General features: G+C 28.7%; 112 protein-coding genes (1 of these 112 running past the window's edge). 31 read left to right on the top strand and 81 right to left on the bottom strand.

The features are described from left to right. Positions 1-183, top strand: the 3' end of a protein-coding gene (locus NON08_RS00560; protein ID WP_256689595.1) for a molybdopterin-dependent oxidoreductase. 1,767 nt of this gene lie to the left of the window's left edge; 183 of the gene's 1,950 nt are visible here — the last part of the coding sequence; its start codon lies off the left edge, out of view; its stop codon occupies positions 181-183. A 47-nt stretch (positions 184-230) separates the two neighbouring features. Further along, the gene (locus tag NON08_RS00555) at positions 231-938 is read left to right on the top strand and encodes a glycerophosphodiester phosphodiesterase (RefSeq protein ID WP_256689594.1); all 708 of its coding nucleotides are present in this window, start codon (positions 231-233) and stop codon (positions 936-938) included. A 41-nt stretch (positions 939-979) separates the two neighbouring features. Here NON08_RS00555 and NON08_RS00550 read toward each other — a convergent pair whose 3' ends face one another. The 8 genes from NON08_RS00550 to NON08_RS00515 all read right to left on the bottom strand — a co-directional run bounded on the left by NON08_RS00550 (position 980) and on the right by NON08_RS00515 (position 9,670). Beyond that, positions 980-2,611, bottom strand: coding sequence for a BCCT family transporter (locus NON08_RS00550; protein WP_256689593.1), 1,632 nt, complete (start codon positions 2,609-2,611; stop codon positions 980-982). A 144-nt stretch (positions 2,612-2,755) separates the two neighbouring features. After that, positions 2,756-3,706 carry a ketol-acid reductoisomerase gene (ilvC, locus tag NON08_RS00545; protein WP_256689592.1) on the bottom strand — a complete coding sequence of 317 codons (951 nt, stop codon included), beginning with the start codon at positions 3,704-3,706 and terminating at the stop codon, positions 2,756-2,758. A 33-nt stretch (positions 3,707-3,739) separates the two neighbouring features. After that, positions 3,740-4,222 carry an acetolactate synthase small subunit gene (ilvN, locus tag NON08_RS00540; protein WP_256689591.1) on the bottom strand — a complete coding sequence of 161 codons (483 nt, stop codon included), beginning with the start codon at positions 4,220-4,222 and terminating at the stop codon, positions 3,740-3,742. A gap of 3 nt (positions 4,223-4,225) precedes the next feature. Beyond that, positions 4,226-5,890: a biosynthetic-type acetolactate synthase large subunit gene (ilvB, locus tag NON08_RS00535; protein ID WP_256689590.1), complete on the bottom strand. Its 1,665-nt coding sequence runs from the start codon at positions 5,888-5,890 to the stop codon at positions 4,226-4,228. Positions 5,891-5,899: 9 nt separating this feature from the next. Continuing rightward, a complete protein-coding gene (gene ilvD, locus NON08_RS00530; RefSeq protein ID WP_256689589.1) occupies positions 5,900-7,555 on the bottom strand; it encodes a dihydroxy-acid dehydratase in 1,656 nt (551 codons plus the stop codon). 269 nt (positions 7,556-7,824) lie between these two features. Then, a complete protein-coding gene (locus NON08_RS00525; protein WP_256689588.1) occupies positions 7,825-8,148 on the bottom strand; it encodes a PadR family transcriptional regulator in 324 nt (107 codons plus the stop codon). After that, entirely contained in the window at positions 8,148-9,209 is a 1,062-nt protein-coding gene (locus NON08_RS00520) for a chromate transporter (protein WP_256689587.1), read from the bottom strand. The genes NON08_RS00525 and NON08_RS00520 overlap by 1 nt, the downstream gene beginning before the upstream one ends. Positions 9,210-9,283: 74 nt before the next feature. Continuing rightward, positions 9,284-9,670 carry a hypothetical protein gene (locus NON08_RS00515; protein ID WP_256689586.1) on the bottom strand — a complete coding sequence of 129 codons (387 nt, stop codon included), beginning with the start codon at positions 9,668-9,670 and terminating at the stop codon, positions 9,284-9,286. A 199-nt stretch (positions 9,671-9,869) separates the two neighbouring features. On the opposite strand from NON08_RS00515, the gene NON08_RS00510 reads away from it, so the two are divergent. After that, complete coding sequence (locus tag NON08_RS00510; protein WP_256689585.1) at positions 9,870-10,310, top strand: GNAT family N-acetyltransferase; 441 nt, start codon at positions 9,870-9,872, stop codon at positions 10,308-10,310. A gap of 75 nt (positions 10,311-10,385) precedes the next feature. Here NON08_RS00510 and NON08_RS00505 read toward each other — a convergent pair whose 3' ends face one another. The 10 genes from NON08_RS00505 to NON08_RS00460 form a co-directional block, all read right to left on the bottom strand. Further along, positions 10,386-11,771 (bottom strand): hypothetical protein, encoded by a 1,386-nt coding sequence (locus tag NON08_RS00505; protein ID WP_256689584.1) that lies wholly within the window; start codon positions 11,769-11,771, stop codon positions 10,386-10,388. Between the two features lie 69 nt (positions 11,772-11,840). Continuing rightward, positions 11,841-12,434 (bottom strand): CDP-alcohol phosphatidyltransferase family protein, encoded by a 594-nt coding sequence (locus tag NON08_RS00500; RefSeq protein ID WP_256689583.1) that lies wholly within the window; start codon positions 12,432-12,434, stop codon positions 11,841-11,843. After that, positions 12,428-13,417: an ABC transporter ATP-binding protein gene (locus tag NON08_RS00495; RefSeq protein WP_256689582.1), complete on the bottom strand. Its 990-nt coding sequence runs from the start codon at positions 13,415-13,417 to the stop codon at positions 12,428-12,430. Before NON08_RS00495 ends, NON08_RS00500 begins: the two co-directional genes overlap by 7 nt. Further along, positions 13,418-14,164 carry an ABC transporter permease gene (locus NON08_RS00490; protein WP_256689581.1) on the bottom strand — a complete coding sequence of 249 codons (747 nt, stop codon included), beginning with the start codon at positions 14,162-14,164 and terminating at the stop codon, positions 13,418-13,420. It lies immediately after the preceding gene. Between the two features lies 1 nt (position 14,165). After that, positions 14,166-15,047: an ABC transporter permease gene (locus NON08_RS00485; RefSeq protein ID WP_256689580.1), complete on the bottom strand. Its 882-nt coding sequence runs from the start codon at positions 15,045-15,047 to the stop codon at positions 14,166-14,168. After that, positions 15,034-16,197, bottom strand: a complete 1,164-nt coding sequence (locus NON08_RS00480; protein WP_256689579.1) for an ABC transporter substrate-binding protein — start codon at positions 16,195-16,197, stop codon at positions 15,034-15,036. The genes NON08_RS00485 and NON08_RS00480 overlap by 14 nt, the downstream gene beginning before the upstream one ends. Positions 16,198-16,210: 13 nt before the next feature. Then, on the bottom strand, positions 16,211-16,876 hold the full coding sequence (locus tag NON08_RS00475) for a TVP38/TMEM64 family protein (RefSeq protein WP_256689578.1): 666 nt from the start codon (positions 16,874-16,876) through the stop codon (positions 16,211-16,213). Continuing rightward, entirely contained in the window at positions 16,877-18,931 is a 2,055-nt protein-coding gene (locus tag NON08_RS00470) for a heterodisulfide reductase-related iron-sulfur binding cluster (RefSeq protein WP_256689577.1), read from the bottom strand. A gap of 115 nt (positions 18,932-19,046) precedes the next feature. Further along, entirely contained in the window at positions 19,047-19,349 is a 303-nt protein-coding gene (locus NON08_RS00465; RefSeq protein WP_256689576.1) for a hypothetical protein, read from the bottom strand. Between the two features lie 115 nt (positions 19,350-19,464). Continuing rightward, on the bottom strand, positions 19,465-19,980 hold the full coding sequence (locus NON08_RS00460) for a YbhB/YbcL family Raf kinase inhibitor-like protein (RefSeq protein WP_256689575.1): 516 nt from the start codon (positions 19,978-19,980) through the stop codon (positions 19,465-19,467). A 120-nt stretch (positions 19,981-20,100) separates the two neighbouring features. Here NON08_RS00460 and NON08_RS00455 point away from each other — a divergent pair, with 120 nt between their 5' ends. Continuing rightward, entirely contained in the window at positions 20,101-20,463 is a 363-nt protein-coding gene (locus tag NON08_RS00455) for a YkvA family protein (RefSeq protein WP_256689574.1), read from the top strand. Here NON08_RS00455 and NON08_RS00450 read toward each other — a convergent pair. Both NON08_RS00450 and NON08_RS00445 read right to left on the bottom strand, forming a co-directional pair. After that, positions 20,460-21,134 carry a FadR/GntR family transcriptional regulator gene (locus NON08_RS00450; protein WP_256689573.1) on the bottom strand — a complete coding sequence of 225 codons (675 nt, stop codon included), beginning with the start codon at positions 21,132-21,134 and terminating at the stop codon, positions 20,460-20,462. The two genes, NON08_RS00455 and NON08_RS00450, sit on opposite strands and share 4 nt — an antisense overlap. Before the next feature lie 127 nt (positions 21,135-21,261). Next, entirely contained in the window at positions 21,262-21,504 is a 243-nt protein-coding gene (locus tag NON08_RS00445; RefSeq protein ID WP_256689572.1) for a hypothetical protein, read from the bottom strand. 151 nt (positions 21,505-21,655) lie between these two features. Here NON08_RS00445 and mgtA point away from each other — a divergent pair, with 151 nt between their 5' ends. Further along, positions 21,656-24,277, top strand: a complete 2,622-nt coding sequence (gene mgtA, locus NON08_RS00440) for a magnesium-translocating P-type ATPase (RefSeq protein ID WP_256689571.1) — start codon at positions 21,656-21,658, stop codon at positions 24,275-24,277. 82 nt (positions 24,278-24,359) lie between these two features. Further along, entirely contained in the window at positions 24,360-24,539 is a 180-nt protein-coding gene (locus NON08_RS00435) for a hypothetical protein (RefSeq protein ID WP_023050731.1), read from the top strand. 43 nt (positions 24,540-24,582) lie between these two features. Here NON08_RS00435 and NON08_RS00430 read toward each other — a convergent pair whose 3' ends face one another. From NON08_RS00430 to NON08_RS15000, 6 genes are read right to left on the bottom strand one after another with little or no spacing between them, the layout of a single operon-like run. Further along, positions 24,583-25,140, bottom strand: coding sequence for a YbhB/YbcL family Raf kinase inhibitor-like protein (locus tag NON08_RS00430; protein ID WP_256689570.1), 558 nt, complete (start codon positions 25,138-25,140; stop codon positions 24,583-24,585). Between the two features lie 58 nt (positions 25,141-25,198). Next, the gene (locus NON08_RS00425; protein WP_256689569.1) at positions 25,199-26,245 is read right to left on the bottom strand and encodes an aldose epimerase family protein; all 1,047 of its coding nucleotides are present in this window, start codon (positions 26,243-26,245) and stop codon (positions 25,199-25,201) included. A gap of 13 nt (positions 26,246-26,258) precedes the next feature. Continuing rightward, entirely contained in the window at positions 26,259-27,089 is an 831-nt protein-coding gene (locus NON08_RS00420) for a carbohydrate ABC transporter permease (RefSeq protein WP_256689568.1), read from the bottom strand. 14 nt (positions 27,090-27,103) lie between these two features. Further along, positions 27,104-27,985 carry a carbohydrate ABC transporter permease gene (locus tag NON08_RS00415; protein ID WP_256689567.1) on the bottom strand — a complete coding sequence of 294 codons (882 nt, stop codon included), beginning with the start codon at positions 27,983-27,985 and terminating at the stop codon, positions 27,104-27,106. 15 nt (positions 27,986-28,000) lie between these two features. Next, complete coding sequence (locus NON08_RS00410) at positions 28,001-29,242, bottom strand: ABC transporter substrate-binding protein (RefSeq protein ID WP_256689566.1); 1,242 nt, start codon at positions 29,240-29,242, stop codon at positions 28,001-28,003. Between the two features lie 13 nt (positions 29,243-29,255). Continuing rightward, a complete protein-coding gene (locus NON08_RS15000; RefSeq protein ID WP_256689565.1) occupies positions 29,256-31,055 on the bottom strand; it encodes a glycoside hydrolase family 2 protein in 1,800 nt (599 codons plus the stop codon). Positions 31,056-31,235: 180 nt separating this feature from the next. On the opposite strand from NON08_RS15000, the gene NON08_RS00400 reads away from it, so the two are divergent. Beyond that, on the top strand, positions 31,236-32,126 hold the full coding sequence (locus NON08_RS00400) for an ArsR/SmtB family transcription factor (protein ID WP_256689564.1): 891 nt from the start codon (positions 31,236-31,238) through the stop codon (positions 32,124-32,126). A 106-nt stretch (positions 32,127-32,232) separates the two neighbouring features. Here the strand turns inward: NON08_RS00400 and NON08_RS00395 are convergent, their stop codons facing one another. From NON08_RS00395 to NON08_RS00385, 3 genes are read right to left on the bottom strand one after another with little or no spacing between them, the layout of a single operon-like run. After that, positions 32,233-33,615 carry a glycoside hydrolase family 1 protein gene (locus NON08_RS00395; protein ID WP_256689563.1) on the bottom strand — a complete coding sequence of 461 codons (1,383 nt, stop codon included), beginning with the start codon at positions 33,613-33,615 and terminating at the stop codon, positions 32,233-32,235. Between the two features lie 14 nt (positions 33,616-33,629). After that, positions 33,630-34,970: a PTS cellobiose transporter subunit IIC gene (celB, locus tag NON08_RS00390; RefSeq protein ID WP_256689562.1), complete on the bottom strand. Its 1,341-nt coding sequence runs from the start codon at positions 34,968-34,970 to the stop codon at positions 33,630-33,632. Positions 34,971-35,013: 43 nt separating this feature from the next. Continuing rightward, entirely contained in the window at positions 35,014-35,328 is a 315-nt protein-coding gene (locus NON08_RS00385; protein WP_256689561.1) for a PTS sugar transporter subunit IIB, read from the bottom strand. Positions 35,329-35,556: 228 nt separating this feature from the next. Between NON08_RS00385 and NON08_RS00380 the strand changes: the two genes are divergently transcribed. From NON08_RS00380 to NON08_RS00360, 5 genes are all read left to right on the top strand, one after another. Beyond that, the gene (locus NON08_RS00380; protein WP_256689560.1) at positions 35,557-36,573 is read left to right on the top strand and encodes a LacI family DNA-binding transcriptional regulator; all 1,017 of its coding nucleotides are present in this window, start codon (positions 35,557-35,559) and stop codon (positions 36,571-36,573) included. Positions 36,574-36,630: 57 nt separating this feature from the next. Next, complete coding sequence (locus NON08_RS00375; RefSeq protein WP_256689559.1) at positions 36,631-37,509, top strand: ROK family protein; 879 nt, start codon at positions 36,631-36,633, stop codon at positions 37,507-37,509. A 489-nt stretch (positions 37,510-37,998) separates the two neighbouring features. Beyond that, positions 37,999-39,141 (top strand): thioredoxin-disulfide reductase, encoded by a 1,143-nt coding sequence (gene trxB / locus NON08_RS00370; RefSeq protein ID WP_256689558.1) that lies wholly within the window; start codon positions 37,999-38,001, stop codon positions 39,139-39,141. A gap of 28 nt (positions 39,142-39,169) precedes the next feature. Then, a complete protein-coding gene (locus tag NON08_RS00365; protein ID WP_256689557.1) occupies positions 39,170-40,957 on the top strand; it encodes an aryl-sulfate sulfotransferase in 1,788 nt (595 codons plus the stop codon). Positions 40,958-41,017: 60 nt separating this feature from the next. After that, on the top strand, positions 41,018-42,448 hold the full coding sequence (locus tag NON08_RS00360; RefSeq protein ID WP_256689556.1) for an SLC13 family permease: 1,431 nt from the start codon (positions 41,018-41,020) through the stop codon (positions 42,446-42,448). 178 nt (positions 42,449-42,626) lie between these two features. On the opposite strand, the gene NON08_RS00355 is transcribed toward NON08_RS00360, so the two are convergent. Then, a complete protein-coding gene (locus tag NON08_RS00355; RefSeq protein WP_256689555.1) occupies positions 42,627-43,565 on the bottom strand; it encodes a TRM11 family SAM-dependent methyltransferase in 939 nt (312 codons plus the stop codon). A 368-nt stretch (positions 43,566-43,933) separates the two neighbouring features. Here NON08_RS00355 and NON08_RS00350 point away from each other — a divergent pair, with 368 nt between their 5' ends. Beyond that, positions 43,934-44,161 carry a hypothetical protein gene (locus NON08_RS00350; RefSeq protein ID WP_256689554.1) on the top strand — a complete coding sequence of 76 codons (228 nt, stop codon included), beginning with the start codon at positions 43,934-43,936 and terminating at the stop codon, positions 44,159-44,161. 193 nt (positions 44,162-44,354) lie between these two features. Here NON08_RS00350 and NON08_RS00345 read toward each other — a convergent pair whose 3' ends face one another. The 6 genes from NON08_RS00345 to NON08_RS00320 form a co-directional block, all read right to left on the bottom strand. Continuing rightward, entirely contained in the window at positions 44,355-44,726 is a 372-nt protein-coding gene (locus NON08_RS00345) for a hypothetical protein (protein ID WP_256689553.1), read from the bottom strand. Positions 44,727-44,953: 227 nt separating this feature from the next. Continuing rightward, a complete protein-coding gene (locus NON08_RS00340) occupies positions 44,954-45,388 on the bottom strand; it encodes a PhzF family phenazine biosynthesis protein (RefSeq protein ID WP_256691198.1) in 435 nt (144 codons plus the stop codon). A gap of 40 nt (positions 45,389-45,428) precedes the next feature. Then, positions 45,429-45,572 carry a PhzF family phenazine biosynthesis protein gene (locus NON08_RS00335; RefSeq protein WP_256689552.1) on the bottom strand — a complete coding sequence of 48 codons (144 nt, stop codon included), beginning with the start codon at positions 45,570-45,572 and terminating at the stop codon, positions 45,429-45,431. Further along, a complete protein-coding gene (locus NON08_RS00330) occupies positions 45,569-46,438 on the bottom strand; it encodes a DMT family transporter (RefSeq protein WP_256689551.1) in 870 nt (289 codons plus the stop codon). Before NON08_RS00330 ends, NON08_RS00335 begins: the two co-directional genes overlap by 4 nt. Positions 46,439-46,480: 42 nt before the next feature. Beyond that, positions 46,481-47,008, bottom strand: coding sequence for a GNAT family N-acetyltransferase (locus NON08_RS00325; protein WP_256689550.1), 528 nt, complete (start codon positions 47,006-47,008; stop codon positions 46,481-46,483). Between the two features lie 153 nt (positions 47,009-47,161). After that, the gene (locus tag NON08_RS00320; RefSeq protein WP_256689549.1) at positions 47,162-48,385 is read right to left on the bottom strand and encodes a helix-turn-helix domain-containing protein; all 1,224 of its coding nucleotides are present in this window, start codon (positions 48,383-48,385) and stop codon (positions 47,162-47,164) included. A 214-nt stretch (positions 48,386-48,599) separates the two neighbouring features. Here NON08_RS00320 and NON08_RS00315 point away from each other — a divergent pair, with 214 nt between their 5' ends. After that, positions 48,600-49,544 carry an NAD(P)H-dependent flavin oxidoreductase gene (locus NON08_RS00315; RefSeq protein WP_256689548.1) on the top strand — a complete coding sequence of 315 codons (945 nt, stop codon included), beginning with the start codon at positions 48,600-48,602 and terminating at the stop codon, positions 49,542-49,544. 196 nt (positions 49,545-49,740) lie between these two features. On the opposite strand, the gene NON08_RS00310 is transcribed toward NON08_RS00315, so the two are convergent. Continuing rightward, positions 49,741-50,259 (bottom strand): cysteine hydrolase family protein, encoded by a 519-nt coding sequence (locus NON08_RS00310; RefSeq protein ID WP_256689547.1) that lies wholly within the window; start codon positions 50,257-50,259, stop codon positions 49,741-49,743. 127 nt (positions 50,260-50,386) lie between these two features. Here NON08_RS00310 and NON08_RS00305 point away from each other — a divergent pair, with 127 nt between their 5' ends. The 4 genes from NON08_RS00305 (at position 50,387) to NON08_RS00290 (ending at position 53,873) form a co-directional block, all read left to right on the top strand. After that, positions 50,387-50,560 carry a hypothetical protein gene (locus NON08_RS00305; RefSeq protein ID WP_256689546.1) on the top strand — a complete coding sequence of 58 codons (174 nt, stop codon included), beginning with the start codon at positions 50,387-50,389 and terminating at the stop codon, positions 50,558-50,560. A 445-nt stretch (positions 50,561-51,005) separates the two neighbouring features. Then, entirely contained in the window at positions 51,006-51,197 is a 192-nt protein-coding gene (locus NON08_RS00300) for a hypothetical protein (RefSeq protein WP_256689545.1), read from the top strand. A gap of 122 nt (positions 51,198-51,319) precedes the next feature. Next, a complete protein-coding gene (locus NON08_RS00295; protein WP_256689544.1) occupies positions 51,320-52,825 on the top strand; it encodes an RNA-binding domain-containing protein in 1,506 nt (501 codons plus the stop codon). A gap of 460 nt (positions 52,826-53,285) precedes the next feature. After that, entirely contained in the window at positions 53,286-53,873 is a 588-nt protein-coding gene (locus tag NON08_RS00290; RefSeq protein WP_256689543.1) for a recombinase family protein, read from the top strand. Between the two features lie 81 nt (positions 53,874-53,954). Here the strand turns inward: NON08_RS00290 and NON08_RS00285 are convergent, their stop codons facing one another. After that, positions 53,955-54,200, bottom strand: coding sequence for a transporter suffix domain-containing protein (locus NON08_RS00285; RefSeq protein WP_256689542.1), 246 nt, complete (start codon positions 54,198-54,200; stop codon positions 53,955-53,957). A 3-nt stretch (positions 54,201-54,203) separates the two neighbouring features. Then, the gene (locus NON08_RS00280; RefSeq protein ID WP_256689541.1) at positions 54,204-54,722 is read right to left on the bottom strand and encodes a cysteine hydrolase family protein; all 519 of its coding nucleotides are present in this window, start codon (positions 54,720-54,722) and stop codon (positions 54,204-54,206) included. Positions 54,723-54,862: 140 nt separating this feature from the next. On the opposite strand from NON08_RS00280, the gene NON08_RS00275 reads away from it, so the two are divergent. Continuing rightward, positions 54,863-55,204, top strand: coding sequence for a winged helix-turn-helix transcriptional regulator (locus tag NON08_RS00275; protein WP_023052337.1), 342 nt, complete (start codon positions 54,863-54,865; stop codon positions 55,202-55,204). Positions 55,205-55,206: 2 nt separating this feature from the next. On the opposite strand, the gene NON08_RS00270 is transcribed toward NON08_RS00275, so the two are convergent. Next, positions 55,207-55,644 carry a CGGC domain-containing protein gene (locus NON08_RS00270; RefSeq protein ID WP_256689540.1) on the bottom strand — a complete coding sequence of 146 codons (438 nt, stop codon included), beginning with the start codon at positions 55,642-55,644 and terminating at the stop codon, positions 55,207-55,209. Between the two features lie 184 nt (positions 55,645-55,828). Between NON08_RS00270 and NON08_RS00265 the strand changes: the two genes are divergently transcribed. The 3 genes from NON08_RS00265 (at position 55,829) to NON08_RS00255 (ending at position 57,788) form a co-directional block, all read left to right on the top strand. Then, on the top strand, positions 55,829-56,413 hold the full coding sequence (locus NON08_RS00265; RefSeq protein ID WP_256689539.1) for an NAD(P)H-dependent oxidoreductase: 585 nt from the start codon (positions 55,829-55,831) through the stop codon (positions 56,411-56,413). Between the two features lie 39 nt (positions 56,414-56,452). Continuing rightward, entirely contained in the window at positions 56,453-57,022 is a 570-nt protein-coding gene (locus NON08_RS00260; RefSeq protein ID WP_256689538.1) for a nitroreductase family protein, read from the top strand. A gap of 145 nt (positions 57,023-57,167) precedes the next feature. Beyond that, complete coding sequence (locus tag NON08_RS00255) at positions 57,168-57,788, top strand: DUF1349 domain-containing protein (protein WP_256689537.1); 621 nt, start codon at positions 57,168-57,170, stop codon at positions 57,786-57,788. Between the two features lie 65 nt (positions 57,789-57,853). Here the strand turns inward: NON08_RS00255 and NON08_RS00250 are convergent, their stop codons facing one another. The 3 genes from NON08_RS00250 to NON08_RS00240 all read right to left on the bottom strand — a co-directional run bounded on the left by NON08_RS00250 (position 57,854) and on the right by NON08_RS00240 (position 61,784). Continuing rightward, positions 57,854-58,036, bottom strand: a complete 183-nt coding sequence (locus NON08_RS00250) for a hypothetical protein (protein ID WP_256689536.1) — start codon at positions 58,034-58,036, stop codon at positions 57,854-57,856. Positions 58,037-58,143: 107 nt separating this feature from the next. Further along, a complete protein-coding gene (locus tag NON08_RS00245) occupies positions 58,144-59,289 on the bottom strand; it encodes a 4Fe-4S binding protein (RefSeq protein ID WP_256689535.1) in 1,146 nt (381 codons plus the stop codon). Positions 59,290-59,357: 68 nt separating this feature from the next. After that, complete coding sequence (locus NON08_RS00240) at positions 59,358-61,784, bottom strand: CoA-disulfide reductase (protein ID WP_256689534.1); 2,427 nt, start codon at positions 61,782-61,784, stop codon at positions 59,358-59,360. 137 nt (positions 61,785-61,921) lie between these two features. On the opposite strand from NON08_RS00240, the gene NON08_RS00235 reads away from it, so the two are divergent. After that, entirely contained in the window at positions 61,922-62,269 is a 348-nt protein-coding gene (locus NON08_RS00235; protein WP_256689533.1) for a winged helix-turn-helix transcriptional regulator, read from the top strand. 106 nt (positions 62,270-62,375) lie between these two features. On the opposite strand, the gene NON08_RS00230 is transcribed toward NON08_RS00235, so the two are convergent. The 32 genes from NON08_RS00230 to NON08_RS00075 form a co-directional block, all read right to left on the bottom strand. After that, positions 62,376-62,621 carry a hypothetical protein gene (locus tag NON08_RS00230; protein WP_256689532.1) on the bottom strand — a complete coding sequence of 82 codons (246 nt, stop codon included), beginning with the start codon at positions 62,619-62,621 and terminating at the stop codon, positions 62,376-62,378. A gap of 61 nt (positions 62,622-62,682) precedes the next feature. After that, entirely contained in the window at positions 62,683-62,880 is a 198-nt protein-coding gene (locus tag NON08_RS00225; protein WP_256689531.1) for a cold-shock protein, read from the bottom strand. 196 nt (positions 62,881-63,076) lie between these two features. Further along, positions 63,077-63,829 (bottom strand): Fic family protein, encoded by a 753-nt coding sequence (locus NON08_RS00220; RefSeq protein WP_256689530.1) that lies wholly within the window; start codon positions 63,827-63,829, stop codon positions 63,077-63,079. A 339-nt stretch (positions 63,830-64,168) separates the two neighbouring features. Next, on the bottom strand, positions 64,169-64,447 hold the full coding sequence (locus NON08_RS00215; protein WP_256689529.1) for a DUF2769 domain-containing protein: 279 nt from the start codon (positions 64,445-64,447) through the stop codon (positions 64,169-64,171). Positions 64,448-64,567: 120 nt separating this feature from the next. After that, the gene (locus tag NON08_RS00210; RefSeq protein ID WP_256689528.1) at positions 64,568-65,155 is read right to left on the bottom strand and encodes a nitroreductase family protein; all 588 of its coding nucleotides are present in this window, start codon (positions 65,153-65,155) and stop codon (positions 64,568-64,570) included. Between the two features lie 189 nt (positions 65,156-65,344). Further along, positions 65,345-65,524 (bottom strand): HTH domain-containing protein, encoded by a 180-nt coding sequence (locus tag NON08_RS00205; RefSeq protein ID WP_413774006.1) that lies wholly within the window; start codon positions 65,522-65,524, stop codon positions 65,345-65,347. Positions 65,525-65,642: 118 nt separating this feature from the next. Then, positions 65,643-66,209: a hypothetical protein gene (locus NON08_RS00200; protein WP_256689527.1), complete on the bottom strand. Its 567-nt coding sequence runs from the start codon at positions 66,207-66,209 to the stop codon at positions 65,643-65,645. Positions 66,210-66,215: 6 nt separating this feature from the next. Further along, on the bottom strand, positions 66,216-66,362 hold the full coding sequence (locus NON08_RS00195; protein ID WP_256689526.1) for a hypothetical protein: 147 nt from the start codon (positions 66,360-66,362) through the stop codon (positions 66,216-66,218). A gap of 40 nt (positions 66,363-66,402) precedes the next feature. Continuing rightward, entirely contained in the window at positions 66,403-66,561 is a 159-nt protein-coding gene (locus NON08_RS00190) for a hypothetical protein (RefSeq protein WP_256689525.1), read from the bottom strand. 10 nt (positions 66,562-66,571) lie between these two features. After that, a complete protein-coding gene (gene ndk / locus NON08_RS00185; RefSeq protein WP_256689524.1) occupies positions 66,572-66,979 on the bottom strand; it encodes a nucleoside-diphosphate kinase in 408 nt (135 codons plus the stop codon). A 47-nt stretch (positions 66,980-67,026) separates the two neighbouring features. After that, positions 67,027-67,761 carry an EAL domain-containing protein gene (locus NON08_RS00180; RefSeq protein WP_256689523.1) on the bottom strand — a complete coding sequence of 245 codons (735 nt, stop codon included), beginning with the start codon at positions 67,759-67,761 and terminating at the stop codon, positions 67,027-67,029. A 26-nt stretch (positions 67,762-67,787) separates the two neighbouring features. Then, positions 67,788-68,393 carry a recombinase family protein gene (locus tag NON08_RS00175; RefSeq protein ID WP_256691197.1) on the bottom strand — a complete coding sequence of 202 codons (606 nt, stop codon included), beginning with the start codon at positions 68,391-68,393 and terminating at the stop codon, positions 67,788-67,790. Positions 68,394-68,477: 84 nt separating this feature from the next. After that, positions 68,478-68,756 (bottom strand): ArsR family transcriptional regulator, encoded by a 279-nt coding sequence (locus NON08_RS00170; protein ID WP_256689522.1) that lies wholly within the window; start codon positions 68,754-68,756, stop codon positions 68,478-68,480. Between the two features lie 126 nt (positions 68,757-68,882). Then, the gene (locus NON08_RS00165; protein WP_256689521.1) at positions 68,883-70,298 is read right to left on the bottom strand and encodes an HTH domain-containing protein; all 1,416 of its coding nucleotides are present in this window, start codon (positions 70,296-70,298) and stop codon (positions 68,883-68,885) included. A gap of 61 nt (positions 70,299-70,359) precedes the next feature. Continuing rightward, positions 70,360-70,695 carry a transposase gene (locus NON08_RS00160; RefSeq protein ID WP_256689520.1) on the bottom strand — a complete coding sequence of 112 codons (336 nt, stop codon included), beginning with the start codon at positions 70,693-70,695 and terminating at the stop codon, positions 70,360-70,362. A 17-nt stretch (positions 70,696-70,712) separates the two neighbouring features. Then, positions 70,713-71,315, bottom strand: coding sequence for a recombinase family protein (locus NON08_RS00155; protein ID WP_256689519.1), 603 nt, complete (start codon positions 71,313-71,315; stop codon positions 70,713-70,715). A 217-nt stretch (positions 71,316-71,532) separates the two neighbouring features. After that, on the bottom strand, positions 71,533-75,120 hold the full coding sequence (locus NON08_RS00150) for a hypothetical protein (RefSeq protein ID WP_256689518.1): 3,588 nt from the start codon (positions 75,118-75,120) through the stop codon (positions 71,533-71,535). Positions 75,121-75,122: 2 nt separating this feature from the next. Continuing rightward, positions 75,123-79,133: a DUF11 domain-containing protein gene (locus tag NON08_RS14995; protein ID WP_256691196.1), complete on the bottom strand. Its 4,011-nt coding sequence runs from the start codon at positions 79,131-79,133 to the stop codon at positions 75,123-75,125. Continuing rightward, on the bottom strand, positions 79,118-79,519 hold the full coding sequence (locus NON08_RS00140; protein WP_256691195.1) for a DUF11 domain-containing protein: 402 nt from the start codon (positions 79,517-79,519) through the stop codon (positions 79,118-79,120). The genes NON08_RS14995 and NON08_RS00140 overlap by 16 nt, the downstream gene beginning before the upstream one ends. Then, positions 79,504-90,732 (bottom strand): DUF11 domain-containing protein, encoded by an 11,229-nt coding sequence (locus NON08_RS00135; RefSeq protein ID WP_256689517.1) that lies wholly within the window; start codon positions 90,730-90,732, stop codon positions 79,504-79,506. The genes NON08_RS00140 and NON08_RS00135 overlap by 16 nt, the downstream gene beginning before the upstream one ends. Positions 90,733-90,859: 127 nt before the next feature. Then, a complete protein-coding gene (locus NON08_RS00130; RefSeq protein ID WP_256689516.1) occupies positions 90,860-91,375 on the bottom strand; it encodes a toxin-antitoxin system YwqK family antitoxin in 516 nt (171 codons plus the stop codon). Then, positions 91,372-94,614, bottom strand: a complete 3,243-nt coding sequence (locus tag NON08_RS00125; protein WP_256689515.1) for a hypothetical protein — start codon at positions 94,612-94,614, stop codon at positions 91,372-91,374. The genes NON08_RS00130 and NON08_RS00125 overlap by 4 nt, the downstream gene beginning before the upstream one ends. Further along, positions 94,598-94,921 carry a LysM peptidoglycan-binding domain-containing protein gene (locus NON08_RS00120; RefSeq protein WP_256689514.1) on the bottom strand — a complete coding sequence of 108 codons (324 nt, stop codon included), beginning with the start codon at positions 94,919-94,921 and terminating at the stop codon, positions 94,598-94,600. Before NON08_RS00120 ends, NON08_RS00125 begins: the two co-directional genes overlap by 17 nt. Positions 94,922-94,931: 10 nt before the next feature. Further along, positions 94,932-95,519: a hypothetical protein gene (locus NON08_RS00115; protein ID WP_256689513.1), complete on the bottom strand. Its 588-nt coding sequence runs from the start codon at positions 95,517-95,519 to the stop codon at positions 94,932-94,934. Between the two features lie 5 nt (positions 95,520-95,524). Next, positions 95,525-96,067, bottom strand: coding sequence for a hypothetical protein (locus tag NON08_RS00110; protein WP_256689512.1), 543 nt, complete (start codon positions 96,065-96,067; stop codon positions 95,525-95,527). Beyond that, on the bottom strand, positions 96,064-98,682 hold the full coding sequence (locus NON08_RS00105) for a hypothetical protein (RefSeq protein ID WP_256689511.1): 2,619 nt from the start codon (positions 98,680-98,682) through the stop codon (positions 96,064-96,066). Before NON08_RS00105 ends, NON08_RS00110 begins: the two co-directional genes overlap by 4 nt. Before the next feature lie 41 nt (positions 98,683-98,723). Then, positions 98,724-99,443 carry a hypothetical protein gene (locus NON08_RS00100; RefSeq protein WP_256689510.1) on the bottom strand — a complete coding sequence of 240 codons (720 nt, stop codon included), beginning with the start codon at positions 99,441-99,443 and terminating at the stop codon, positions 98,724-98,726. Positions 99,444-99,522: 79 nt separating this feature from the next. Continuing rightward, entirely contained in the window at positions 99,523-100,044 is a 522-nt protein-coding gene (locus NON08_RS00095; protein ID WP_256689509.1) for a hypothetical protein, read from the bottom strand. 190 nt (positions 100,045-100,234) lie between these two features. Next, positions 100,235-100,771 (bottom strand): hypothetical protein, encoded by a 537-nt coding sequence (locus NON08_RS00090; RefSeq protein ID WP_256689508.1) that lies wholly within the window; start codon positions 100,769-100,771, stop codon positions 100,235-100,237. A 78-nt stretch (positions 100,772-100,849) separates the two neighbouring features. Continuing rightward, on the bottom strand, positions 100,850-101,566 hold the full coding sequence (locus NON08_RS00085) for a hypothetical protein (protein WP_256689507.1): 717 nt from the start codon (positions 101,564-101,566) through the stop codon (positions 100,850-100,852). 365 nt (positions 101,567-101,931) lie between these two features. Beyond that, on the bottom strand, positions 101,932-102,087 hold the full coding sequence (locus NON08_RS00080) for a hypothetical protein (protein WP_256689506.1): 156 nt from the start codon (positions 102,085-102,087) through the stop codon (positions 101,932-101,934). 4 nt (positions 102,088-102,091) lie between these two features. Next, positions 102,092-102,403 carry a hypothetical protein gene (locus NON08_RS00075; RefSeq protein ID WP_256689505.1) on the bottom strand — a complete coding sequence of 104 codons (312 nt, stop codon included), beginning with the start codon at positions 102,401-102,403 and terminating at the stop codon, positions 102,092-102,094. Positions 102,404-102,618: 215 nt separating this feature from the next. Here NON08_RS00075 and NON08_RS00070 point away from each other — a divergent pair, with 215 nt between their 5' ends. The 5 genes from NON08_RS00070 to NON08_RS00050 all read left to right on the top strand — a co-directional run bounded on the left by NON08_RS00070 (position 102,619) and on the right by NON08_RS00050 (position 106,322). Next, positions 102,619-102,813: a helix-turn-helix domain-containing protein gene (locus NON08_RS00070; protein ID WP_256689504.1), complete on the top strand. Its 195-nt coding sequence runs from the start codon at positions 102,619-102,621 to the stop codon at positions 102,811-102,813. A 2-nt stretch (positions 102,814-102,815) separates the two neighbouring features. Continuing rightward, positions 102,816-103,130, top strand: a complete 315-nt coding sequence (locus NON08_RS00065) for a hypothetical protein (RefSeq protein WP_256689503.1) — start codon at positions 102,816-102,818, stop codon at positions 103,128-103,130. After that, entirely contained in the window at positions 103,127-104,056 is a 930-nt protein-coding gene (locus NON08_RS00060; RefSeq protein ID WP_256689502.1) for a hypothetical protein, read from the top strand. The genes NON08_RS00065 and NON08_RS00060 overlap by 4 nt, the downstream gene beginning before the upstream one ends. A 179-nt stretch (positions 104,057-104,235) precedes the next feature. Further along, complete coding sequence (locus tag NON08_RS00055; RefSeq protein WP_256689501.1) at positions 104,236-105,630, top strand: AAA family ATPase; 1,395 nt, start codon at positions 104,236-104,238, stop codon at positions 105,628-105,630. Further along, positions 105,630-106,322: a hypothetical protein gene (locus NON08_RS00050; protein WP_256689500.1), complete on the top strand. Its 693-nt coding sequence runs from the start codon at positions 105,630-105,632 to the stop codon at positions 106,320-106,322. The genes NON08_RS00055 and NON08_RS00050 overlap by 1 nt, the downstream gene beginning before the upstream one ends. Before the next feature lie 112 nt (positions 106,323-106,434). Here NON08_RS00050 and NON08_RS00045 read toward each other — a convergent pair whose 3' ends face one another. Further along, positions 106,435-107,817, bottom strand: coding sequence for a hypothetical protein (locus NON08_RS00045; RefSeq protein WP_256689499.1), 1,383 nt, complete (start codon positions 107,815-107,817; stop codon positions 106,435-106,437). Positions 107,818-108,061: 244 nt separating this feature from the next. On the opposite strand from NON08_RS00045, the gene NON08_RS00040 reads away from it, so the two are divergent. After that, on the top strand, positions 108,062-108,898 hold the full coding sequence (locus NON08_RS00040; protein WP_256689498.1) for a mechanosensitive ion channel family protein: 837 nt from the start codon (positions 108,062-108,064) through the stop codon (positions 108,896-108,898). 134 nt (positions 108,899-109,032) lie between these two features. Then, on the top strand, positions 109,033-109,629 hold the full coding sequence (locus NON08_RS00035; RefSeq protein ID WP_256689497.1) for a sigma-70 family RNA polymerase sigma factor: 597 nt from the start codon (positions 109,033-109,035) through the stop codon (positions 109,627-109,629). A 52-nt stretch (positions 109,630-109,681) separates the two neighbouring features. Here the strand turns inward: NON08_RS00035 and NON08_RS00030 are convergent, their stop codons facing one another. Further along, a complete protein-coding gene (locus tag NON08_RS00030) occupies positions 109,682-110,377 on the bottom strand; it encodes a hypothetical protein (RefSeq protein WP_256689496.1) in 696 nt (231 codons plus the stop codon). Positions 110,378-110,661: 284 nt separating this feature from the next. Beyond that, positions 110,662-111,804 carry a cyclically-permuted mutarotase family protein gene (locus NON08_RS00025; RefSeq protein WP_256689495.1) on the bottom strand — a complete coding sequence of 381 codons (1,143 nt, stop codon included), beginning with the start codon at positions 111,802-111,804 and terminating at the stop codon, positions 110,662-110,664. Between the two features lie 146 nt (positions 111,805-111,950). Between NON08_RS00025 and NON08_RS00020 the strand changes: the two genes are divergently transcribed. Next, positions 111,951-112,757 carry a hypothetical protein gene (locus NON08_RS00020; RefSeq protein WP_256689494.1) on the top strand — a complete coding sequence of 269 codons (807 nt, stop codon included), beginning with the start codon at positions 111,951-111,953 and terminating at the stop codon, positions 112,755-112,757. A 30-nt stretch (positions 112,758-112,787) separates the two neighbouring features. Here the strand turns inward: NON08_RS00020 and NON08_RS00015 are convergent, their stop codons facing one another. The 3 genes from NON08_RS00015 to NON08_RS00005 all read right to left on the bottom strand — a co-directional run. Beyond that, positions 112,788-113,420, bottom strand: a complete 633-nt coding sequence (locus NON08_RS00015) for a hypothetical protein (RefSeq protein ID WP_256689493.1) — start codon at positions 113,418-113,420, stop codon at positions 112,788-112,790. A gap of 57 nt (positions 113,421-113,477) precedes the next feature. Next, positions 113,478-113,924 (bottom strand): helix-turn-helix domain-containing protein, encoded by a 447-nt coding sequence (locus NON08_RS00010; RefSeq protein ID WP_256689492.1) that lies wholly within the window; start codon positions 113,922-113,924, stop codon positions 113,478-113,480. A 21-nt stretch (positions 113,925-113,945) separates the two neighbouring features. Beyond that, positions 113,946-115,343: hypothetical protein (locus NON08_RS00005; RefSeq protein WP_256689491.1), on the bottom strand; the 1,398-nt coding region annotated here is incomplete at its 5' end.

Genomic DNA, 115,343 nt, shown 5'->3' with positions numbered 1-115,343 from the left:
GGCAGTATAGAGTCTGAAGTTAAAATAGATAAAAATTTAAAAAAAGATGAAGCATACATATTTATGCAGTGGAGTAAAAAACAAGGAAATCCAAACTTTTTAACAAATAGTTTTTCCTCTGACATAGGAGGTCAAGTTGCGTACTATGACACATTTATATCTATTAAAAAAAGTGATTTATAAATTTTGTAAAGAAATTTAATTTTATAGAAAAGGTTCAAGGAGGAAAGATGGAAATTTTAGCACATAGAGGAGCTTCAGGTACAGCTCCAGAAAATACAATTGCAGCATTTAAAAAAGCTTTAGTTGACGGATGTGATGGTTTCGAGTTTGATGTTCAACAAACTAAAGATGGTGAAATTGTTGTATTTCATGATTGGACTTTAGAAAGAACAAGTAACGGTAATGGATATTTAAGAGATCATACTTTAGAAGAGTTAAAAAAGTTAGATGTTGGAAGTTGGTTTAATGACAATTTTAAAGGAGAAAAAATCCCAACTTTAGAAGAGACTTTAAATATCATTCCAGATGATAAACTTATAAATATTGAATTAAAAGAGGAACACTCTATTGAAAGAGGAACTGAAAAAAAAGTTTTGGATATTATAAAGAAATATCCCACAAAAAATATAATTGTTTCATCTTTTAGTCATAACCTTTTAAAAAATTTAAAAGAGTTAGATAACTCTATTAAAGTTGGAATTCTTTTAGAATGTGCTCTTGTAAATCTAGATTTGTATATTGAAAATTTAGGTTTTAAAATAGATGCATATCATCCTGGAAAAAGTTTTTTAAATAAAAAAGACGTAGACTATTTAAATTCCAAGGGCATTGATATTAATGTTTGGACAGTTAACACTACAAAAGATTTTAATCTGTTAAAAGATATGGGTGTAACTAGAGTTATAACAAACTTTCCAAAAGAGATTAGAAAGTAATAGATATAAAAAAACAGCAGAAATTATCTGCTGTTTTTAATTCATTTCTTTAAACCCTTAATTGCATCTGAAAGATCACTAATCTCCTCTAAAGACATTTTTCTAAGTTCATTTCTTAAAGCTATTTGTTTTTTAATATACATATCTCTTTTTAAAGAGTAAAACATTGTAAATATCATTATTGGAAATAGTATTAGTAGTGGAAAAGCAATTATAATAGAAGCCGTCTTAAGCATGTTTAGTCCACCTGCAAATATTAGAGCTATGGCTAAAAGTGATTGCGTAACTCCCCATATTAACTTTTTGTAACTTGGAGGATTCAAGTCCCCATCAGAACTCATCATCCCTAAAACATATGTAGCAGAATCTGCTGAAGTTATAAAAAATGATCCTAACAACAATATGGCTATTCCACTCATTAAAGCTCCAAATTTATATTGACCAAAAACTAAAAATAATGCTGTCTCTGTATTTTCTACAGCTACTGTTGCAAACTCTTTTCCTAAAGTTACTCCTAAAGTTCCAAAAGCTGAGAACCAAATAAAAGAAACAACAGATGGAATTATAACTACTCCAATTACAAACTCTCTTATAGTTCTTCCTTTTGATATTCTAGCTATGAAAGTTCCAACAAAAGGTGTCCATGCAACCCAATTAGACCAATAAAATATTGTCCATGCTGACATCCATTTATTATCACCAAAACTATTTGTTTTTAAACTAATTTTTAAAAAATTATTTAAGTAGTTTCCTAAGTTTTCAGAAAAAACATTGAATATAGATATTGTAGGACCTAGGATAATAACCATCAACAGTAGTACAACAGAGATTAAAACATTTATATTAGACAATATTTTTATTCCTTTATCTAGTGAACCTAAAGCTGATGCTATAAAAATGATAGTTACAACAGTTATTATAACTATTTGACTGAGTATACTATTTGGTATATTAAAAAGATAGTTTAATCCACTATTTATCTGCAATGCTCCTAATCCTAAAGTTGTTGCAACTCCAGTAATTGTAGCTAAAATTGCGATTATATCTATTATATTTTTAACTTTTTTTTCATAAAATCTCCCTTTTAAAATAGGTGAAAAAAGAGAACTTACAAGTCCTTTTTCTCCTTTTCTAAATTGGAAGTATGCCATGGCTAAAGCTAAAAAACTATATATTGCCCATGGATGAATACCCCAGTGAAAAAATGATGTTTTAAATGCAAAATCTATGGCTTCTTTAGTTCCACCCTCCATTCCACCAACTGGATATACATAGTGAGTCATCGGTTCAGCTACTCCAAAGAATACCAATCCAACTCCCATTCCTGCAGAAAATAGCATTGAAAACCAAGAAAGATTTGAGTATTCAGGCTTAGAATTATCTTTTCCAAGTTTAATATTTCCATAGCTACTACAGCATAGAAATAAACAAACTAGTGCTATTAAAAGTACAATGATTAAATATAGAAATCCAAAGTTTGTAATTATAGAATCAAGAAGCTCTGTAGTTACTTTTTCAAAAGTAATTTTATCCCAACCAATTATTGATAAAATGACAAAAATAATTAAAAATGTTGTATAGAATATGGTATTTTCTTTAGTTATAGCTTTTTCTAAAATTTTTGTTTTTTCATCAATTTGTTTAGTACAGCCGCCATTATTATAATTTTCCATGTAAAACCTCCTTTGAATAAATATTATATATAGTCTACTCTTTAAAAATGGTTTTCCTTCTTTTTTTAATCATATGATTATAGGTCTTTATTTTGTAAATAATAAAAAATCACAGAATTAGTCCTGTGATTATTTTTATATTTTTTATCTATTTTTAAACATCATCTCTCTTAGCTCGTTTCCAACAATTTCAATTTTTTCCTCTCTACATCTATTTCTCATAGTTTTTAAAATTGGATATCCTGCTTGACCTTCTAAAATAAAATCTTTAGCAAATTTTCCATTTTGAATATCTTCTAAAACTTCTTTCATATTCTCTCTACTCTCTTTTGTTATAATCTTTTTTCCAGTTGTATAGTCTCCATACTCAGCAGTATTTGAGATTGACTCCCTCATAGCTGCAAATCCCTTGGAATAGATTAAATCGACAATTAATTTCATCTCATGAACACATTCAAAATACGCTAACTTTTCATCATACCCTGCTTTTAAAAGCGTTTCGTAACCCGCTTTCATAAGTTCTACTAATCCTCCACATAAAACAGCTTGCTCTCCAAATAGATCTGTTTCTGTTTCATCTTTAAAAGTAGTTTCTAGAACTCCTAAATTTAAACAAACGCCCTTAGCCCAATCTTTAGCTAATTGAAGTGTTTCATTTGATGGATCTTGGTATACTGAGATAAGAGCTGGAACTCCCTCTTTTTCTAAAAATTTCTCTCTTACTTTATGGCCTGGTGATTTTGGAGCTACCATAAAGACATTTAAATCTTTTCTTGGTGCTACTTGAGAGTAATGAATATTAAATCCATGAGCAAAACCTAAAAAGGCACCATCTTTTAAATTTTTCTTTAAATATTCATTGTAAAGAGCTGGTTGATTTTCATCTGGAACTAAAAGCATTGCTACATCCGCAACTTTAGCACCATCTTTTAAATTTAAAACTTCAAATCCATCCTTTTCTGCTTTATCCCAACTTTTACTATCCTCTCTTAACGCCACACTTACATTGTAACCACAATCTTTTAAATTTAAAGCATGTGCATGCCCTTGAGACCCATATCCAAATACAACAACCTTTTTTCCTTGTAAACTCATAACAACTCCTCCTCTAATCTCTATTTTTATTTTTTAAACTTCTAAGCCTCTAGTCATTGCTGAAACCCCTGTTCTTGCAATCTCCAAAATATTAAAATTTCTAACTAATTTTAAAAAACCATCTATTTTTCCAATATCTCCTGTTATCTCAATTATTAAACTCTCAAGACCCACATCTACAACAGAACCTCTATATATATCTAAAATTTGAAGAAGCTCTTGCCTGCTTTTAGAATCTACTTTAACTTTTACTAAAACAAGTTCTCTTAAAACACTTTCTTTGGAAAATGACTTTATAAACTCCACATCAAATAGTTTTTCAGCTTGTACTATAACTTGATTTAAAGTGTAATCATCCCAAAATCCAGTTATAGTCATTCTTACTGTATCTTCTGGATGTCCCTCTCCAGCTGTTATATTTTCTATATTTATACCTCTTTTTTGAAATAACCCAGATATTTTATTTAAAACTCCTGGTTTATTTTTCATAACTAAAAGTATTCTCTTAGCTTCCACTTTCTATACACCTCCAATAGTATGTTCATAAGATTTTCCAGCTGGTATTATAGGATATACATTATGTTCAAATGACATCTGAATATCTAACAGATATGGTTTATCATTTTCTAAAATCTCCTTTAATCTATTTAAATTTTGTAAGTTATCTATTTTTTCACCCTCTACAAAGTGAGCATTTCCTAATTTTACAAAATCTGGATTTATATCTAAAATTACACTTGAATATCTTTTATTATTAAAAAGTTCCTGCCACTGTTTAACCATTCCCAAAGCTCCATTATTAAAAATCAATATTTTCACAGGTAGATTGTATTGAGCTAGTAGAATCAGTTCTTGTTGATTCATTTGAAACCCACCATCTCCCACAATAACTATAACTTTCTTATTAGGATTTGCCACTTGTGCTCCTATAGCAGCTGGAAGCCCATAACCCATAGTTCCAGCTCCTCCTGAAGTACAAAATTGAAATGGTTTTTTTATATCTAAATGTTGAGCTGTAAACATTTGGTGCTGCCCAACATCAGTTACAACTATATAGTCATCGTCTAGAATTTCATTTAAAACATTTAGAGCTGCAATTTGATTTAAACTTTTTTCTTCAGTGCTTTTAGTTCTTTTAAATGAATCTCTCCAAAATTCAAAGCTATTTTTTAAATCCAGTGATAAAATATTTTTTAAAACATCTTTTGCATTACCTACAATAGGTAGATCTACAACGATATTTTTATTTACTTCAGCTCTGTCTATCTCTATATGAATTTTTTTTGAATTAGGAGAAAATCTATTTTTATCTCCTACAATTCTGTCGTCAAATCGCATTCCAACACATATTAGAAGATCTGCTTCATCAACTGCTCTATTGGCTTCTAAAAGACCATGCATACCAATCATACCTAAATAACCCTTATCTTTTTTATTAAAAATTCCAAGTCCCATAAGTGTGGAAACTACTGGAAGCTTTAATCTCTTAGAAAGAAGCTTTATCTCTTCAACACAATCTCCATTTAATACTCCCCCTCCAACTACAAGTACAGGTTTTTCAGAACTATTCAAATACTTCTCAACCTCTAAAATATCCTTTTCTTCATATAGAGGTTTGAATTTTTTTATCTCTTTTATCTCTTTTTTTAAAAGTTCTTGAAAAACTATATAATCTAATTTTTGTTCTTGAATATTTTTAGGAATATCTACCAATACTGGTCCAGGTCTTCCATGACTTGCTAAACTATAGGCCTCCTTTAGTATCTCAGGCAATTCATTAATATCTCTAACTAAATAGTTATTTTTAGTTATTGGAGATGTTATACCAATAATATCACTTTCTTGAAATGAATCCTTTCCTAAAAAAGAGGTACTAACTTGACCTGTTATAACTAACATAGGAACTGAATCCATATGAGCTGTCATTATGCCTGTAACTAGATTTGTCGCCCCTGGGCCAGATGTAGCCAAACAAACTCCAGGAACCATCTTAGTTCTTGCATAACCATCTGCACTATGAACAGCACCTTGCTCATGTCTTGCCATATAATGTCTTATATCTTTAAAGTCGTATAGTGCATCATATATAGGAATTACTGCTCCCCCTGGATAACCAAAGATATCCTTAACTCCTAAATATTTAAGTGTTTCTAAAACTATTTTAGCTCCTGTTATCTCCTTCATACTCTCCTCCTATCTCATAACTGCTCCCTCTGATGAATCTGAAACTAGCTTCATATATTTTTTTAACATTCTATTTTTTACTTCTTTTTCTAAAAGAGTAGTTGTCTCTTTTCTTTTTTCTAACTCTTCACTTGAAACTAACAGTTCTATTTTTTTATTTGGAATATCTATCTCTATATAATCTCCATCTTGTACATAAGCTATCACACCTTTATCTAAAGCCTCTGGAGATACATGCCCTATGGCAGCTCCTCTAGATCCCCCTGAAAATCTTCCATCAGTTACTAAAGCGCAGTACATATCTAGTCCCATCCCTACTAAAGCTCCTGTTGGTGATAGCATCTCTCGCATTCCTGGCCCTCCTTTTGGTCCTTCATATGAGATCACAACTACATCACCTTTTTCAATATTACCACCTAATATAGCTTCAGTGGCTTTTTCTTCACAGTTAAATACTTTTGCCTTTCCTTTATGAACTAGCATACTTGGATGGACTGCTCCTGATTTTACAATTGCTCCCTTTGCAGCCAAGTTTCCTTTTAAAACAGATAATCCTCCTGTATTAAAATAAGGATTGTTAAAATCTCGAATTATCTCTTTATTGAAAACTTCCCCTTTTTCTGCTATATCTAAAATATCTTTTAAAGCCACAGTGGGATTTGATTTTAAAAGTTTATTCTCTTTTAAAACTTTTAAAACAGCACTTACTCCTCCTGCTTCATAAAAATCCTCTATAAAGTATGAACTTGCTGGAGATAGTTTTACTATCTGTTTTGTTTTATTTGAAACTTCATCAAAAGTATCTAAAGTCAATTTTTCTCCACACTCATAAGCTATTGCAGGAAGATGAAGAGCTGTGTTAGTAGATCCTCCCAAAGCCATGTCTACAACAACTGAGTTATATAAACTAGAACTATTTATTATGTCTCTTGCTTTCACTCCTTTTTTCAAAAGTTCCATAATCTGGATCCCAGACTCTTTTGCCAATCTTTTTCTTTCAGAATAAACACTAGGTACTGTTCCATTTCCTGGAAGAGCTATTCCTAAAGCTTCTGTTAAACAGTTCATCGTATTAGCAGTATACATCCCTGAACATGAACCGCAAGTTTTACAAACTTCATATTCAGCTTTTTTTAACTCCTCTAGTGTCATCTCTTTATTTTGGACTTTTCCAACATATTCAAATAGATCTGATATTCCAATTTTTTTTCCTTGAAATTTTCCAGCTAGCATAGGTCCGCCACTTATAAAAATAGATGGTAGATTCAGTCTCACAGCTGCCATTAACATTCCTGGGACAACTTTATCACAACTTGGCATGAAAACTAATGCATCAAATGGCATTGCATATGCTGTTGCCTCTATTGAATCTGCTATTATCTCTCTTGTTGGAAGTGAGTTGTTCATACCTTCATGTCCCATAGCTATGCCATCACATATAGCTATAGTGTTAAACTCCATAGGAACTCCTCCATTCATATAGATTCCAGCTTTAACCTCTTCTACTAACTCTTTTAGCTGTATATGTCCTGGAACTATCTCATTGTAAGAATTAACTATTCCTATTTTAGGTAGGTCTATCTCCCTCTGCGTCAATCCCATAGAATAAAATAAAGCTCTATGTGGTGCTCTACCTAACCCCTTTGTTACAACATCACTTCTCATACCTAACCTCCCTCATTGTAAAAACTATAAAAAAAAGAGCTTAAATCCATAGACTTAAGCTCTTAAAACATCTTAGCATTGCTCAAGCCATTATTTTTTAAACAAAATAAGGCTTGAATATTTTCTGAGATACAACTCATCAAATCCAAACCCAAAAGCATATTATTATAATTATAGTTAATAAGTTTTTGAATCTGTTCATGAGTGCTCCCTCCTTTTTCTAATTTTTATAGATTCTATATTAATTTTTTTTAAATGTCAACTTTTTTTTATTTTTTTATTTTTTTAGTTAATTCTAAAACTTGCTTTTCAGCTTCTTCTAAAATCTCTTTTCCTGTTTCAGTTATACTATAATATATTCTTATTTTACCGTCATCCTCTTTTATTTTCTCTGTTTTTAAAACCTTTTCTTCTTCCATTTTGTGTAGCATCGGATAGATCATTCCTGGACTAACTTTATATCCATGTTTTTCCAAATGCTCCATAAGCCAAGATCCAAAAAATGGTTTTTTACTAGCATGTCTTAAAATATGAATATTTATAAATCCTAAAAATATTTTTCTTAAATACTTCTCTTGTACCTTCTTTTCCACTATATCCTCCATATTAGATAGCCATATATCAATGATATGATAATCAAACAATAACTATCCATTTTAAATTTAATTAAAAGCAAATTAATTATAACTAAAGGGACTCCTTTTAAATCTTTCATTAAGTCCTTCCCCATAAGTAGTATCACAGATACCATAACTCCCAAACTAGATGCATTGACAAAGTTTAAAAACTTTGAAGCTATGAGATTATTTCTTACTTTACTCACTATACTTCCTAAGAAATATATAAAGATAAAGGATGGCAAAAATATCCCTATTGTTGCCCATATAGATCCTACTACTCCACCGATTTCATATCCTATAAATGTTGCTGTTGTCAATATAGGTCCTGGAGTAAATTGCCCAAAAGCTATTGCATCTAAAAGTTGTGTTTCTGTTAATATTCCACTTTGAACAAAAAGATCAGAAATATAAGCAATAAGCATATATCCCCCTCCAAATAAAGTGGCTCCTATTTTAAAAAACTTTTCAAAGATTATAGCCCATAGTGGCAAAATAACTACATTTAAACGATTTTTATTTAGATACAATGTATAAACTGTAGCTAAAATTCCCATAGAGAAAATAATAAAAATCTCTTTTTCTAAGAAAAAATTTAAAAAACATGAAAGTAGTAAAACTATTACTTGATCATTATTTTTTTTTATTTTATTATACATATTTATTAAAGAAAATATAATTATTGGAAATACTCCAAATTTTACATAATCAAAAATAGGCTTTATATATATAATATCTTTTGAATAACTATATATAACTGCTAGTAATAGAGTTATAAAAGCTGCAGGAAATATGAATGACAAACCTGCAACTATCATACCCCAAAATCCTTTATAACGCAACCCTGTAAGCATAACTATTTGCGTTGAATTTGGTCCAGGTATTAAATTTACACTTCCTATAAAATCTAAAAAATCCTCTTTAGAAATTATTTTTCTTTTTTCTACAACCTCCCTTTCTACCATAGATATGTGAGCTACTGGTCCTCCAAAAGCTGTGCATCCTAGTTTAAAAAATATTTTAAATAAATCTAACATTTAATTAACTCCTTTTCTTTATCTAATTTTGATATCATATTTAGATAATACATTGAAGTTAATTTTTTGTCAAATTAAAATCCAAAAGATCTACTTTTTGTTGTTGTTTTTTCAACAGAGTTTGAGTGAGTTACAGTGTTAGAATTTCTTGTTGTAGTTGTCATTATTCCATTACTACCATAAGGTTGAGTATATGTTTCTGTTTTACTTGTTCCTACAGTATTAGATGTAGACATTCCTGTTTTATGAGTTTCTGTTATAGTTTTATTTTTAGAATTAAAATCTGTAAATGGACTGCTGTTATTAGAGCTATTATAAAGAGCTGTAGCAAGTATTGTATTTGCTACTAAGTTCATATCTAAACTGTTTCCCCTAGTTTGCTGTTGCCCTTCATACATTGTGGAAGCACACCCTGTAAAAGATAAAGCAATTAATAAAATTATTCCTTTTATTTTTTTCATCTATTTATCTCCTTATTTCTATAATTTTTTATAATATCTATAACTTATATTACTATATAAATTATAGATATTGTTTTTTTATACATAAATACCTTATTTTTTTACATGATTTTTTTATTTTTTATTGAATTTTTTTATATTTTTATTGTATACTTATTTAACGTTATATTTTTTATAGTTTTTTCTAAAGGAGGTTTATATGATTTTATGTAAAAAATTTAATGAATTGACACTTGAGGAGCTTTACGATATTTTAAAATTAAGATCTGAAATTTTTGTTGTAGAACAAAAGTGTGTCTATAACGATATTGATGACAAAGATAAAACCTCTTTTCATGTGATGATAAAAGAAAACGATAAAATTAAAGCATATCTTAGAGTTCTTCAGCCTGGAGTATCCTACGACAATGCTTCTTTAGGCAGAGTTTTAGTTGCTAAAGACGCTAGAGGAAAGGGTTATGCAAGAGCTATTGTAACAGAGGGGATAAACTGCGTTTTAAAAAATTTAAACACAAATAAAATTACTATTGGTGCTCAAGAATATCTTAAAGATTTTTATAAAGAGCTTGGATTTAAACCAGTTTCTGCAGTTTATTCTGAAGATGGAATTCCTCATTTAGATATGACATTTGAAAAATAAAAATAAAAAAAAGAAATAGTGACTCTTTTCTCACAAAAAAAGACTTGCTATTTCTTCTATTATTTTTTATACATTTTATTTCTTATTCAATCCTACATTTAATGCATGATTTTCTAAAATTTCATAGATTTTAATATTGTTATATGAATCTATTAAAATTGACTCATATGATATTTTGCTGTCTGCTATTATTATGTCATAATCTTTTTTTAATTTAGCCACATTTTTTTGATAGAACAATATCGGTTCTACATCAAAATTTACCGCTGGAATATACCTTTTTAAGGATATATTAAAAGCACTTTTCCGATTTATTGCAGCATCATGAAGAAGTAATAAAACATTTTTTATTTCTGAAATATTCTCCTCGATAATAATTGTTTTTAAAACAAATGCTATCACATATTTATCTGCTAAGTATATTTTATATGAATTTTCTGCTAAAAATATATCTAATTTTTCTAAAATTTTCATATAGGATCTATCTCTTTTTATATTAGATATCTTTAAAATATTATTTTCTAATTTAAAAAACGAAAGATAAACCTTATTAAAAAGTAGTTTATAAAGATCTTTATTATTAATTTTCAACTTGAAATAGTCTTTTAAATCACTTATAAATTTAGAACTTATATTTATTAAAGTTCCATCTAAACGCCCTTGATCTAAAGAGAATGAATATAAAAAGTAAACCAATTGTTTTTTATACTCTTCGCTTAATTCTTTTCCACACTTTTCAACAGAATTTTTTATTTTTATAAACTTATCCATCTCTTTAATAGATTCTACTTTAAAATCAAACCCTCCAAATATATCTACACAAACTTCTAAAACATGTATAAATGCCAATACAAAATAATTAACAGACATCTCTGAATTACTTAAAATAGGATACAATTTTTCTACTCTTTCTTTTGTATCAAACTTTTTTATACTATTTAATAAATTTCTTCTGCTTGGAACTAAAATATCCTCCTCTATAAAGAATATCATTAATTTTTTGCAAAAAGCTGTTTTATCTAAACTACTGAGATGAGTTAAAACTAATCCCTTTCCATGGATATACTCATAAGTTGATCCATTTTTTGCAAATGTCTCTTTTACTGTTTTAAAAGCTCTTAAAATTGTACTTCTAGATATATCTAGATTCTCTTTTTCTTTTTCTAAATTTAAAAATCCCGTTGCTATAAATTTAATAAATAGATAATCTACTTTTTCTACTGATGTTAAAGTGTTAAAATTGTTAAATAGTGTTTTCATCTGTTGATTTGAAAGATTTAAAGAACATAAGCTGTCGTTCCTCTTTATTATTGGTAAGTTGATCGATTCTAAAAACTCATTAAGTTGTAAGATTGCTTTCATTATTGAGCTTTTCTCTACTTCTAAATACAACTGCATATCATCTACAGACATTTCACTCTGAGATAAAATTTTTAAAATATTTGCAGCTGTTGTATGCATTATACCACCCCCTACTATTATATAATAGCATATAGAGGGCATTCTGAAAAGTTTTTTTCTATGTATAGATTATAGGTCTTTTGATAATATTTTTTTAGCTTCTATAAATCTTTGCCCAGCGGTAAATAAAACTACTCCAGAAAATATATTTATAACAACTTCTGCTCTCTCTCTTAAAAGTATCATTAAACTAAGCATTACAAATCCCTCAGTTCTTTCGGCTAATCCCGCTTGATAATAAAATGTTTTCTCTCCTTTATTTTCAGCTAATGGTCCTGTTGTTAGAAATATTGTCATTGATATTATTATACTAACAGCTAATACAAGAGATATAAAACTAAACTGGGAATATTTATAAGCAACACCTATTATAACAGATCCTTCAACTATTCTATCAAATGTTATATCCATTACTGTTCCAAAAGGTGATGAGGATTTTGTCTTTCTAGCTATAGTCCCATCCACTGCATCTAAATACCCTGAAATCCATAGCATTAAAATTCCAGCTATATTTAAGTCTAATGCTGTTAAAATTCCACTTAAAACTCCAACTAGCATAGCTATTATTGTAACTCTATTAGCATCTAATCCAAGTTTTATAGCTATATCTGCTCCTAAACCAATTAAAGGTTGAATATATTTTCTACAATGTGTATCTAGCATCTACTTTGCTCTCCTATTAAAATTTTCTCATTGTCATTATAACTTAAAGAGATCTCATCTCCTTTTTCATATAAAACTTCATTTTCCTCTACTAAGGTTATTTTTTCGTCTCCTAAAGATACAACTACCCAGTGACCACCCATTTTATAAGTTATCTCTTCTACTTTTCCTTTTAAATTAGAATCCTTAACTATTTTAATACTTTTTCCTCTAAGTGCTACAAACTTACAATGTTTTATTTTACATTTAAATATACTTTCAAACTTCTCTTTTAAAAATATATTTTCCACACCTAGTAATTTAGCTGTATAAACATTTTTTGGCTCATTATATAGATCTTTAGGTGTTCCATAATCTAAAAGCTCTCCCTTAAACATAACTCCTATTCTAGTAGAGAGATAAAAAGCTTCCTCTCTATCATGAGTTACAAATATAATTGTAACTTTTAATCTTTCGTGAAGTTTTTTTACCATCTTTTGCATTTTATCTCTCAAATTGAAATCTAGTGCAGAAAAAGGTTCATCCATTAGTAAAAGTTTTGGCCTTGTAACTATTGCTCTTGCTATTGAAACTCTTTGCTTCTCTCCTCCACTTAGTTCATTTGGAAACCTTTTCTCTTTTCCCACTAAATCCATTTCTAGTAAAACTTCTCTAACTCTTTTTTCAATTTCATCTTTAGATATTTTTTTTATCTTCAATCCAAAAGCTATATTTTCCCAAACATTTAAATGAGGAAGAAGAAGATCCTTTTGAAAAACCATTGCAATCTTCCCATCCTTTATCATCCTACTCGGACTTTTTCCATCTATTAATATCTCTCCTTGAAACTCTTTGTCTAGTCCTGATACTATATTTAAAAGAGTGGTTTTTCCAGATCCTGATTGTCCTAGTACTCCTATAAATTCTCCCTCTTTTATAGAGATATTTATATTTTTTAAAGAAAATGCAGAAAAGGATTTAGAGACTTCTTTTATCTCTATCATCTAATATTCTCTCCTTTTATAAATTTTTTTTACTAACTGATTTATTAAAAAAACTAAAAAATATGTAAATACAACATATATTACACTATAAACTGTTCCATTAGTAACTCCTCCATCAACTAAATACGGCATCATTAGAATTGGAAGGGTCATAATTTGTCCTCCTCCTATTATAAAAGTCACTAAATATTGAGCCAACGAAACAATTATAACTAAAGACATTCCAACTAAAAATGATGGATATATCATTGGTAAAGTAATTTTAAAAAATCTCTCTATGAAATTAGCACCTAAAATTTTACCTAAATTTATATAGTCTCTATTTAAGGTCACATATCCTGATCTCATACTTTGAATATAGTACGGAATTGTTGTAACACTGTGTACTATAGCCACTCCTAGAGTTGTTTCTATTAATCCTAATTTTATAAATGCAAACTGTATTCCCATTGTACTTACCATTGTAGGAATTATCAACGGTAAAATTATTAAAAGTTCTATAAAAATTTTCCCTTTAAAATTTTCTCTAGCCATAAAGGCAGCTACAGGTGTTCCTATTATAAAGTTTATAAACATAGTCATTAAAACTACTAAAAATGTTGTTAATAAACTGCTGTAAGTTGCTTTAGATTTCAAAACGTATCCCCACATTTTAAAATTCATGCTATTAAAAAATATCCCAATAAATGGTAGTAAAAATATTAAAGAGATAAAAAAATATGTTATCCATAAAAATATCCTTTTCATTTTACCACTCTCTTTCTTCAAATTTTGTAAAAAACTTTAAAACTAAACACATTACTCCACCAAAGAGCAAACTTATAGATGAGATTAAAATATTCATAACCATTATCTTTCCCCTCATATCTAAACTTCCCTTTGTATATGTATCAAATACTAATACAGACAAAACTCTCGGATGAGTAACACCTAAAATATAAGGCGTTTCAAAAGATGCAAAAAGATATGTTAAAACTATGAAAAAGCTTATACTTAGAGTTGGAAAAACTAGAGGGAAAACTATTTTTTTAAAAAAAGTTATATCACTTAAATTATATATTTTCCCTAAAGAATCCCACTTCTTATCAATTCTAAAAACTATAGGAAGAGTCATCATAGTCATAAAAGGTAATGCCTTCCAAACATATGTTAATATTATGCCAACTCCATATCTATCATTTGTTAATATTACAAAATCATCTATAGAGGATATGATCCCTATTTTAAATAAAATCTTATTTAATATACCTCTTCTCATAAGAAGTAAGAGTACTCCGTATGCACTCACTAAATATGGAACAAATACTGGAGCTTCAATTACTCTTTGAAAAAACTTTGTATGAAAATAGCCCCTTCTTTTACTTATAAAAACCAAAAATAGAACTCCTATTGTCAATATAAAAGCAAAAATAGAAGCTATACTATTTATTTTTATTGTATAGATTAAGCTCTCATAAAACTCTTTAGAATAAATAACTTCTCTATAATATTCTAAAGTAAAATATGATTTAGTTAAAATTCTATTATATCCAAAAGAGGTCATAAAAACGTAGTATAAACCATAAAGAAAGAAAAATGTTATATATAAAAAGAACGGTATTATATATATAAATTTTTTAATTTTTTCCAACGTTCTCTATCCATCCCTCTTCAATAACTTTCAATTTATCTGGAGTTAATTCCATAACTCTTTTTTCTTGAAGTTCTTCTGGTGATGGAATTTTCCCACTTTTATTTAAATCAAAGAATTTTTTAACAGTCTCTGGAGTCAATTTTCTCATATCTAAAATATTAAAATCACCCCAATTTTTTGGTTCTTGTTTTAATAACTGCATCTCTGGTGAAATTAACTCATTTATAACTATTAAAGCTCCACTTTTATTTTGAGCATTTTTAGGTATTGCTAAATAGTGATTATTAAATAACGTTCCTTTATTCAATAAAAAACTTTGAGATGTATCTGGATACTCTTTTGATTCTATTTTAGAATTAACTTTATTTATTGTGTATCCCATTGTTACGTTAACTTCTCCTGTTGAGTATAAAAGATCTAACTTCCCTTCTGATTCAGGATAAGTTTCTCCTTTTCTCCATAAATATGGCTCTATCTCATTTAAATAATTCCAAACTAAATTAAGATTTTGTTTAAACTCCTCAGGAGTCATCTTTTGAATATTATCATAACCTAACATATCAATAACTATATTTCTTACAAAAGCGCTTCCTGTAAAATTATTTGCATTTGGATATGTAAATTTTCCAGGATTCTTTTTAACATACTCTGTTAGAGTTTCCCATCCAGTAAAAGGTATTTTTCCATTTTTTGTATTGTATATAAAATTAAATTGAGCTTCCCCAAATGGGACTTCCAATCCATTTATAGTTTCTCCAAAATCTTTAACAGTTGTACTCTCTTTTAATAAATCTTTATTTTCAACTTTTGCTAAGATATTTTCTTCTAAAACTTTAGCATCCTTTAATGCTTTAAAATTTTCACCATTAACCCATAAAATATCTATAACACCATTTTTCTTTCCCGCTTGTTTTTCTATTATCAATTTATTAACAACATCTTTTATATCTACAATAGGAACCCTTTTTAGATTTATTCCATCTTTCTCTAAAACTTTAGGAGTCACTACATCATCCATAAACTTATTGATCTCTTTTGATCCTCCCCACATATAGATATTGACATCTTTATTTTCCTCTTTTTTACAACCTGCTAGTGCACTAAGAACTAACAGTGAAAGTGTAAATAGTTTTATTTTTTTTCCCATATTAATAATCCTCCTAGTATTTCGAATTTTTTCTTGCTATTAATTTTGCTATTATAGTTAAAGCCAAAAATATAAGAGATGCTATTATTGACATTTTAACAGCTTTTTCCATATCTCCTGAAGCCACTGCTCCAGCTAATAATACAAATACTGATGTTCCTGGCAATATAAATATTGTTGATAATAAAGAGTATTTAATAAAACTTATTGAAGTTAATCCATAAACGTAGTTTTGGATTCCAAAGGGAAATATTGGCAATAGTCTTGTAATGGCAAGAATAAACCACCCCTCTTTCTTAACTCCTTCATCTATCTTTTTAAAAACTTCTGTTTTTCCAAATCTCTCTTCAACAAATTTTCTAGCAACATATCTTGCTATTAAAAATGACAAAGATAAACCTAAACCTGCTCCAATAGCTGTGTACAAAATTCCCATTACAGGTCCAAAGATAATTCCCCCTGCTAAAGTTAGAGGTAAAACAGATATACACGTTGTTGTTACAATAGCATATAAAACCATGTATATAACTGGTCCCCATACCCCTAGTTCCTTAATCAGTACCTCTAATTTTTCTCTACTTCTTAAATACTCCAAAGCTCCTGATTTCATAACTATAAATACAAGGATTATTAAAACACATACTATAGCTATTTTTAATAGTTTTCTTTTTTGCTTCATCTAACTCTCCTCTTTATTAAGTTCTAGCTTTGATTTATATCTTGTTAACCATTGTTTCATAGGTCCTTTATTTCTTTTTTTAGCTTTTGCTTTTTCATATTTATCACCAAATATCAAATCAACTATATGTAGAGCATCTGCTCCACCATTTTCCATAGATTCTCTACAAGCTGCACAATATGTTACCATATAACCTGTTGTTGTTTCTGATGCTCTTTTATCCATAACTTTTTTAGCTACTTCTAGAGCAGCAGGTGCTACCATTCCCCCAAAACCACAACACCTTGTTTTTTCTTTAGAGTTCTCTAACTCCTCTATCTCATACCCTAACTGATCCATAATCCATCTAATTCCATCATGAATTCTTTTTTCTTTTCTAGTTGGACACGAATCATGGATATTAAACTTAACATCTGAATCTTTTCCTATACCAATTTGATCATCTGGTAATCCAATCTCTGGAAGTAGTTCCCAAAGAGATATCACATTATATTTTGTGTTCTTTTTAAATATGCCATAACAAGATTGGCATGCAACTATAATGGTCTTAGCTTCTACTTTATCTAATTCCCTTTGAACAGACTTAAATCTTCTTTCAAATAAATCATCTTGTCCTATAGCCTTAGATGGTTTTCCACAACATTTTAATAAAGATCCAACCTCTCCTCCTAGTCTATTTTTTAAATGTTCCATTATATTTTTTACAGCAGTTGAACTATAAGAGGGCAAAGAACACCCTGGAAAAAATATATATTTTGTTTCCTTTCTGTTAGAGGCTTTTTTTAAAGTATTAAATAATTTTGAAAACCCTAAATACTGATGTATTTCAACAGCTTTATGTCCCTTCATTGGAGATTTTCCACCATTATCTTTAACATATTTACTTCTTATTTCACTAAAACACGATTTTAAATCTAAACTTTTAGGACATTTTAAAGTACATTGATCACACATATTACAAGAATAAGCTATTTTAGGATCTATTTTGTTGTATCCTTTTTTATCATACTCTGTGAACAAAGTTTTAGGACAATCTGTATAATCATTTAGCATAGTACACTCTTTCATACATAATTTACATTCACATTGTAAACATCTATTTGCTTCTTTTATAGCCTCCTCTTTAGTAAAACCTCTATTTTCAAAAGCTGTATTTTTAGAAATTACTCTCTCATTTTTTTCAGGATCATCCCATCCCTTAGGTAGATACTCTGTTGGAAGATATAATTTTGTCTTATATCCCCCTTCCGCTTCTAAAGTTCTCTCTTTTTTTAGATCTTCTCCCTTTAAAAACCTATCTATTGATTTAGCTGCTCTTCGCCCTTGAGCCATAGCCTCTACAACAATACGTGAGCTAGCACAATTTCCTGCCACAAAGATCATTTTATCTCCATTTAATTGCATTGTTAACTCATCAAAATCAGATATATTTTCTGATTTTTCCCCTATTGCAACTAAAATTGCATCAAAGTTTTCTTTTAATTTTTCAAAAGATATATCTTTCCCAATTTCAGTTGACAGTTTAATATTAATTTTTAATTTTTCTAACAAAGAGTATTCTCTATCTATAACGTACCTTGGAAGTTTGGACTCAGAAATTCTAGTTCTCATACTCCCGCCAAAATGAGAGGATTTTTCATACAAAGTAACCTCATACCCCTCTTTTGCTAGATCTATTGCTCCTTGAGCTCCAGCAGGACCTGCACCTATAACAGCTACTTTTTTGCCATTTTTCTCTTTTAATGATACATCCCAGTTTTCCTCTTTATCAAAATTATCTGCAGCGTATCTTTTTAAAGAGGCAATTGCTATTGGTAATCCCTCTTTTCCTCTTCTACAATTTTGTTCACAAGGATGAGCACATATTCTTCCTAATGTTCCTGGAAGAAAAAGTGTTTCTCTTATAACTTTTATTGCTTCTTCTCCTTTTCCCTCTCCAATTAATCTAACATAATTTTTGGCATCTGTATTCATTGGACAACTACTTTTACAGGCTGCTTCTGAATCTCCCATACAATTTTCAACAATATTTTTTATCTTTAATAACATCTCCATTAAAATTATTTCTCCATTTTATATTAATATGATATATTATATCATTATTATAATTAATTTATAATTTTTTATTTTTAAAATAAAAAAGGTCTAATCATACGATTAGACCCTCTTTTTATATATCTATCTCTCCTACATTTAACTTTTCCACAAACTTATATGTAGAATCTATCTTTTTTAATATAAATATCTGTTCTTTAAAAATCTGACCACCAAAGTCGCTATAGGTCTGATATTTTACTCTTTGAGCAAATATATTATCCTCTAGTTGAATCACTTGTCCCGCTTCTAAGACTTTTTTAGCCGGAGTATTGAAGTAGTCTCCTAATGCGAAGGCAACTCCAGTTCTATATGATGTTTTCGGTGCTGAATAACTCAATGTAGAAAGTGCTAGTAAAAATAAAAACGCTTTTTTCATAGTGTTTACCTCCCTAGGATATTATTATTCATGATATCAATTATACTATTAGGTAGCACTTTTTCAAAATATAATTTTTATATAGTAATCATTTCGGTCTTTTTTAACACATTTTTTAAGATTTATACATACCTTCTATTTCAGCTTCTCCTAAAATATGTCCTTTTATCTTTTTATATGCTTCATTTAAATAAAATCCATTTTTCAAATCTAATTTTTTATCTATAGCATATATTTTCACCTCATATAAGTGATCTTTATCTGGTGGAGTAGGTCCTCCATAAAATGTAGCTTTCTCTTTTGGTAATCCTTTTAGTTTAGATGCCCAACTATTTATTCCTTGAATTATATTTTTATCTGTTCTACTTGCTCCCTCTTTTAACTCTTTATAATTTTTAGGAACTACCGCTATCCAATGAATCCATGAAAATCCAGCTACTGGAATAGCATCATAATCTTGCATAACAACTAAAAAACTCTCTGTTCCCACAGGTACATTTTCCCACTTTAACTCTATAGATTTAGAAGGCATATCATCTATCCAAGATTCACCATGCTTTCCAAAATCATCTTTTATATATCCATCTACAATACTATCACTTGTTAAACTAAATTTTTCACTACTCTTCATTGCGTCCTCCTCAATTATTTTTATCTTTTTATTCAAAGAAAAGAAAAAATATCCTCTTGAATTAATTTGAAAAACACACTATACTATAGAATAATATTATTTTCATATTGGAGAGATGTCATGAATAAATTAATTATAAAATTCTTTAAAAAATTCCAAGGAAGAAAAATTAGTTCTGAAGACCTAAAATCAGCTTTAAAAAAAGCCATGAATCTTGGAGCAAGTGCCCAAGACTTTCTTCTTATTGTAAATCTTGTAAAAGATACTAAAAACAAAAAATATAAATTAGATAAAAAATATCTAGTTATTCTAAGTGCTGCTATTATATATGTAGTTGTTCCTATTGATGCCGTTTCTGATCTCATCCCTGGAGTTGGATGGATTGATGATGCTACTTTAATCGGATATGTTGCTCGGGGGTATGCTGAAGTTTTAAGAGATTATAAAGATTTTTGTGAAAAAAAAGCTTTATCTGATGCTTAAAAAATATTTTTTTTCATCAACAAAAAATGTTCTTTTATCATCTGGCTTCCTTGCTCTAAATTTTTCTCAACCAAAGCTTGATATATTACCCTGTGTTGTTTTAGGAGTATATCTTTATCCTTTGAGGTACTTAAAATACTTTTTCTTATATTCTTAATAAAACTTTCTAAAGTTGATCTAGAAGAGTTATATAAACTTATAAAAAATATATTGTGACTAGCTTCTACTATAGCTCTATGAAACTCTGCATCTAAAATAGAGCTTTCCTCTTCTGAGGCTACATTTTTTAACTTTTCAATTATTCTTCCTATATCTTCTAACTCTTCTCTTGTTATATTTTTTAAAGCTAGTTCAAAAGCTTTAACCTCTACTCCTTCTCTAAAATCTATTAATTCAATAACTTTTTTTCCTGTTAAAAGAAAGAACAGATTAAAGTTTTCAAAAAAAGAATCTGTAAAATCATCTTTTAAATAGTAACCACTTCCTTGAATGCACGTTGTTATTCCCATAGCTGTCAAAACTTTTAAAGTCTCTCTTACTGTAGCTCTACTGAGATTTAATTTTTCTGCTAAATCTCTTTCTGTTTCTATTTTTCCTCCAGGTTTTAAAGTGTTTTTTTCAATTTTATCCTTTATGTATTCTAATATTATATTATAATTTTTATTTTTCATTTTGCCTCCATTAATACCCTTATTTCTCTAAGATACCTATTAATTTCTATATTGTATCATGTAAACAATTACTATTCTAATGAAATTATAAAAAGGAGCTTATTAATAGCTCCCCTCAATACTTTTATTACTTTTTATCTTGTTCCTCTTTCTCTTTTTCTTTATGCTTTTCTTCAATTTCAAACAATAACATCTTTACATCTAAAAGCTCAGCTGCTATTAATCTATCAAAGTTATCTTTATAAATTTTTTCTAACTTTTTAAATCTATCCCAAAAATCATCTACTTCCTCTTTTTTAGGAGGTTCCTCCTTTTTCAAGCTCTCCTTTGCTTCATCTTTTAATTCATCTAGTTTTTTCTTGTTCTCCATAGTGAAACACTCTCCTTTTTCCCAATTATACCTATATATACAAATTTTTTCTTTAAAACCTTTTTAATTTTTTAAAGGATACAAAACTCCTTAACGTAGAATACTTGTAACAAGTCTATTTTATTTAAATTTTGTTACAGGAGAGTATAATATGTATGAAAACTTTGATAATAGTGAATCTAATATAAAGGGAACTCTTAAGCTTTTTTCAGAAGCAGATATAAAAACTATATATCTGACCTTAGAGTCCTCTTTAGATGGAATAAAAAATGATGAAGCTAATAGGCGTTTAGAGACCTTTGGTTTTAATGAAATTACAAAAGAAAAAGTTAAACCCTGGTATATCCAGCTTTTATTAGCTTTTTTAAACCCTTTTAACTTTATACTTGGACTTTTAGCTTTTGTATCCCTTTTCACAGATGTCATTTTTGCCAACGAAACAGAGCGTTCTTGGATCTCTATAATTCTTATTTTAACTATGATTTTAATAAGTAGCTTTATAAAATTTATCCAAGAATATCGTTCTAGTAAAACTGCTGAAAAATTAAAAAATCTTATTGTTACAAAAGTAACTGTTATAAGAGATGGAATCTCTACTGAGATTGATATAAAATCACTTGTTCCAGGAGATATTGTAAAATTAACAGCTGGAGATATTGTCCCTGGAGATATTAGAATTATATCTAGTAAAGACCTTTTTATAAGTCAATCTGTACTTACTGGTGAATCTAATCCTGTGGAGAAATACCCTAGTTTACTTGTAAAAACTGCTTTTATTTCAGAACTATCTAACATTGTTTTAATGGGAACTAATGTTTTAAGTGGAACTGCTCTAGGAGTTGTTCTTGGAACAGGAAAACATACTTTTTTAAATACAATTAGTGAAAGCTTAAAAACTCCTCCTAGTGAAACTAGTTTTGAAAAAGGAATTGATGATGTTTCTAAACTTCTTATTAAATTTATGCTCTTTATGGTTCCTATTGTTTTTCTTATAAATGGGTATTTAAAGGGTGCTTGGTTTGAATCTATGCTTTTTAGTTTATCAGTTGCTATTGGATTAACTCCTGAAATGCTACCTATGATTGTAACTGGAAACTTAACTAAAGGTGCTATTGAACTTTCTAAGAAAAAAACTATTGTTAAGAAATTAGATTCAATACATAATTTTGGAGCTATGAATATCCTATGTACTGACAAAACAGGTACGTTAACTCAAGATAAAGTTACTGTTGTTAAATATCTTAATTATAATGGTGTAGATGATGATAATGTATTATATCTCGCTTATTTAAATAGTTTTTTTCAAACAGGGCTTAAAAACCTTATGGATAGGGCTATTTTAGAGTTTGAAGAGGAACACTACACAATAAAAAATGAATATAAAAAAATAGATGAGCTTCCATTTGATTTTGAACGTAGAAGAATGTCTGTAATTGTAGAGGATCTTTCTGGAGAAAGAACTATGATTACAAAAGGAGCTATTGAGGAGATGCTCTATATTTCAAATTTTGTAGAGATTAATGGTGAAACTTTAGAGATAAAAGATGAGATTGAAGAGAAAATAAAATCTTTAGTTAATCAATTAAACGAAGATGGTATGAGAGTTATTGGAATTGGTAAAAAAATACTTCCTCGAGATAGAGAGCTAAACTTTAGTAATAAAGATGAAAATTCTCTAACTTTTGTTGGTATGCTTGGATTTTTAGATCCTGCTAAAGAGGGTGTTGGTGAAACGTTAAAGTCATTAAATGAATATGGAGTAGAAATTAAAATTTTAACTGGAGATAACGAATTAGTTACCCAAAAAATTTGCAAAGATATTGGACTAGATGTTAAAGGTGCTGTTGATGGAGGATACATTGAATCTATTGACGATTTAGAACTTAAAAAAATCTTAAAGAACACAACTATTTTTTCTAAATTATCCCCTTTAGATAAAGCTCGTGTTGTTAGACTTTTAAAAGAGATGGGGAATACTGTAGGTTATATGGGAGATGGTATAAATGATGCTCCTGCTCTTCGCCAATGTGATGTTGGAATCTCTGTTGAAAACGGAATGGATATAGCTAAAGAATCTGCTCAAATAATTCTTTTAGAAAAAGAGTTATCTGTTCTTTTAGAAGGAGTTATTATTGGAAGAAAAATTTTTACCAATATGATAAAATACCTTAAAATGACTGCTTCTTCTAACTTTGGAAATGTTTTTAGTGTTGTTTTAGCCAGTGCTTTTTTACCATTTTTACCAATGCTCCCAATACAGATACTTTTTCAAAATCTTCTATATGATATATCTCAAATCTCTATTCCTTGGGATAATGTAGATAAAGAGGATGTTTTAAAGCCTAAAAATTGGAGTGCTGAAAGTGTAGGAAAGTTTATGATGTATATAGGTCCTTTAAGTTCAATATTTGACATTGCAACTTTTCTAGTTATGTTTTATATTTTCAAGGCTAACTCTCTTGAAACTCAAGGGTTTTTCCACACTGGATGGTTTATAGAAAGTATTCTATCTCAAACTTTAATAATACATCTAATAAGAACTAAAAAAATCCCTTTTATTGAATCAAATGCTAATATTAAAGTTATCTTTTTAACTTCTACTATAATGATTTTTTCTGTATTTGTTCCATATTCTAAAATTAACGGAACTTTAGGATTTATACCTATGCCTATTTCATACTTCTTTTGGGTTATTTTAATACTTATTGGTTATTTTTTTACTATAATTTTTGCAAAAAAACATTTTATAAAAAAATTCAATTCTTGGTTATGAAAACAGAAGACAATTTAATGAAAACGTGCTATAATTAAGGAATGAAAGAGATTTCAAATTTATTATGAGGAGGGATTTTAATATGAAAAAATTAGTATTAGGAAGCATTTTCTTTAGCTTATTCTTAGTTGGATGTTCAAGCACTCAACCTCAAGAAGAAGTTGTAGTTCAAGAGGCAGTTGTTGAGGAGGTTGTAGTAGCTACTCCTGAGCCAGTTGAAGCTCCAACAAAACCTTTACCAAAGCCATTATTAGACAAGTAAAAAATATAAGCTGAGTTCGTAGAACTCAGCTTTTTTAGTTATGTTACTCTTTTATATATTTAGCTTTTAAAACTGTTTTTTCTAAAACATGACCATCTATAGCGTCATATAACTCATTTAAATAGAATCCTTTTTTTAGATCCATCTCTTTATCTAAAGCATATAGTGTTATTGTATAAGTATGTGTTTTATTAGGTGGAACAGGTCCTCCATATCTTGCCACTTCATCTTTTGGTAAACTACCACCAATTAAAGACCACCAGCTATTTTCACCTTGAACTAATTTTGGATCTGTAGCACTGGCATTTTCAGGTAAAGCATTAGCATCTCCTGGAATTAAAGTTAACCAGTGTAACCAGATAACTCCAACTGCTTCTACAGCATCAAAATCCTCAATAACTAGAGCAAATTGCTTTGTTCCTGCAGGTGCATTTTTCCATTCAAAAGGCATTGAAAGAGTTGGCATTCCACGATACTGATCTTTTCCATAAGTTCCGTATTTTTTTTCAATAACTCCATCTTTTATTCCACTACTTGTCAACTCTAAAGCAAAAGACGTCATCCCAAGAAGCAGAAACATACTCAGTAAAAATTTTTTCATAAAGTTACCTCCTATTTAAATTAAGTTATCAACTTATACGGCAGATTTATTCTCTTTCCTAGTTAATTTTAAAGCTATATTTAGTTTTTTGAATATAAGGATTACTTGAATTATATATTTCCATTTTTTCTTCTATTAAATTTTTAATATCTGGATAATCTTGAGTTTCTAAACAAAATCCATAATATTTATGAGGTTTTATATCGCTAGCTAGAACGTCTGTATTTTCAAGGTAATTTCCAGTATATAATACTACAACAGGCTGATCTGTCTCAATCTCTAAAATTCTACCACTTTCTATATCCTCACATCTACATTTTTTTATATGCTTTTTATCTAAAATAAAGCCATGATCAATTCCATTTCCTACAATTTTAATTTGATTTTCTTGAGAGTTAAATATTTCTTTAAACTTTCTTCCCTTTGTCAAATCAAATACACTATCCATAACAGGTAAGATTTCTACGGGTATTATTTCCTCATCTACACTTATATATTCATTTGCAAAAATAAATATCTTTTGATCCAAAATATCTCTTTTTGCATCTCCACTCAAATTAAAATATGTATGATTTGTTAAATTTATATAGGTCTCTCTATCAGGAACACCTATATAATCTATCTCTAATGTAGATTCTCTCAAAGTATAACTAACAGTAAACTCTACATTTGCTGGGAAATTATTTTCCATGTGAGGGCTTCTATAACACATTACAATTTTTAAGAAATCATTTCCTATCTCTTCAGATACAACATCCCATACCTTATTATTTAAAGCATTAAATCCTCCATGAAGATTATTCTTATTATTATTTAACTCCAATTGATAATTCTCTTCATTTATCTTCAAAATCCCATTTTTTATTCTTCCTGCAACTCTTCCTGTTATACACCCAAAATATGTTACATCCTTTGTATAGCTTTCTAAATTATCATAGGATAAAACTATATTTTCTTTTTTTCCATTTCTATCTGGAAAATTTATAGATTTTATAATTCCACCATAATTTAATATTTCTATCTCAATCTTTGAATTTATCAACTTATAAGAATAAACAGTCTTTTTATCCTTAGTTTCTGAAAACTTTACTTTCTCTATTTTCACTTTCCCTCTCCTTTTATTTCATTCCAGAATTTACCATTCCTTTAACAAAATGTTTTTGTCCAATAAAGAATATTATTAAACTCGGTATTGTTGCTATCGTTGATATAGCCATTAGTTTTCCAAATTTTATAACCAATCCTTGTTGAACTATTGCCAATCCAGAAGTTATTGTTCTAAGTTGAGGTGAGCTTATAGAAACTAAAGGCCATAAGAAGTCATTATATATTCCAGTAAAAGAAAATATTCCTAAAGTCCATAAAATTGGCTTTATATTAGGTAAAATAACTTTAAAAAATACTTGAAATTTATTTGCTCCCTCTATATAAGCTGCTTCTTCTAATTCTTTTGGAAAATCTTTCAAAAATTGATATATTAAAAATACTCCAAAAGCATTTGCTGTATAAGGAAGTATCAAAGCTTTATAAGAATCTAAAAATCCTAAGTAGTTAAATTCTAGATATAATGGTAAGAATGCTATTATTCCTGGGATCATAAGAGTTCCAAAAATAATCGATGTTATCCATTTTTTCCCAGGTATATCTAATCTTGCCAACCCATAAGCTGCTAAAGAATCTAAGATAACTATAAGAACTGTTCCAAAAGTACTTACAAAAAGAGAGTTTAAAACCCATCTTCCCACAGATACTCCCAATCCTGATATTTTAAAAGAGTATATATAATTTTCCAATGTAAATTTTTTAGGTAAAATTGTCAATCCAGAAACCAATGCCTCAGTATCAGTTTTAAAAGATGTCATAACCATCCAAAACATAGGGAAAACAAATAAAATACTAATTATTATAGCTAATATTATTAATAATGATCTATATATAGATTTATTCAACTTTCATCCTCCTTCTATTTATTGAATCTTTTAGACACCATAACAACAAAAAGAATTATCATAGCTAACATTATTGACATAGCTGATGATTTTCCAAAATTTCTATTATTAAAAGCTTCATCTACTATATACATAAGTAAAGTTTTTGTAGAATTTCCAGGTCCACCCTTAGTCATCATATATGGCTGTCCATAAACGTTAAAAGAAGCTATTGTTGATGTTAAAATAGTGAAAACCATAGCAGGTTTTATACTCGGTAGTGTTATATGAAAAAATTGCTTTAATTTATTTGCTCCATCTATAGAACTAGCTTCATATACATCATCTGGAACTTGGTTCAATCCATTTATAAAAATAACCATATTAAATCCTATTGTCCACCACAATGTAGCTAGTACTATTGATATCCAAGCCCATGGTACTTCAGTTAACCATGGGATAAAATTTAAATTAAAAGTTTTATTTAATATTTGATTAAAAAATCCACTATTTGTATCTAAAAGCCAAACCCATATAACAGATATTACCGATACTGATAAAACATACGGAGCAAAATATATCGTTCTAAAAAAGTTTTGTTCCTTCTGATTTAAATTTTTTAATAATAAAGCTAGTAACAAACTAAATATAACTAATGCTGGTACACTTAACAAAACAAATTTAAACGTATTTGATAAACCATTGAAAAAATATTCATTTAAATAGTTTTGCTTATCAAAAATATCTATATAGTTTTTTAATCCAACAAATTTATGATTTTTTGATAAAAGATTCCAGTCATGAAAACTAACCCATATTCCATATATCATAGGACCCATTCCAAAGATAATAAAAGCTATCATATAAGGTATTATAAATAAACTTGAAGTTAATTGATCTAATTTCTTTCTATTCATTTTTTTACTCCTTTTTTAATTTGTAAACTGAATAGCTTTTTTTGTTGCATCCTCTAAAGCTTTTTTACTATCTTTTTGATTTAAAAGAGACATATTAACCTCTTCCCAAAGAGAACTTGAAATACTTCCCCAATTTTCAACCTCTGGAGAGTACTGTACATAATCTAACTCACTTAGAATAACACTTTGTTGAGGCATACCTTTTAATGTATCTTGCATTTTTTTAGCCACTGGAGCTTGTCCTGAATTAGCCCAAGGTAAAGAATTATCCTCTAAGTACTTTAAGAAATCTGCGATTATAGACATTTTATCTTCACTTTTAACATACGAAGGAACTGTAAAGTTATGTGAATTAGCATAAACGGCCTGTTTTTCATCACCTAACATAGGAACCTCTGCTACTCCATAATTTAGCCCTGCATCTTTCCACTGCTGCTCCATCCAAGGTCCATTAAAATGCATTGCATTTTTCCCTTGTAAAAATAGAGTTACTTCTCCATCTTGTTGAACATTTGTAGGAGAAACTTTATAAGTATAAATTAAATCCTTTAGAAACTCTAATGACTTTAGTATTTCTGGTGTGTCAAAATTTGGCTTCCCATCTTTTAAAAATTCTCCTCCATTTTGATAAACAATTGTCGGAAAAATAAACTGTTGTGGCCATAGTGTTGGTACAACAAATCCATACTCTTTATTTTCAACATTTGTTAAAACTTGAGCATATTGTAAAAACTCCTGCTTTGTTTTAGGATATTTTTCTGGATCTAAACCTGCTTTTGTAAACATATCTTTATTGTAGTAAAAAAGAAGGGGATGCGTATCAAAAGGAACTCCATATTGCTTCTCTTTCTTATTTGCATTATCCCATGCATTTTCGTTATAACTCTCTTTCACTATATTATTTTCTTTTAAAAATCCATCTAACTCTTTTAAAAGACCCTTGTTAACATACCCAAGCATCATATCCCCATGAACTACCATCATATCTGGTCCGTTTTTTTCTGTAGCTAAATTTAAATCTAACGTTTTATAATATTCCGATTGAGGAACTATTTGAAAATTTATAACATCTTTTCCTTTTGATTGATTATACTCTTTCACTATTTTTTCCATTTGAACACCATCAGGACCACTAAAAGGCACCCACAATTTCACTTGCTCATTTTCCTTAGGTGTAGAACCGTTATCTTTTCCACATGCTGATAATATAGTCATTGCTCCTAAACAAAGAATTGATGCTTTATATAATTTTTTCATAACTTCCTCCTATTTAGTCTTCAATATAGTTTGTTAAATCAATTTTTTCATTTATACTTTTAATAACTTCTAAACTGCATTTTGGTTGCCTATCATAAGTTAGCAGCCCATTTATTTCTTGTTCAACATCACAAAGTTGTGTATAACAAAATCCTACAACAATTTCAGATTTTTCTACAGCACTTAAAACTCTTTCGTAATCTTCTATAAACTCCTCTTCACTTGTTGCAACAGAATATCCCCATCCCGATGACTTTGTTGTGTCATAGGCTATTCCTCCAAACTCTGTTAATAAAATTGGTTCTCCTTCATGTTTAAACCCTTTAGCATATATTCTTTTTCCAGCTGGTTCTGACATTAAAATGTTCTTTTTTGTTTTTATATCTTCAATAAATTTATTATACTTTTTACTTTCAGACTTATTTCCATGATTATAGTTATGTACAGCACAGATATCACTTTTTGTTAATTCCCATCCATCATTAGAAATAACTAAACGTGTACTATCTAAAGAGTGAAGCATATAATAAAGAGATAATGAGTGATCTTGTTCTTTTTTGTCAAAACCAATCCTAGGAACTCCCCAGCTTTCATTTAAAGGAACCCAAGCCACTACAGATGGATGATTATAATCTCTTTTTAAAACTTCTAACCATTCATTCGTTATATTTTTAACAGAATCATAGTTGTACTCTATACAACTTGGCATCTCTCCCCAAACTAAAAATCCTAAAACATCTGCCCAATACAAGAATCTTTGACTTTCTACTTTTTGATGTTTTCTACAGCCATTAAATCCCATCTCTTTTGATAGTAATATATCTTTTTTTAAATCTTCATCTGTTGGAGCTGTCATAAGAGATTTTGGCCAATATCCTTGGTCTAAAACTAACTTTTGATAATATGGTCTGTTATTTAAATAAACTTTTCCATTATCAATATGTACTTTTCTCATTCCAAAATATCCTTCTACCTCATCTAATTTAATTTTATTCTGAGACAAAATTATTTTATAATTAAAAAGATTAGGTGTTTCAGGAGTCCAACACCATCCACTATGATGATATGGACCTCTAAATATATCTTGATTAAATATATCTATCTCTCTTTTTATAAATATCTTATTCAAATTAAAAATATCTTTTGATATTACTTCACCCTTAAATGTTATCTCTAGTTCCACATCTAAATTTTCATTTTTAAAATCTGTAGTCTCTATTAAAAACTCTACACTCCCTTTATCTAAATTTGGAGTAGTCTGAACTAGTTCGATTCTTTTTGAATTTACAGCTTCTAGCCATACTGTCTGCCAAATTCCTGTACTTCTTGTATACCAAATACCTTCACTTTGCTCTTTCCAAAATTGCTTTCCTCTAGGTATTGTTTGATCTATTGATGGATCAAACACGTATACCACAATCTCCTCTTCATTCCAATTTAAATAATCTGTTATATTCAGAGAAAAACCTACATGACCTCCTTGATGTTCTCCAACAAATTCACCATTTATATAGATTTTTGCAATATAATCCACTGCTTCAAAATTTATTATAATCTCTTTATCTTTCCAACTTGAATCTATTTTAAATTTTCTTTTATACCACACTACATCATGAAACTTAGAATCATTTATGCCACTTAATTCACTTTGAAAAACAAAGGGTACATTTATTTTTTTTGTAAACTCCTTATGTTTATGCCACTTCTCTTTTAAACCTATCTTAAGATCATCAAATTCAAAATCCCAAATACCATTTAAATTTTCCCAATTTTTTCTAACTAAATTAGGCCTTGGATATTCTTTACAAAACACTTTATCCTCCTTTGTATAACTAAAAAGTTATTTTAATTTTGTTTATTTTTTAAACTTTAAGATTATAATACATACTTTTTTCTAAAAAATCAAACTTTTTTTTATTTTTTCAATAAAAAAAAGTTTGATTAATAAACTAAAAAGTTATATAATTAAAAAAAGATTATTAAAGGAGGGAAAATGGTAAAAGAAAATTATATAAAACTGTTTCAAGCGTTAGCTTCAAAAACTAGATTAGAGATCTTAGAAATACTTTTCAAAAAAAGTTCTAATATAACAGAAATTTCAAACATTTTAAATCTTTCTCAAGTTATCGTTACAAGGCATATAATGCAATTAGAGGAGGCTGGACTAGTTGCTGCTAATAGTTTCCCTGGAAAAAGAGGAAATCAAAAAATTTGTGCTATAACAAAAAATTCATTAAATATAGATTTTAAAGATATCTTTGAACAAATATCTTCAGAAAAACTTTCAATTCCAGTAGGAAGTTTTAATAAATATTCTGTAGAACCCTGTTGTGGTGTTGCAAATAAAGATAAAATCATAGGTCTTCCTGACAACCCCAAATATTTTAGTTCTCCTGAGCGATACGAAGCTGGCATCGTTTGGTTTAGAGAAGGATGGGTTGAATATAATATACCTAGTTATCTTTTTTCAAAAAAAAATATTAAAGAGCTAAAAATTAGTCTAGAACTTTGTTCTGAATTCCCATTTTATAAAAATGATTTTATTTCAGATATATATTTTCATTTAAACAACAATTTAATTGGTATCTATGAATCTCCTGGAGATTTCGGCGATCGAAAAGGTACCCTTACTCCCGAATGGTGGAATATGGGAACAGAGTACGGCTTATTAGTTACAATTTCTATCAATCATTTAGGAACCTATATAAACAAAAATAAAGTTTCTAACACAAATTTAGAAACTTTAAAAGAAAATTTTAAAGATGATTTAAATTTCAGAATCTCCTCCCCAAAGGATTCAAAAAATCCTGGCGGAATAAATATTTTCGGGAAAACATTTGGAGATTATGAACAAGATATTATAGTTGAAGTTATTTACGAATAACTTTTAAATACAAAAGATCTCCAAGTTTCTAATTTCATTTATCTTGGAGATCTTTATAAAAAGGACCTTTCAAAAGGTTATTTACTTTTTACTTGGTCTATCTTTTTTATTCAAAATAATTATTTTTTGCTAATTCTGCAAACCATTGCCCGTGCTTCTTTTTTATTCTTTCCCCTGTTTTTAAATCTAATCTATAAAAACCATATCTTCTTTTAAAAGAGTTTAACCACGACCAACAATCTATAAATGTCCACTGATGAACTCCAAAACAATTACTCCCTTCTTCAATAGCTCTATGAAGTTGCACAAAGTGTTCTTTCATTAAATCAGTTCTAAAAGTATCATCAATTAGACCATCCTCTTTTACCTCTCCCTCTGAATTTAAATCCATAGCTATTCCAATTTCCGCTAAATACCATGGAATATTTCCATAGTTTTCTTGAACATTTTTAGCTATATCATAAAGAGCCACAGGATAGATCTCATTATTGTCTCTATATGGATTAAATCTTCCTTCTGGATTTATATAGTAATCAAAATAATATTCAGGATTATTAAACTTTTCATCTTTCACCTCTTTAGCTTTAACTCTTCTTGGAACATAGTAGTTCACTCCTAGAAAATCAACTTTAGCGATTTTTATCTTTTTTAATTCATCAATTGTTACTTCAGGAGTTAAATTATGCTCTCTTAAAATTTCACAAAGATCTTGTGGAAATTCTCCTTTTAACATCGGATCTAAAAAACTTCTATTAAAAAATAAGTCAGCCATATATGAGGCTTTCAAATCCTCTTCGTTATTACTCCTTGCATAAGATGGAGTTAAATTTAAAATTACTCCAATCTTACCAGAAATCTCCATTTTTTTATATAGATTAACAACTTTAGCATGAGCTAATATAATATTATAAGCTACTTGAGTTGCTAACTTTGGATCTTTTTTATTAGGATAGTGAAAATCGTAAAGATATCCTCCTTCAACTGGTACTATAGGTTCATTAAAAGTTGTCCAATATTTAACTCTATCTCCAAATAGTTCAAAGGCTTTTTGAGCAAAGAGCACAAATAGATCCACAACTTTTTTACTTTCAAAACCACCAAATTTCTCTTGTAACTCACTTGGCATATCAAAGTGATATAAATTAATTATTGGCTCTACTCCATTTTTTAAAAGTTCATCAATATATTCATTATAGAATCTAACAGCATCTTCACAAACTTCTCCAGTTTCTAAATTTTTTATAAGCCTAGCCCATTGAATTGACGTTCGAAAAGAGTTAAAGTTTATATCCTTCATTAAGGTAACGTCTTCTTTAAATTTATTATATGTATCACAAACTATATCTGGCCCAATCTCACCACAAAATCTCTTAGGATCTTTTTCAAACCAATAATTCCATATTGATTGATTAATTTGATTAGTACTTCCTTCACTTTGAACTCCTGAAGTAGCAGCTCCCCAGAAAAATCCCTCTGGAAATTTATACATATTTTTTCCTCCCACTATAAATTATCAAATTCAGCTTTTAAATCCATCTCTAAGTCGTCACTAAAACTATTTTCATTTAAACAGTATTGTTTATCTAAAACTTTTATAAACGGAAACCAAATTGCTGTTACTATACATAAGTTTACAAGTTGTAAAATTCCTCCTAAAATAGAATTTGTTGCTAAAATTCCACTAAAGAATATAGGTACTGTCCATGGAACTGCAACTCCAGTTGGAGGTGGAACTATTCCAAATCTCATTACAAAATAACTAAAAGCTACAACTACAATTGGAGATATCACCCAAGGTATTAGAATTATCGGGTTCATAACTATAGGTAGCCCAAAGATTAGTGGTTCATTTACATTAAATATACCTGCTGGTCCTGACAACTTCCCAACCTCTTTTAACTGCTTGCTCTTTGTAAACATTAAAAGACAAAGTACCACTCCTAAAGTCATTCCAGTTCCACCAATTCCAACGGTAAATGTTTCGATGAATTGCTTTGTTATTATATGAGGTAATTCCATCCCTTTTTGAAATGCTTCTAAATTTTCAAGAGAAAGTGTATTCCAAATTGGATCTAATACACTATTTACTATAATTTGTCCATGTAATCCAAAGAACCATAAAACCTGAATAAAAAGTATCGCTATTAAAGTTGTTACCACTCCACTTCCTAAAGCAACTAATGGTTTTTGAACAACTGTATAAATAAAGTCATGGATATTTCCAAAAGATGTCAGTGTAAACCCAACTCTTATTAATACAAAAACTGTAAGCGTTATAAATACCGGTATTAATGCTGAGAATGATTTACTAACTGCCGGTGGAACACCCTCAGGCATTTTTATAATCCAGCCTTTTTGAATAACTTTTCGATATATTTCAGTTGCAAATATTCCTGTAAACATTCCAACAAACATACCTTTTGCACCTAATCTTTCTAAAGGTATTACACCAGCTATTGCTCCACTTCCATGTTCTAAAGTAAATGGAGTTAAAATTAAAAATGCCGATAAAGCCAGTGCAGCTCCAAACAAAGCATCCACTCCGTAAGATTTAGATAAATTATATCCCAAACCAATAACTACAAACAACGTTGCTATAAATAGCGTTCCTTGCATAGCTGGATTTATAGCTTCTCTAAAGGTATTCAAAGAATCTATACTAAAAACCTTATCTAAAAATGGCAAATTAGCCAAAACTACAAACATCGAACCAAATATCGTTAAAGGAAAAGATAGCATAAATGCATCTCTAATTACATTTAAATATCTATTAGCACCTAATTTACTCGCTAAAGGCATCATCACTTTTTCAAAAGTCCCCATTATACTTTTAAACAAACTCACAAATCATCCTCCCATTAAAAGTTATTTTCTAAATTTATCTTTATTATTTTTTAAAAGCTTTCATAGCCCTTATAGCATCTTTTAAAACTCCTAAGCCATCCATCATCCCATATTTTTGTGTATCTATTGTCATAACAGGAAATTTCCCTTGAGACATCTCTTTCATCTTCCCTTCTAAATGTCTAACTTGAGGACCTAAAAGCAAAATATTTAAATTTTCAAAATGATCTTGAGCTTGAGATTCTGGAACTGCAGATATCTCTACATCTAATCCATTTTCCATTGCCACTTTTTTCATTTTTTTTACCATTAAACTTGTTGACATTCCAGCACTACATGCTAATAAAATTTTTACCATTATTTACACCTCTTCATTTTTTTATTTTTTACAAATCTGCCATAATTAAAATTTTTTCATTTTTAATTACGGAAACGTTTACGTAATTGGATATTACTATATTTAATTTGAAAAGTCAATACAAAATATTTATTTATAGTTTTTTTAGTTCTGATATGATGCGCTATTAAGTTTTAACTTGACAATAATAACGTTTCATATTATAACTTTAAGTACAGGAGGAAGATTATGAAGCCAAGTATAAAAGAGATTGCAAAAAGATTAAATATAGCTCCTTCTACAGTTTCTCGTGCTTTAAATGATAAACACGATATCAGCCAAAGTTTAAAAGAGAAAGTTAACGCTGTGGCTAAAGAGATTGGATATAAAAAAAATAGCATCGCTGCTAGATTAGTCAATAAAAAAAGTAATACTATTGGAATTTTTTTTCTTTCTAGAGAACACATTAGCAATGAGGAAAATACAGGTTTTAAGTATGTGGAAGTTATTTTAGATAAAATTAAAGCTAAAAATTATGATCTCATAATTTTCTCTGTAGATAGTGACTTGAAAGACAAAAAAAAATATATTGATATTTGCTCTGAAAGACAAGTTGAAGGAGCTATTTTCATTGGCCTAGAAGATACTGATGAAAATACTGAGTTATTAAGAAACATTGAAGTTCCCACTGTTATTTTAGAAAAAAGAGTTTCTGGTAAAAATATATCTTATATCGGTTCAGATAACGAGTATGGAGTAAATACTATTTTAGACCATCTTTTCCAATTAGGACATAAAGATATTGCTTTTATTAAAGGTCCAGATTTTATAGAATGTTCAAAAGATAGATTCAATGCCTTTTATAAAAGAATGAATTCTTTAAAGTTGTATAAACAAGAGTTTGTTAAGACAGGAAATTTTAGATCAAAAAGTGGTTATCGAGCAACTCAAGAACTTTTAAATGAAAAAAATATTCCAACGGCTATAATTGCATCTAGTGATTTAATGGCAATTGGTGCTATGAAAGCTATTGAAGAAAAAGGACTTAAGATTCCCCAAGATATTTCTTTAGTTGGTTACGATGGATTTGAAATCGGAGCGTATTTATCTCCTGGTTTAACAACAATATATCAAGATTTTCAAACTATGGGAGCTAAAGCTGTAGATATATTATTTTCTATGATAGAAAATAATGAAGAATCAGTTAATCTTGTTTTTAAGCCAAAACTAATAAAAAGGCAATCTACAAAAAAAATATTCTCTTAAAGAGAATTTTTTTTATACATTTACCGAAAACGTTTACGAAATTATAAAGGGGGTATTATGAAAAATATTATTGCTTTTGATCTAGGTGGTTCTAGTGTCAAATATGGTATACTTAACTCTTTAGGAGAAATCTTATCCAAAGGAAGTTTCCCTACTCCGAATGATTCATTTGAAACACTTTTAAATAGAATGAATATAATTTTATATTCTATGAAAAATTTTAATCCAAAAGGAGTTTCAATTAGTTCACCCGGTGCTGTAAACTCTTTAACTGGAGTTATTGGTGGGATCAGTGCAATTCCATATATACACAACTTTCAAATCAAAAAAATTTTTGAAGAAACTTTCAATCTTCCTGTAGAGATTGAAAATGATGGTAATTGCTCTGCTTTAGCTGAATTCTGGTTAGGAAATGGAAAAGATTTTAAAAATATCATCTCTCTTGTTTTGGGATCCGGAGTTGGTGGTGCTGTTATACAAAACGAAAAACTTATTCGTGGAAAAACTTTCCAAAGTGGAGAATTTGGATATATGCTTTTAGAAGGAAATAAAACTTGGAGCTCACTTTGTTCAACAATTTCCTTAGTTGAAAAAGCTAGATATTTAACAAATATTGAGGATTTAGATGGAGTTAAACTTTTTAATCTCAAATTAACTGATTATCCTGAAATTGAAAATCTTCTTCAAAATTATTATTTAAATTTATCAAGAGGCATATATAATTTACAATGTGCCTTTGATAGCGAAACTTTTATTATCAGCGGAGGGATCAGCTCAAATCCTATTTTTTTTGAAAATTTAAATAGTCATTTGAAAACTTTTTATGAATCTCTAGAAGATAAAGTAGAAATGCCATTTATCCAAAAAGCTCTTTTTGAGAATGATTCTAATTTAATTGGAGCTGTATATAATTTTATAAAAAAGCATTCAAAATAAATATTTTTATTATAATAACTCTCACTTAAAATTAAGTGAGAATTTTTTTTGAAAAATTAAAGATTAAAAACTAAACATAAAATACAAGTATATTAATATATTTGTATTTTTAGAAAGTTCTCCAAATTGGATTTTTTAAAACCATTTCAAATAAACGATTCTTATTTGAGCTTTAAAAAGTCATTTATTAATCTTATTTAAAAATTGACAAAAATATATTTTTAAATTAAACTCCTGAATATAAATAATTCTTTTCAAGTTAAAATCATATTAAAAGTATCAAAAGAAAACATTTTAGCACATTTCAAATGAATAAACCTCAAATAAATATAAGCTATGATCTACCTTTAACGGTGTTTAGTTATGAAGTATAAACTTTTTTTTAGTTTATAAAAATATATTTATTAATAATAGTACAAATAATTTTTTTACTATATATTTATATTTTCATTAAAAAAATACTAGTATATTTTAAGGTTGGAGGATAGCATGGATAAAATTTACGATTTAATAATTGTTGGTGCAGGACCAGCTGGACTAGCTGCTGGAGTATATGGAGCTAGAGCCAAAATGAAAACTTTAATTTTAGAAAAAGGAACTATTGGAGGAATGGCTTCAAAGACTACAGAGATAGTTAATTATCCTGGAATCCCTAAAACTTCAGGGGAAAAACTAGGAGAAGTTATGTCTAAGCACGCAGAAAATTTAGGAGCTACAATTGTAAGAGATAGCATAAGAACTGTTGAGTTAGATGGAGAAATAAAAATTTTAAAAAGCAGAAGAAAAGAGTATCTAGCTAGAAGTGTAATTTTTGCAACTGGAACTAGACCAAGAGTTTTAGGAATTCCTGGAGAAATTGATTTTAAAGGTAGAGGTGTGGCGTACTGCGCTACTTGTGATGCTGAATTTTTTTCAAATCAAGAAGTTGTTGTTGTAGGAAGTGGTGATCAAGCTATTGAAGAAGGGATGTTTATATCTAAATATGCTTCAAAAGTAAAAATCATAGTTCTTCATGATGAAGGAATATTAGATTGCAACAGATTAAGTGCAGAGGAAGCTTTTAAAAATCCTAAAATAGAGTTTATCTGGAATTCCACTCTTGATGAAATCATAGGAGATGAATCTGTAGAAAAAGTAAAAGTTAAAAATTTAAAAACAGGAGATATGACAGATATTCCTTGCAAAGGTGTGTTTTTCTTTGTTGGAATGATTCCTAACACTGAATTTTTAGAAGAAACAGAATTAAAACTTGATAAAAGAGGTCATATTGAATGTGACAGTTTATTAAATTCATCAATCTCTGGAGTTTTTGTAGCTGGAGATGTGAGAGAGAAATATTTAAAGCAGGTTATAACTGCTGCTGCAGATGGAGCTGTAGCTGCTGTAGCTGCTGAAAAATATTTGGAGGAGATGAATATTTATATAAACAGAATTAAAGATAAAAATGTAGCCATTGGATTTTGGAACTCTTTAGATAGCGATGGATTGAAATACCTTTCTGAAAAAGAAAAAGAGTTAAGAGAAAATAATATAGATGATTTTATATATGTTGATATTAGAAAAAATAAACACTTAGCTAAATTTTTTAACAAAGAAAATATAGATAGTCCAGAGTTAGTAATAAACAAATAAAATAAACATAAAATAGGGAGGTTACAAAATGGGTCATCCAACGATTTATCCAACAGGAGCAACGATTTATAATCCAGAAAAAGCATGGAGTGGTTACACAGTATTTAATTTAATTGGTTTAGGAGCAATGTTAATTGATATGAACGGACGTGAAATTCGTCTATGGGAAGGGTTACAAGGTTTTCCAAATAAAATTTTCCCTAACGGACATATACTAGGAAGTAGAGGAGAAAGAAGTCCTAAGTTTGGAATGCAAGATCAAACAGATTTAGTTGAATTAGATTGGGATGGAAATATTGTTTGGAAATTTGATGAGTTAGAATATATAGAGGACGAAGGAGAAACTCCTAGATGGATGGCAAGGCAACACCATGATTACCAAAGAGAAGGAAATCCAGTAGGTTATTATGTACCAGGAATGGAACCTAAATTAGGTGGAGGAAAAACTTTAATTCTAGGTCATATAAATGTTAGAAATCCTAAAATTTCAGATAAACTTTTACATGATGATATTATTTATGAAGTTGATGAGAATAATAAAATAACTTGGAAATGGATTTGTAGCGAACACTTTGATGAGTATGGTTTTTCTGAAGAAGCTAAAAATGTTTTATTTAGAGATCCAAATCTAAGAGCTACACATCCTGAAAAAGTTGGAGACTGGATGCATATAAACTCAATGTCAGTTTTAGGTCCAAATAAATTTTACGATGCAGGAGATGAGAGATTCCATCCTGATAATATAATTTGGGATGCTCGAGAAACAAATATAATTGCTATTATAAGCAAAGAAACTGGAAAAGTAGTTTGGAAATTAGGACCTGATTATAATACTCCTGAGTTGAGACATTTAGGATGTATCATAGGACAACACCATGCTCATATGATTCCAAAAGGACTACCTGGAGAAGGAAATATTCTTGTATTTGATAATGGTGGATGGGCAGGATATGGAGCACCAAATCCTGTATCTAGATTTGGAGAAAAAAATGCAAGAAGAGATTTTTCTAGAGTTTTAGAAATAGATCCAGTTACGTTAGAAATTGTATGGCAATATACACCAAAAGAAGCTGGATTTGTAATGCCACTAGATGCTTCAAGATTCTATAGTCCATTTATAAGTGGAGCTCAAAGATTACCAAATGGGAATACACTTATAACAGAGGGATCTAACGGAAGACTAATCGAAGTAACACCTGATTTTGAAATTGTATGGGAATATATAAATCCAAGATGGGATAAAGAGATTATGAATATGAATATGATCTATAGATCATACAGAGTTCCTTACGAATGGATTCCTCAACTGGAAAAACCAGTTGAAACACCTATAGAAAAATTAGATGTTTCTAACTTTAGAGTTCCTGGAGCTGCTCCAAGTGGTGGAGCTTTCAAAATTAAAGTAGAGGGTGTTACACCATATGTTAAAGCTGATGCTATTAGTGCTTGTGTTGCGGCTGGAGATGAAGTAGAGAAAAAACCAAAACTATTTGATATCAATGAAAAGTTATTCCCTGGAACAACATCTACAAAATTAAAGGAAAAGGTTACACAAGGAAAAGATATCCTTATATTTGTAGGAGCTGAAAGATGTAAAAACTGTAGAGACTTACAACCTATACTAGAAGAGTTATTGCCTGAATTTGAAGGAAAATTTGAGCAATATCACTTAGATGCTGACAAAGAAAAACCATACTTAGAAGAGAATAAGATTAAATCAATTCCAACTTTAATATTATACAGAAACGGAGAGTTAAAAGGAAGATTAATAGGATCACATTCAATTGATGAGGTAGAGGAATTCTTAGAACAGTAATTTTAATTTTAAGAAGGTTACCTTAAATTATTAAGGTAGCCTTTTTTATAGGAGGTTTCTATGGAAAATATTGCACAACTAAACACCGAAGTAACTGAAAGAAGCTTTGATAAAAAGAAATTGATAAAATGGATTATTTCTATAATGATGATGTTTACTCCAATGTTTATGCAAATTAATGAAAGCTATACAACTAATATAAGAACCTTTTTCATGATTACAATTTTAATTATTATGATTTGGGCTTTTGAGCTAATGCCTTTAGCTGCACCAGCTTTAGTTTTACCAATAGTTTATATTAGCTTTGGTTTAGCTACTCCTGCCCAAGCATTTTCCCCTTGGACAACAGAGATGCCTTGGTTATTTATAGGAGGAATGGTTATATCTAGTGTTTTTGAAAGAACTGGCTTAATGAAAAGAATGGCTATAACAGCCATAAAAACCGCTGGTGGAACTTACAAAGGAATACTATTTGGATTTCTAATTGTTGGATTAATATTATGTATAATTATACCTAGTACTGCTGCTAGAACAACTTTATTTTTACCTTTAGCTTATGGAATAATAACAGCTTTAAATTTAAAGAAAAATTCAAAAGAAGCTATTGCTATAATGGCTGGAAGTTCATTTATGGCTTTAACTCCTTGGACAATTGTAGATGGAATAAATTTAATCTCATATTCAATCGCAAGAAATCTTAATGTCCATCTAAGTTGGGTAGAATATATGAAAGAAATGGGAATAATGACATTCCTTTTATCAACTGTTTATATAGTAGCAATTCTATTTTTTTACAAAGGAAATGCTAGTATTTTTAAAAAGGAAAATCACTTTAAAACAAAAGAATATTTCGATAAAGAACATTCAAAACTTGGAAAAATGAGTGTAAGTGAAAAAAAAGTAATATTTGTGTTAGCAATTATGGTTGCAATTTTATGTACTAGTAGCATTCACAAAATATCTGCTGGATGGGTATTTGCCATTGGGGCTTTCTGTTTTTATCTTCCTGGAATCAATGTAGCTGAAGACAAGGATTTAAAAAGTGTAAATATGCCTATGATAATTCTAATGACTGGAGCTATGACTATTGGAGCTGTCTCTATGGCCACTGGAACTGGAGCTTTTATAGGTAAAATATTGACAACATATTTAACAGGAAGTAGTTTCGCAATAGTTTCTATAAGTTGGTTAATAGGTGTTATAGTTAACTTTTTATTGACTCCACTTGCTGCTGCTAGTGCATTAACACAACCTTTAGTAGAGGCTGCTATTCAAAATGGAATTTCACCTACTGTTATCTTAAACTCTTATGCTGTTGGTTTAGAACAGATTATCTTTCCTTATGAATACGTTTTACCTTTAATGATGTTTAGCTATGGTGTTATGAGTTTAAAAGAGTTTGTTAAAATCTATCTATTAAAAATGATACTGAGTATAATTTTCCTATTAGTTATTTGTGTCCCTTACTGGGGAATATTAGGATTGCTTTAAACAAAATTTAGAAATAAAAAAGAAGAGTCTTTAGAACTCTTCTTTTTCATTTTGGATTTCAAAAATTTGATAACGATTTGAGAGGTAAGTTATTTCTCTCTAAGAGGTTTTTTTTAAGAAGTCAGGGCAAACTTCTTATATATTCATTCTTTTTTTTATCTAATTTCCTTTTTTTATATCATCTTTTTTTTGCAACTACTATATACCTTTTAAATCTTCCCTTTGTAACAACACATCTGTCAACTATTTCAAACCCCTCTTTCTCTATCATTGCATCATGATCCTCAAAAGAGATCATCACCATTTTATTTGAGATTCTTCTAGCTGTTTCAATTATTTTTCTTTGATCCTCTTGAGAAGTATGACTAAAAATTCCATAAGGAATGTCAACTATTGAACTGTCATACTCTTTTTTTATATTATGCATATCATCATTTACAACTACTGGTTTGAAACCATAAAACTCTAAATTAATATTAGCATTTTTTGCAATACTTTTATTTATTTCATAACCATCTATTATATAACCAGCATCTAACCCTTCTACTAAAGTAGTTCCTACTCCACAACATGGATCTATAATAGTTTTTTCTTTTAAACCATTATTAGCTATATTTACAACTGCCTTTGCCACTTTAACACTTAATGAGTTAGAATAAGAACATGGTTTATTATCGTGACTATGCCATTTATAATTATTTTTATTATCAATTCCAAAAAGCCACTTTCCTTCCACTTTAGTAATTCCAAAACTAAACTGAGGATTTTTAAAATTGTGAACACCTTGAATATTCATAGAAATCTCTTTTATTAAACCCAATCTTTCTTCGTATGGAATGTTATTTTTATTTAATCTTACATACTCTAACTTAAAGTTATCATACAGATTTTTATCTTTACTTATCTCTGATAATAGCTCTTCAAAACTATCTTTTTCATAAAGAACATCTAAACGAGTTTTTATAAAAGGACTGTTAGATGGGTTAAACTCCACATTGGAAAATAGCATTTTTTCCTGAGGCTCCTTTCCAAAAACAGCTCTCATCTCTAGTAAACATAGCTCCTCTTCAAATGTTGGATAATTAACTATGTACATATACTTCAATATTTTTTTCATATTTCACATTCCTTTTAATTTAATTTGCACTACACTCAGTGCTTAAATATATATTTTTGAAAGACCCTTTCATCAATTACTTCAACCTTTAAAACTACATTTTTTCATTTCTTTTAAAAAAGCTTCTAACTCTTTTTTCTCTTCAAGAGTTAACTCTTCTTTATTGAGAAGCTCCTGAAATCTTTTCTCATCCATATAACTTCTCCTTTCTAAAATATCTTTAATATATAAACTATATCAACATATACAATTTTCGTCAATAACACAAGGTAGAAATAATAATTTAATTTCGACATATTTTGGACACAAACATTTGATATCATTAGTGTATAGAAATAAAACAAGCAAATAAATAGGAGTGATGTTAAATGAAAAAAATATTATTATTAGGAACTTTTGTAATCTCAGCGATGTCTTTCGCTAACTCTTTTCCAGAAAAAGAAGTAAAATATACTTACTCTAAAGATTCAAGTATAGGTAAAAATAGAGAGTTTGATGAGTTTGAAAATAATTCAAAGGCAATAAAAATAAACAGTGACAAAACTGAAAAAGAGGTAACATATAGCACAAGTATCGGAAAAAATAGAGAGTTTTAATAAAAACTATAAAATAAGTTACTGGGGGAATAATGGGGTCAAATTATAAATCTTTATTAAAATCTTCAAGTTAAAGTAATATCAAATTGCTTAACTTGGAGTTTTTTTTATGTAAGTGTTTTTTCAACTATTGTAAATAATATAAAAAAAAGACGAGAATTTTCCTCGCCTTCCTTCATACTAAATATTTAAATTAATTTGTTTTCATCATATTTTGTTGCATTTTAGTCATATGATTTGCTTTTATTTGATAAATTTCATTATTTAACTTTTCCACTTTTTTCATATCAGGATTAGATGTATTCATGATTTTATTGATTTCTAATTGCTTTTCTTGCATTTTTATCATATCATTTTGCATCTCTTTTCTTAATTCTGGTGTCATATTCATTCCCATCATTCCCATACCTGCAGAACCATTCATCATTTTACAATTAGCTACTCCACCACCATTCATCATCATTCCTTTATTCATAGTCCCATGCATAAATCCTTGTGAATTGTTTGAGTTAGCAAAAGATACTGCCGATATTACAAAAGCTCCAACTAATAATATTTTTTTCATTTAAAACCACTCCTTTTTATTTTTCTTTATACAACAAGGATATCAAATATTTGTTACAGAATTGTGTCAATTTTTAATTAAAAAAAAATTTTGTAAATATTAAAACTTTTTTAAATAACCTGTTGTCTAAATATTATAAAAAGTGTTAAGAAAATAGTAAAATAATTTAATCCCCCCAAAAAGAGCCTCTTCCCCCCAGAGGCTTTTTCCCTTTTTTGTATCTTTATTTAAATTTCAACCTCGATCTCTTCTAAGTTTAAAGTGCTTCCTCCTACTTTAACTCCTATTATTTTATTATTTTTAAATAGATAACAAGATAGAGCACCATTAGAGGTTCCAGTTGCTGACTCTTCATCTATACCGTAAAGCGGAGCTAAATTTCTACAATGTATTATCTCATCATCTAATGACTCTAAGGTAAATATATGATACCCAACTACATTATATTCTTTGCTTAGTTTTGCAATACTATTAAAATTTGGTTTTATAGATTCTAACACCTCTTTATTTTTAAGAGGAATTATGATATCTCTAAGCCCAGTTGAAACTATTTGTATTGGGAGATTTTCTACAAATGAATCTATATCTATATTTAATGTTTTAGCTATTTTTTCCTTATCTACAACTTCAAAATATGTTGGTAAATTTTGATCCATCATAATTGATAGATCCTCCCTAACCTCAACCTTTAGTATTCCCGCCTTAGTTTCTTGAGTGTATTTTCCAACACCTATATTTTTTCATTTGTTCTTCTAATAGATTATCTGCATCGAGAACAACTGCTGCAGGGTTACCTCCATTTAATGATTTTGCAAAGGAATTTAGCGTGTATGCTTTTATTTTCATGAATAACTCTCCTTATATATACTTTTAACCTCATTAATAAGAGTAAACATAAGAATCAATGCTCCACCTAGTAATTGAGTTTGAGTTATAGATTCTCCCATCCATAAAATTGATATTAAAATTGCAAAAAGTGGATCTAAATAGCTAAGTACAGATACTTCTTGCCCACTTAGTTCTGAGAGTGATGAAAAATATAAAACGTAGACTATTCCAGTATGTAGTATTCCCACAGCAAGGAGATTGATTAATCCAAAACTATTGAGTTCCTGGATATGAAATCCCTCTGTTCCAAAAACATATGGAGACAAAACTACAACAGCTGCTGCAAGTTGAAATACAGTTCTAGTTATTCCATCAACATCTTTTATAGATTTATTCAGTAAAATCACTGTTGCATAGAGTGCTGCTGCTCCTAAACCTAATAGAATTCCAGTCATGTCCCTTGTTCCACCACTGCTAACTCCAATTATCAAAACAAGTCCAGCTGTTGATCCAATGAAACAGATCGCTTGTTTAAAAGTAAGTTTTTCTCGAAATAGGAAAGTACTACCTATAACTACAATAACAGGAGCAAAATAATAGCAAAGAGTTGCTAAAGCAATACTGGTATAGTTATAAGCTTCAAAGAGTAATATCCAGTTGAATCCCATTGCTGCTCCAGAAAAAAATAGTTTCCAAAGATTGCTCTTAATGCTTTTAATTTTTGAAGAATTTCTATTAAAAATAATAAAGACAGTCAAAATAATTAGAGCTATCACTGCTCTATATAAAGCTATTTCACTAGAAGCAAGACTTATATTTTTAATGAACGGCCCTAAGGTACCAAAAGTTATCATTGTTATAATTATTTTTAGTTTAGCACTCACTTTTTGTCCTCCGCTTTTTAATTTTTTCAATACCTAACTACACTACTTTAATTCATCTCTAAATAACCCCATATTAAGAGTATCATAATATTTTCCATATCTAAAAATCTCTTTTCTATTGATTCCCTCCTCTTTAAAACCAACAGTCTCATAACATCTTTTTGCATTTTTATTAAATTCAAAATAATGTAATTTTATTTTATGGACATTCATTTCATCAAATATAAATTTACAAAGAACTCTAAGAGCATCTGATCCAAACCCTTTATTTTGATATTCTTTTCCAATCCATATTCCAATTGTAGCAACACTATTTTTTCGATCTAAATCATTTATTCCACATCCACCTACGTACTCCTTAGTTTCAAGAGATTCAATTGCAAAATTAAAAAGTTCCCCTTTAGAAATTGAATTTTTATCCATAAAACTTTTTTGAGCCTCATAAGACTGTGGAAAAATAGTTGCAACAGATAATGTATCTCTTAGTCCCTCCTCTTCAATTAACTCTAAAACTCTTTCAACCTCATTTGATCTATAAGCTCTTAGTCTTATTTTTTTTCCTTTAAACATAAATAACCTCCCCATTTATTTTTTTGTTTTCTATTTACAATAGATATTATCACTTTTTATAAAATTGTCAACAATTTTTGTTGCTTTTTTAAAAATTTAAATATATAAAAAAGTCCATTTTAATAAATTCCTATCAAAATGGATCTGTATAAATTAATTTAATTTTTCTAAAATTTGTAACTTTTTTGTTTCTGATTTTACCTTTTTAATAAAGTTAATCGCTATTTTATAGTCTTGCTTTTCTTCGAATAATATGAAGAAATTTTTAATTATACTATCTAATTCCCCTTCTTTTAGATTATTAAAGTTTAGCATCCTCAATAAAATATCGTACTTATTTTCAATTGGTGTAAGTTTATTATCTGAGATATTTAAAGCTTTTACATAATAAGCGTTAGCTTCTTTTTCTAAGTTTAACTCAGCATAGCATTTTCCAATTAGAACATATATTTTAAAAAGATGATCAGGAGATGTTTGATAATTTTTCAAAAAAATCTCTATCTCTTCTATAACTTTTTCTATCTCTATCTCTTTTTTTAGGGATAACCACATTTCTAAATAATTACCATAAATAACTAACCTATTTTCTTGATTTGAATTTTCAAAAATTTCTTTATATATTTTTAAAGCTAATTTATGCTTATTCAATTTTAAATAATAAATAACTGCTAGCATATTTTTAACTTTAAAGCTTAAATCTTCAGTTTTACAGAGTTTTAAAAGTTTTTTTAATATTTCAATTGAACTTTCTATCTCATCAATTTTATATAAAGAATATCCATAGTTATATAAAATTTTTAAATTGTCTTCTGTAGGATTTTTTATTAAAGAAAATATATAATTTTTTATTAAATCTACTGTTTCTTTAAACTGATTTAGATAATAATAGATTCTACTTAAATATAAAAGAATCTCTATATTTTCAAGTGGTTTATATAGATATAAAGCTATCTCAAAATACTTTTTTGATAACTCAATCTCTTTTAAGTCAAAATAAAACTTACCTAACAAAAAACTTAACTCTTTTCTTTTTAAGTCTTCTAATTCTAAAAAACAAATCTCTATTTCTATATCATTTTTCATATTTTGATTTTCTAATATTTTATATAATTTTTTTAAAGCTTGTTCTTCCTTTGTTTCAAGTAAATAGGCAGTTGTTATTTTTTCTTCAATTTTTCTTTTTTTTAAAATTTCATTAAAATTTTTAGAAATAATTTCAGCGGTATTTTTTGTTAAACTTCTTTTTCCAATTTCTATCATTCCGATAAATTGTCTTTTTATCTCTACACTACTCAATTCACTTTGAGTAATATCATATTTTTTTCTTAAATAACTAATTTTTTCTTCTGGAGTTAGAAACATTATAAATCCTTTCAATTATAATTTTTACTTTAAAATACAATATATCTATAAAAAAAGCAAGTAAAATAAATATCTAAATATTTCTTAGCGTTATTATAATTTTTTATAGACAAAGTGAACAAATAAAAAAATAAGTTGCTTAAATACTCAGAATGTTTTACAATCAAGAAATAGATATCTACAGATATCTAACAAATATCATCTAACATTTTAAGTTTTGGAGGAAATTATGAAGATCGGAAATCTAGAATTAAAGCTTCCTATTATCCAAGGAGGAATGGCAATAAAGGCTTCTATGAGTAATCTAGCTGCTGCAGTAGCAAATGAAGGTGGAGTTGGCTGTATCGCTGGAAGTGCCCTTACAATGGAGGAATTAAAAGAAGAGATAAAAAAAGCTAAAAAACTTATTGTCAATGAAGGTGGAGCCTTAGCTGTTAATATAATGTTTGCAGTTACTGACTTTGCAGAGGCAGTTAAAACATCTATTGAAGCTGGAGTAGATATTATAATTACTGGAGCAGGTTTTTCAAGAGATATCTATGAAATGGTTAAAGGAACAGATGTAAAAGTTTTCCCAATAGTTTCTTCACCTAAACTGGCTAAATTAGCTCAAAAACTTGGAGCTGATGCAATAATTGTTGAAGGTGGAAATGCTGGAGGTCACCTTGGAACAGAGCTTGATTCTTGGGATATTATAAGAGCAGTTAAAGACGCTGTAACAATACCTGTTTTCGGAGCTGGAGGAGTTATCACACCTAAAGATGCTGAAAGAATGCTGAGCTTAGGAGCTGACGGTATTCAAATGGGAAGCAGATTCATCGCTTCTGAAGAGTGTGAAGTAAATGAAAAATTTAAACAGATGTATGTTGATGCAAAAGAAGGAGATGTTGTTACAATAATGAGTTCTGCTGGACTTCCTGCTAATGCTATTATCTCTCCTTTCATAAAAAGATTAAAAAATGATTCAGATGATATAAAACCTACAGCGTGTGACTCTTGTCTAAAACACTGTACTCACACTTTTTGTGTAAACGAAAGACTAAGAAGAGGACATGACGGAGATTTAAATGAAGGAATATTTTTTGCTGGAAAAGATGTGTGGAAAATAGATTCTATAAAATCTGTAAAAGAAATAATGGATGATTTCAGACCCCTTTTTCTAAAAAAATCTTAATAAATAAAAAAAATTAAAACTTTTTTAAATAATCTGTTGTCTAAATGTTATAAAAAGTGTTAAGAAAATAGTAAAATAATTTAATCCCCCCCAAAAGAGCCTCTTCCCCCCAGAGGCTCTTTACCTTTTTTGTATAAAATTATAATATGTCCTAAAATTAACAAAGTTAAAATTCTTAAATTTTTTTAAGGAAAAATTAGATATCCTTATATGAAATTAAAGAAATATCCCAAGTTAAAGTAGCAGCTAAACCAATTAAATGAATTGGCTCTGATACAGATGTGCATGCATCCATTAAAATAGATGTTTTATAATTTTTAGTTTTTTTGTTTGAAATAGATGTATGAGTAACACAATTTTGTGTCATCATTCCACAAACTAAAAGCTCATCCACATCTAACTTTTCTAGAACTTCATTTAAATTAGTTTTTACAAAGCCATCAGCATATGTTTTTATAACTATAGGAGCGTTAGGTGCAGCCTCTAATATTTCAGGAACTATTTGAACTCCCTCTGAATCTTTAATGAAAAATGGTGCTAAGCCTAAATTAGGATCAGCAATATGCTGAATATGAACTATTGGATAATTTTTATCTTTACATATTTTTATAGCTTCTAGAATATTGTTTAAAGTAACTTCTGTATTCCAAAGGGGAAATTTACCTTGTGGAAAATAATCATTTTGTAAATCAATAATTAATAAAGCTTTTTTCATAAAAATAACCTCCTATAAATAAAGTAATACTTCATTATAATTTACTTTTTAAAAAGTGAATAGTACTTACTTTTTTGTGGGTACTTTAAATTTTTTTTGCATGTAGTAGAATAATAAATAAACTAAATTGAATGAACTATTGGAATATAAACTTGTATCTAAAGAAAAATCCCTAGGTTATCCACTAAACGTTCAATACTATATAACTAACGATAAAGGAATGAAAGTTATTGAAGCTCTAAAAATATACCAAAAATTAGGTGAAATATATTTAGATGAATTAAAGAGTATTTCTAAATAAGCCTAATACTTATTATATATTTCTTTATCTCTTAAATTTGTTGATTTAGCTGATATATAAGTCCCTTCTACAACATTTTTAAAACCGTACTTTCTAACAATGATATCTTTAATATATTCAATGTGAGGACATCTATCATAATGATAAATTCAATATTATTAAAATCAATATTTTCCATAAAAACCTCCTAAACTTTTATATATAAAAGTTACGATAAATAATAATTTCTTCTTTTGTTTATATATTTTTAACTACTCATAAAAAGGAATTTTCTTAATTAAATTAAAGAGAATTCGGAGTTCTTTGACCAATAAAATTAATAGTTTTGTTCAGTCAAAAATATTGAAACTTTATTGACTATGAGTGAAATAAAAAAAGAGATACCTAACTCTACTTACTAAAAAATGGGAATGTCCTAACAAAATAGCAGTAAAGGGAGGGAATATTGATAGCAAAGGAGTTAGGAAAGTATAAAGGGCTAAAACCAATACCTTTTCCAGAGAACTGGAAAGATATTTACAACAGTTGGAAAACTAGAGAAATCACAGAAACTAGGGCTATGGAGATACTAAATCTTAAAAAGACAACTTTTTATAAGTTACTTAGAGAGTGGGAAGATATGAAAAAAGAGTTTTAAAATAAAATTAGCTCTTTGTTTTCCTGACGGGACTCCTTATTGGTATATTTTTATTCTTAAGATTTGTATTATTTTATAGTATAATATATTGAAAGTATTTTAAATCAATAAAGGAGATAAATTTGGAAAATAAAATAAAAGATATACTAATCGAACTTAAAGAGTCAGATAAATTTGAATGTAAACTTGCTAAAAATAGCTTTCCAAAGGAAGCTTTAAATACATATAGTGCTTTTGCTAACACAGATGGTGGAATACTTTTTTTAGGTATCGAAGAAAAAGATGGTGACTTTATTCCTGTCGGTGTAAATGATCCTGATAAAATAAAAAAGGATATGTTTGATACACTAAATAATCCAACAAGAGTTAGTAAAAATTTAATTACAAATAGTCATGTTTATACTGAAAATATCGATGGAAAAATAATTATAATGATTGAAGTACCACGAGCACATTATACAGAAAAGCCAATATATTTAAATGGGAACTTATATCAATCATATAAGAGAAACCATGAAGGTGATTACAAATGCTCTGAAAATGAAGTGAAAATTATGGTTAGAGATTCTAGTGATGATTCATTAGATAATACTTTAGTTAATGGATTTTCAATAGAAGATTTAGATTTACTAACAATCACTTCTTATAAAAATAGATTTACAAACCTTAAGCCCAATCACCCTTTTGTTGGAATGTCTAATGAGGATCTATTAAAAAAACTAGGGGCTTTAAGAGTTAATAGAACAACTTCAAAATTAGAACCAACATTAGGCGGCCTTTTAGTTTTTGGAAAGATGGAATCAATTAAAGAGGCTTTACCACACTTTCATTTAGAATATATTGATAAAAGTAATTTATCTGATGAAAGATGGAGTGAAAGAGTTGTATATGATGGAACTTGGGGTGAGGGGAATTTATATAATTTTTTCTTTTTAGTTATAAATAAACTATATGCATCATTAGGTAATCCTTTTGAAACTGAGAAAGATGGCTTTACTAGAAGGGAGCTAGGAGATGTTCATATAGCTTTAAGAGAGGCTTTTGTTAATTCTATAATACATGCAGACTTTAAAATAGAAGAAGCCGTTAAAATAATTAAATATTCTAATTACTATGAGTTTCAAAATCCAGGAGAATTAAGAATAAGCAAAAGTGACTTCTTCAAAGGAGAACATTCAAAACCTCGAAATAATATTATTCAAGAGATTTTTAGATTTATAAATCTTTGTGAAAGAGCTGGAAGTGGTGTTCCTAAAATTTTAAGTGCTGTAAAAAAAGAGGCATATAAATATCCTGAAATTGAGGAGAAAGACTCTAGGTTTATTTTTAGATTTTGGAAAACTAATATTTTAGAGAAAGATTCGAATTTGTCTTTAAAAGAGAAATCTATTCTTTCTTATATTCTTCAGAATGAAAAAATTACTAATAAAGAGGCCAGAGAATTTTTAGATATTTCCAAACATGAGGCTACAGACACTTTTAATCTACTTTTAGATAAAAAGTATATTGAAAAATTTGGTAACGGAAAAGGAACTCATTATAAATTAAAATTTTCTAAAGATGATGAAAAAATAAAAAAATTAGAACATATTAGTGAAATATTAGAAACTTTAAAAAGTAACATTTAATTTACGTCGGCATATTTCCGGCGTATTTTTTTATTGAAATCTCTTTATAATTAAGGGTTTTATTAATTATAAATATTTTTTCCGGCGTATTTCCGGCGTATTTCCGGCGTATTTTTTTATTTATTGTGGATATAGAAAATCTGACTGCAAACAGCAAGAGTCTTTTATTATACCATTAACAAATACATATTTTTGGTGGTTTTTTATGATTATATCCATGTGTTTATTTAAGAATTTAGGATTTTTAAACAAAATCTCCTATAACTTCATATTTCTCACTTTTCTTTATTTTTAATTTTTTCTATATCCTAAAAGGTACAACCTAAACGAACGCCTTAAAATTAAAATTACAAAGCCTTAAAAATAATTTTCGAACGTATTTTATGAACATATGATTGTTATTTACTTTAAACGAACGATATTGTATAATATATGGAGAATTTTAATTATCGGAGGAAGTATGAAAGTTGGATATGTGAGAGTCTCCACTGTGGACCAAAATGAAAGTCGTCAATTAGTGAGGATGGAAGAGGCCAAGGTGGAAAAACTGTATATTGAAAAAGTATCAGGTAAGGATATCGAGGGGAGACCTGAGCTTAAAAACATGCTAGAGTTTGTTAGAGAAGGGGATACTGTATATGTCCATGATTTCTCTAGATTAGCTAGATCTACTAAGGACCTTTTACATATAACTGACCTTTTAGCCAAAAAAAAGGTACATTTAGTGTCATTTAAAGAGAACATCGATACATCTACACCTACTGGAAAGCTAATGTTAACTATGATAGCTGCTATAAATGAGTTTGAAAGGACTAATCTTTTAGAGCGTCAAAGGGAGGGAATATTGATCGCAAAGGAGTTAGGAAAGTATAAAGGGCGTAAACCTATACCTTTTCCAGAGAACTGGAAAGAGATTTACAATAGTTGGAAAACTAGAGAAATCACAGGTACTAGAGCTATGGAGATGCTAAATCTTAAAAAGACAACTTTTTATAAGTTGCTTAGAGAGTGGGAAGAGATACAAGCTAATCTAATTAAAAGGTCTTAGTCCCGTAAAATACAGAACTAAGACCGCTTGAGATACTTTTTTATTGTCTACTTGATAGGGTGCAGTTCAAATTTCTAATACTTAGCGTTTTAAGAATTTATTTTTATAATATTTAAAAGAAAAATATTGCCGATATTTTAAAGCTACTTCTTTTCCTGCAACCCATACAAAAATCCAAAAGGCTATTTCACCAATTGTAGCACAAAGAACACCTACAATAATTTTTTCATGCACCTTCATTGGTAAAAAAGGAGAAAAAAATGCAATTCCCCATAAAACATTAGATAAAATAAATAAAATTAAAACTCTTAAGTTTTTTTCAGTCATAAATTAGATATCCTTATATGAAATTAAAGAAATATCCCAAGTTAAAGTAGCAGCTAAACCAATTAAATGAATTGGCTCTGATACAGATGTACATGCATCCATTAAAATAGATGTTTTATAATTTTTAGTTTTTTTGTTTGAAATAGATGTATGAGTAACACAATTTTGTGTCATCATTCCACAAACTAAAAGCTCATCCACATCTAACTTTTCTAGAACTTCATTTAAATTAGTTTTTACAAAGCCATCAGCATATGTTTTTATAACTATAGGAGCGTTAGGTGCAGCTTCTAATATTTCAGGAACTATTTGAACTCCCTCTGAATCTTTAATGAAAAATGGTGCTAAGCCTAAATTAGGATCAGCAATATGTTGAATATGAACTATTGGATAATTTTTATCTTTACATATTTTTATAGCTTCTAGAATATTGTTTAAAGTTACTTCTGTATTCCAAAGGGGAAATTTACCTTGCGAAAAATAATCATTTTGTAAATCAATAATTAATAAAGCTTTTTTCATAAAAATAACCTCCTATAAATAAAGTAATACTTCATTATAATTTACTTTTTAAAAAGTGAATAGTACTTACTTTTTTGTGGGTACTTTTAATTTTTTTTTGCATGTAGTAGAATAATAAATAAACTAAAAGGAGAATATTCATGAAACTAAGAAAAGAATACACATGCCCTTTAGAATTTATTCATGATATTCTAAGAGGCAAATGGAAAACCGTTATTATGTGGCAGATTTATTATCGAAAAAATCCTTCACTTTCACAATTACAAAAAGACATTAAAGGAATTAGCCAAAAAATACTTTTAGAACAATTGAATGAATTATTGGAATATAAACTTGTATCTAAAGAAAAATCCCTAGGTTATCCACTAAACGTTCAATACTATATAACTAACGATAAAGGAATGAAAGTTATTGAAGCTCTAAAAATATACCAAAAATTAGGTGAAATATATTTAGATGAATTAAAGAGTATTTCTAAATAAGCCTAATACTTATTATATATTTCTTTATCTCTTAAATTTGTTGATTTAGCTGATATATAAGTCCCTTCTACAACATTTTTAAAACCGTACTTTCTAACAATAATATCTTTAATATATTCAATGTGAGGACATCTATCATAATGATGTTGATCATTTGTCATACAAGAAGCTAAGTGAATTACAGTTTTATCTTTAGGAATTTTATAAAACTCTATCATTTTTCTATTAAAATGTCCTATTAAACTAGAAACACCTTTTCCGCAGCAGCCACCACACTCCATTGAAAGGTACATTATATTTTTATCTTTTGGATAATCTAGAAATGTGCCTTTCTTATCATAAAATGATTGAACGCAGTAAAATCCACTGCATCTTCTTTTTGCAATTGAACATTGAATAATAATGATAAATTCAATATTATTAAAATCAATATTTTCCATAAAAACCTCCTAAACTTTTATATATAAAAGTTACGATAAATAATAATAATTTCTTCTTTTGTTTATATATTTTTAACTACTCATAAAAAGGAATTTTATAAAAAAATATAATAAATATATAAAAGATTAATACTAAAAATTATTGTAATAAACTTATTCATAAATAGATAAAAGGAGACCAACTATGAAAACTTTAGTAATATTAAGCCATTTAAATTATTCTAACTCTCGAGTAAATAAAAGTTTAGCAGAGGAGTTAAAAAAATATAATGAAATAACACTACACAACTTAAATGAAATTTACCCTGATGAAAATATAGATAAACACAAGGAACAAGATCTTTTATTAAAACATGATCGAATTGTATTTCAATTTCCATTCTATTGGTATAGCACACCCCATATTTTAAAAAAATGGCAAGATATTGTTTTAGAATATGGTTGGGCATTTGGACCAAATGGAACAGCATTAAATGGAAAAGAATTTTTATGTGCAATTACAATAGGAGGACCTGAAGAATCTTATCAAAGTGGAGGATATAATAATTATTCAATAAGCGAACTTTTAAAACCAATACAACAAATGTCTAATTTAACTGGTATGAAATTTTTAGCACCATTTAAAGTACACTCAGCCGTAGTTTTAACAGATGAGGAACTAAGATCTAAGACAAAGGAATATCCAAAATATATTTTAAATCCAGAGCTTAATCCTGAAGTAGCTTTAGAAAGAATAAAAAAAGAGCTTGAAGAGAAAGGTGGATTATAAATTTAAAAGTATAATAAAAATATTTTTTAGGAGGAAAATATGAACGAAACGTTAAACACTATTTTAAAGAGAAGAAGTACAAGACAATATACCACTGAAGAAGTAAAACAAGAGGATTTAGATCTTATACTTGAAGCTGCTGTAAACTCACCAAGTGCTATGAATTCTCAACCTTGGCATTTTACAGTAGTTAATGACCAAGCCATTCTTCAAGAGATAAGTGATGCTGCAAAAGAAGTTGGAAAAAATCATCCTGACAAACAAATGCAAGCAATGGCAAACAATCCACATTTACATCTTTTTTATAAAGCTCCAGTTGCCATTTTAATATCTTGTAAAGATGATGCTCCAGAAGGTTTATTAAGTTGTGCTGCAGCAACTGAAAATATTTTATTGGCTGCTGAATCTTTAGGATTAGGAAGTTGTTGGATTCAATTTGTTGAACTTTTATTTGCAACAAAAAATCCTATAGCAGATTCTATCTTAAAAAAACTTGCAATTCCTGAAGGATATAGTTTCAATCATGCAGTTGTTCTTGGTCACAAACTTTCTGACACTACACCACCTAAAAAATTGAAAAGTGAAACAATAACTTATATAAAAAAATGATACATGATATTAAAGTAGCTAAAGCCTTATCTTTTAAGGCTTTGGCTAGTTTATATTTTTTGCTAGTTATTATATATAATCAAACCTAGACAAATAAATTATTATATGCTATACTTTTCTAAATTATGCAAACGTTTGCACAAAATTGATTAAAAGGAGAAAATTTATGAAAAATAGTATTAAATTCACTGATTTAAAATTAGAATGGATTAATGAACCTAAAAATTCAAAAATTGAAAGTGGTAAAGTCTCTATAATAACAGATCCACAAACAGATTTTTGGCAACGAACTTATTATGGATTTCAAAATAATAATGCTCCAGCCTTACTATCAAAAATTGCAGATAAATATTTTTCATTTGTAGTGAAAACAGAGTTTAATTCAAAACAACGGTATGATCAATGTGGAGTTATTATTTACCAAAACTCTGATAACTGGTTTAAGGCTTCAATTGAGTATGAAAATGAAGAGTTTCAAAGACTTGGAAGTGTTGTTACAAATAATGGTTATTCTGATTGGGCAACAACAGATATTCCTGCTATACATAAGTTCATGTATTATCGTCTTAGTCGTCGTGAAAATGATTTTTGCATAGAATCATCTTATGATGGTATTAATTATAAACAAATGAGAATTTTTCATCTTTTCTCTGCTAACGAAATAATTAACATAGGAATTTATGCTTGTAGTCCTGAAAATTCAAGTTTTTGTGCAGAATTTACAGCACTTGAATTTATGGATTGTAAATGGGAGGAGCATAAATAATAACTGGATTGGAGCAAGAGTTATTGCTCCTAATCCTAATAAAATTCCACTTATTAAAGTATAGTTTACTCCAACTCCCACTCTCCAAAATTTGCCCATTTATCATCTCTTTTTTCTTGAACCATAATTTTTTTATTTTTATTTAACTGATTTATTAAAATTTTAATGTTGTCAAAAGTCTCATCATAACTTTCTATTTCTTTAGATAATACAACTTCTTCATTTTCTAATAGAATTATTCGATACATCACTCTCTCTCCTCATTAATTATTTTATTTTACCTCATTTATTTATTCTCTCCATTCCATGGCTATCCTTGCTGTATATCCAATTTTTTTATTTATTCTTTTACAAATTATTTTATCAATCTTTTTACAACTTCTCCAATCTTATCATGATCAAACTCTATCCCCTTACCTTTTAAAATATCTTCACTTTTTTTCACTGTTGTTGATAGTGGCAGATCTAACTCATCTACTCCTAATTCACTATAAAATCTATTTTTATCAATTTTAAATTCTGTTATAATTTGTTCCATGCTCATCCACCCTCTTATTTTATCTGGATCTCCTACCAAAATTTCATTCATTGTATTTGGCATAGTTTGCATATATCCCATTCCTTTACTTACTAGAATTATTGCAGCAAAAGTCATTATTCCAGCACTACCAACCTTTAATGGAGATAGTATATGATTTCCTATCTTTAAAGATAATGAATTTTTATTTGTTGGACATACACTTACACACTTCATACAAGCTAAACATTCTGAAGATTTTACTATTTCATTCTTTTCTATTTTTATACTAACTGGACAAACTTTATCGCACTTTTTACACTTTATACATGTCGATGTATCTCTTTTTATTTTAAAAGCACTTAGTTTTTCTATAGTTCCATAGAAAGCTCCTAAGGGACACATATATTTACAGAAAATATTGTCATAAAATAACGAAGACATCAAAATTACAATTAGTAATATAAACCCCCATAGATATCCACTTAGAACTTCAGATATTCCAGCAGGAAGATGACTAAATGCTGCAAATGGGTCATAAGGAGATACAATTAACTCCCCAGTTTTCCAAGTTAAATATAAAATTATTGCTAAAATAAAATATTTTAAATATTTTAAATACCCATCTAGCTTCTCATTTATATAGAATCTTTTTTTAAAAATCTTTTTTCCAATAGCTGAAAATATATCTTGTAGTGTTCCAAAAGCACAAAGCCACCCACAAAATAATCTACCGAAAAAAATTGTTAAAGCTATACTTCCTCCTAAAAAAACAAGATTTGAATAGTATGTTTTAGATATAAAACTTTTCCCTGAAATTAAATTACCTAAACTTTCTAAAGCTCCAAAAGGACATAATGCGTGAACTGTGGCAACTCCATTAAAACCACCACCAACTTTTTGATGTAAAATAGCCACTGTGCAGATAATAATAAACAGAATTAATTTTACACTCCACTTAAACTTAGATACATTTCTTATCATTTTAACTCTCCTTTTTTCTTTTTTTCTATAATACACCTCCTTTGTGTTATGAATGTGGCTTTTCTCCTTTAAATAAATAAATTTTTATTAGCTTTATCTGCTTCTCCTAAATATTGTCCAACACCACCAAAGGAGATTTGATCAATAAGCTCCTCTTTTTTTACGCCCATAACATCCATAGACATAGTGCAGGCAACAAGGTTGGCTCCATTTTTAAGAGATTCAGCCATGAGAGTTTCTAAAGACATGATATTCTTTTTTTTCATAACCCATCTAATCATTTTAGGGCCTGTTCCAAACATATTCATTTTAGAAATTGGTAACTCTTTACTATTTTTAGGTAGCATAAAGCTAAACATTTTTTCTATAAGACTCTTATTAGTATCTATGTTTTTTCTTTTTAAAATAGATAATCCCCAAAATGTGAAAAACATAGTAACTTTTTTCCCCATAGTTAAAGCGCCATTAGCTATTATAAATGCAGCAATAGCTTTATCTAAATCTCCACTAAAAACAACTATTGTTAATCCATCATTTGTTTCAATAACTCTATTTTCTTTTGAAGAATTATTTTTTTTATTTTTTAAAATATCAACAAATATATTATCACCCTCTTTTTTCAAAGATAGAATTTCATTGTTTGTAGATTTAGCCCAAGCTTGGATATCATTATAAAAACCAGGATCAGATGCTTTTGCTTTAAAAACTTCTCCATCTCCAATTTTATCCATATTTTCTTTAACTTTTACCAAAGGACCTGGACATGATAATCCACACAAATCTGTATAATCATTTGAATTTATTTTTTCTTTATTTTGAGGAAGCTCTTTAATTGTAGGGGATTGCTCTTTATCATCTAAAACTTTCAAATGATTTTTATATCCTCCAGCAATATTTTTAACGTTGTACCCATTTTGACTTAAAAATCTTTCAGCTAAATATCCTCTTAATCCAACAGCACAATATGTCCAAATCTCTTTATCTTTTGGAATCTCTTTCATTCTTTTCCTAAGTTCACTTAAAGGAATATTTACACTATTCTCAAAAGATCCACTCACTAATTCAATAGTTTCTCTAACATCTAAAATAAAATGTTTAGAGCTATCATAATCTCTTAACTCTTCAAGAAAAATCTGATTTAATCTACCATCTAAAATGTTATTCCCAATAAAACCAACCATGTTTGCAGGAGATTTTGCTGATAAAAAAGGTGGAGCATATGCTAATTCAAGTTCTTTTAAGTCATCAACAGTTCCTTTAAAATGAAGTGTTGTAGCTATGACATCAATAAATTTATCTACACCTTCTTTTCCAAAACATTGAGCTCCTAAGATTCTTTTATTCTCTTTATTAAAAAGTACTTTTATTGAAAGAGGCGAAGCTCCTGGATAATAGTTAGCGTGATTATTAGGATGAAGATATATTTTATCAAAAGGTATATCACTATTTTTTAAAGATTTTTCATTCATTCCAGTAGAAGCAGCAGTAAGGTTAAAAATTTTTAAAATAGCAGTACCTAAGCTCCCTTTATATTTTTCTTTTTCTCCAAAAATATTATTAGCTACAATACGCCCTTGTCTATTAGCAGGACCAGCTAATGGAATAAAAGATTGAGCATCAGTAATTAAATTATTAACTAAGATAGCGTCCCCAAGAGCATAGATATTTTCAATATTAGTTTTTAAATATTCGTCAACAATAATATGTCCTTTTTCTCCAAGAGAAATCCCAGAGTTTTCTAAAAATTTTGTATCAGGAGAAACTCCAATAGATAGAATAACAAGTTCAGTTTCTATAACTTTTCCAGACTCTAAATAAATTTTTATAGTATTATTATTATCTTGGAATTTAACAACTTTTTCTTTTAAAAGAAGATTGATTCCATTACTAATTAGTTCGTATTCTAAATGGTTTGATATCTCATAATCAAAAGGTGATAAAATATTATCTCCAGCTTCAATAAGAGTAGTTCCAATACCTAAATGCTTTAAATTTTCAGCAGTTTCAACTCCAACATATCCACCACCTATAACAACTGAATTTTTAATATTCTTATCTTTTAAAGAATTTTTAATCATATCCATATCTTTGATATTTCTTAAAGTAAATATTTTACTATTAGAAATTCCTTCAATAGACGGTTGAGTTGGTTTTGCTCCTGGAGCAAGCACAAGATAGTCAAAAGTTTCTGTATATACTTCTCCATTTATTTTTTTTACAGAAACATTTTTATTTATAGAATCCACTGCAATAACTTCACTGTTATTACGTACATCAATATTAAAACGATTTTTAATTTTTTCTGGAGTTTGAAGAATCAAACTATCTCTGTTTTGGATAACATCTCCAATATAATAAGGTAATCCACAGTTGGCAAAAGATATATATTCCCCTTTCTCAAACATAATTATTTCAGAGGTTTCATCTAAACGTCTAAGTCTAGTGGCAGTAGAAGCTCCACCTGCCACTCCACCAACAATTAATATTTTTTTCATAATTATTACTCCTTTTATTTTTTCTTGGATTATATTTCTTTTCATCTAAAATGTAAAGTACAGTCTTTTTTGTCCATATTTACTTTTTTATCAGAAACAGATAAAATATCTTTATAAAAATATTTTGGAGGAAACTTATGAAGGATAAAAAATATAATTGTTACTTTGAAATGACTTTAGATATTATGGGTGGAAAATGGAAACCAATAATACTCTATTATATAAATTTAAATGAAGTAGCAAGACATAGTGAGCTTAAAAGGTTTATTCCAAGTATCAACGAAAGAATGTTGACAAGACAATTAAGAGAGTTAGAAGAGGATTGTTTAATAAAAAGGAAAGTATATCCAGTTGTACCTCCAAAGGTTGAATACACTTTAACAGAACATGGACAAAAATTAATTCCAATATTAAAAGAACTTATAAATTGGGGCAAGGATTATGCAGAAGCTATAAATTTTACAAATTTTAATATAGATATTTGAATTAAATTTTTAAGGAGATAGAAAAAATTTTAAATAGATAATTAAAAAAAGCACATTACTGTATAATACTTAATGTGCTTTTTATTTTATATTTAATTTTTATTTTTTAAACAACTTTAAAATCATTTAAATACCTTAGTACAGAACTCATACCAATATCATTTTTACATAATGATAGATATAACATCTCCCATAATGTAATAGCATTTTTTATATTTTTCTTATAATCAAATGTTTTTAAGTCTAAACTATTAATATTTCTTTTAGTAAAAACCCCATAAACATATCTTTCAAAATAAGAATAAATCTCTTCTTCTGTTTTTAATTGTTTTAATATTTTAATCTCTTCCATATTAATCACCTCAAAATTTAATATACAAAAAAGAGTTCCTACTGGAACTCTTGATATATTATTATCTTGATTTAATATTTTCAGCTTGTAATCCTCTGTCACCTTTAACAACATCGAATTCTACTTCTTCGTTTTCTTTTAATGTTTTAAATCCATCTTTTTTAATTTGAGAGAAGTGTGCGAATACATCTTTCCCATCCTCACCAGTGATAAATCCAAATCCTTTTTCTTCGTTAAACCATTTTACTGTACCTTTCATTTAAGTACCTCCGTTATTTTTTGTTAGTAACTATTGCCTCAACATAATAACATTTAAAGAAGTACTCGCCTAAAATAGTGCTTCAAAATCTCTTATTAACTGTGTTATATCTTTACTACTTCTTAAGTATACCATATATTGTTAAAAAAATCTACCTTTTTTTTACAACCATGTATTTTAGTTAATAAAAAAAATATTAGATGTTGTTACTGCAAAGAGAAATATAACGATCTAACATATCATTTGTCTCTTTTATAACTAAAGAAATAAAATCAAAATTATCTCCTATTGTATGAGCTTTATCTAAAGCCGAATAATATTCTAATCTATTTGAATTTTTTATAACTATTGGAGGATAACCATTTTTCATTAGTTCTAAATTCAAAAGTAACCTAGAGGTTCTTCCATTTCCATCTATAAATGGGTGTATTCCTGCAAATATAATATGAACCATTGCTGCTCTTTCTACTGGATGTAAATATTGAGCTTCAGTATTATACCATTTTATAAATTCATTCATTTTTTCTTTTAGTAAAAATGGTGCTGGTGGAATATGTTCTGCTCCAGAAATCATAACTTGTTGATCTCTATAATTTCCAGCATATTTATCATTAATTCCTTTTAAAACTAAATGATGTATATTTTTTATTTGCCATTCACTAAAAGCCTCTTCATTTTTTATAATATCTTCCAAATATAGTATAGCTTCTTTATGGTTTACAACTTCTAAATGTTCTCTTAAACTTTTACCCCCTATTGTTATTCCCTCTAAAACCACTTTTGTTTCAAGTAAAGTTAAAGTATTCCCTTCAATAGCATTTGAATTGTATGTCCATTCTAACAAAATGCTTTCTCTCAAACTTTTAACCGTTTCTTTAGATAGTGGTCTTAATTCATCTAATTTTAACTTCTTTTTATTTATCTCTTCAAAAATGTTTTTTTCAATCATTTATATCACCCATCTTACTTTTTTAAAGTACTTCTCTTTCTTTAAGAACCTTTTTCCATTTTAATTTATAATACAATGAACATATAGAAAAAAGCAAGAAGAAATGGCAAAAGAATCTTTAAAAGCTTTAAATATTTATTTACTTAATTTTTAATTTGAATTTACATCGTTTTTTTGTCTTTCGGCACTAAATTTGCAACTTTATCAATAAAATCAATGTTTTAATAGATATTTTAAAAATATTAAATATGTGGATGAAAATAAAGCTTTTCTTGAAGACAAGAGTAAGGATTTTTAAAAAAGAAAAGAGCCATCTAAAGATAGCTCTCAATAATTCTTTTATAATCCTCTAGTGCAGTAATAAGGTTTAGTTAGATTATTCTCTTTAAAAACTTCACATTTCCCACATATGCACTCTTTTTCTTCTGAAATGCACTTGCTTTTCCCAAAGGCACAAAATAACCCCTCAAAATGTTCCACTGTTTCAAAATCTTTATGATGAGCAACCATTTCTATCATATTTTTAGGCATTTCTTTTAATTTGCAGCCCATAGTATATGACTTACAATCTTTACAAATACATTTTTTTACATTATCAATACTTTTTTTAACTTCCATAATCGACTCCTCCTAAAATATTTTATGTTTATTTACAAGTCTTTATAAGAGATTTCCATTATTATACTAAGTTTCCTTTATGTAACTTTCATATTTTTTTAATGGATCTCTTAATAAATTTTATTTTTTACCAATTATTAATTCATCTAAAGGTAATTTAGGGACATAGTGTTTATAGTTATGTTCCCCTAAATCTTCCCTAAAATATTTCATATTATCATTTTCAGAATCTGTTAAAATGATTTCATCTGTTGGAACGCCTATTGGCATAACAAAAAGAGGAATGTATTCATTTGATAGATTTAATAAAGATAAAATATCATCTTTTTTCACAGGTTCCATAAAGTTAACTCCATAACCTAAGGACGTAGCAATTAATTTCATATTTTGAAGAGATATTCCACAATCAGCATAAATAAAATTTAAGGGTAATTTAGGTGGATTATCTGTAAGAATTATTATATATCCTCCTGGAGCTTCTTCTTCTGAAGGTTTCCATGTTATTTGACTTGCCCAAACGACATCTTTAAAAAGTTTTGAACAAATCTCATTATCATTTACTAAAAAATATCTTAAAAATTGTTTATTTGCACCAGCAGATGAAAAGTGAGCACCTTCTACAATTTTTACTAAATCTTCCATGGGAATAGTTACATTTTTAAAACTTCTGTGAGAACGAGCATTTTTTATCAAATCTAAAATCTCCATTTTTTCCTCCTTTTTATAGCTTTTTTCACTATTTACCGGCAACATATCTTTATTCCTTCTAACTTTTAATTATTCTTTGTCAAATTTGCAACTTTTTTAATAAAATCAATGCCTTTCACTAAAAACCCTAAATTTAGATTTCTTCAAAAATGTTTTTTTCAATCATTTATATCACCCATCTTACTTTTTTTAAAGTTCAACCTCTGCTTTTAGAAATTCAATTTCAGCATTTTTTCCCTTCTCATATTCTGCAATAAAATGTATTTTAAACTCATTAGAGTATGTTATTAACTTGTCACTTATCCTAAGGACATATTTATTTTTAGATAACTTTTCAATTTGGCTTTTTGTAAATCTTATTTTACTCATAAAAATCACCTCTTAAACATTATTATACAAAAAAAGACCCTACAAGATAGACTCGCTTTTTTTACGTGTCCATTCTATAAGGTCCATTTTAAAATAGTTCTCTTTTTTTATTATTATACTATGCAAACATATCTAATCTCATACTGACAGTGCTAACTTTTTTATGTTTTCCTTTTTTTAATGCTTCATTATATTTAAATCCATTTTTCAAATAAATCTCGTTAATATCAGGATTATTTTCTATATCTGCGTCTACAATTAAGAATCTACTTGCTACTCCTAAATTTATAGAATCATTAACAATTCCTATTATAATTTGAATTAAAAAATTAATTATATTAGAATATTTTGCAGAATATTTTGAATCAGAAGCTAATTTTCCAATTTTTACACATGGAAATGAATTAAATACTACATCATCAACTCCATGAGAAATTTTTTCATCTGATGATAAATTTATAGCACATGATGAAAGAGTAAAATAAGCTACAATATCACCATTTTTTTTATTTATTATTAAATGTACTTTAGATATATTCTTCTCTTGGATATTCAAAGCTTCTTGTTTTAAAAAACTATTGTATTCCTCTAAATTACAATTAAAATCTTCAACTCTATATCCTTTCGAAAGTTTAACTAATTGAAAATTTTGAAAATCATTTATTATATCTTTTTTATTACTCATGTATAATTAACCTCTTAAACTAGCTACAAGTTTAGAAGCTTTTTCATTTCTTATTAATGCTTCTTTTGTAGGTTTAGAAAGGGCTTCTTTATGTATTTGTTTTGCTATTGCTCCCTTTACAATAAGTACCGAAGAATTATTCGCATTTTTCATTTTATATCACTCCTTATTGTTTTATTAATCTTATATTATATTATACCATATAATACGCTTTATACAATCTATTTCTTTTATTAGATTCTAAACATTCAAAATTTTGAGTTTCTAAAATTTTAGTTTCAAATAATTCACTTATTATTTTTGTTGAATAAAAAAGAGCTACTTTTGTAATTAAAAGTAGCTCTTTAAACATTTTAATCTCTTCAATCTATATTTTTAAAGAAATTCTTAATCTCTCTTGAACTTGTTTCAATACTATCTGAAGTATGAACAATATTCTTTAAAGTATCCATAGAAAAATCCCCTCTAATAGTTCCAGGAACTGCATCCACTGGAGACGTACTTCCAGCCATATGTCTCACTATACTAATACAATCCTTTCCTTCTAACACCATAAGCACAACTGGCCCAGAAGTTATAAACTCTATAAGGCCATTATAAAAATCTTTCCCCTTGTGTACCTCATAATGTTTCTCTGCTTTTTCTAAAGTTATGTTCTCCATTTTTAAAGCCTTGATCTCTAATCCTTTTCTCTCTACCCTTTGGATGATCTCTCCAATTAGTTTTCTTTCCACAGCATCAGGCTTTATTATCAGAAGCGTTCTCTCCATGATTCCCCCTTAGTATAGTTATTTTCTACTATACATATACTAATTTATTAAACACTTTCCTTTTTTTGCTTTAATTTTTTTATAAATTTCTCTTCTGTTATAGGTCTATGAATAAAGTATCCCTGAACTAAATCTACCCCTGCCTCTTTAACAAAATTTAGCTCATCCTCTGTCTCTACTCCCTCAGCAGTTATCTCATTTCCTATAGCTTTTAAAAGGTCTACAACTTTTTTATAAATTCTTTTTCCCTTATCATTTCCCATATATTTTATAAGCTCTCTATCTAGCTTAACCCCATCTATATGTGTTTTCAAAAGATTCTCTAAATTAGAACTTGCAATGGGAAAATCATCCATCACTACCTTAATTCCCATTTTTTTCAATCTTATAATTTTGTGAATAAAATCTGTATAGCTAAAACTCCCCCTTTCAGTTATCTCTATTTGAAGATTTTTAACCCCCTCTTTCAATCTCTCTATTCTTTCTAAAAACTCCTCTTTTACAATAGTCTTAGAAGATATATTTATACACAAACTGATATTTTTTTCAGTTAAATATCTCTCTATTTTTTCCAAAACTATAAAATCTAAAATATGGACAATATCAAGATTTTCTAATTTTTTTATAATCTCCTCTGTGGATAAATCGTTAAAATTTTCACCATCAAATTTAGAAAAAACCTCATAACTTACTATTTTTTCCTCTTTTAAAGAAAATATTGCTTGGAAACTTATCTTTAACTCTTTTTCTAAATTATATTTTAAAATATCTTCATCTTTCAAAATTAACACTCCTAAAAATTAATTTATTATTGTTCCACATACTTCTTTATATAGTTATAATAGCTCTGCTTAGAGATACAAAACATCTCCTGTATCTCCTTAGGAGACTTTTTTTTATTCACCACATCTTTGTATTTTTCTAAAAATGCCTCTTTTGTTAACTTGATTTTCCTTCCAAAAACTACCCCTTTTTTCTTTGCCTTCTCTTTCCCCTCACTTGTTCTAAGAAGAATTTTTTTACGTTCCTGTTCAGCTACCTCTAAAATTAAAGCTAAAAGAGTGCTTGCCATTATCTCCATAAATCCTTCATTCTTTTTTAACTCCCTAATTATAAAATCCTTTAGATATGGAGTATCTAAAACTATCAAATCAATATCTTTAGCAATTAACTCTTTTATAAGTTCAATTGTTTGATTTCTATTTCTCCCCAATCTGTCAATCTCTTTAATAACTAAAGTATCCCCTGGATTTAAAAGCTCCCTTAATTCATTTAAACCCTTTCTCTTTAGTTCAACCCCTGTATAGGTATCGGAATATATATTTTCATATTTTACTCCATAATCTAACAAAGACTCCACCTGTCTTGTTAAACTTTGATTTTTTGTACTCACTCTACAATACCCATATACCACCAATAATACCCTCCTTAAATTTTTAAATCGTACAACTTAAATAGTTTAGTATAAAAAGTATTGACTTACAATTGGAAAAAATTGCTAGCTGGTCATACCAATTTTTTCGCAAAATTTAGCACTTGATTTCACAAGAAGGTCTAACTTTATCTTTAGATATACATCCTTTCCCTTTTTAGTTGGATGAAACTTAATCCCTTTTATATCTAAAACTTTTAATTTCTCTATTAAACCACTTTCCTCTAAAATATTTAAATGAAATATTGTATTCTGCTTAGTCAAATCTGTCACTTTACAAAGCTTTTTTAAATCTATACCTGGATTTTCATTTATAAACATCAGTACCCTTATCCTCGTTTTCACCTTTTAATTAACCTCTTTTCATATTTTAATATAATTTATTGTATATATAAATAATATCATAATTATATAATATTAAAATAAGAAATTATTGCTAAACAAAGTGTGCATTTTTTTCTATATTGTATTTCAAATAAAAACACTTAATCTGAATTTATCCAACTTTGTTATTGGTAAATTAAATCTAACTTTTTTTATATTGTCATATTTTTCATCTAGTTTAATATCTTCAAAGAGTATTATCCCTTTTATCCCATTATCTTCTAAATAATCATCTATATCCCTATAGGAGATAAGTTTAATACTGTCCATTAGTCCCTTTAATTCTAACTCTTTAAAAATATCTTTAATAAACTCAATACCTAAAAAATTATAAACAATAACTATATCTTTTAACTTTTCTATTTTCCTTTCAATCTCTTGATTTATCCCGTTTAAAATAGTCATAGATAGTATTGTTCTATCAAAGCTATCTATATTTTTATAGTACTTTTTAACCAGGTTAGAGATCAATTTAAATTTATTAAAATAATCTTCAGCTACTTTATTATTAAAAAGATAGATCTCTACTATTTCAAAAAGTTCTTTAAATTTCATAACTGCTATTACTGCAGTTAATCTAATTAAAATATCCTCACTTAAAATTATCTCTATTTTTAACTTTTTACCAAGATAGTTTAAAAGATTTCTTAGTTCTAAAACCTCATCTCTGTTAGCTTCAAAAAATTTATCTCTATTTCTTTTTAAATAAAACTCCCTAATATAAAATCTTTCATAGTTAGAAAAAAACTTTATCTCCTCTAGAACTAAATTTAACTTTTTAATATCTCTAACTTCATACTCTTCGTTAATCTCCATATGCTTTTCTAGGCTTTCATCTTCAAACTCTTTTCTAATTATAGCTAAATACATTAAAACCTCTATATGAAGATTCACATAAGTATGTCGTGAAATCCCCCACCCTTCATATATCTCATATATTTTATCTATTTTATCTGAGAGTTTGTACTCCTTTTTTAATTTTTTAAGTTCTATAAAAAACTCTTGAAAAGCTATTGGTAGATACTTTTCCTCTATAAGCATTTTTATAAAGTGTAGTTCAAAAAACTTTCTCTTATTTTTTTCCAATCCCTCAAGGGATATTCCATAGGAGTTATAGCTTACAATTTTCAAATGAAAAAACTCCAACTCTTTTTTTAAATGTTTTATATCATTAGCTAAAGTTCTTCTTGTTACAGATATCTCTTCACTAATTGATGTGAGATTTATTGTATTGGATTTTAAAAACTGTAAAATCAAATAACTCTCTCTCTCTTTTGGGGTAAACCTTTGAATATTTTTTATCTCTCCTAAAATATTTGGGGTTTCCTTTAATTTTTCGTGTATTAATAAAATGCCTTCATCTTTTAAGATGTATTCTAAATCACTTATATATCTTCTAACTTTAAATATAGAAATATTTAGTATCTCTGAAAGTTCATTTATAGAGTAATTATTTACAACTAGACAGCTTAGCATTTTAAAATGCTGTGATGTTATACTCATATTTTCTCCTTTTTTAGTTTTAAGAGAAGTATTGTAACATATTTTTAGTATTTTAAAAAGTTTAATTTTCAGATTTACCTTTTAAGTTTTTCTTTAACATATCACAAAACCTCTTCAAATACTCGTTTTCCATACGTAAAAATCTTAGTTCATCCTCTAAATTATTAAAGAGAAAATCATTTCCTGACGACCTTTTGTCCTTAGGATTTCCCCTCGTCTCAAACTTAAAAGCTTCCTCTCCAAGTTCCTCATATTTTTTTACCCAGTTATGTATCTGTGTCTTCGATGGAACTCCAAACTCCTCTGCTAAATCTTGAGTACTCACTCCACCTTCTAAATATTTTTTTACTACTTTTATTTTTAATTCACTTGGGTATTTATTGTTTACTCTTCCCATAAATATCCATCTCCTTATTATTTTATATATCTTTTTTTATAGTTATAGTATGTCTGTTTACAAATTCCTAGTTTTTCCTGTATCTCCCTTGGTGTTCTTTCATCTTTTAACATTTCATTATACGTTCTCACAAACTTTTGTCTAGTTAATTTTTGTTTTCTTCCAAATTTTACTCCAGCTTCTAAAGCTTTTTCTTTTCCCTCTTTAGTTCGCTCTAAAATCTTATTTCTCTCTTGCTCTGCTACCTCAAGAAGTAAAGAAAGCATAGTTGTTGCCGTAATCTCCATAAAACCTTTTTCTCTTTTAATCTCTTTTAGTATAAACTCTTTTAGATACGGAATATCTAAAGCGACTATCTCTATGTCTTTTTCAATAAACTCCTTTATAAGCTCTGTTGTTTGCTTTCGATTTCTTCCAAGTCTATCAATCTCCTTCACTACTAGGGTATCCCCTGCATTAAGAACGTTTTTTAGACTCTCTAAACCTCGCCTTTTTAAAACAACTCCACTTATCTCATCAACATAGATATTTTCCTCTTTAATACCATAGGTTATTAAAGCGTCTACCTGTCTCTTTAAACTTTGATTTTTCGTGCTAACTCTGCAATATCCGTATACCATTTTGTTTCCTCCGATGTTCTATAACTATTTATATTCTTTTAAATTAACGGTCAAAAATATCAAGATATTTTAGACTCATTTTATAAAAGAACACTTTTTTGACTCATCTTATAGAATAGCAGGATATTTTAAAAAAATCAAATAAAAATAATAAAAAATAGGCTGTTTAAGTATATATAATGTACCATAAACAGCCTATTTAATTCAAGTTTATTAATTAAAACTTACCAATTAAATTAATAAACCATCCTTTACTTCTGTAATCTAAATTTGTTAGATCATCTGTAAACTCTGTAAAATTGTACCCTACTCCAAATTCTAAATTTTCATTAATCTCTCTATAGATTCCAACAATTGCTCCATGTTTTAAATCTCCATCAGTTTTACCTTGTAACCAATGGTATTCTCCAAAAAGATCCCATTTTTTGATTACTTCGTAAGATAATCTAACTGCGTAAAGATTTAAAGTATTTGAATACCAATCGTCACCCATATACAATTTAACCTCTTCTTTTCTAAAAGCATATTTTCCAGAAATACTTAATCTCTTAGTTAGATCATAAATTCCTTCAAAAGATACTATATTTGCTTTTTCAGAATAATTTCTATTTAGTTGTGTTCTAGAACCATCATCATAGATGTATGAATATTTAGTTATCAGATTTAAACGATCGTTATAGATTGGTCTATAAGCAAATCCTAAACCTAACTCTAAATATTTCGAATCATCATTATCAGGATTTCTATCTTCAATAATGTTTCCAGACTCATTATAACTAACTAGTCCTAAGTCTCCTTTCCCTAAAACATAGTTTCCAACTCCAAATATTGTATATTCTTTAGTTGGTGTCCATTTAAATCTATTAGTAGTACCATATAATTCTCTTGTTTCAGCTCCAGTATCTTTAGCAAATTCTAATCTGTGCTTTGATGTAAAGTTATTATTTGTATATTTTAACATTCCACTTATACTATTTCTTGTAACATCTCCTTCTAAAACTTCAACTTTTCCATTTTCATAAAGTAATGATAAAGTTACCTTTTGATTTAAATTAAAATCAACTCCATAAGTTTGTAAAACTCCTTTTTCAGAGTTATTAGTAACAAATTGATTTTCTTGATATAAACTAGTTCTATCACTAATTTGATATTTTTGTCCAAAAGTTATAGCAGAATCTAAATCATCTTCATTTTCTAAAGCATATCCTGCATAAATTTCATAGTTTTCATCATACTTATATAAAACTTTAGAATCGACTGCTTGTCCTCTATTACCAGTACTTCCTTCAGCTTCAACAAATACTTTTTCTGTTAGTTGTGATACAGTTCCCAAAGAGATTAAATTATTTTCTCCGTAACCATCTTTTTTCATTGCTGTACCTTGTAATTTTGTATATACCTCTGTTTGCTCTGTTAAGTCATAAGAAATTTTTGTACCTACCAAGATAGCTTCTCCAGAATCAATATCTTCATTTTCTAAAATAGCAAGAGTTTGATCTTGTTCTTTATCATTTATGTATTTAGTTTCTAATCCCACAGTTAATCTATCTGTCAGATCTTTTATAGCTGCAATGGAAACCTCTTTTTGTGTATTTTTTCCTGAAAAATCATTAGACTCATCGTCATATGTATTTTCTGTATAGACAGACCCTTTTGCTTCATAACGTAAAGTTTCAGATTGTTGATACGAGATTTCAGCTCCATATTCCTCTTTAGCTGTACCGCTTGTTTCACTTGCAGTAGAAAATCCTTTTTCTTTTTTAGAATACCAGAAATTTATTTTATCAGAATTACTGAAACTTGGATTGTAATCAGAAAGTTGAAGCCCTGTTTCTATATAGTAAGCTCTACCGCTATCTCCTATTCTAATAGAAGGTTGCTCAACAAAATCAAATCCTCCATCTGGAGAAAACCAGTTACTATCTTTTGTTAGCTGATTTCCCTCTGTTTCTGAAAACTCCCCAATTAAGTATGTTCCATTAGAGTGTTTATATGTTAAATCTACACTTTTTAAATCGTAATCTTCAATATTAGAATCTCTTTTTTCTTTAATATAAGTTCCACCTAAAGCAAGATTATTTGTAATCCATTTTTTAGCTCTTACTCCTCCAGCATAATCATCACTATTGTTTTCTAAATTATAATATTCATAATCAACAACTAAATAGTATTTATAAGATCCAGATGGAGAATCTTTTATAATTTCATCTGAAGTAAGATTGAAACTTCCTTGACTTAAAGGTTTTTCCAATAAAACTCTACCTGTTAATTCATTGATCTCATAATCTTGTCCTTCTGATAAAGATGCTTTATTTAGAAGCCTTCCTGTTTGGTTATCTCTTAATTCTACAGTTAACTTTGCACTTCCAACAACAATATCACTTTTACTTAGGTAATAGATGCTTCCACCTGTTCCTAAAAACTGATCTCTGTTGTAAGATGTATCTGGTTCAGAACCAAAAACTACAATGTGATCTATTGAATCTCCAAAAGTATTTGTAGAAAGACTATTATATTCAGCTCTAGCTCCGTACAAACTTCTATTATATTCAGCAAATCTAGTTCCAGTTACACCAGTGTTGTAACTTCCCCATAAAACTTGAGATTTATCCCAATCTACTCTTAAATACATTTTTCCTTCAGTTTCTACATCACTGTACATTGTAGAATCATCACCATAATTAAATTTAATATCATCTCTATCAATTTTTCTAAATATTTTCTGAGGATCTTTTTCATTAAAGTCAGAGAACATATGCTTAATCTCTTTACTCCAAGTATCAGCTTGAGCAGTTATTCTATATTTATCATATATTTTTTTATAGTAAAACGCTAACCTTCCAGTGTTAAAAAAATCTTCTTGATAATTAGGGTCATTTTCTAAAATAGCTGTACTTCCATCGACTGTATTTTTACCAAGATAAAAATCTGCTATTCCAACTAAAAATTCATAGTTTTCAGGATAAAAAACTGTTAGATTATAATTTTCTATACTATCCTCTTCAGTTGTAACATCAATGCTATAAATTTTTCCTTGCTCATTACTTAATGTTTCATATAAAAAATTTCCTTGCTCATCAATTTCAACTGTTTGATTATCTATTTTAAGTTCTTTTGTGTCATATAAACCACGGCCATAGAACTTAATATTAGCTCCTGAAACCATTATATTTTTTGTTTTTATGTTTGATTCAGCGTAGATACTTTCTTTTATTTTAGTATCTAAATTTAAATCTTCTGGTAGAAATGATGATGATTTTTCAACTTTAATTGCTTTGGGAAAAGTTTCATCAAAATTACCATTTTTGCCAAATACTTTTAAAATATAGTACAGTGTATCTCCTGTTTTTATTTTACCCATTTTGCTATTATCGTAGCTCCAAATTATCGGTTCATCAATAGATATTTTTTCTCCTTTTATAACATCTATAGGGTTATTTAAGGAGTTTAAAGAATCATAAATTAAAATCTCATATCTATCTATAAAATTATCATAGTTAGTATATAAAAAGAATTTAACATCTTCAAGGTTACCTACATTATTAATGTAGGTAACTCCCTTTGAAGAGATGTTTAATTTTGAAGATATAGCTAGAGGATCAGTTACAGTATATATAACACCTTCATTTAGATAAACTTGATTGTCTTCTAAAGTAGACTTATCCTCTTCTTTATCTTTTATTGTTTCACTTTGAACTTCTGAAACAACTTCAAGGTTATTGATATCTATTTGTCCATTTATATTTTTATATGGAACTAATAACAAAGCAAGTATAAAGAGTTTAATTTTCATTGATTTCTTCATATCTATCTCCCCTCCTTATTGTTGCTTAGTTTAGTATTTTTGTTTTTTACTCCAAAGTTAGCTTTAACAGGTACATTTCCAAGTTTTAAAACTTTTGGATTTTCTGTAGTAAAATCAAAACCTTGAGGTAAAGTTGTTGGATCAACTTTGATTATAAAGTTTTTACCTTTACTAGATGAAACCTCAGGAATATGATATCTACCATATTGATCAGTTTCAATAATTAGTCCTTCAACTGTAGCTAATCTAACTCCTGGTATTCCAACTTCTTGAACTCCTGTATTTATAATTGTAATTACTTCAACATAAACAATTTGTTCAGGAATATCGTAATAAGCTATAACAGCTTCTTTACCTTTATTTGTTACATTTTTATAAACTGGTTTTTTATCTTTAGTTTTCATCACTTTTCTGTTAACAACAATGTTTTGTCCAGACATTCCATTTTTAACAAGTCCAGTGTGGTTTTGAATAACTTTTCCATCTTTTGTAATTGTTATATCAGTTCCTTCAGCAGTTGTTACTCTAACATCTTGAAGTTTTTCAGGAGATTCAAGTTTTAAGTAAACTATTTCAGTATTTTCACTTAAATCCTCTTTTGAACTTTTTCTTCCTGGAAGAACTTTCTTTATTGATATTGGTTGCTTTTCATTAGAATGATATATTTTTATTTTGCTAGCTTCAGCTGGATCTTGATATCCATCACCATCAATGTCATTAAATACTTTACCAAGAATAGTTGATGTTTGGAAAAGTTTGTCCTCTATAACATATACTTTAGCAGTAGATTCATTTGAAATTGTATTTCCACCTGAATTAATAGCAACTGCTCTATTGATATATTTACCATTTACTACTCCTACAGAAACTTTTGCTAAATAAGTTATTTCTACTGTTTCTCCAGATTTTACACTAAATGGTCCAATATTTAATGTTCTAACACCTTCAACTTTTATTTTTTCCTTATTTTCAGAAGAATCAACTAAAATTGCTGAATCTTCTTGATATTTAAATCCAGCAGGAAGTATATCTTTTAAGAAAATATTGTTAGCATTATTCTTTTGGTTATTTGTTACACTTATTGTATATGGAACAAATTTACCAACAGATGTCTCTTTTATAGGTGTTGTTTTATTAATTATTATTGCATTTTCCATATTTGCTTTTACAGAAACTTCAGCTTCAAGATTATCGTAACTTGTTGTGAATATATTTGTTATTTCCTCTTCTGCTTTAAATATAGCATTTTCACTTACTTTAGCAGAGATTGTTACAATAACCTCGCTTTGTTTAGGTATATATGAAAGAGTTATAGTATCATCAGTATCTGATATATTTCCAGTATAATCAAGAGGATTTCCATTAGCTAAAACACTCTGGATTTTTATATCAGTAAATACTTTTGTTTCATAACTTGAAGTAATTTTATTTATTGCATCAGTTATAGTTACTGATTTTCCTTCAGGTGTTTTATATATATTTAAATTTGTATTATTCTTAATAGAAAGAGTATATTCTATCGCGTCTCCTGGATAAATCGTTTTATCGGAGTTTTGAACACTAATTTCTTTTACTAACTCTAATTTTGGAGTTATAGGAGTTAAAATGACATCATTACTTTTAATAATAGGTCCTAATCCAACAGAAAATAAAGCTCTACCATTATTACCTTCATTTTTTTGATTATATTGAGCTGTTGAAACTGAAGTTATTAATTCTCCTATTGTTAAATGTGCAGTATCATTTACAAATCCTTCTACTTCGATAGTAACATATGAATTAGGAGATATGTTATCAATGATAATTTCTCCACTTGTAGTTCCAATCTCATAAGTAACAGAATCTCCTGTAGAACTTAAAATTTTTAACAATTTAATTTTATCTAAATCTAAGAAATTATCACCCGATTTAACCTTTAAATTATATAAATCTGAAACTACTTTAACATTATGAGCTGTAATATTAGAGTTATTTTCAATTTTTGTAACATATATAAGTTTATCGCCATTACCAATTGTCTTAATCTCAGTATTTTTTGAAAGTAAAACAGCTTCTGATTCAGTTATAACAGATTTCGTAATAGCAAGTAATGGTGCTCCAGAAAGAGTTGTAGTTTCTGAGCTATTAATCTCTTTATTGTCTAGATATAAATAAACTCTATTAGTTATATCATCTACAAATCCAGCTATAACTTCTGTCTTTATTTTAAATTCAATAAATCCGCCTTTTAATATAGATAAATTTATATTTAAATCTTTATCTGGATCTAAATCTTTTTCTAAGAATGCTCCGAATACTCCTTGATAAGAAGAAATTTCTATATTCCACTTACCGTTAAATGGATTTACAATTTCGCCTTTTGAATTTATTCCTGAAATTTCAGAAATAAAATCTTTTATTGAAACATTTGTGAAATTAGTAGGTCCATCATTTTGTAATCTAATTGTGTATGTTAATGGAATATTGCTGTCTCCATTGTCAAAAGTATCCTTATCTACAGTTTTAATAATTTTTAGGCTATTTGGATCTCCTAATTGTTGAGTTGAAATAACTTGGTTAGAGATAACAGGATCATTTGTTTTGTATGTATAGCTTGCTGTATTTGCTACTGTTCCTATTGCTCCTAAGTTAAGTTTTCCTGCTATTGTAAATACTTTGCTTTCATCTTTATCCAAGTTGATTGTTGCGCTTAAATCTTCTGTAGATTCTACACCGTCTATAGTCCAAGATGCGAAAGCTTGTGCATTGCTTCCATCCGCAAACTCTGTTGTGATATCTTTAATTGCGTCAGTGATAACTAATCCTTTAACAGCTACAGCACCTTTGTTTTCTACTGTTACAGTATATGTGATAGTATCCTCTGAAACATATGTTGCTTTATCAACTGCTTTTTTGATTTTGATATCTCCAGTTGCTGGATCTGCAGGGACTGAAATAACTTCGTTAGAGATAACAGGATCATTTGTTTTGTATGTATAGCTTGCTGTATTTGCTACTGTTCCTATTGCTCCTAAGTTAAGTTTTCCTGCTATTGTAAATACTTTGCTTTCGTCTTTATCCAAGTTGATTGTTGCGCTTAAATCTTCTGTAGATTCTACACCGTCTATAGTCCAAGATGCGAAAGCTTGTGCATTGCTTCCATCCGCAAACTCTGTTGTGATATCTTTAATTGCGTCAGTGATAACTAATCCTTTAACAGCTACAGCACCTTTGTTTTCTACTGTTACAGTATATGTGATAGTATCCTCTGAAACATATGTTGCTTTATCAACTGCTTTTTTGATTTTGATATCTCCAGTTGCTGGATCTGCAGGGACTGAAATAACTTCGTTAGAGATAACAGGAGCATTTGTTTTGTATGTATAGCTTGCTGTATTTGCTACTGTTCCTATTGCTCCTAAGTTAAGTTTTCCTGCTATTGTAAATACTTTGCTTTCGTCTTTATCCAAGTTGATTGTTGCGCTTAAATCTTCTGTAGATTCTACACCGTCTATAGTCCAAGATGCGAAAGCTTGTGCATTGCTTCCATCCGCAAACTCTGTTGTGATATCTTTAATTGCGTCAGTGATAACTAATCCTTTAACAGCTACAGCACCTTTGTTTTCTACTGTTACAGTATATGTGATAGTATCCTCTGAAACATATGTTGCTTTATCAACTGCTTTTTTGATTTTGATATCTCCAGTTGCTGGATCTGCAGGGACTGAAATAACTTCGTTAGAGATAACAGGAGCATTTGTTTTGTATGTATAGCTTGCTGTATTTGCTACTGTTCCTATTGCTCCCGGTTTAAGTGTTCCTGCTATTGTAAATACTTTACTTTCGTCTTTATCCAAGTTGATTGTTGTGCTTAAATCTTCTGTAGATACTACACCGTCTATAGTCCAAGATGCGAAAGCTTGTGCATTACTTCCATCCGCAAACTCTGTTGTGATATCTTTAATTGCGTCAGTGATAACTAATCCTTTAACAGCTACAGCACCTTTGTTTTCTACTGTTACAGTATATGTGATAGTATCCTCTGAAACATATGTTGCTTTATCAACTGCTTTTTGATTTTGATATCTCCAGTTGCTGGATCTGCAGGGACTGAAATAACTTCGTTAGAGATAACAGGAGCATTTGTTTTGTATGTATAGCTTGCTGTATTTGCTACTGTTCCTATTGCTCCCGGTTTAAGTGTTCCTGCTATTGTAAATACTTTACTTTCGTCTTTATCCAAGTTGATTGTTGTGCTTAAATCTTCTGTAGATACTACACCGTCTATAGTCCAAGATGCGAAAGCTTGTGCATTACTTCCATCCGCAAACTCTGTTGTGATATCTTTAATTGCGTCAGTGATAACTAATCCTTTAACAGCTACAGCACCTTTGTTTTCTACTGTTACAGTATATGTGATAGTATCCTCTGAAACATATGTTGCTTTATCAACTGCTCTTTGATTCTGATATCTCCAGTTGCTGGATCTGCAGGGACTGAAATAACTTCGTTAGAGATAACAGGAGCATTTGTTTTGTATGTATAGCTTGCTGTATTTGCTACTGTTCCTATTGCTCCCGGTTTAAGTGTTCCTGCTATTGTAAATACTTTACTTTCGTCTTTATCCAAGTTGATTGTTGTGCTTAAATCTTCTGTAGATACTACACCGTCTATAGTCCAAGATGCGAAAGCTTGTGCATTACTTCCATCCGCAAACTCTGTTGTGATATCTTTAATTGCGTCAGTGATAACTAATCCTTTAACAGCTACAGCACCTTTGTTTTCTACTGTTACAGTATATGTGATAGTATCCTCTGAAACATATGTTGCTTTATCAACTGCTTTTTTGATTTTGATATCTCCAGTTGCTGGATCTGCAGGGACTGAAATAACTTCGTTAGAGATAACAGGAGCATTTGTTTTGTATGTATAGCTTGCTGTATTTGCTACTGTTCCTATTGCTCCCGGTTTAAGTGTTCCTGCTATTGTAAATACTTTACTTTCGTCTTTATCCAAGTTGATTGTTGTGCTTAAATCTTCTGTAGATACTACACCGTCTATAGTCCAAGATGCGAAAGCTTGTGCATTACTTCCATCCGCAAACTCTGTTGTGATATCTTTAATTGCGTCAGTGATAACTAATCCTTTAACAGCTACAGCACCTTTGTTTTCTACTGTTACAGTATATGTGATAGTATCCTCTGAAACATATGTTGCTTTATCAACTGCTTTTTTGATTTTGATATCTCCAGTTGCTGGATCTGCAGGGACTGAAATAACTTCGTTAGAGATAACAGGAGCATTTGTTTTGTATGTATAGCTTGCTGTATTTGCTACTGTTCCTATTGCTCCCGGTTTAAGTGTTCCTGCTATTGTAAATACTTTACTTTCGTCTTTATCCAAGTTGATTGTTGTGCTTAAATCTTCTGTAGATACTACACCGTCTATAGTCCAAGATGCGAAAGCTTGTGCATTACTTCCATCCGCAAACTCTGTTGTGATATCTTTAATTGCGTCAGTGATAACTAATCCTTTAACAGCTACAGCACCTTTGTTTTCTACTGTTACAGTATATGTGATAGTATCCTCTGAAACATATGTTGCTTTATCAACTGCTTTTTTGATTTTGATATCTCCAGTTGCTGGATCTGCAGGGACTGAAATAACTTCGTTAGAGATAACAGGAGCATTTGTTTTGTATGTATAGCTTGCTGTATTTGCTACTGTTCCTATTGCTCCCGGTTTAAGTGTTCCTGCTATTGTAAATACTTTACTTTCGTCTTTATCCAAGTTGATTGTTGTGCTTAAATCTTCTGTAGATACTACACCGTCTATAGTCCAAGATGCGAAAGCTTGTGCATTACTTCCATCCGCAAACTCTGTTGTGATATCTTTAATTGCGTCAGTGATAACTAATCCTTTAACAGCTACAGCACCTTTGTTTTCTACTGTTACAGTATATGTGATAGTATCCTCTGAAACATATGTTTCTTTATCAACTGCTTTTGTGATTTCGATATCTCCAGTTGCAGGGTCTTTAGGGACAGAAATAACTTGGTTAGAGATAACAGGATCATTTGTTTTGTATATATAGCTTGCTGTATTTGCTACTGTTCCTATTGCTCCCGGTTTAAGTTTTCCTGCTATTGTAAATATTTCCCTTTCTCCTGGGTTCAAGGCGATTGTTGCGCTTAAATCTTCTGTAGATGCTACACCGTCTATCTTCCAAGATGCGAAAGCTTCTTTATTTTCAGTTCTTCCATCAGCAAACTCAGTTGTGATACCTGTAATTGCGTCAGTGATAACTAATCCTTTAACAGCTGTAACACCTTTGTTTTCTACTGTTACAGTGTATGTGATAGTGTCCTCTGAAACATATGCTGCTTTATCAACTGCTTTTGTGATTATGATATCTCCAGTTGCAGCATCGCCTAAGTTGGAATCAACGTTTCCGCTATTTTCCTCCGCATTGGCTGCATCTGCCTTGGCAGTGTTTGTGATTGTTCCAGTAGGGTATCCTGTTTCAGGGCTTCCTACGTTTACAGTAGCTTCTACTACCACTGTTACTGTTGCTCCAACTTCTAAGTTTCCTTCTATTACAACATCATCAGTTGTACTAGAAGTATTAAGCGCTGGAGCTATTGAAGTAATATTTCCTCCTGTTACGCTTGTTACTGTCCAAGTTGTAAAGGCATTGATAGATCTTTCAGTTCCTTCAACCATTACATCCTTAAGTGCATCTGTAATAACTAGATTCTTAAGTGGTGTTTTTCCAGTATTTTCAACATTTATCGTATAAGTCAGAGACTGTCCAGGTGTATACGGTCCGCTAACTGACTTAGTTACTCCTATCGCTGAAGGTGCCGGGTTAGATACAGCTGGTTCAGAATCATCAGTTTCACCTTTGTATGTATAGCTTGCTGTATTGCTAACTTCTCCCATTGCTCCCGGGTTAAGCTTCGCTATTATCGTGAAGGTCTTTGTAGATCCGTCTTTATCTGTAGGAGCAAGAACTACTGTCTTGTCTAGATTTATTTTTTCTCCAAGAAGAGTTGCTCCTTCATATACAGCCCAGCTTGCAAAGGCCTGTGTTTTTTCAGTTCCATCTACGAAATCTGTTTTAATTTCACTAATCAGGTCTGTCACTCGAACTCCTGTTGCCCATCCAGTTCCGCTGTTCGAAAGCGTAACTGTATATGTAAGGATATCAGAAGTATCTGATCTGTAATCATAGATGCCCTTATCAACTGTTTTAGTGATTGTCACTATTCCAGGTGTTGGTGCTGCTGTTGTATCAACAACTGTCTCTTCACCAGCATAAGTCATAGTAGCTGTATTTATGATATCTTCTGTAATGTTTTCTTTAACAGTTCCTGAAATAGTAAATGTTACAGTATCTCCTGGAGCTATTGTTAAAGTATCTTGTAAATCTTCCTTTTCTGGTCTTGGGTATATTTTAGTAGTGGATGAATTAGCTCCCTTACTTATATCTACTGTCCATGTTGAGAATACAGGAATTGGATTTGCCTCTCCACTTGCGCTTGATGTCACTTCACTAATCAAGTCTTCAATAGCAACATTTTGCGCGAAGCTTTCACTGTTGTTTGTTATGCTGACTGTATATGCTAGTTCTTCACCAGGCACATAGTTATCAGGTCCAATCTTTTCAATATCCAATTCATCGTATTGTGCTGGAGGTTGATCAACTTCTGCTCCCGATCCCTTCAATGATCCGTCGGGTAATGTTATAGTAGCCATATTCTCAATTACACCAGTTATATTGTCTTTAACTCTTCCTGTAACTTTAAATATTATTTGCTCTCCAGGTGCTATCAACAATGTATCTTGCAAGTCTTCCTTTTCTGGTCTTGGGTATGTTTTAGTAGTAGATGAATTATCTCCCTTACTTTCAATATCTACTGTCCATGTTGAGAATACAGGAATTGGATTTAATTCTCCACTTGCGCTTGATGTCACTCCACTAATCAAGTCTTTAACAGCAATATTTTGTGCAAAACTTTTACTCCTATTCGTTATCATTATATAATATGATAATTCTCCATTAGGGAAATATGTAATAGAGTTGGCTTCTTTGTATATGTCTATTTCATTTGTTGGAGCATTTTTTGGAGTAGATATTATGCTAGAATCTCCAGATTGCTCTTTATAAACAAATCTAACAGTATTTTTTATTTCTCCAATAGTATTAGGTTTTAATTTAGCTTTAATGAAAATCTTTTTCTCTGCTCTTGGAGAAACATTTATTGAAGTATCTAAATCTCCAGTTACTGTATTCCAAGAGGTATCTTCTTCTAGCTTCCATGCCCAATTCTCTTCAAAAGCTGGTGCAGTTGTTCCATCAGCAAACTTAGTCTCTATTTTTGATATTTCATCAACTATATTAATTCCTGCTGCCCAACCATCGCTATTATTTCCAATAGTGATAGTATAAGTTAATTCATCACCAGGAATATACTCTTGTTTATCCACAGATTTAGATATATTAACATTTCCTAATGTTGGTTTAATTATACTTGTTGTTGTGTTAGAGTTAGTTCCATAGCTATAACTTGCAGTATTGACTATATCTCCAATGGCATCATCAATAATTTCCCCACTAATTGTAGTAGTAATTGTTTGTCCTGCTCCGACTATGATTCCTTCCATATCTATTGTCTTATCAGGATTTGCTGACGGAATGTAACTTCCGCCACCAGCAACTAAGTTGATTTTATACCCATCCTTAAACGGAAACTTAAGTCCTTCAGGAGTTTGAACTCTTAAATTAGGAATGTCGTCTTTAAAAAAGAGTTCGTTAATTTCTAAGTCAGTATTTTCATTTTTAAGAGTAATTCTAAAGTTAAATTTTTGTCCTGGTTTATAAATTGAATTATTTTTATAACCAGAGTCTGTATCCATTTTAACTTGCTTATGTCCAAAAACAAATCCCTTGATTGTATTAAGTTCTGGTGAATTATAAGTATTTCCATCTACAGAAATAACATTTTGAATACTCCCTAAAGCACTAGTGTGAGCTACTGTGGTAATTTCAAATTCCACTTTAGATTTTGGAGCAATTGTCATTGTTGTATTTAAATCTGCATTATTTGTAAAAGAACGTACAATTGTTTTTCCAATATATCTATCATCTCCATATGTCACAGAAGGTGTTGAGAATGTCCATGTTGAAAATGCCTGACCTTCTGCTCCACCTGTATGATCTGTTTTTATTTGAGATAAAGAATCTGTTACAGGGATTTCATAAGCAAATCCACTACCTTTGTTTTCAATACTTACCCTGTATTTTATACTTTCTCCTCTTCTATAAATATCAGGGACCTCTCCTTGACCAACTCCACCGATAGAAATAACCTCTTTTTTAACTGCTAAATTGCCGCTAGCAATATCAGCTCTAGTAGAAGCTATTTGAGTATTATCATTTCCTAGATATATAACATTCGGCATAATTCCGTTATTTCCATTGCTTGCATAGGCATTTGTAGCAATTTCTTTTGTCTTAGCTTTTATTGTATATTCTACTATATCTCCAGGATACCAATTGAAACTATCAGTAAAAGAGAAGTTTCCTTTTATAGGATTAGATCTTGTACTCGGATTTTGTCCATCATCTCTTTTTACTTCAGAAGTAACTTCAAATTTTGTAAGGTCATCAAAAACCATTCCATCAGTTCCATCTGATAATTTAGTTGTTGCTGGTTTAAGATCATCATGATTAAAGGCATCTCTAATAATTCCAGTTCCTGTATTTTTAGCAGTGACTTTGTAAATAACTGTATCACCTGGATTAACTTTAGTTCCTTGTCCAAACGGAACAGTTTTGCCATCTACTCTCATTATGTCAGCTATTTTTTTAATACCTTCAACCTTTCCTGGCTCAGGAGTATAAGTTGATGTAAGAACTCTATTAGATCCATAAGTACTATATAAAGTACTTACAATATCACCGACTATATCACTTTTAACTTTAGCTTTAACTTCAAAAACTAAAGTTCCTCTTGGAGAGATATTAACTCTTGGTAAGATTAAATCTCCTCCTGTTTGAACTCCGTTAATTCCAAAGCTTTGACTTGTAGGATAATTATAAGCTTTTAAACCTTCAAGTCCAGTGGATTGTTTAAGAGTTATAGTATAGTCATCTTCAAATGGAAATTTTTTACTACCTACTACATCAGCAGGAGCATATTCGGCTAAAATTTTACTAATCTCATATTTTATATGACTTTGATTAAGTATAAGGTATGATCCCCATTTGTTTCCCAATGTTATTGTATAAGTAATATATTGTCCAGGAACATATGTTCCCCTTAGAGGAGTTTTGGTAATATAGTATTCAGCAGAAGGGGCAATTCTATCATTGATTCCAATATAAGTTTCATTTTTAAAATCAGTTACAACTGCTCTAGTTTTTACGTTTTTATAAATATTATCAGCCATAACAGCCTCTATAATATATTCAATTGATCCTCCAGGAGAAATTGTAGGAGAGGCTTTAACTCCTACTTCATCAGATGTTGGATTTCCTTCAGTGGTATATTTACCTATTGGTTTTACGTCAACAATTTTCCAGCTTTTAAAAGCTGGAACTAATACGTTGTCACTAGCTGTAGTTATTCCTTGCGTAGTCACTGTTGAAAAATCATCTTTAAATTCCTTTATAGTGGCTATAGCATCTCCAGTGTTTTCAATTTTTACACTGTATTGAACTGTACCACCAGGAGTGTAAAAATTAGGGGCAGCAGATACTGTTCCATCTATTTCTTTAGATGAAATACCGGTATTAGAAATTTTTATGTTAAAATCAATAGGCTGAATAACGCTTAAAGCTTCTTTTTCATTTATATTATATTTTACATTAATCTCACCCACAGCAGTTTCACTATTTATAACATCAAATATATATGTAGCTGTAGTTCCCTTTGAAATGCTTATACGATCATTTAAAATACCATCTTTAAAGTTAGTTGATCCAGTGTTACTTGTAGATGAAACAAAATTTATCTCTGTAAAAGCATTCTCTAGATTTCCTAAATAATTTTTAACTTTTGTATTTTTAAAATCTACATAAACAGGTATATTTGTTAAATTAAGATCAGTGTCGTTATTTAAAGTAAGAATATAACGTGTTGATTTTCCAGGAGTATAGTTAGGAGTACCACTTCTCATAGTACCTGTTATAGATGCAGATTCAGGTTTTATAGCTGTTTCATTATAAACTATATCTCCTATAGCATCTTCTCTAACTCTTCCTTTAACTTGGAATTCAAATGAATCTCCCTCTTCAATATCAGTAGTTCCTATTATATTTTTATTATCGCTAGGACCACTAGTATAGTGAGCTGCAGTTCCACTTTTTTCAGCTGCTTTAGTAAGAGTAACTGTAAACTGAGTCTCCCCATTTGAATTGACAAAAGGATGTCCTTTTCCCCCACTAAAAAGACCAACAGACATATCTTCCAATAGCTTTTCTTCTATAGGATAGTTATTTAAATATCCAGGACCTAAAGATTTAAATCCGATAGTATAAATAATTTCATCCCCAGGTTTATATTTTACAGTGTTAACATCTCTATATACGCCACCTAGTGTAGAATCTTTATTAGCAATTATATAACTTTCTGCAATTTTGCTTGAGTTATAATAAAGTTGTGCAGTATTTTTCAATGTAGAATTGACAATTTTATCAGCAATATCTACTTCTACTCTATATGTAATAGTTTCATTTGGATTTAAAGAAACAGTATCCTCTAAATTTCCTGAAGTTAATGTTACTTCAACTTCACTATTATTTCCAGCTTTTTTCCAAACCTTCTTTCCTGTAAAGAACGGCTGTTCTCCAACGTCATTTACATTCGTTCCTCCGGGAGTAGTATTTAAGTTGGCGTAAGTTCCTTCTATATTTAAATCATCTAAAACTTTTAAATTATTTAAAGGTTTATCAGAAAGATTTTTTAAATCAATATAATAAATTTTCTTTTGTCTAGGATAGAAAAAATTATTGTCAGATCTCTTTTTAAAAGTTAAAGATCCTAGAACTTCTCCTTCTCCTTCTCCTTCAGGTAGATTAACTGTCACAGAGGCTGTTTGAGATACGTCTGTTATAGTATCTTTAACGGTTGCAGTATTAGTAAGAATACCGTGTGATTCTATATCTCTTTTAGCTGTAATTGTATATGTTACAGTATCACCTGGTGCTATATCAATAACTGTATTTAGATCTTTATTGTTTTCAAAGCTTCCAATTGTAGTTCCAGGGTTTCCTGGATTTTTAGCTGCACTTATTGTCCATTCTGGAAGAAATGCTAATTTACCTGAATTATCAGGCATTAATTTACTAATTTCATCCATTACTTCAATATTATTTGCAAATCCATTTCCAGCGTTATGAATAGCTATTGTATAATTTAATTCCGAACCACCTGTATAATTAGATGATTTTGATATAATTAAATTTGGCTTTTTAGCTTTAACTGTAACTGTAGCTGTTTTAACAGAATTATCTGGTTCGGTTATTGTAGCAGCACTCAAAATATCGCTCCAAGGAATAGACTTTTTATTTTCTTGTCCAAATTTGGAAAGTTCAGTAATAATTTTATATTCTACTTCACCACCGCTTGGGATATTTATAATATCATTTAAATTAGAACTTCTCATAGAAGCTGACATAAGACTTCTTGTCCCTTCTCCTCTTAGAGTTGGTACGTCAATTGTCCAACTAGCAAAAGGGGAAACAAAATTTTTAGGTTCTCTATTTTCATTTATTGTTTCTGTATTTGTATTGCTTATTGATTCTACTTTAACATTTTCTAAAAGATCCTCTACTCTTATACCAGGAGCATATCCTGCATCAGTTGCATTAGAAACCTTTATTGTAAAGACTAAAGTATTGTCCCCATGAGCATAATCTGGTTGATCAACTGTTTTTTGTATACTTAATTGAGATTGTTTTTTTACACTTCCGCTATCGCTAATAATTCCAAATTCTCCAACTTTAGCACTATTCTCAATTCTTCCTACTGCATTTTCATTAATTGTAGCTGTTACGATATACTCTATTTTTGATTTTCCATCAATAACTGCTTTTATATTTTGAGGAAAATCATCAGGTAAAGTTCCAGATAAAGTTCCTGTAAATCCAGGATTAGAAAATTCATTTATAGGTATTATATTGCCATTAGAATCATATATTTTAGCTACTACTGTCCAATTTTTATAAGCAAGGCCTTCTTTTAGTTCTGCTTTTAATCCCTCAACAATTTCTGTTTTAATATTATTAAAATTAAATTCAATAGGTAGACCTGCATATACATTATCACTTTTGTTATCTATTGATAGTGTATAGATAAGGGATTGTCCAGGTTGATACTCATTTTTGTCAACACTCATATTAATGTCTAATTTAGGTTTTAAAAGTTTAACTCCTTCTCCTGTTACGCCATCAGTTATAAGTCCTATAGCTGCTTTATTAGTTTTTCCCGTAAGAATGTATTCAATATCTCCTCCAGGAAGGATATCGCAGATAATTTCATAACCATTCTCTGTTTTAATAGCCTTACTTGCAGCATTCTCATTAATAGATGTTCTAGTAATACTCCAATCTTCAAAGGCTGGGGCTTTGTTTCCATTTGGAAGAGAGCTAGTTAAAATTCCCTTTAGGTTATATTCTATTTTATAATTATTATCAGAAAAATCTGGACGAGGGTTTGTAATATGGATACGATATTCAATTTCTCCTCCTGAATTATAATGAGTTGAAATATTTGTTTTAGCAACTCCTACGGCTACCCAAGAAATAGGAACATATGCAAAATTATAGTTTTCAACATAATTAGAATCTCCAATTTCTTTTATTTTATTTGAGAATCGAATCTCTTTGTTATTTTCTAAATTAACGGCGGAAACTACTCCATTTTTTAATCTAACTTTAATGAGATACTGAATTCTATCACCAGGTTTTAAAACAATCTCATCTTTTAAGTTTGATTTATTCTCAATTTCTGGAGTGTTTACATTTCCTACTCCGCTTGTATAAATTGAGGTATTATAAAGAGGTGTAGCTACAACACCATTAGAGCTATTTAAATATCTTGAAGTTATTTGAGTTTCTAGTATAACATCATCTATAGGTATATCTGTTGGATCTTGTAAGGGATTATCAGATTTTGCAAAAGCTAACTTTCCTTTAATACTAGTTAGTTGTTCTTCAACATCTACCACAGCTACTTGATTTCCTACATTAGTTATATCGATAATCATACTTCCGTTATCTCTAGGAATAGCTCCTGGTAGATCTTTAATATAAACTGTTGATACATTATTATTAGCTGAGATTTTTAAAGGAATTTTAGTTTTATCAAAGTTTATAGGTATATTTATTTTTGTCTCTTTTCCATCATAAGTTGTTAAAGTAGCTTCAATATTTATTGTTCCTCTAATCTCTTTATTAACAATAAGATCTTTAACCTTAAATCTAACTTCTCTTTCTGAATCAATTGAAAATCCTGATAGAATAAGATTTCCGTTAGTTTTATCAAGGGTACCATTATTTCCACCAATATTTTCACTATCCACAGCTAAAACAGCGTTACTTGTATCAAAAATAGGTTTGCCATTTTCTTTTAAATCATTTCCTACTTTAAATGTTAAGGTCATATTATCCTGTTTAGCAGGAATAGTGTTATTTAGAACAAATTCAATAGAAACAGGGGTAAGAGGTTTATAACCAGTAGTGGGATTAACAATAACCTCTGAAAAGTTTAATCTAGTTTCTCCTTCAAGAGAGGTTTTGCTAGCATTTTTTGGAGGATTATTTCTAACTGCTGTTGTTAAGTTAGCCACTAAATCTCCTGTTTTGTCACCATTGATTTTTCCATAAATAGAGTACGTTATACTACCATTTAAAGGAACATTAACTCCAGTAACATTAGTAAGTGCAGTTGAAGAATAATTTCCTAGACTTCCTCCAGTTCCTATAACTGTTCCATTAATTTGAGTAATTGTAAATCCATCTGGAGTAGGTAAATCTAATGATAAGTTTTTTATTCTAGCCTCTCCAGTATTTGTAATTTTAACTGTATAGTTAAAAGGATTTAAAGAGTAATATGTGTCAGGTGCCTCTAAAGTAGCGATATAATCATACTGAACTCTTGTAATAGGTGGATCAGAGTAGGAGATACTTTTTTCCTCTCCGTTTAATATAGAAGTTAGTGTTATTCCTTTAATATCTCCTGATATTTTATTTTTTACGACTCCACTAATTTCATAATCTATGTAGCCTCCAGCAGGAATTTTAACTCCAGTTGCTTCAAAATCGGTAGTTGTTCCAAAATTTCCATGAAAACTATCATCAGAAGATGGTAGCGGTGTATTTCTTAAATCTTGGAAAACAGAATCCTCAATCCCATCTTCAGTAGAAGAGATAATACTGCTTAAAGGCATTTTTAATTGAAGATTTTCAACAGGTGATTCTGAGTTATTTGTTACTCGAACTTTAAAAAATAATCTGTCTCCGTTGTCATATTTTGTCTTTAAAGATTCAATACTAAGATCCAAGTTGGCAAATATGGTTTTAGATATTAAAATCATTAAAAAGAATAATAAATTTTGTTTTTTCATTTTTTTACTCCTAATTTATATATTATTAAAGTCTAAAAAACCTAGATTTTTATATTCTAGGTTTCAGCTAAACTTTTTGGCAGGTTAATATTTTGGATATTAAAATCATTATTGTAATGTTGCTCTTTTAATCATTTGGCCAGATAATTGTTTCGATAGCCTCATCTAATTTATAAATCTCTTTTATTTTAGGTTTACCATCACTATTGTAAGTTATCCTAGGACCATCTAAAAAATCATGTTTATAAGTTTCTAAACTTTTAAGTGTTCCATTTTCATAGAACTCTTTTTTTTCTCCATTTAAAAAACCTTTTAAGTAATTTTCTTCGAGGATTAAAGTTCCATCATTATTGAATTCTCTTAAAACTCCATTAAGAAGTCCATCTTTAAACTCTCCTAGAAATTTTAAGCTTCCATTTTCATAATAATTTTTGCAAATTCCATTTGCTTTTCCATTTTTGTAGTTCCAAAGAGTAAGCACGTTATTATTTTTTTTTAAAATAGCAGTCCCTGAAAAAGGAGAGTGCTCCCCCTTTTCATAGACCAATTCATTTGTTCCGACTATTAAATTTGAAATATCTACCTCTTTAGTACAGCCTGTAAAAATAAGTACTAATAAAATAAATAAACTTATTATTTTCATAAAGCCTCCTCAAGAGAAACCACTATATTAACTGTATTTGTATAATTTCCAACGGGGGCCTTATCACTAATGCTTTTAAGTATACCGTTTAAATCGATTGTTCGCTTGTTAGGTTCATTCTTATTAGGAATGCTTTCTTTTCCTAACCAAATATCAGTTGTTGCAAAATTTTCTGAGACTTTATCTCCGTTTTGATAAAGTTTAAAATCATTGTAGTAACTACCTTTTGAACCACCATCTCTTTCTAGCTCGTAAATTAAATTTGAACCATTTAACTTCTCATTATCGTAAGTTATATTTATCCTAGTTTTAGCTTCATTGGCATTAAATTTCCCTTTTAGGATTTTTCCAAAATCTAATACCTTAGGTTGATAATCGACGATGAAAGATAGATTAGGAGGTGATATTTTAAGAGTGATTTTAGAAATTATGTCATCATAAATATCACTTTGTATATTTGCACTAGCTTTAAGTCCAAGTCTTAATATATTTGTATTCATTCCTGCTGTTAGAGTAAAATCTCCAGATTTAGATTCTGATAATGCTTCAGAGAGTTTTAAGTAAATAGTAGCATTTTGAGTTATTAAATTTTTAGCATTGTATTCACTATATTCACCGTTATTAACCTTTATAATTATTTGACCATTAATTTTATTTTCACTGTTAGTTGAGTCAATTAAGGTTATTGGTGTTCCTGAAGAATAAAATTTTAAGATATCTCCTTGAGAATCAGAAGCATAAAAAAGATCTCTGGCTCTTATTGTTCCAAGTTCAATCATTGTATTACTAGAATTATTTTCTAAAACTTTTTCTATTTCAGCCCCACTATGAATAGCTTTACCATTTACATTATGATTATAACTTGCTGTATTAGATGAAGAACTCCAGAAATTCATAGTATCTATATTTTGATTAGTCCCATCTATTTTTATGCTCGAATTAACGTTATCATAATAAGCCTCTGGTTCAAAAGGTGGTATATTTATATATGTCTCTTGAAAGCGATCAAATGTATTACCGTCAACACTTCTTAGAGAATATTTAAGTAGTAATCTATTAAGTTTATAGTTCCATTTAGCAAAACCAAAAGATAAATAAGTAGATCCTCCTGATTGTGATTGTGATATAAATGGTGTTGTAGCATAGAAAAATGAGCTTGAAGGAAGCCATTTTTTTTCAGCCGAGGGAACAATGACATTATTTAAGCTTGTTCCATAAAATTGAAAGTATGGTCCACGTGGTTCAAGATTTTGAATAAGTTGAACTCCCTTTATTGCACTATCATATTGTTCTGGTGAAAATCCCATTCGAATTCCATTAATTTCCCCTGAGATGCTAACCCTATCTGTTCTCCAGTCTTTATTTTTAATCAAACCGTAAGAACCTAAAGTTCCACCCTCAATATATCCTTGATTAGCTATAACACCTTTATACCCAACAGGATCTCCTCCTGAATAATTCTTTGCCGTAAAAGATCCACTTATATTTAAAGGATAAATACCTTGGCTTGATGTCAGATTAGTTGATGTTCCAGTTAGAGCAACAGGATTACTTAAATTAATAACATTTTTTACTTTAAAAGGCTCTGGAATTTTAGTTAACGTTATAGTAAGTTTATCGATGATATTTTCAAATGCCGGAGCGATAGAGTTAGATTGTGTTATTGTTAAAATACTAACTCGTTCCCCAGGCAAAGTACCGTTTTTTGCTGTAATTGTAAAGGTTCCATTTTTTAAAGTATTCTTTTGTAACAATAAATATACCTTTTTTGCTGTTATTACTTCGGCTAATTTAAGTGGAGTACTAGTTGCATTACTTGCATTTTCTCCAAATAATACGTTTCCTGATATTGTTTCCCCTGTAATTTCGTCTGTGAGCTTAAAAGATCCTCCAGCATAAATTATTTCAGAAGTATTACCTTCTACTTTCTGTATATAGGGTGCTGGAATATTGTCCTTAGTTTTAATTGTGCCTAAATAAACTAGCTGTCCTTTGAAGTCTTCTGAAAAATTTTCAGCATTTTCCTTATCACTTAAAGTTATTTGTGCGCCTTGATGTTCATGTTCATAAGTAGGAGCTGTTACACTAGCGGTATTTTTCCAAAAGCTTAAGGTGTCAATATTTCCCTCGGTTTTGTCTATTTTTATACTAGATCCGGCATTATCATAAAATGCTTCAAGATCTAAAGGAGGTATATGAATATACGTTTTTTGCTCTTGATTGTAAGAGTTTTTTATAGATAACATAATTGTTTGTTGTTTTCTATTCCATCCACCAATCGCAGGAAAGCCAACATCCAAATGCTTAGAAGGACTTTCATACTGAGAAAGGAAGAGTGTTATTCCTGTGATTTCTCGTTCTGCAGGTTTTGATGGCGAGACTTCAGTTCCTGCTGAATTTTTAAAAGCCAAATAAGATGAATTATTTGATACTTTAATTCGTTCGATTTTTTTTATTCCATCACCAAAAAGATAAGCTGGCAACTCATTTCCATTTGCAGTTATTGTAATTTCTCCATTTTCCCATCGATTATCTTCAAGTAAACCATAGTTTCCCATGATGGCTGCTGATCCTAAGACTCCTTTAGCTTTCCATGCATTTACTTCGTTCCCACCAGGAGAGGTTTCAGCGTAAAATTCTCCTACTTTATTCATAGGGTATGCTTTCGTAAGGGAATTTGACACTGCAAAAGGACTAGCTAAAATTATACTGTTTTCAACTGTGAAAGCTACTGGAGTTATCATTGTATCCACACTGTATATTTTTTTTATTTCGTTATTGTTTTTATCTCTTATTCCTACATAAAGTGCTTCAGGTTTATTTTCATAATTTACAGAAATAATGTTATTGTTACTTTCATCTAAATTATAATCATAAAGTTTTGGTAATTTTAGTATTGAACGCCTATCCTTTGTTCCTGTATTAGAAAAGAAGCTAATGTCATTTGGATCATCGAATACAAATACATCATATTGTTTTTCTTCTAGTGAAAGTTTTTTAGCATTTTCATTTTTTTTATCACTGAAATCAATTTTTATTTTTTTGTTTTTTTCATCAATAAATCCATTTATTTTTTCAGTTTTAACTTTAGTAACTTCAATATCTAATGTTGCTCCCTGAGGTTTTCTCGGAAGAGTTTGAATAGTTTTTATCTCATTATCTGGTGAAAAATGAGAAGCACTAATATTCAAAAAAGAGACAAATAGAAAAGTTAAAGTAAGTTTATTTTTTATTTTCACTGTCTTTCCCCCTTTGTTTTTCTTTTAAATAGATAAGTTTACCCTTTTTTAAATTATCAAATCTACTAATGTTATTTATTTTTTCTAAATCTTCAATTGAAACTTTATATTTTTCAGCAATTTCTTCTAGACTCTCTTCTCTTTGAATAATATGATAATCTTTTAAAATTGAAGTATCACTTGCCTTTGAAATAGTAACAACAATAAAATTATCCTGAGAATAATCTACCTTATACTCTAGCTTACTTTCTGCGGAAAATAGATTAGTAAAAATAATAAATAATCCCAATAAAATTTTTTTTTTCATAAATATCCCCCTATTCTTTATGATTTAAAGGAAGTGTTACTGGTCTATGTATCTCTTCATGTGGAAAAGATGGAAGAATTGTAGGTTTGTTAATTTCATCTTCGTGTGGAAAAATAGGTAAAATCATAGGTGTGTCAGCAGGTGCAAGTTCTGGAAGTGTTACAGGGAAGTTATCCTTTCTTCTATAAACAGAGAAGTTAACAGGAAAGCTTCCACTATATTCCCCTTCGATTGTTTCTATATTTTCACCCTTATCTAATTCTCTTTTATCTAAAATAGCATAAAAAATTATAGGAACCCTTTCCCTTTCTAGGATAATCTCATTCTCTTTTACTTCCATGCCTATTTTTTTTACCTTTATCCATTTTTTTCTATTGGTCATTAAAAGATAATCAGGATATTTAAATACAACTCTTTTTCCAATGTCTTCCTCTTTATTGTCTGTATAAACTTCTATTTGAGATGTTGCTAGAACTTGATTTGGTCCAATCTCTGTACTATTGATATCTCTAAATTTAAGAGGTTCAACAATTCTAACTTTAATCTCTGCAAAGGATATTGTTGATAGTATGGAAACTAAAAATAATATTTTTTTCATAACTATTAAATCTCCTCCTTAAGTTCTACTGTAATATAAACTCTTTTTTTATGAACACCCTCTTTAGATATATTTGTTCCGTCTATAACTAAGTAATTATCTTTTACAACTTTTTCATTTATATAAGTTGGAGAATAAATCTTTGTATCAATAACCCCATCGCTATCAATATCTATCTCTGTTTCACTGTAGTTAAGTTTATAAAAATCTTTTTTATCAGGAGCTTTATTCATCTCTAATTCAAAAGGAACTGTAACTTTAGCATTATCTATAACTAAAGCCTTTATTTCAACATCAGTTATAATTTCTAATGGAACCAGAACATTAACCTTTGTTTCTAAATGAAATGTAGAGATTTTTTCTAACTGCCATTCAGTTATATTTTCTTCTTCATCAACAGTTGTGTCTGTTGTTGGTGTAGCAGGAATCATTGGAATCATTGGAATACTTACAGAAGGAGGAGTTTCTGTAGTAGTATTTTGGTCATTTGAATATGATAATTTTCCAAGTATTATGGAAAAACATATTAGTGCTATAATTTTTTTCATATTTTCTCCTCCTTTTTATTTTTAACAAGACTAAATTGACCATTTTTATATTGAACAAGATAGTTATTATCCTCCTTATAACTTAACTGGATATTTTCAGCAACTCCATTTATTGTATAATCAGTTCCTGTATAAAGAATTTCTAAAGTATATTTTTCGCTGAAAAGTCCATTTATTTCAAAAGAACCATCTAATTCAGGATTTATATACTCAACAAGTTTTCCTTTTGAGTTTATTATTTTTATAAGTGTATTTTCTAAGATGCCTTCTTTTTCACTAGAAGATAACTTTAGAGAGTTATCAAATAAAAGAATTCCTGTAAGGTTTAACATAGGTTTTATCGGAAGCTCAGCTTCAATTGTTCCAACTTGTCTACCTAAAACTTTAAGTTTAGTATCCCCCATTGTATAGTTAGGTTTTCTAATTGTTGGTTTTAAATCATATGTCACATCATTAGGAAGTCCATGGAACCAAGCTACACCATTTTCATCTGTAATAATCTCTTGCTCTCTTAGTTTAACGGCGACATTATCTACAACTTTTTCATGTTTTTCTCTAACTCCATTATTATTTTCATCTAAATATGTCGTTATTTTAACCCTTGAACTATCAATAGTTTCAATTGGATTAGAAAGATTTCTTAAGTCAAAAACTTTATCGACACCAACTGAATATATTTGACAACTTTCGCTAACATGGATATCTGTTTTAAACCAACTATCATAATCTAAGCTAATACTAAATGTAAATTTCTCTTTTTCTTTATCACTATAGGAAAATTCAACCGTATAATCTAAAATATCAAACATATTTTTATTACTTACAGCTAAAGTAGTTTCAAAATCCCGACCATCTTCATTCCAAGTATTTCTAAGTTGTACATTGTAATTTTTTAAACCGTTATAATAAAGATTTAAGCCATAAGTATCCTTACTATTTAAAGATTTTTGATAGTCTAAACTAACTAAAAGCTCTTTAAAAGTTTTACTTGCGTTAAACCCAATTGATTCATAATTATCTCTATCCCCTTCATAATACTTAGTTTTTTCCCAATTGTAATTTATTTGAAAGTTGCTTCCAAATGGACTATAAATAATTGAATAATCTTCAGATTTTTTTTCTTCAAAATATTTTCCGAAATGTTGTTGAGATATAATGAATCTAAAATCTTTAATATCGACTTGTCCTGTATAATCATAACCGTATCTATCTTTAGTGCTATAATTTTCAGTATTTTTATAACTACTAAGAGCTTTGTCTCCTCCTAGAACTAAAGTATAAGGAAATGAGAAAGCAGTATTAGAATAAACAGCCTCTCCTCTAATTGTATCCAAATATCCTATTTTATTATCGTCTGTTTCTACAGTTCTAGAGTAATTGAAACCACCAGTGAAGTTTTCTGTAATACCGTAGTATATATTTGCATTTGTTTCTAATTTACTGTATTCATGATTTTCTCTAACACTTATATCATACTCAATTTCCCCTTTTTTCTGTTGATTATAATCACTTGTAGTATTGATATCAATGTTATAAATTTTCCCATCTGGTGTATAAACTCTTAACACATATTGTCTATCCTCCTGAATTTCAGGGTTATCAAATTCAACAATGCCATTATCAGCCTCTTTTACATCTATAGGAAAGCCTAAATAAAGAAGCTCTACTTTACTTCCAATAGGGACATTTTCTCTAATTACAAAGTTTTTTCCAATTCTGAAGAAACCTCGTTCTTTTCTAAATGTCATTTCCCATTCTCTAGAATTATCACCTGATCTATTATTTCTAATTTCAAGAGAGTGTTGCTTCCAAATATCAGGATAATATAAAGAAGTGTCATTTAATTCATTATTTCTAAAATCATAGTTAACTGTGAACTCTCCATAAAGAAGTCCACCTTGATATTCAACTGTTCCAATCCAATCAGTATTAAACTTTTTATCTCCATTAGTTTTTTCAGTATATCCTTCGATATTAAGTCCAACATTTCCTAGATCAAAGAGGGAACGTTTGCTTCCAAAAATAATTTCACCGGCATTTTGAGAATCTATTACACCATCTTGTACATTTCTAAGGTACATTTTTATCTCTTGAGGAGTTTCAAAAGATAAATCCATAGCAACTTTGTACTCTTCAGAGTCAATGATATAATTTTTTAGGAAAACTTCTTTAAATAGATTGTCTTCTAGGTAAAAATCATTATTTTCAACTATTAAATTATCTTCTATAGAGTTTAGAGAATCAATTCCTTTTATAGTATTGTTATTACTATTTATAGTTATTTCTCTAAGATCAACTCCTAATTTGAAAGTTAAAATGCCACTTAAGACACTATAGTTTGTAAAGCCGATACTATTAAAAAGAGATATAATAGAAAAAAATGTTTTACCATCTCTCTGAAGTATTGGATAAATATTACTAACTTTTAGGTCGTTAACTTTTAAAGAATACAACATCTCTCCTTCGCTTGTACCAAGTAGCTCATTTTTAAAAATTTCATAGTCTTCTTGAGAAATGTAGTTTAACTCCTTTAATTTATTTAGCTCTTCCAATGTGTATTCTGCTGAAAAAATACTAACTGAAAGTAAAAAAAAAGTCAGAATTTTCTTAAACATTTGAACGATACACCTCCATTTTTAAATTAACTAGAGTAAACTTATAAAGAGATTTCAGAAAGAATATGACCGCTATCTTCATCTTTCAAAATAAGTTTATTAAAATTTTTAGGTAGTTTTTGATCTTTAATGTTGTGAGAAAGTTTTGAGATATTAATACTTTCACCCTTGTTAAGTTTTAAATTTCCAAGTTTATAGTTATATTTATTTTTTCCATTAGATAGGATTAGAGCTACTCTTCCTCTTCTATCACCACTATTTTTAATAGTTCCTTTAACAGAGAGAGTATTTTCTTGAATATTGTAAGAAAAGTTATCAATTTTATATATTGGTTTTAAATTTCCTACATATCCAACAATATCCATTTTTAAATGAGTTAATAATTGTATGTTGTTTTGAGATACTTTTTTTTCTAAATTAGGTAATATATTTTCTTTTATTTCAACTGTAGCTAAATATTCTCCTTTAGGAGTATTTTTAGGCGCTTTTATATACATTTTAATTTTTTCACTTTTACCAGGTTTAACTGTTATATTTTTAGGATAAAACTCAACCCAATTCTTCATGCTATTTGTTTGAAATCTATCGTCACTTAGTGAGATATTGTATCTGAGTGCCTTGTTTGTTTTGTTGTACAGTGTAAACTCTTGACCACTTCCTTTCCCATCAATTGCTTTGTCAAAAGAAACCGGATATATATTTACATACGCGGCTAAATTTAAAGCAATGGAAAAAAAGATTAAACAAATATTTTTTAACATAAAAAAATCCCCCCTTGTTTTAATTTCCTTAAAAAAAAGGAGAACAGAACTTTCGTTCTCCTTAAATTTAAAGAAACTATTACGGAGTAACTTTAACTTCAACTGTTTGAACTCTACTATAAATTCCAACTGCTTTATCTGCAGCAAGAGTAGGTATCATAGATTCTATATCAAAATTAGCAATGTTACTAACTGCTACAGGAGCTGAAGTAAATTTAAAAGTATGGGGAATTGAGTTAGCTCCTGAAGTTAAAGTTCCAGTAGATGTTCCTGTATTGTTTCCATCTAAAGTAACTGCAACTGTTCCTAACGAGGAATTACCTCCAGTAGAATTAGGTTTTCTAACTCTAAATTTTCTTAAAAGCGTTGGATTAGGAACTATTGTTGTTCCTTTAGTTACTGAACCATGATCAAAAGAAACTACTGATGAAACTACTCCCCAATTCCCGATACCATTTAGTTCTTCGATAACTAATTTATCTGTAGCATCTACTATAGCTAATCTTGCTTGTACTTGCATATCTGCAGAAGTTGCTGTTCCAGGGTTAGCAGCGAACGTAGCTGCTGATAAAGCTAATAAACCAAATAATAGTTTTTTCATATTGTTACCTCCTAAATTTTTGTTATGTTTCTTATATACAAAAAGGTTCCCCTTTTTAAGAATATATCTAGTTACATATTGAAATTAGTTTTTAGAAAAATATCATTATTTTTTAAATCTATCTTTGATTCTAATTTGCTTAAAGAAAAGGAGAACAGAGTTGTAGTTCTCCTTAAATTTAAAGAAATTACTATGGCTTTAATTCAACTGTAACTGTTTGAACTCTGCTATAAACTCCAACTGCTTGAGTAGCAGAAAGAGTGTTAGGAATACTAGATTCAATATTAAACTTAGCAAGTTTGTCAGTAGATGCTACTGGAACAGTAACAGTTGGAGTAAATCTGAAAGTATGATTAATTTTATTAGGTCCTGACTCTAAGCTTCCATCAGATATACCTGTTTTATTTCCATCTAAAGCGATTTCAACTGTTCCTGTCAAGTTATCGACTCCAGTAGTATTAAGCTTTCTAACTCTAAAGCTTCTTTGAAGTGTTGGAATAGGAGTTGTTGTTGAGCCTTTGGCTACTGTACCATGATCAAAAGAAACTATTGCTGAAACTACTCGCCAAGTTCCTGCGCCAGTAAGTTCTTCTATAACTAACTTATCTGTGGCATCTACTATAGCTAGTGTTGCTTGTATTTGCATATCTGCGGAAGTTGCTGTTCCAGGGTTAGCAGCGAATGTAGCTGCTGATAATGCTAATAAACCGAATAATAGTTTTTTCATTTTGTTACCTCCTAAGTTTTTCTTGTATTTTATATATCAAAAAGGTTCCCCTTCTTAATAACGTTTCTAGTTTGATACTTAAATTGGTTTTTTAAGAATAATGTCACTATTTTCTAAATTTCGTATTGTTATTCCTGTAATATCAGATTTTTTAACGTTCGGCTCTAGTGTAACAGAAAATTGTTTTTCTCCATTTACTGGAACTCTGATCTCAGAATAATTCAAAGAATTTTCACCACTAATCACGTTGACAGCACAGTATATCCCTCTTTTAGGTGTTTTATTAACAATAGTTCCGCTAATAACAGTTTTACCATTAGCATTAGTTGAAACAACAGGGTTGATAAAATCAATATCAGGATTTAAATCTCCTGCATATCCAATAAAGTTTAGTCTAAAATCAAAATTTAATTTTGCAGCAGATGCTATTTTATCAGTTTCTCCAGGTAGTTTAGGCAAATCCATAGTTTTTAAACTTAAAGTATAATCATACTCTCCATCAGATATCTCTTTAGGAGTTTGGACAAATATTTTAAATATACCATTTCTTCCAGGTTTTATTGTTAAAATTTTAGGAGAAACCTCAGTCCATTTACTCATATCTCTATCTTTTTTACTCCCAGGAAATATAGTTAGCTTGTATCTAAGAGTTGAATTTGTATTATTAGAAACAATAAATTCTCTATAACCACCTGAACCATCAATTCTTTGTTCAAACATAGTTGGTTGTATTTCTAAAGCAAAGATAAAGTTGCTTATCAAAAAGAATATTGATATTAATTTTTTTAAACTCATTTATTCATCCCCTCTCATACAATCATTTTTAAGGTCTAAAATATCTTGATATTTTGGACTGTTAACTTAAATTTTTTTATTTTAAATATTTCACAAAAGTTTTATACCGAAAACTTTATCTCTTCCTTTTTTGAAAGAATTTTTTTTATTTTAAATATTTCACAAAAGTTTTATACCGAAAACTTTATCTCTTCCTTTTTTGAAATTTTTTTATTCATAAATATTATATCATATTTTTTAAAAAAAGAATATCATTGTTTCTTAATATGATTAAATTATATCGTTTTATGCTTTACTTAGAAGCTGAAACTTTTATTTTTTATAATTTCATAACAAAACCCCTAGAGTTTTCTAGGGGTTTTCTACTAATTGATATTTATCTGTGAGTGAGAAGTGACTTGGGGGATAGCCATCTTTTCAACTTTCACGCCTATATTTCTTAAAACGAGGGTATTATTTCCTGTTACTAAAACTCCTACTAAAGTTAGTACAGTATAAACTATTTTTAACATTTTCATCATAGGCCTACGCCTCTGGAGCATTATCCACAAAATATCTAAAAGCCATAAGTTCTGCCTTTTCAACTAAGATTCTATCTATTGAGTTCTGTCCTGCTTTTATCTCTTTTTCTATCTGCTCTTTCCACTCTGTAAATGAAAGATATGGGCTTCCTGCTGGCAATGGTTCTCCATCTGTTTGTAACTTTTCAATATAAGAAAGTGTTGCTCTATCATCTGCTAACTCTTTCTGGTAAGCGTTCTCTCTTTCAATACTCTTTTCCGTTTTTATAATTACTGCTTCTAATGTTGCTTTTGCTCCTCCTACTGTCATACTCATATACTACCTCCTTCATTTTTTATTTTCTATTTTTTCATTTCTATCTCGAGATAGTTTAATCATATCACAATTAAAAAATTTGAGAATAGATTTTGTCCTCTCTAGAATTATTTATTTTTTTGTCCTCTCTAGAAAAAATTTTTCGTTTTTTTCTTGACATGTGTTTTATAATAGTATATTTTATACGTATCCAAATAAGACAAGGGAGGGATTTTATGTTTTTAATTGAAAAATTATATCTTTTAAAGGGTGCAAATTCAACATTGGATGTTGCAAAATTTTTAAATCGTTCACCTAGAACGATTAGACGTTACAAAGTTGCTGGTTTTTTAGAATCTAATGGTCCTAAAAATAGACTTTTGTTTTCTAAAAAAAGTATTGAGGCATTTATTATAGCTAGGGGGTTATAATTATGATGAAAAAATCTGATATTTTTATAGGAACTTTGAAAAAAGATCTAGCTTTATTTAAAAATATGAGTGATTCACAGCTTGAAAACTATATCTTCAACTTTTTAAAAACACTACATGGGGACTATGATTTTAAAACATCTTTTTGCAATACAACTCTAATTCACTCACAATATGTGGAAGAGGCTATTTTAAACAACAACATCCCCTTTGAAAATTACAACGACAACGATAAATATATAGTTTTATCTACAAAAGATTTTTCTAAAATTGTTATAAACTCTTATAAAAGAAAACTTAGAAGTGGTAAAATATGACTAGTTTTATTTTAAAAAGAAGCCTTTCTTCTAACTTCACACAAGTTTCAAATGGATTTATACAAGATAATAAAATATCTATCTTAGCTCGTGGTCTTGGTGTATTTTTACTTTCTAAACCTAACAACTGGGTTATAAATCAAGAAAACATCTCTAAAGAACTTGAAATTGGAAGAGACAAATTAAAAAAAATATTCAATGAACTTATTATTCACGGATATATGCACAAATGTCGTCACACTACTTTTGCTAAAAAAAATGAACAATCAGTATTTTATTATATCTCCGACTCTAAAGAGTATCTCTATGAGGAGATTATCTCTCGAGATATAAAATCTAATCTCACTACTTATGAACAAAACACTTTAATACCACTTACTAAAAATCCGTTACCGGAAAACTCTTTCACTAAAAATCCTGCTGACAATATAGATATTAATATTAATTATTTATCTTCTAAAAATAAAGAAAATATAAAAAAAGAGAATAATAATAAATATGACTCTCTATTTTTAGATTACTTAAATTTCCACTTAGATGAGATCACTAAAAACAACGTTCTTAAAATAGCTCCTAAAATATCCTTAGAGGAGTTTAAAACTATCTTTGAAAAGTGTCAAGTTGAATATAAACTGGGATACTCTAAAAATATAAACTCCACTTTAATTCTAGCTTTAAAAAAAGAGTGGCGATTTCAAAGTGATCGTAAAATCTCTGATCAACTTGAAAAAGATAGAAAAACTTTAAAGATAAATGTGAGATATTTTAAAGAGCTTTACTTAGAAACTAGAGAAACTCATGATGAAATTGTAAGTAGATTTAGAGTAGCTTGCTCTAAATGTGTAAAAGAACTTATTGATGAATACGAAGCTATTTTAAGAGAGGAACTCTCTTCACTAAATGAGACTTCTTCAAATTTTATGTAAACTCTAAAAAATTAGATAACTTAAAGATTTACACAAATACTTAATTAAATCCTAGAAAGTGCTATTTAAAAGAGAAAGTAAAATTTCTCTTTTTTAGTTTGCAATTTTTTAAAAAAAAGCTTAAAATAGAAAAAAGAATATTTTATTCCAAATTTCATTTTTAAGAAAGGAAGTGTAGTATGAAATCAGTTACTAGATTAAAATCTATAAGCATAAAAAATATAAAAAATGTAAAAAATGGATCTATTGAATTGCCTCAATCGATAGATGAAAGTGGATATGTTAAACAATCCGATATAATAGGTATTTATGGACAAAATGGTTCTGGAAAGACAGCAGTGGTTGAATCTTTAAATATACTAAAAATTTTGATTTCAGGAGAAAAGTTACCTAAAGATACAATAAACTTAATATCAGCAGATGCTGGAAGTGCAAACTTAGAATATAAGTTTTATGCATTTATTAAAGATAAATTAAGCTCAATAAAATATAAAGTTACTTTAGAAAAATCAACTGTAAAAGATGATGATAGTGATGTATTAAAACATGATTTTAGAGTAATAGATGAAGAGATTTATTCTTTAGATTTACCTAGAGAAAAAGGTAAAAGATACAAAGTATTAGGAGCTTTTTTCAGTACAAAGGAAATTTCACCTAAAAATTTAAAAGATTATCTTATTTCTGATGAAGATGCAAGAGTAGAATTTAGAGTTCTAGAAAGTAGATTACAAAGTGAAAGAAGGAGTTTAATTTTCTCAAAAGTTTTTTTAGATAAACTACCAAAAGATAATTTTAAAGAATTAACTGATGTTTTAGAAGCAATGAGATATTATGGAGCTATGAATTTAACTGTTGTAGAAAATAGAGATTCAGGAGTTATTAATGCAAACTTTTTAATTCCATTAAGTTTTAGACATAGCAATAATGACAAAGTATCTCATGGAAAGATAGGACTCTATTTAAATCAACCTAATGAAGTTCAAGTAGATGAGTACAATCTCATTCAAAATGTTTTAGAGCAAATGAATATAGTTTTAAGTAAAATAATCCCTGGATTAACAGTTACTACTAAAGAACTTTCTAGGTCATTTAATGAAAAATCATCACAGATGGTAAAATTTCAATTGTTTTCTAAAAATGGAGATATAGAAATCCCATTAAGATATGAGTCTGATGGAATAAAAAAAATAATTTCAATACTAAGTTCATTTACTGTTGTTTATAATAATTCTGATTATTGTTTGGTAGTTGATGAGCTAGATGCTGGAATATTTGAGTATCTTTTAGGTGAAATATTGGAAATTGTTTCTAAGTATGGAAAAGGTCAGCTTATTTTCACTTCTCATAATTTAAGACCTTTAGAAGTACTTAATAAAGATAACTTAGTTTTTACAACAACTGATAAAGAAAATAATTATACAAAACTTTCAAATATAAAAGTTACAAACAATATCAGAAATGTATATATGAAAAATGTAATGCTCGGAAGTAGTGATAAAAAGGATGAGTTATATAATGAAACTGATAGCTATGAAATAAAAAAAGCTTTTAAAAAAGCCGGAAGTGATAAGTAATGGCTAGAAAAAAAGTTGTAATAGTAATAGTAGAGGGTATCAGTGATGAAATGGCTTTAGAAGGTAGTTTAAGAAATTTATACAAGAGTAAAGAGGTCAGATTTAAAGTTGTTAGAAGCGATATAACAAGTGATAGATATAGTAGCAATAATAATATAAAGGCAAAAGTTGCAGAACTTATAAAATCAGAGATGTCTAGGTCTTCTTTAGATAGAGAGGACATTTTAAAAGTTATACATATAGTAGATATGGATGGTGCATATATTAGCGAAGATGCAATAAAAAAATCGTCTAAAACACAAGACTTTAAATATACTGAAACTTATATACTAGCTCCACATATAGAAAAAGTAGTAGAACGTAATGAAAGAAAGTCTAAAAATTTAAACGTTCTATCTTGCCTTAATAAGATTAATGTTTCTTTAGACTATTCTCTTTATTATTTTTCATGTAATCAAGAGCATGTTCTTCATAATTTAATTGATGTTCCAGATAATCAAAAAAGAATTCTTGCAGAAAAGTTTAATGATCAGTATGAAGATAATTTTGATGAGTTCAAAGATTTTATTACAAGTGAAGAGTTTGCTGTAAAAGGTAGTTATTCAGAAACATGGGAATTTATAAAAAAAGATAATAACTCGTTAAAAAGATTTTCTAATATTCATCTTCTTTTAAAACCTGGACAAGATTGATAAAATTTCAACATTGTTTCCCTTATCCCTTTGTGATTAGTTTTTAAGAATAATTTTTCAATTTCGTAGTATAAAAAAGGAGTTTGTATTTTACAAACTCCTACTATAATATCTAGATAATATTTAGTTTAAATATGGCTTTTTTTAAAGAGATCTCCTCTATTTTTTCTAATATTTTTAAATAGCTAAATGTTGATATCTTTTGAACAACGCTCTCTTTCATATCCTCATCACTCACTACTAAATCATACTTTTTACAGCACTCTTCATAGTTTAATTGCAAATAAAAAATTGATTTTATATCCACCTTTATATGAGAGATCTGCTTTTTTAAATTAGCTATTAAGTATGTGTCATTTGGCAAAATAGTCTCATTAAAAAGTAACAATATTTTATTTATTTTTCTTTTATTACTTTCAATTAAAATCTTTTTTATTACATTTACAATAGTTATCTTGTCATAAAAATAGATATCTAAATCTATTTTTTTTAAAACTCTTCTTACTAAACTAAGTATTTTTTCATCCTCTACTGTAAGCTTATAAGAGCATACATTTAAAATCTTATTCTCATATTTAAAAATAGATATATCTATTTTTCTTCTTAAAAGTTGCTCAACTTCACTTTCAATAGTCTCTACTTTTAGCTCTTTTTTTAACTCTCTTGTAAAAAGCTTGGCTTTTTCTATAATTTTTTCTTCTAAAAAACTATGATTATTCTTTAGATTTATTAAAAATAAACTCAGCTGATTTTTATACTCTTTAGAGCACTCACTTAATTCCCTTTCCACTCTATTTTTTAAGATATCATCATCAATTTTTTGACAAAAACTAAACCCTCCAAATTTGTCTACACAAATTTTTAACACTAAAGAAAATGCCATTATAAGCTTCGTTATATGAATTTTTTCCAAAACAAATATATTATATAACCTGTGTAAAATATCATCTACTTTAAAATTTTTAAATAACTCTTTATAAACTACTGAAGAGGTTAAACAAAAATCTAATTTAACTATAACTTTAATAAGTTTTTTACAGAATATTCTTTTATCCTCTTCTGAAAGTTCTAACAACTTCATTCCTTTAGATACTTCAACTTTATAGATACTTTTATTTTCATTTAATATATTTTTTACATTGGTAAAATATCTACTTATAGTACTTCTTGATAATTGAAACTCACTTTTCTCTTGTTCTAAATTTATAAATCCTTTATAGATAAATTTTATATATAAATAATCAACTATATCCTCTGGACTCATAGACTCTTTGCTTCCTAAAAGAGCCCTCCATTTATCCTTTGTTAAATTTAAATAGTATCTCCCTTTTTTTAATTCTACTTTATTTAACCCCAAATCCTCTAGTTCAACATTAAGCTGAAGAATATTTTTACTTATAGATTTATCATCTATATCTAAATATAAAGCTAAATCACTTTGTGAAAATTTTCCACGATATAATAAATTTAAAATATTTATATTTGTACAATTCAAATTAATCACCCCCAACATGAATATACTAACAATACTTATAAAAAAAATAAATATGAAAAACTTGCAACATTTTAAGTGCAAAAAATTCCAGTTTCCTTTTTTTACTCTTTTTTTACTCTTTTGAAATTTCTTTACAATGGAAAAGTATTTAATTTCTATTTTAATAGTATAAATTTCCTTTGACTTATTCTTCAAAATCTTTTATAATTTATCTTGGAGTTTAATTTTTAGGAGGAATAATTTAATGGAACAAACATTATCAACTTTTATTAATGAGTTTACTGCTGCTCTTGCAAAATCAGCACCTATATTCATTAAAAAAATGATTTTTTTAGGAGTTTTATGGATCACTTATAGACCTGTTCAAGGTTTTGTTATGAAAGCTTTTAATAAGTTTTTATCACTAAAAAAACTTGACGAACTTTTAGTACATTTTTTACAGTCTTTTTTAAATATTTTAATAATTATATTTTATGCTTTAAATATAATTCAGATACTTGGCATTGAAATGACATCTATCTTAGCACTTCTTGGATCTATTGGTATCGGTATTGGACTTGCCTTAAAAGGAAGTTTATCTGACCTTGCTGGTGGTATGCAAATACTTGCTTCTAGATATTTTACTAAGGGAGACTATATTATAACTTGTAGCGTTGAAGGAACTGTTCAAAGAATAACTTTCCTTTACACTGTTTTACACACTGTAGATAACAAGTTTGTTGTTGTACCTAACGGTAAACTTTCTGGTGAAGTTATTGTTAATGCTGGGGCTAATGATGAAAGAAGAGTAGACTGTGTATTCTCTGTTTCATATGACACATCTATTGATAAAGTTAAAGAGCTTTTAACTGATATCGCTAAAAACCATGCTTTAATTCTTCAAGATAAAGATATCTTTGTAAGACTTAGCAAGCATAATTCAAGCTCACTTGATTTTACAATGAGAGTTTGGACTAAAAAAGAGACTTATTGGGATGTTTTCTTCGATCTACAAGAACTTGTTAAAAAGAGATTTGATCAAGAGGGAATTGAGATTCCATATAACAAACTTGATGTTTATTGCAAAACAACTGGCGAATAATTTTATATTAAAAAGCAGATTTTCATATCTGCTTTTTTTTTACTAAAAAAAATAAAAATTGATCTATTGCTTAAAAAAAGTACTTATGCTATACTTTTTCAAACAGTTGTTAAGCTTATTAAAGGAGGTAAAATATGATTGATAATCGTGTATTAACTCAAGCGCAACAAGGGAATGAAGAAGCTATTGAAAAAATTATTGAACAATATCATGCATTAGTTTACAAAAATACTAAATTTTTATTTTTAAAAGGTGCTGATCATCACGATCTGCTTCAAGAGGGATACATTGGTCTTTTTAAAGCTATAAAAAACTTTGATGAAACTAAAGATGCTTGTTTTTCAACCTTTGCTAGTCTTTGCATAAGAAGACATATAATCTCAACTATTAAAAAGCATAATGTTGATAAGCATCGAGTTTTAAATGACTCTATGGCCAGTCAAGGTTACTGTGAACATCAGGAAAAAACTAGTTATAAATCTTTAAACACTCCATTTTCTTCTCCTGAGAATATACTTTTAGGCAAAGAGTTAGCAGCTCTTCTGAAACTTTATATTACAGAAAATTTTTCTCAACTAGAAAAAAATGTTTTTCACTGGCTTTGTAAACAATATACATACATAGAGATTGCAAATATTTTAGATGAATCTCCTAAAAAGATAGACAATACTATACAAAGAATTCGTAGAAAGATACTTGAATACCTTAGTACTTATAGTGATAAAGAATAAAAAAGCACAAGAAATTACTCCTGTGCTTTTTTATAACTTTGTAATTTTATTTTTATCTTATAAGGTATTTTTTTCTATAGTCATCATATATATCTTTTAGGATTTTTATATCATCTTCATTGTATCCATAGTCTATAAAACTCTCTAAAACATTATAATTTAACTCATCCATATAAGATATAGATCTTTCACTTAAAACATTTACCACTTTTCTATATTTTGAATAGATCTTTGTTATTTTTTCCCCTTTTAAAAGGTTTGTTTTTAAATCCCAAGGCATAACCCCATCTAAGAAGTTATTATATCTTTTTATAATCTCTGCTCTTAATTTCACATCTACAACTAATTTTTCTATAACATAGTCATTTAAACATTGAACATATATTATTCCGCTCTCTTTTAAACTTTCTAGAGCATTAGAAAATCTAATTTCAGGTATGAATCTTTCTATTTTTATTAAATAGTTATTATCTAAAGTCTCTATTGATAATATTTTATCTATCTTTTCTAGCTCTTTTTTTAAGGCTTGATTTTCCTCGTGGTACTTTTTAAGTTCATCTCCCATTTTTTCCCAGTCATAAACATTTTTTCCAGCTTTCTCTTTAGAGATAAATAGATCATTTTTACATTTTAAAAAACCATCTTTTCTCACAATCTCTAGTGATAATCTTTTTATCTCATTCTCCATTATTCTTTTATCCTTTTCAGCTGCAATAACTTTTTTACTTTTAAAAAGCCCACCAATCATAATCTCCCCTCCCATTCATTTCGTTAATATCTTTCTACCATTCTCCGTTCTTTTTTCCTGTTTTTTGTTAATAAATATTTTTATTTTTTCAAAAAAAATGCAAAAAATAAATAAACAGGTACTGGGAATGTACCTGCTTATTTTAAATTAGAAAATTTTTTCATCAATTTGAGAGAAAATTGATGAGCATTAAAAGTTCAGTAATTGAATTATATCTTAAAACTCCCAGTTTGTCGAAGTTTTAAGCGGTTAACTTATGTTCATAATATGATCTTTTTTTATTATTATTTAACTAAAGTTCCTTGATATATTCGCTCACTTCTAACTCCTGGTTTAATCTCTCCATTTATTGAGAAAATTGTATCTCCAACTTTTACTAGTCCCTCTCCACAAGGAGCCATAAATGGAACTTGACCTATTGATTTCCAAGTGTTATTTTTTGCATCATATACTAACATATCCTTATTCCAGTTAAAATCTTGAGGATCTTTTGTGAAATAATCATGTCTATACTGCTCTAACTCTTTTCCTTTTAAAGAACCTAACTTAAGGTTTGCATCATCCCAAACCTCTTTATTAAATCCACCAATTACTAACATCTCATTGTTATTCAATTTTACAGAGCTAGCTCCTAAAAGAGAGATCTCTTTTCCTTTTACCTCTACATCTTTTGCTTTTACCCAAGTGTCTTTAGCAAAATTATATGCATATCCATCTGTAAAGGCAACTCCAGTTCCCCCTCCAAATACATATAAAAGGTCCTCTGTTCCATTATTTAAGATCTGTCCAACTGACTGACTTCTTTCTGTTCCCGGGAACATTTTTAAAGCTGTTGTTTTTCCAGTTGTTAAATTATATTTATAAAAATTCTTACTATTTTTATTATCCTGTTTTCCAGTTACAATGTAGATGTCATCTCCACGTAGTGCTGCTACTCCACTGTGATATTCAAATGGTAATTTTCCTATTGTTTTTACAACAACATCTGTTTTGTCAGCATTTAAAGTTATAAATAGTATCTCATTTGATACTCCAGTTTGATATGTTCCTCCAACATAGTAGATTCCCTTATCTGTTGAAATAGCTGTTCCATAACCTATCTCTTTTGGTAATTGAGTATGTTTAACTAACTCTAAACCACTTCCAACCTTTTTCATTAAATATAGATCTGAATACACTACCTTTGGTCCACCCTCTAATACTGATTTGTGTGGGAAGTTAGCTCCTCCTGCTACAACTACATAGTCACCTATGCTTCCTGCTAATGGTCCTGCTACACCTTTTTGTACTTCATACCCCTTTGGAACTGGTAGATCCTTTATATACTTCCAAGCTATATCTTGGTTTCCTCCAGTTTTAACTGTATTCCCCGTACATCCTGTTAGCATTAAAGTTGCCAACGATAACCCTAAAATAACTTTTTTCATAAAACCCCTCCTTGTTATTAGTTTCAATAACTTTATATACTTTATACTTTTTCTTTTGTCAAATTTTTTTCTTGGTTTTTTTAAAATTTTATATTATAATTTAGGATAGCATTTTAATATTGCTAATAAAATTTTAGGAGTGTTTCATGAATTATTTCTTACATAAAGATTTTCTAATCTCTGAGAAAAATAGAGTCAGAGTATATAAATATTTTCAAAGTATTAAAACTATTACCACAAAAGTTTTTATAAAAAATAAAGAGTATAAAGCTATTGTAGATGTTAACAGTTTCCTTCATCTTACAAATTTTGATTGCTTCAACTGCTTAACTAACTGCTGTGTACAGTTTCCATATGAGTTCAATAAAAAATCTAGAGATGTTATATCAAAAAATTTAAAAGAGTATGACAACTTAACAAAAGCTATTTCTATTTTAAAATATGAGGGACTTACAGAAAGTGAAATTCTAACATCTATAAAAAAAGATAAAATGCTTATTCCAGAGGAGCATGTAAATACAACTTTTGACAGATGTACCTGCTCTTGTGTTCATATTGACAGACACCTTTGTGCTATACATAAGATATGCATAGACAACGGTTTTTCTTTAGAGGAGATTATTGATACTAAGCCCCTTTGGTGCTCTATCTATCCACTTGAGATTATTCAAGAGGAGGATAGTCTATATATATTTGTTCCAACTAAGAAAAACAGTTATCTCGCTATGAATGATTCTGATTTCCCATGTATGGATATTGAAAAAGCTAAATCCCCTCACTTTAGAAGAGAAAATCCCATAGGTTTTGACTTAGATGAATATAAACCTTTTATTGTCTCATACTACTCTATTTTAAAGTATATTTTAGGTGACTCTTTTATAGAGGATCTTACAAAAGAGTTAAATTTAAATGATGACAAACTCCAAGAGTTCCAGTATATACAAAAAATTTAAAAGGGTTAGATTTCTCTAACCCTTTCCTTTTTATTCTACCCCTTCTATAAGAGGTTTTAACTTTAGTTTGTCATATTTTGTTATTGGAAAATTAAACTCTATAATCTTATCATCTATATTGTATTTAGAAAGATCTAAATCTTCAAAAGTTATAACAGCTTTAGGTGCACTCTCTTTTAAAAAATCCTCTAAATCAAATATAGGAACTAATTTATACATCCCTTCATTCTCTTTTAATCCAATATCTTCACATAGATCTATTATCATATTTTTATGTAAAAAATTATATACAACTGCAATCTCTTTTAACTTATCTATCTCTTTTTTTGTGTCATAATACACAATACTTAAAAAAATCATTGTTAAATTAGCTAAATCAAAACTATCTATATTGAAGTTTATTTTATAATCTCTAACTATTGTAATTAGCATTATTCTTTCTAAAACATCTCTGGTAATCTTTATCTCTCTTTTTAGATTCTTTGACATATATTGAACTAGATCTTCAGCTTCCCTTGCTTTTTCTGGATTTAGTTCTAAAAGATTTTGTTTATCTCTTCTCTTTGAAAACTCCATTATTGAGCTTATCTCAAAAGCACTATAGATAGAACTTTCTTTTAAATAATCTATCAATACCTTAAACTCTTCAAACTCTTCAAACATTTTATCAAATATCTTAGGCAGATATTTTTGTTCTATGAAAATCTTTATTAAATAAAGTTAAAAAAAATATCTTTTCTCTTTTTCTTCACCCTCTAAAATAATTCCATATCTTGTTTGATTTTTTATCTCTAGATTAAACTTTTCTAAAATCTCTTTTATCTCTACTAAATCATTTGTTAAAGTACGCCTTGTTACTCCGATCTCTTCACTTATTTGACTAAGATTTATTGTATCCATTTTTAAAAATTTTAAGATAACATACATCTGTCTCTCTTCTGGAGTAAAACTCTGTTTTCTTCTCATTTTTTCTATAATCTTAGGGTTTTTACTAATTTTATTATGAATGTTCTCTATAGACTCTTCCTCTAAAAGATACTCTAAATCTTTTATATGTCTTTTTACTTTGAACTCAGAGATATTTAATATCTCAGCTAACTCTCCAACTGAGTAGACATTTCTTCTTAAACAATACATTATTTTAAAGTGTATCGATGTCACATTCATAACTTTTCCCTCTTTCCCTAATTAAACTATTTTTATATTTTTAAGACCATTTTCCATAGCTCTTTTATCTATTTTTTCTAAAACTTTTAAATAACTAAAAGTTGTTAACTTTTCAACATTTTCATCTTGATACTTTTCATCACTAAGTATTAGATCATAATTATTAATACAATTTGAGTAATTAAATCTCAAATGGAAAGATGGCATTATATCTATATTTATATGTGGTATCTGCTTCTTTAAATTCTCTTTTAAGTAAAGGTCATTTGGTAAAATTATCTCATTAAAAAGTAGCAATATGTTATTTATATGTTTTTTATTGTTTTCTATTATAATCTTTTTAAGTATATTTAAAAGAACCATTTTATCATAAAAATATATTTTTAACTCAGTTTTTGTTAAACTTTCTTCAACTATTTTTAACAATCTCTTATCATCATTATTAAGTTTAGAAGAATATACTTTTAAAATGTTGTTTTCATATTTAAAAAGAGACATATAAAGCTTCTTCATTAAAAGCTCTTCAAATCCTTTTTCTATATAGTCAATATTTAACCTTTTTTTCAACTCTTTCATCAGTATCTTTGCTCGTTCTGCTGTTTCTTTTTCAAAAAAACTTTCTTTATTTTTTAAATTTAATAAAAATGAAAAAATCTGTTCTTTATATTTTTTAGAATACCCTTTTAGAATGAAATTAATCTCTTTTTCACTCTCTTTATACTCCTCTAAGTGATTATATTTTTTACCAATATTTTCAAATCCACCAAAAGTGTCTACACATATTTTTAATGCAAAAGAAAAAGCAATCATAAACTTTGTCGCTGGAACATCTATTTTTACAAAGACGTCATATATTTTCTCTAAAAATCCATCATTTTTAGAATCTTTAAAGAGTGAATAATAAACAGTCTCTGGAGTTATAATAAACTCACACTTTACGAATACTTTTATTAACTTTTTACAAAATAGATTCTTATCTAAAGTTGACAGCTCTATAAGTCTAAGTCCTTTTCCATTTTCATACCTATAGGTACTTTTATTTTTACCTAAGATATTTTTTACTACTAAAAAATATCTATTTATAGAGCTTCTAGATATTTGAAAATGATTTTTTTCAGACTCTAAATTTATAAAACCATTAAAAATAAACTTTAAATACAAATAATCTATAATATCATCTGAACTCATAAACTCTTTACTATTTAAAATAAAATTCCATTGATTTCTTTCTAAGTGCAGCTGATATTTTCCATCTATTAACTGGATTTCATTTAGCTTTAAATCCCCTAACTCTCTATTTAATTGAGATATATTTTTAACTAAAGTTTTACTATCTATCTCTAAGTACGTTGATAAATCTTTTGGATGAAAACTTCCTTGATACAAAAGATTTAGTATCCCCACATTTGTTGAATTCAA

The organism is Cetobacterium sp. NK01, from assembly GCF_024506395.1.
In the GTDB taxonomy this organism is placed as follows: Bacteria; Fusobacteriota; Fusobacteriia; order Fusobacteriales; family Fusobacteriaceae; genus Cetobacterium_A; species Cetobacterium_A somerae_A.
This window is presented reverse-complemented; position numbering and strand designations above follow the sequence as displayed.

Excerpts from the sequence above, each read along its gene's own strand:
- NON08_RS00555 (WP_256689594.1), top strand. The coding sequence starts at position 231 with ATGGAAATTTTAGCACATAGAGGAGCTTCAGGTACAGCTCCAGAAAAT.
- NON08_RS00550 (WP_256689593.1), bottom strand. The coding sequence starts at position 2,611 with ATGGAAAATTATAATAATGGCGGCTGTACTAAACAAATTGATGAAAAA.
- ilvC (WP_256689592.1), bottom strand. The coding sequence starts at position 3,706 with ATGAGTTTACAAGGAAAAAAGGTTGTTGTATTTGGATATGGGTCTCAA.
- ilvB (WP_256689590.1), bottom strand. The coding sequence starts at position 5,890 with ATGAAGGAGATAACAGGAGCTAAAATAGTTTTAGAAACACTTAAATAT.
- ilvD (WP_256689589.1), bottom strand. The coding sequence starts at position 7,555 with ATGAGAAGTGATGTTGTAACAAAGGGGTTAGGTAGAGCACCACATAGA.
- NON08_RS00520 (WP_256689587.1), bottom strand. The coding sequence starts at position 9,209 with ATGTTAGATTTATTTAAAATATTTTTTAAACTAGGATGCACAGCTTTT.
- NON08_RS00515 (WP_256689586.1), bottom strand. The coding sequence starts at position 9,670 with ATGAAAAAAATAAAAGGAATAATTTTATTAATTGCTTTATCTTTTACA.
- NON08_RS00510 (WP_256689585.1), top strand. The coding sequence starts at position 9,870 with ATGATTTTATGTAAAAAATTTAATGAATTGACACTTGAGGAGCTTTAC.
- NON08_RS00505 (WP_256689584.1), bottom strand. The coding sequence starts at position 11,771 with ATGCATACAACAGCTGCAAATATTTTAAAAATTTTATCTCAGAGTGAA.
- NON08_RS00500 (WP_256689583.1), bottom strand. The coding sequence starts at position 12,434 with ATGCTAGATACACATTGTAGAAAATATATTCAACCTTTAATTGGTTTA.
- NON08_RS00495 (WP_256689582.1), bottom strand. The coding sequence starts at position 13,417 with ATGATAGAGATAAAAGAAGTCTCTAAATCCTTTTCTGCATTTTCTTTA.
- NON08_RS00490 (WP_256689581.1), bottom strand. The coding sequence starts at position 14,164 with ATGAAAAGGATATTTTTATGGATAACATATTTTTTTATCTCTTTAATA.
- NON08_RS00480 (WP_256689579.1), bottom strand. The coding sequence starts at position 16,197 with ATGGGAAAAAAAATAAAACTATTTACACTTTCACTGTTAGTTCTTAGT.
- NON08_RS00475 (WP_256689578.1), bottom strand. The coding sequence starts at position 16,876 with ATGAAGCAAAAAAGAAAACTATTAAAAATAGCTATAGTATGTGTTTTA.
- NON08_RS00470 (WP_256689577.1), bottom strand. The coding sequence starts at position 18,931 with ATGGAGATGTTATTAAAGATAAAAAATATTGTTGAAAATTGTATGGGA.
- NON08_RS00465 (WP_256689576.1), bottom strand. The coding sequence starts at position 19,349 with ATGAAAAAAGCGTTTTTATTTTTACTAGCACTTTCTACATTGAGTTAT.
- NON08_RS00460 (WP_256689575.1), bottom strand. The coding sequence starts at position 19,980 with ATGAAGAGTAGTGAAAAATTTAGTTTAACAAGTGATAGTATTGTAGAT.
- NON08_RS00455 (WP_256689574.1), top strand. The coding sequence starts at position 20,101 with ATGAATAAATTAATTATAAAATTCTTTAAAAAATTCCAAGGAAGAAAA.
- NON08_RS00450 (WP_256689573.1), bottom strand. The coding sequence starts at position 21,134 with ATGAAAAATAAAAATTATAATATAATATTAGAATACATAAAGGATAAA.
- NON08_RS00445 (WP_256689572.1), bottom strand. The coding sequence starts at position 21,504 with ATGGAGAACAAGAAAAAACTAGATGAATTAAAAGATGAAGCAAAGGAG.
- mgtA (WP_256689571.1), top strand. The coding sequence starts at position 21,656 with ATGTATGAAAACTTTGATAATAGTGAATCTAATATAAAGGGAACTCTT.
- NON08_RS00435 (WP_023050731.1), top strand. The coding sequence starts at position 24,360 with ATGAAAAAATTAGTATTAGGAAGCATTTTCTTTAGCTTATTCTTAGTT.
- NON08_RS00430 (WP_256689570.1), bottom strand. The coding sequence starts at position 25,140 with ATGAAAAAATTTTTACTGAGTATGTTTCTGCTTCTTGGGATGACGTCT.
- NON08_RS00415 (WP_256689567.1), bottom strand. The coding sequence starts at position 27,985 with ATGAATAGAAAGAAATTAGATCAATTAACTTCAAGTTTATTTATAATA.
- NON08_RS00410 (WP_256689566.1), bottom strand. The coding sequence starts at position 29,242 with ATGAAAAAATTATATAAAGCATCAATTCTTTGTTTAGGAGCAATGACT.
- NON08_RS00400 (WP_256689564.1), top strand. The coding sequence starts at position 31,236 with ATGGTAAAAGAAAATTATATAAAACTGTTTCAAGCGTTAGCTTCAAAA.
- NON08_RS00395 (WP_256689563.1), bottom strand. The coding sequence starts at position 33,615 with ATGTATAAATTTCCAGAGGGATTTTTCTGGGGAGCTGCTACTTCAGGA.
- NON08_RS00385 (WP_256689561.1), bottom strand. The coding sequence starts at position 35,328 with ATGGTAAAAATTTTATTAGCATGTAGTGCTGGAATGTCAACAAGTTTA.
- NON08_RS00380 (WP_256689560.1), top strand. The coding sequence starts at position 35,557 with ATGAAGCCAAGTATAAAAGAGATTGCAAAAAGATTAAATATAGCTCCT.
- NON08_RS00375 (WP_256689559.1), top strand. The coding sequence starts at position 36,631 with ATGAAAAATATTATTGCTTTTGATCTAGGTGGTTCTAGTGTCAAATAT.
- trxB (WP_256689558.1), top strand. The coding sequence starts at position 37,999 with ATGGATAAAATTTACGATTTAATAATTGTTGGTGCAGGACCAGCTGGA.
- NON08_RS00365 (WP_256689557.1), top strand. The coding sequence starts at position 39,170 with ATGGGTCATCCAACGATTTATCCAACAGGAGCAACGATTTATAATCCA.
- NON08_RS00360 (WP_256689556.1), top strand. The coding sequence starts at position 41,018 with ATGGAAAATATTGCACAACTAAACACCGAAGTAACTGAAAGAAGCTTT.
- NON08_RS00355 (WP_256689555.1), bottom strand. The coding sequence starts at position 43,565 with ATGAAAAAAATATTGAAGTATATGTACATAGTTAATTATCCAACATTT.
- NON08_RS00350 (WP_256689554.1), top strand. The coding sequence starts at position 43,934 with ATGAAAAAAATATTATTATTAGGAACTTTTGTAATCTCAGCGATGTCT.
- NON08_RS00345 (WP_256689553.1), bottom strand. The coding sequence starts at position 44,726 with ATGAAAAAAATATTATTAGTTGGAGCTTTTGTAATATCGGCAGTATCT.
- NON08_RS00335 (WP_256689552.1), bottom strand. The coding sequence starts at position 45,572 with ATGAAAATAAAAGCATACACGCTAAATTCCTTTGCAAAATCATTAAAT.
- NON08_RS00325 (WP_256689550.1), bottom strand. The coding sequence starts at position 47,008 with ATGTTTAAAGGAAAAAAAATAAGACTAAGAGCTTATAGATCAAATGAG.
- NON08_RS00315 (WP_256689548.1), top strand. The coding sequence starts at position 48,600 with ATGAAGATCGGAAATCTAGAATTAAAGCTTCCTATTATCCAAGGAGGA.
- NON08_RS00310 (WP_256689547.1), bottom strand. The coding sequence starts at position 50,259 with ATGAAAAAAGCTTTATTAATTATTGATTTACAAAATGATTATTTTCCA.
- NON08_RS00290 (WP_256689543.1), top strand. The coding sequence starts at position 53,286 with ATGAAAGTTGGATATGTGAGAGTCTCCACTGTGGACCAAAATGAAAGT.
- NON08_RS00285 (WP_256689542.1), bottom strand. The coding sequence starts at position 54,200 with ATGACTGAAAAAAACTTAAGAGTTTTAATTTTATTTATTTTATCTAAT.
- NON08_RS00280 (WP_256689541.1), bottom strand. The coding sequence starts at position 54,722 with ATGAAAAAAGCTTTATTAATTATTGATTTACAAAATGATTATTTTTCG.
- NON08_RS00275 (WP_023052337.1), top strand. The coding sequence starts at position 54,863 with ATGAAACTAAGAAAAGAATACACATGCCCTTTAGAATTTATTCATGAT.
- NON08_RS00270 (WP_256689540.1), bottom strand. The coding sequence starts at position 55,644 with ATGGAAAATATTGATTTTAATAATATTGAATTTATCATTATTATTCAA.
- NON08_RS00265 (WP_256689539.1), top strand. The coding sequence starts at position 55,829 with ATGAAAACTTTAGTAATATTAAGCCATTTAAATTATTCTAACTCTCGA.
- NON08_RS00260 (WP_256689538.1), top strand. The coding sequence starts at position 56,453 with ATGAACGAAACGTTAAACACTATTTTAAAGAGAAGAAGTACAAGACAA.
- NON08_RS00250 (WP_256689536.1), bottom strand. The coding sequence starts at position 58,036 with ATGTATCGAATAATTCTATTAGAAAATGAAGAAGTTGTATTATCTAAA.
- NON08_RS00245 (WP_256689535.1), bottom strand. The coding sequence starts at position 59,289 with ATGATAAGAAATGTATCTAAGTTTAAGTGGAGTGTAAAATTAATTCTG.
- NON08_RS00240 (WP_256689534.1), bottom strand. The coding sequence starts at position 61,784 with ATGAAAAAAATATTAATTGTTGGTGGAGTGGCAGGTGGAGCTTCTACT.
- NON08_RS00235 (WP_256689533.1), top strand. The coding sequence starts at position 61,922 with ATGAAGGATAAAAAATATAATTGTTACTTTGAAATGACTTTAGATATT.
- NON08_RS00230 (WP_256689532.1), bottom strand. The coding sequence starts at position 62,621 with ATGGAAGAGATTAAAATATTAAAACAATTAAAAACAGAAGAAGAGATT.
- NON08_RS00225 (WP_256689531.1), bottom strand. The coding sequence starts at position 62,880 with ATGAAAGGTACAGTAAAATGGTTTAACGAAGAAAAAGGATTTGGATTT.
- NON08_RS00220 (WP_256689530.1), bottom strand. The coding sequence starts at position 63,829 with ATGATTGAAAAAAACATTTTTGAAGAGATAAATAAAAAGAAGTTAAAA.
- NON08_RS00215 (WP_256689529.1), bottom strand. The coding sequence starts at position 64,447 with ATGGAAGTTAAAAAAAGTATTGATAATGTAAAAAAATGTATTTGTAAA.
- NON08_RS00210 (WP_256689528.1), bottom strand. The coding sequence starts at position 65,155 with ATGGAGATTTTAGATTTGATAAAAAATGCTCGTTCTCACAGAAGTTTT.
- NON08_RS00205 (WP_413774006.1), bottom strand. The coding sequence starts at position 65,524 with ATGAGTAAAATAAGATTTACAAAAAGCCAAATTGAAAAGTTATCTAAA.
- NON08_RS00200 (WP_256689527.1), bottom strand. The coding sequence starts at position 66,209 with ATGAGTAATAAAAAAGATATAATAAATGATTTTCAAAATTTTCAATTA.
- NON08_RS00195 (WP_256689526.1), bottom strand. The coding sequence starts at position 66,362 with ATGAAAAATGCGAATAATTCTTCGGTACTTATTGTAAAGGGAGCAATA.
- NON08_RS00190 (WP_256689525.1), bottom strand. The coding sequence starts at position 66,561 with ATGTTTAAAGAGCTACTTTTAATTACAAAAGTAGCTCTTTTTTATTCA.
- ndk (WP_256689524.1), bottom strand. The coding sequence starts at position 66,979 with ATGGAGAGAACGCTTCTGATAATAAAGCCTGATGCTGTGGAAAGAAAA.
- NON08_RS00165 (WP_256689521.1), bottom strand. The coding sequence starts at position 70,298 with ATGAGTATAACATCACAGCATTTTAAAATGCTAAGCTGTCTAGTTGTA.
- NON08_RS00160 (WP_256689520.1), bottom strand. The coding sequence starts at position 70,695 with ATGGGAAGAGTAAACAATAAATACCCAAGTGAATTAAAAATAAAAGTA.
- NON08_RS00155 (WP_256689519.1), bottom strand. The coding sequence starts at position 71,315 with ATGGTATACGGATATTGCAGAGTTAGCACGAAAAATCAAAGTTTAAAG.
- NON08_RS00150 (WP_256689518.1), bottom strand. The coding sequence starts at position 75,120 with ATGAAGAAATCAATGAAAATTAAACTCTTTATACTTGCTTTGTTATTA.
- NON08_RS00135 (WP_256689517.1), bottom strand. The coding sequence starts at position 90,732 with ATGAAAAAACAAAATTTATTATTCTTTTTAATGATTTTAATATCTAAA.
- NON08_RS00130 (WP_256689516.1), bottom strand. The coding sequence starts at position 91,375 with ATGAAAATAATAAGTTTATTTATTTTATTAGTACTTATTTTTACAGGC.
- NON08_RS00120 (WP_256689514.1), bottom strand. The coding sequence starts at position 94,921 with ATGAAAAAAAAAATTTTATTGGGATTATTTATTATTTTTACTAATCTA.
- NON08_RS00115 (WP_256689513.1), bottom strand. The coding sequence starts at position 95,519 with ATGAAAAAAATATTATTTTTAGTTTCCATACTATCAACAATATCCTTT.
- NON08_RS00110 (WP_256689512.1), bottom strand. The coding sequence starts at position 96,067 with ATGAAAAAAATTATAGCACTAATATGTTTTTCCATAATACTTGGAAAA.
- NON08_RS00105 (WP_256689511.1), bottom strand. The coding sequence starts at position 98,682 with ATGTTTAAGAAAATTCTGACTTTTTTTTTACTTTCAGTTAGTATTTTT.
- NON08_RS00100 (WP_256689510.1), bottom strand. The coding sequence starts at position 99,443 with ATGTTAAAAAATATTTGTTTAATCTTTTTTTCCATTGCTTTAAATTTA.
- NON08_RS00095 (WP_256689509.1), bottom strand. The coding sequence starts at position 100,044 with ATGAAAAAACTATTATTTGGTTTATTAGCTTTATCAGCAGCTACGTTC.
- NON08_RS00090 (WP_256689508.1), bottom strand. The coding sequence starts at position 100,771 with ATGAAAAAACTATTATTCGGTTTATTAGCATTATCAGCAGCTACATTC.
- NON08_RS00085 (WP_256689507.1), bottom strand. The coding sequence starts at position 101,566 with ATGAGTTTAAAAAAATTAATATCAATATTCTTTTTGATAAGCAACTTT.
- NON08_RS00080 (WP_256689506.1), bottom strand. The coding sequence starts at position 102,087 with ATGATGAAAATGTTAAAAATAGTTTATACTGTACTAACTTTAGTAGGA.
- NON08_RS00075 (WP_256689505.1), bottom strand. The coding sequence starts at position 102,403 with ATGAGTATGACAGTAGGAGGAGCAAAAGCAACATTAGAAGCAGTAATT.
- NON08_RS00070 (WP_256689504.1), top strand. The coding sequence starts at position 102,619 with ATGTTTTTAATTGAAAAATTATATCTTTTAAAGGGTGCAAATTCAACA.
- NON08_RS00065 (WP_256689503.1), top strand. The coding sequence starts at position 102,816 with ATGATGAAAAAATCTGATATTTTTATAGGAACTTTGAAAAAAGATCTA.
- NON08_RS00060 (WP_256689502.1), top strand. The coding sequence starts at position 103,127 with ATGACTAGTTTTATTTTAAAAAGAAGCCTTTCTTCTAACTTCACACAA.
- NON08_RS00055 (WP_256689501.1), top strand. The coding sequence starts at position 104,236 with ATGAAATCAGTTACTAGATTAAAATCTATAAGCATAAAAAATATAAAA.
- NON08_RS00050 (WP_256689500.1), top strand. The coding sequence starts at position 105,630 with ATGGCTAGAAAAAAAGTTGTAATAGTAATAGTAGAGGGTATCAGTGAT.
- NON08_RS00040 (WP_256689498.1), top strand. The coding sequence starts at position 108,062 with ATGGAACAAACATTATCAACTTTTATTAATGAGTTTACTGCTGCTCTT.
- NON08_RS00035 (WP_256689497.1), top strand. The coding sequence starts at position 109,033 with ATGATTGATAATCGTGTATTAACTCAAGCGCAACAAGGGAATGAAGAA.
- NON08_RS00030 (WP_256689496.1), bottom strand. The coding sequence starts at position 110,377 with ATGATTGGTGGGCTTTTTAAAAGTAAAAAAGTTATTGCAGCTGAAAAG.
- NON08_RS00025 (WP_256689495.1), bottom strand. The coding sequence starts at position 111,804 with ATGAAAAAAGTTATTTTAGGGTTATCGTTGGCAACTTTAATGCTAACA.
- NON08_RS00020 (WP_256689494.1), top strand. The coding sequence starts at position 111,951 with ATGAATTATTTCTTACATAAAGATTTTCTAATCTCTGAGAAAAATAGA.
- NON08_RS00015 (WP_256689493.1), bottom strand. The coding sequence starts at position 113,420 with ATGTTTGAAGAGTTTGAAGAGTTTAAGGTATTGATAGATTATTTAAAA.
- NON08_RS00010 (WP_256689492.1), bottom strand. The coding sequence starts at position 113,924 with ATGAATGTGACATCGATACACTTTAAAATAATGTATTGTTTAAGAAGA.